The organism is Pseudomonas sp. LBUM1666 (assembly GCF_059695775.1).
Map to the genome: position 1 here is coordinate 5,264,106 of NZ_CP166789.1, position 114,933 is coordinate 5,379,038.

A 114,933-nucleotide genomic window follows, 5' to 3' on the forward strand; every position below is an offset into this window, starting at 1 on the left:
CAGCCTAGCCATCGGCCTTGGGGAAATTTTCTGAAGAGTGTTTCAGGGTTGTCCTACAAAAATAGTTAGGCATCTTGATGCGCGTCGTGTCGCCAGAAGCCGAATGGTTGTCGAAACATCGTTTCTTCCCAACATTTCCGGAAATTAAACACCGCTCGACAGCACTTGTTGAAAACGGCTCAAGGTTACTTCCTGCAAGCTACAACACCTTGCGTCGTTGCCTACGGCTACGCCAGAATCTGCCGGCTTGTGCGCCTTAGCCTTGGCCTCTATCGTTTCCCTGCCACTGCCCATCAGTGGTCGGGTTTAGTCGCCCGTCGTTGCTAAGTCGCATAGTTCCAATCAGTCAGGTATCCCATCCCTGTACTTATGGTGGCTGTGCGCAGGGCACTCTTGGGTGCGCCGATTTCTTAGCTCGTCGGTCGACTAACCTGTGCACAGCTGCCTCCCATTCGTTTAGTCGCGAACTGGTTGCAGCCTCACTCAAGAGAGAGCTAAGACATGTTCAAGGTAACTCCAAATCCGCCGGACACCGATCCGGTCTCCCCCTACGAAAGCCCCGACTCAAACAAACTCAACGAAGCCGCCGAGCGCGCCCTCGACCATCACTTCCCGCCAGCCGACCCCAAACCACCAAAACGCAACGGTCAGCTCTTCAGCGTCTGCCCGGGTATCAACCCTGAAACCCTTCTCGCCAATGCCTCGGAAGATTTGCTGTCCATCAGTGCCATTGCCGCAAGTCTCGCCGACGATGTGGACGGTTCCCGCCGCTCCGTAGCCCTGGCGCTCAGCCGCATGGCCGACGGCGTGCATTTGTTGGTGGAGCGAATGCTGGATCATCTGGATGAACCCGAGATAGCGGCGATTTTCGCCAAGCAACAAAGCCGCGTCATCTAATCCGCCACCCATAAAAAAATGGGCACCCAACCTGGTTGGCGTGCCCATTCTTTTTTCCGCTCCCCGCTACGCGGGACATAGATGCCTGTTACGGATTAACGCAGTCTTTCAACGATTTGCCCTGGCTTGAAGCCACGCTGCGGCTCCCGACATTAGGCATCCGCGCTCCAAAATACGCGGCACAACTCACCCCCACAACCCCCATCACCGCGCAGAAGATCACGCAGATCCATGGGCTCCACGGCATCAGTCCGATCAGCAACAACGGTGTGATACTCGCCCATACGGCGTAGGCAATGTTGTAGGTGAAGGAAATCCCAGAGACACGAATCCGCGCCGGGAACAGGCTGACCATCACCGACGGTACCGCGCCGACCACCCCACAACAGAGACCGGCCACCGCGTACGCCAGACCGATCCAGTTGCCACCGATGATCAGGCAGGTATAGAGCACGCCGATGCCCAAGGGCAGCAGCAGGCTATAGAGCATCACCGTGCGCCAGGCGCCAATGCGGTCGACCAGCAGCCCGGCGAGTACACAGCCGATATTCAGAAAAACAATGCCCAAGGCACTCAGGGCGAAGGTGTGGCTAGCGGTCATACCGAAGGTTTTCTGCATCATGGTCGGGGTGATCACCACGAACACCACCACCGCCGAGGTCAGTACACAGGTGAGGATCATCGCCGGCAGCATGGCCAGACGGTGTTCACGCAAGACCGTGCGCAGCGGCAGTTCGACAGCTGCATCCCGCTGGGCCTGCATGGCCATGAACACCGGGGTTTCGCTGAGCCAGCGGCGTAGCCAGACGCCGATTACACCGAACACACCGCCCAGCAGGAACGGGTAACGCCAGGCGTAATCAAGGATTTCTGCCGGGGTGAACGCCTGTGCCAGAAACGTCGCCGTGAGGGCACCGATCAGGTAGCCAAACGTCAACCCGGCCTGCAGGAAACCGAGGGCATAACCGCGATGGCCGACGGGGGCATGCTCGGCGACGAATACCCAGGCGCTCGGCACTTCGCCGCCCACCGCCGCGCCCTGGAGGATTCGCAGGATCAACAGCAGCAGCGGTGCGAAATAACCAATTTGGGCGTAGGTCGGCATGATGCCGATCAACAGGCACGGCAGCGCCATCATCAGGATGCTCAGGCTGAAGACCTTCTTGCGGCCCAACCGGTCGGCGAAATGCGCCATCAGAATCCCGCCCAACGGCCGCGCCAAGTAACCGGTCACGAAGATCCCGAAGCTTTGCAGCAATCGCAGCCACTCGGGCATTTCCGGCGGGAAGAACAGCTGGCTGAGGGTCAGGGCGAAAAATACGAAAATGATGAAATCGTAGATTTCCAGCGCGCCGCCAAGGGCCGCAAGGCCGAGGGTCTTGTAATCCGAGCGGGTGAACGGCGCCGGGCGCGAGTGGATGTTGGCAGTCATGAAAAGCACTCTGGCATAGGCAAAAAACCAAGGCGCTCATGGTCTACGCAAACGCGCCAACGGACAACCCGTTAGACCAAAGTCCTAGACGCGTAAAACGTTGTCACAAAATAGAACCGATTGTTTTACTGTTGGCACCTGTCTAGACGGGCCTTCGCGGCCCCAAAGACCACAACAAACATAAAAATTCGAGGTACACCCGTGGCCGCTGATATCGAAGATACCCGCTCCGCCCGCTTTGCCCTGCGCTGCTCAAGTTTTGCCGAACGCTGGTTCCCCGACTCCTGGGTGTTTGCCGCACTGGCGGTGATTATCGTTGCCGTGGCCACCCTGTTCATGGGCGCCAAACCCACTGACGCCGCCATGGCCTTCGGTGACGGCTTCTGGAGCCTGATCCCGTTCACCATGCAGATGGCTTTCGTAGTGATCGGCGGTTATGTGGTTGCCAGTTCGCCACCGGCAGTGAAACTGATCGACCGGCTGGCGCGGATCCCGAAAAACGGCCGCTCGGCCGTGGCCTGGGTTGCGTTGATTTCCATGGTCGCTTCGCTGCTGAACTGGGGGCTGTCGCTGGTGTTTGGCGGTTTGCTGGTGCGTGCCCTCGCCCGCCGTACCGATCTGAAAATGGACTACCGCGCTGCCGGTGCTGCCGCTTATCTGGGTCTCGGCGCGGTGTGGGCCTTGGGCCTGTCCTCGTCCGCCGCGCAATTGCAGGCCAACCCGGCCAGCCTACCGCCATCGATTCTGTCGATCACCGGGGTGATTCCTTTCACGCAAACGATCTTTCTCTGGCAATCCGGTGTGATGTTGCTGGCGCTGATCGTGATTTCGCTGATCATTGCCTACGCCACTGCACCCGGCCCGAACTCGGCCCGTGATGCCGAAGCCTGCGGCATCGATCCGAGCTTCAACCTGCCGCCGTTGCAACCGCGCACCCGCCCCGGCGAATGGCTGGAGCACAGCCCGCTGCTGACGATTTTGCTGGTGCTGCTGGCGGCCGGATGGCTGTTCCACGAGTTCTCGACCAAACCGGCTATCAGTGCGATTTCCGGGCTGAACACCTACAACTTCCTGTTCATCATGCTCGGTGCCCTGCTGCACTGGCGCCCGCGCAGCTTCCTTGACGCGGTGAGCCGTGCGGTGCCGACCACCACGGGCGTACTGATTCAGTTCCCGTTGTACGGCTCGATCGCCGCGCTGATGACCACCGTCAAAGGGACTGACGCTCAGACACTGGCTCACCACATCTCGACCTTTTTCGTACAAATCGCGTCCCACGACACCTACGCGCTGCTGATGGGCGTGTACTCGGCGATCCTCGGTTTCTTCATCCCGTCCGGCGGGGGCAAGTGGATCATCGAAGCGCCGTACGTCATGCAAGTGGCCACCGACCTGAACTACCACCTGGGCTGGGCCGTGCAGATCTACAACGCCGCCGAAGCCCTGCCGAACCTGATCAACCCGTTCTACATGCTGCCGCTGCTGGGTGTGCTCGGGCTGAAGGCGCGGGACCTGATTGGGTTTTCGTTCGTGCAACTGCTGGTGCACACGCCGCTGGTGCTGTTTCTGCTGTGGGCATTGGGGACGACGCTGACGTATACGGCGCCGGTGATGCCATAACATGCAAGTGATTGCACCTGCTGCGGGCAGGTGCAATCAGTTCACCCTGCTTGAGCAGTGAAACAAGCGCCTAGATTCATCCTACAAACAGACTCGATTGCGCCTGACATGAAACCCGGAGAGTTCTTATCTCCAACCTATAAATCGCTGAGTAAACTCCGACAGCACACAAACTTTTTAAAGCAAGACAGCACTGACCAAGGATGAACAAACACATGTCTTTAATATCGAAAACGCTGGAAGAGATGATTAACGAGATTTACCAGGACGGTAGGGTTTCAGTCGTTGAATATAAAAAGCTGCGTGATGATGCAGATCGCCGTATGGACGCTGTCGTCCGCGAGTTCGGCCAGCACAACAATCTGACCGCCCTTCAAAAAGCGATGGATGTAGTGATGCAATTAACGCAAACGTCCATCATTGATGCCAAAAAAGCCAAACTGACCGATACAGGAGAGGCCATCGTCAAGGATGCCGTATTGGCACAGGTCGAGTACTTGCGCGCCGGTACTCATCTGGCACTCAAGCTGTTGTAACGCTTCAACCTCCGTCCGGCCCATAGATAAGCCCGGGCCGGACGCCATTACCGAGAGTTCCTGGCATACACACCGCAGGCTCTACGCAAAAAAACTACACGCAAACACTATTCTGCGTAACGCCGCTGATCCAGTATGGCGCGTACCCCAATCAACGGGACCACGCTGAAAAGGATCTGAGCATGTTCAAATTCGCAGGATTCACCCTCGCGGCCCTCACCCTGAGTGCCGCCGCCCATGCCGATGTCGACCTGAAGCTGGGCAGTACCGAACGCGTCACTCGCCTGTTCGCTTACCCCAACAACTGCAACGTGATCTGCTTTCGCAACTGGACGCTGGAGCAAACGGTCGAGCATTACCTGACCCAAAGCGTGCAGCGCGATGGTTACAGCGCGGCGAAAGTGCTGGTCAAAACCGATAACGATCAGCTCTACGCCGAAATCAGCGGCGTACCCCGTGGCTATGAAAAACCGTTGGCGGCGTTACTCGATGCCGGTGATCTGGCCTATACCGGCGCCAGCAAGCTGAATGCCGATGGAAAGTGGGCTTACAGCTGGTATCTGTTTCTGCCATTGGGCATGGCCCTGGAAAACCGCAAAAGCGTTGAACTGTTGCACTTCCCACCGGATTATTCGCTGACCCAGGCCCAAGACTATCTGGAGTCCAAGACCACCGACCGTTGGGCCACGCTGCTGACCGCCAACGGTATTCCTGACGACCAGACGCCGGGCTACCAGACCATCATCGACATCGCACCGATTGCCGCGCCGTCCAACGCTGGCAAGGATCTGGAAGGCGTCTACGACTACTTCAAGGACTACCAGACCACGATGGTCAAGCAACTCAGTCAGAACGCCAGTGGTGCGGCGTTGCCGATGGTCGCCTTCGGCGCGCCAGTGCGTAACTGGATCAAGCAGCAATACGGGCCGACTGTGAACGTGCTGGGCCTGGTCAGCATCAGTCCGAGCGACGGGGTGAAAGTGCCAGTGCTGGGTTCCAACCACCCAAGCTACATTTGGTACGCCGCCGACCCGGAAAGCTATACCGGCAAAGATGCCCAGGCCAAGGCCGACGCCGCAGGCCTTAAAGTCATGGGCCAGGATTTGAGTGCCGCGTGCTGGCAGGCCGCGATGGGCCGCCAACCGGACAGTAATCCCGACATTGAACTGAGAAGTTGCACCCAAACCTGGCAAGTGGCCCAGCCAGAAAAAACCTGCGAGCTGTTCTATACCTCGATCCGCAACCTGACGCCCGAAAAAGCCGTGGCCAAGTGCGCAACGGCACCGATCAAATCTCAGCTCAAACAGCTGAAAGCCCCGGTACCCGCGACTGCGATCCCTGTCCCGGCTCTGTAAAACGATGAACGGCGGGTCTACTGTCATAACTGACAGTAGACCCGCCGTTTCATTTGCGAGAGGCTGGAGTCGTACCCATGTGTTGCAGAGCTGACAGGATCGTCAGCTGATGGAGGTCGCAGCACCCAGCCGACAAGGATCGTTATGAAAACCCACGCCCTGCACGAGACGCCTGCACAACCTCCCGATGGGATTTATCCATTTTCGGAGCTGCCCGTTCGCCTTGGATTCCCCTCCAGGGCCGATTTCGAGATTATCGACAACACCAACGGATCGGCGGCAGCCGTCGCAGTACTTCGGGACTTTCCACGCATCAGCCGAATTTGTCGGGCGTCGGGGCATCTGCTGCCTTATCGGTGTCGGCATACCCGGCAACTGGCCCGTGGCATCCATGTCTACGACCCGCGCTTCTGCGGGCTGCTGCGACACTCCTGCGACCCAAACGTATTTCTCGACATGAGCGAGCTGTGGTTGTGGGCGCTGAAGGACATCAAAAAAGGCGACCGACTGACGATGGACTACGGCCACCACCGAAGACAAACTCCTGCGTCAGTTCGCCTGCCAGTGCGGTTCGTTCGACTGCCGTGGCTGGATCACCGGCTACGATGAATCGCCGAACGCCGACGGCCAGTTGTTTCTGCATCACTGGCGCCGGCGAAGTCTATGCTGAAGGGCGTTACAACGCCTCGACCGGACGCAGACGGTATTGCGGCGGCAATTGCTCGAAACCGCTGATGGTGGCATTCAGGCTTTTCCAGCGACCGTCCTTGATGCCATAGATGCAGCCGTGAACAGACAGGCTCTGCCCGCGGTGCCAGGCGTTTTGCACAATGCTGGTGTGCCCGACATTGGCCACTTGCTGGATCACGTTGTATTCGCAGAGGCGGTCGACCCGCTCTTCTTCAGTGGGCAATTTGGCGAGTTCTTCGCGTTTTTCATAATAGAGATCGCGAATCGAGCGCAGCCAGCCGTCGATCAGGCCCAACTGACGGTCCTGCATTGAGGCGCGTACGCCGCCGCAGCCATAGTGACCGGTCACGAGGATGTGTTTGACCTTGAGCACGTCGACCGCGTACTGAATCACCGACAGACAGTTGAGGTCGGTGTGCAGCACTACGTTGGCCACGTTGCGGTGTACAAACAGATCGCCGGGCAGCATGCCGACGATCTCGTTCGCCGGCACCCGGGCGTCGGAGCAACCGATCCACAGGTATTCAGGCGTCTGTTGACGGGCCAGCTTGGAGAAGAAGTCCGGATCTTCCTGTTTGATCGCTTCGGCCCAGCGTTCGTTGTTATCAATCAGATCTTGTAATTCGTTCATGCTGTAAAGCCTCAAGAATGATGCGCTGGTTTGACAGACAACCGCCCGTCGGGGTCACGCGCTTGATGCAAGTATGGCCGGTGGAATTCTAAGGAGCCAAGTGGGTCCACCCTAGTAAGGCCCACAGTATGAGGAATTGCCATGACTGAATCACGACGTCCGTACGATGCGGTGCAACCCGAGCCCATCGATGACAACGAAGACCGCATGGGCTCGATGCATGAGCTGGATTTCGACGAGGAAGAACCCAGCGCCAAAATCGGCGACGAGCTGCCGCAAGCGGAGCGTGAACGCCTTATGCCTCGGGAACGCGTACGTGAAGCCGGCATGACCGGGGCTTCGACCGAGGACCATGAATCCACCGAGGACGACATGAGCCCGGAAAACCTGATCCGTGAAGACGGCGCACGGGATGCTCATGAGGCCGGCGAAGGCGAACAGGCCGATTGGGATTTGAGTATTGTCGATGAAGACGACATTGGTGGTGGTAATGGGCTGGATGAAGCGGAACTGGCGCAACGCGATCCGATAGACGGTAATCGTTGATCTGTGGCGAGGGAGCTTGCTCCCTCGCCACAATAGCTGTAGCTCAATCGACGAGGGTGCAGGCCATCACCACCGCATCTTCCCGCCCGCCAACCGCCGGGTAGTAATCGCGCCGGCGACCAATCTCGTTAAACCCATAACGCTCATACAACTTAAACGCACCACGGTTGCTGTCGCGCACTTCCAGAAAACACTCCCGCGCCTTGGCGTCATACGCCCGGGACATCAAATGCTCCAGCAGCGTCAAACCCAGGCCACGGCCCTGGTTCTCCGGTTTGACGGTGATGTTCAGCAGATGCGCTTCATCAAGGATGATCTGCACCACCCCGTGGCCGACCTGCTGCTGGCCTTCAAACATCAGCCATACCTGATATTTACCCAGCCCATCGAGAAAAATCCCGCGAGTCCAGGGATGGCTATAAGCCGCGTATTCGATTTTCAGTACAGCGTCCAGGTCCGCCTCGGTCATCGGGCGGAACGATACAGCGTCACTCATTCGATTCTTTCCAGCGCGCCATCAGCCGACGCATGGCTTGCCAGACATCAGCCTTACGCTGTGGCTCTTCCATTAATAATTCCAGACCCGGCAGGGCCCAGACCGAGCCCAGGCCTTCGACCTGGAGTTCACGGTTGAAGGATTCGGCGTTCCCCTCACCGGCGAAACGCACCGCCGGCAGGCCGATCAGCCACACGCAGACGCACGGTGCGTCTTCCAGCCGGGCCGAGAGAAAACCTTGCACGAAGTCGCGAGCCGCTTCCGGGCCTTGATCCATGGTGCCCCGAGACAACAGCGGCCAACGCACCGGCTCGCCGACGATCTGCGGGCTGTCCGGCAGACCGGCGGCGCGCAGCATGTCTTTGAGCAATAAGTAGGCAGGGTCGCGGGTCTGGAACGATTCGCCTGTGGGTAACTCCACCAGCAGCAGGCAACGCCCGGCCCGCAGCAATTGCAGGGCGAAACGCGGTGGCGGCACGACTGGCGCCTTGATCGCAACCGGAGCAGCCTCTTCTTCAACCTTGGCATTCGTGCGCGTGCTGGCCAGCGATGGCCGCGGCACCTCTATTTTCACCCGTTCGGCCGGTTTGACCAGCGGTTCCACGGGCGAATCAGCCACAGGCGCGGGCGCAACCGGAGCAACCGGCGCGACGACCAACGGCTCGGGCATCTCCAGCAACTCAGGGCGCGAGGGCGCAGCAAAAGGCAATTCGGTGCGCGGCAGCCAGTTGACCACCTGCATGGCGGTCAAATAAGCGCGACGACGGGACTCGATAAGCAAAGGTCGGCCACTTGTGGATAACTAAAGTGCGGTGATTCTACCGCCCTTCGCTCAAGATCGCCCACGCTTGATCGATAGAAAGCCAACTGTCCGTCCCGAGAGTGAATCGCAACGGGCGTGATGCAGTACAATCGCGACTTTTAATCGCCAACCAGCCGGCCATTCCGATGATCGAACCCAAGCGCGTCTTGCGCGCCCTCGCTGAACACTGGGCACTTCTGGAGCCACTGTGCGAGCACTTCGACCAAGGCACCTTGAGCCTCAACGAACTGCGTTCACAGTTGGCCGCCCAGCAACTGGACAGTACGCCGCAGGACATCACCAGCCTGCTGGACGTGTGGATCCGCCTCGACATTCTGGTTCCCGTGGCGAAAAGCCCGAACCGTTTCGAGCTCAACGCGCAGATCCACGACTTCCTCGCCTACCTGCGCCGTGAGCACCGTCTGGGCCTGTGCCTGGAGATCGAAGCCTATCTGCGCCATCTCGAGCGCCTGGCCGGTTATATCCAGGACGCCTTCGACATCCGCGACGGCCAAGACCTGGCGCGCCAGTTGCGCCTGCTCGACATGCGCGTACGGGACGTATTGAAGAAACTCGCCAACGACGAACAGGCACTGGTGGCCGTCGCCGAGCGGGCCAAGACCAGCGACCGGCAGATTCCCCTGCGTCAGCGTTACGCCGAAGTACTGGCGACCTGGGACGAATACGTCGAGCCGATGATTCAGCTGGTGAACGCCGACGGCGCCTTCGAACAAGGCGTGCGCAAGGTCGAAAACGTCCTGCTGAAGATGCTCACCGAGCAGCAGCGCCTCGGCCATCTGGTCGACGACGACATGCTGCTGCGCACTCACGCGCGCATCCTCGAAATGCAGACCAGCGCTCAACTGACCTTGCGTCACGCCCGCGAGCTGTTGCTGCCGCTGCGTGAAGAAGCCCGTCGGCACAACGCCGTGACCCGTGGCGCGGCGCTGGCCTTGTCGGCGATTCGTCGCAAAGGCATCGATGCGGTGCCACAAGCGGCGATGCCGATGTTCACCCGACCGCAAAGCACGTTCCTCGGCAGTGCCAGTCAGGTCGAAGCCTACGTTTACGCCCTGGCCCGTTTCGAACCGAAACCGGCACGCTTCCCCAAGGCCCACAAGACGCAGAAAGGCGAAGCGCCGCGCGCGCCACGCACGGTTCGGGAAATGCTCGAACGCTGCGAAGACGCCCTACCGATGCCGGACCTGATGACCTGGCTGCTGGAGCAGGAACCGGACGGCGCTACCGACGAATTGCTTTATTGGTTCTCGCGCCTGTCGCGGGAAAAGCGCTTCACACGCGAGCGTCTGGAACGCCGCGATTACCACACTCACGAGCACCAGGTCAGCCTGCGCTCCTTCGCCCTGCTCTCGGCCCGCGACACCGCCGCCGAGGATTCTGCGAGCACCCCACATGCATCTTGATCTAAACGAACTGTCCCAGCTGGCGCCGATCTTTCGCGAGCTGTTCAAGGGCTACCACGTCAGCCGCCGCGATCCGGAGCTGTACGCACAACTGTCGAACTTCCAGGACCAGTACCGCACGCTGTTCAAGGCATTGGGCTTTGAACTGGTCTGCGATACCCGTGGTTTCTACTACTTCGTCCCAGACCTGGCCGCCGCGGCAGTGAACAAGACTGCCCAGCGTCTGGCGCTGTTCACCTTCATCCTCGTCGAGCATCTGGCCGATCAGGGCCGCGACCCGGTCGCCGTCCTCGACGGTGGCAGCCTCGGCCGCGATGAATTGCCATCGCTGCTGGAGAAATACCGTGACCTGTTTATCCAGGCCGAAGTGCAGACCGTCGAAGAACTCGAAGAAAAAATCATGCGCCGCATGACTCAGCTCGGTTTTGCCGGTGAAGAAAACGGCATCTACCGTTTCCTGCCGCCCATGCATCGCTTCCTCGATGTCTGCCTGTCGGTCCAGCAAGACCGTGATCTGGCGGCCAGCCTGCACAGCGTGTTGCCTCTGCCGGTGCCGGTTCTGATCGACGACGACAGCGACGAAAAGTTGTTGGAAACCGATGACCCGCTGGATTTGAGTGACTTCGAAGAAGAAAGCGAAGAAGACGCCATGGCTCGCGCCATTGCCGAAGAACAGGAGACCGACGCATGAGCAAGGAACGCTACGGCATTCGCCGCTTCGCCCTTTTGAACACCGCCGGTTACAGCCTCGGCTTGTTTCCGCTGGAAGAACCGTTGTCGGTTTACGGCGCGAACAACCTCGGCAAATCCGCCTCGATCAACGCCTTGCAGTTCCCGATTCTGGCGCGCATGTCGGACATGAGTTTCGGCAAGTACAGCCTGGAACAATCCCGGCGTTTCTACTTCGCTTCGGACACCAGTTACATCCTGGTCGAAGTGTCCCTGCCCCACGGTCCTCACGTCATTGGCGTGGTCGGTCGCGGCCCGGGCGGTGGTTTCGGTCACCAGTTCTTTGCCTACGCCGGCAAACTGGATCTGGCCCATTACCAGAAAAACGACACCTGCCTGCGGCAGAAAGAATTGTTCACCAACCTTGAGCGCGAAGGCCTGAAAGCCTACGAACTCAAACCTGATGAACTGCGTCGATTGCTGGTCGGCGGTCACACCTCGATTCCGCTGGACCTGACGCTGATCCCGCTGCGCTCCACCAGCGAGCAGAGCCTGAAGACCTTCCGCGCACTGTTCATCAACCTGCTGCACATGCGCGAAATCACTGCGGCCAAGCTCAAGCAGCTGTTTCTCGATGCGTTTGAACACAGCCTGCGTTCCGGTAGCGTCGACTACATCGCCGCGTGCGAAGAAGCCTTCCGCGATGTACGACGCATGGAGCAGGACTACAACTCGCTAGTCACAGCCGGTCCATTGGTTGAAGCCCTCGCGGCAGGCGTGACCCAGCGCAACATCCTGCGCGGCAAACTACACCGGATCTCGCCGCTGCTCGATTCCTTGCTTGGCACCTGGTCTGACTACGCCAGTGCGCGCAAAGAAGAACTGACGATTCAGGCCGAGCACTACCGCAACGAACAGGACGCGCTGCAAAACGATCAACGCGGCGGCACTCAGGAGCTGATGCGTCTGGAGCGGGAAATCACCGGCATCCAGCGCTGGCTCGGCGAATTGTCGGTGCTCAAGCATCGCTTTGCGTTGGTCACTGACGTCAAAGTCCTTGAGCAGCAACTGCTCGCGGCCAAGGATGCGCACGATGAACTCGCCGGTGCGCTGGCCCAGTCCCGGCAGTTCAGCGCCGAAGACCTGGAAGAGCGTCTGCGGGATCTGGAAAAACGCCTGAAGTCGGTGAAACAGCAACTCGATCATGCCGACAACAACAGCTACGCCCGTCTGCGCGAGGAATTCTCGCAACAGGATGTCGAGCGCCTGATGCGTTTGTTCAACAGCGCGTTGTTCAGTCTGCCGTTGGGCGAGCACGGTATTACGCTGGACGAGGACGGTCAGTGGGTCAAATCCATGGAACTGATCCTCGACGGCTTCAAGGGCGAGCGCTTCGAAGTGCCGGGACTGTCCATCGACATCTCGCACATCGAGCCGCCGGCCCTGCAAGCCCTGGCTGACCGCGCGGCATTGCGCGATCAGAAAGAGCGCCTGGACAAAGAACTCAAACAACTGAAAACCCAACAAGCCGTGGCCGCCGACCGCGCCGCGAGCAAGACCCAGACCGAAGCGCTGTACCAGCAAGTGCTGGATGCGCAGAAAGCGCTGGAAGATTTCCGTCGTGCGCAAACCTTGAGCGCCGAGGAAGACGACAAGCTTGAGCAATTGGCACAGATGGAAGCCGCTCAAGAGGAATTGAAGCGCTCCAGCGACGCCTTCACCGAACGCGTCCAGCAACTGTCGGCCAAACTGCAGCTGGTTGGCCGCCAGATCGGCGACATGGAAGCCAAGCAACGCACCCTCGACGACGCCCTGCGCCGCCGTCAGTTGTTGCCGGCAGACTTGCCGTTCGGTACGCCATTCATGGACCCGATCGACGATTCCATGGACAACCTGCTGCCGCTGCTCAATGACTATCAGGACAGCTGGCAGGGTTTGCAGCGCAGCGATGGTCAGATCGAGGCGCTGTACGCTCAGGTCCGCCTCAAAGGCGTGGCCAAGTTCGACAGCGAAGACGATATGGAGCGTCGTCTGCAATTGTTGATCAACGCGTACGCACACCGCACCGACGAAGCCCTGACCCTTGGCAAGGCTCGTCGTGCGGCCGTTACCGACATCGCTCGGACCCTGCGCAACATCCGCAGCGACTACGACAGCCTTGAGCATCAACTGGCGTTGTTCAACCGCGAGATCAACAAACGTCAGGTCTCCAACCTGCAAAGCTTCCGTATTGTCCTGGCGCCGAACAAGGAAGCGCTCAAGCACATCGACCAGATCATCCACAGCGCCGGTCAGTACGAAGAAGGCGAAACCCTTTCGGTCTTCGATCTAAGCCAAAGCGCCGATCAGGACAACAAGAACGAAGAAGCCAAGGAGTATCTGGCACGGTTGGTGGCGGCTAACCACAACCAGCTAGGCCTCAAGGACCTGTTCGAGCTGGCGTTCGAGATCACCAAGGTCAACGGTCAGCCGGTGATTCACACCGACATCGACGGCGCCGCTTCCAACGGTACGACCATGACCATCAAGGCGCTGACCAACATGTACTTGTTGCTGCACTTGATGGACCGTGACCAGGCCGGTCGCGTGCGCCTGCCGTACTACCTCGACGAGGCGGCGGACATCGACGAGAAGAACCAGGCAGCGTTGCTGGAAACCAGTCTGCAACTGGGCTTCGTACCGATCCTGGCGAGTGTGAAGCCGCAGGTCTGCGCCAGTGTCGCCATCGACCTGGAAGGTGGCAGCGGGCCGAATGGGATCTACATCGACGAGGCGGACTGGAAGTACATTCGTCGTCACGATGAGGTGAAGGCTGCCGTTAATGTTGAAGCGGACGAGCCGGAGCTGGATGCAGTCTGATTTGCATTAATCAACAGCCATAAAAAAGGCCGCGATCCAATGGATCGCGGCCTTTTTCATGCCTGCTGTTTTGGGCTTACTTACCGATTGAAATCTTCGGCGCCCAGGTCAGCCATTCGTCTTCGAACTTATCGAACAGCGGGAACGTTTGCTCAGCTCGCGCCGGACTGCCCATGCGCTCGCCATCCGGCGTGGCGAAAGCGATGCCGCCCTGAATCAGCGTCTCCAGCGATTCGGTACGCATCGTCGCCCCTTTGAACAAGCCGTAATCAAAGCCAAAACCACTGGAGTTCCAGAATCGCGTGCCGCTGCGCACCAACGGAGCGTACTTCGGCTCGATCAGGATGTGCACCAACACACGGTCCGCCGTCTGGCCGAGTTCATAGCCTGTCACCTTGCCCACGGTGATTTCGCGATAAGTGACCGGCACACCTGTTTTCAGCGAACCACGGCGGGCAGCGCTCAACACCAGACTCAAACCAGCTTCTTGTTTGGCGGTTTCCGGCGGATTGGTCAGGGCCACAAAATTTTTCTGCGGGCCGAGGTTTTTCGCGGCCGGTTGCACTTCGATGTATTGGCCAGTGACCAGCGTTTCGAGGTTGGACGTCTTGATCAGACCCAGTTCAGGTTTGACGACCCAGAACTGACTCCCTACCCGAGCGATACGCTCCGGCACTTCGGTGATTCGTGCCGTCAGCAGCACTGTTTGCAGGTCATCGCTGAGGTCGACGTCTTCAATCTTGCCGACATCCAGACCTTTGAATCTCACAGGTGTACCGCTGCGTAAGCCATCGGCTCGATCAACCTTGATCGTGACCACGGTGCCTTTTTGGTTGGCCTCGTCATGGTTGGCGAACAGACGGAAACGTGGAATACGTTTCTGCAACGGCGCATTCGCTTGCGGGGTTTCGAAGGCGATACCGCCAGCCATCAGGCTTTGCAGCGACTCACTTTTGACCTGGATTCCGCCGGTCAGCCCACCCGTCAGCGTGATGCCGCTGGCATTCCAGAATCGTGTCGAGGCGTTGACCAGCCCTTCGTATTCCTTCTCGATGTGTACACCTATCACCAACTGCTTTTTGGTGCGTGAGAACTGATAGCTCTGGACCGAACCGACCTTGACCTGTTTGTAGAGAATCGGGCTGCCGACCTCCAGTGAACCGAGGTTTTCAGTGAACAGCACCAGATGCAATCCTGGCGCACGCAGGTCGAGCGGCGGCGCCTTCGGCCGTGCCACAAACTCGCGCTGCGGTGCGCCGCCTTTGTCTCCAGGACGCACGGCGATGTAGTTACCTTTGACCAACGCTTCGAGACCGGTGATACCGGCAAGCGAAATCGACGGTTTGACCACCCAGAACTGGGTGCCCTCGACCAGGTAATCTTCAGCCAGAGGATCGAGGGTCAATTCGGCGGTGGCACTGGATAGATCAGGATCGATCTTGAGCGCTTTCAGATTGCCGACCTGGATGCCTTTGTACATAACCGGTGTGCGACCAGCCTGCATTCCTTCGAAGTCGCTGAGTTTGACCTTGACCCGAATACCGGCGGCGGCCGCATCGAAATCTTCGTAGAGACGGAATGGCAGACTCGGATCGGTGGGCGGGCTGTCCTTGCGGTTCTCCGGCGTGGCGAACGCGATACCGCCGGCGACGATGCTCGCCAGAGACTCGCTACGCACTTTCACACCCGAGAGGTTGGCGTCGATGCTGATGCCGCTGGCGTTCCAGAAACGTGTGTGTTTTCGAACCAGTTTGGCGTAGGTGGGCTCGATGAAGACTTTAAGTTCAACGGTGCTTTGGTCTTCGGAGAGCAAGTAACTTTTGATCTGGCCGACCCTGATCTGCTTATAGAACACCGGGCTACCGCGATTGAGTGAACCGAGACGATCAGCCTTGATGGTCAGGTGTAGACCGGGCTGGGCGTCCGACAGCGGCGGCTCTTCGGCCAAGGCTTTGAACTTGCGAGTCGGCTCACCCTCACCCGGGCTTATCGCCACGTAATTACCCGAGACCAGCGTCTCCAGGCCAGTGATGCCGGCCAGCGTCACGCTCGGCTTGACCAGCCAGAAACGGGTGCTGGTCCGCAGGTATGGCTCCACGTCCTTGTTCATCTCGACGGTAGCGATTACGCCTTTAGAGTTGCCTTCGTCATCGAGTTTGAGGGTCTTTACCTTACCCACCGACATGCCTTTGTAGACGACTTCGGTCTTGTTGGCCTGAATGCCTTCACCACTTTCGAAACGCACCTGAATTTCGATACCGGTCTCGTTGTAGGCACGCCAGCCGAGCCAGCCGCCGATGATCAGGGCAATCAGGGGCAACACCCAAATAGCTGACCAGTTCGAGGCCGGTCGGGTTTTTGCTGTAGGCAAATCAGTCATGGTCGTCATCCGACTCCGTGTTATCCCAAATCAGTCGGGGATCGAAAGTTACTGCGGCAAGCATTGTCAGAATCACCACACTGGCAAAAGCGATGGCGCCAAGATTGGCTTCGACGCTGGCAAGCCGTCCGAAATTCACAACTGCCACCAGGATGGCGATTACAAAAATATCGAGCATTGACCAGCGGCCAATGAACTCAATAAAGCGGTACATCCAAATGCGTTGGCGAGCCGACAGTGGCTGGCGGCGCTGCACGGAAAACAGCAGCAGTGCGATGCCCACCAATTTGAACGTTGGTACCAAAATACTGGCGATAAAAACCACGGCGGCGATGGGGATCATGCCGTGTTGAACCAGTTGGATCACACCGGACATGATCGTGCTGGGATCGCCCTGTCCCAGTGAACTGACGGTCATGATCGGCAGCACGTTGGCAGGGATGTAGAGAACCGCCGCGGTAACCAGCAACGCCCAGGTACGCATCACGCTGTTCGGGCGACGGGCGTGAACCAGCGCACCGCAACGGGTGCAGACCTGCTCGTCGGTGTCGGCTTCCTGCTTGTTCAATTCATGGCATTCGGCGCAAATCAGAATGCCTGCATCAATCGCCCGCATGGGCATCCTCTCCTGATAAAGCCTGCCAGATCTGATGGGGTGACATCACAACCTCCAACCAGACCTGAACCAACAACAAACCGATAAAGCACGCCAGGCCAAGCCCGACGGTAATTGCTGCCATATCTGCCAGTTTGACGATCGCCACCAGTACGCCCATGAGGTAGACCTCGAGCATCCCCCAATCGCGTAAATGGTGATAAATGCGGTAGAGCAACAGGCCGTAACTGCGTCCGATATCAAAACGAATACTCAGCAGTACAACCAGTTGGCAAAGCAGCTTGAGCAGCGGAATCCCCATACTGCAGAGAAACACCACGACTGCTACGCCCTGCATACCGGTATCAAACAGGCCAACAACACCAGTCCAGACAGTGTCATGCGATGACTGCCCGAGTAGATGGAGCTGCATGATGGGTAAAAAGTTCGCCGGGATATACAACAACAGAGCGGCGAGAACCAACGCGAGACTGCGCTGTACGACGTTATGCCGATGGGCGTAGAGCTCGTAACCGCAGCGAGGACAGAGCGCTTTCTCGCCATGGGCGAGTTCGGGCTTGCGCATCAGCAAGTCGCACTCATGACACGCTACCAAGTCGTCCAGCGGTAATTCTGACAGCCCTGGGGCGTCAACCGGATCTGGCATAAAGGCTCTGGCTCCGAAAAAGGTGGACCTATTCTAGTGTCATGGATCGAAAATAACTGTGCAAATTTGTGCTTTAACTGAAAGCCACTTTCCTGCGGACAAAACAAAACCCCTACCTGCATACGCAGATAGGGGTTTCGGAATTTAATCTTGACGATGACCTACTCTCACATGGGGAAACCCCACACTACCATCGGCGATGCATCGTTTCACTGCTGAGTTCGGGATGGGATCAGGTGGTTCCAATGCTCTATGGTCGTCAAGAAATTCGGGTACTGAGTCGTGGCCAGCTGGCCTCGCTTCAGCAAATTGGGTATGTGATAGCTTTCGGTGTTTTGTGAGTATCTCGAACTTTCGGTTCGTTTCGTCTTCACACACCGCAATCTGGCCTCTTTCGAGTTCACAAATTGCTTGGGTGTTATATGGTCAAGCCTCACGGGCAATTAGTATTGGTTAGCTCAACGCCTCACAGCGCTTACACACCCAACCTATCAACGTCGTAGTCTTCGACGGCCCTTCAGGGGACTCAAGGTCCCAGTGAGATCTCATCTTGAGGCTAGTTTCCCGCTTAGATGCTTTCAGCGGTTATCTATTCCGAACATAGCTACCCGGCAATGCCACTGGCGTGACAACCGGAACACCAGAGGTTCGTCCACTCCGGTCCTCTCGTACTAGGAGCAGCCCCTCTCAAATCTCAAACGTCCACGGCAGATAGGGACCGAACTGTCTCACGACGTTCTAAACCCAGCTCGCGTACCACTTTAAATGGCGAACAGCCATACCCTTGGGACCGGCTTCAGCCCCAGGATGTGATGAGCCGACATCGAGGTGCCAAACACCGCCGTCGATATGAACTCTTGGGCGGTATCAGCCTGTTATCCCCGGAGTACCTTTTATCCGTTGAGCGATGGCCCTTCCATACAGAACCACCGGATCACTAAGACCTACTTTCGTACCTGCTCGACGTGTCTGTCTCGCAGTCAAGCGCGCTTTTGCCTTTATACTCTACGACCGATTTCCGACCGGTCTGAGCGCACCTTCGTACTCCTCCGTTACTCTTTAGGAGGAGACCGCCCCAGTCAAACTACCCACCATACACTGTCCTCGATCCGGATAACGGACCTGAGTTAGAACCTCAAAGTTGCCAGGGTGGTATTTCAAGGTTGGCTCCACGCGAACTGGCGTCCACGCTTCAAAGCCTCCCACCTATCCTACACAAGCAAATTCAAAGTCCAGTGCAAAGCTATAGTAAAGGTTCACGGGGTCTTTCCGTCTAGCCGCGGATACACTGCATCTTCACAGCGATTTCAATTTCACTGAGTCTCGGGTGGAGACAGCGCCGCCATCGTTACGCCATTCGTGCAGGTCGGAACTTACCCGACAAGGAATTTCGCTACCTTAGGACCGTTATAGTTACGGCCGCCGTTTACCGGGGCTTCGATCAAGAGCTTCGCGTTAGCTAACCCCATCAATTAACCTTCCGGCACCGGGCAGGCGTCACACCCTATACGTCCACTTTCGTGTTTGCAGAGTGCTGTGTTTTTAATAAACAGTCGCAGCGGCCTGGTATCTTCGACCGGCATGGGCTTACGCAGTAAATGCTTCACCCTCACCGGCGCACCTTCTCCCGAAGTTACGGTGCCATTTTGCCTAGTTCCTTCACCCGAGTTCTCTCAAGCGCCTTGGTATTCTCTACCCAACCACCTGTGTCGGTTTGGGGTACGGTTCCTGGTTACCTGAAGCTTAGAAGCTTTTCTTGGAAGCATGGCATCAACCACTTCGTCACCCAAAGGGTAACTCGTCATCAGCTCTCGGCCTTAGAATCCCGGATTTACCTAAGATTCCAGCCTACCACCTTAAACTTGGACAACCAACGCCAAGCTGGCCTAGCCTTCTCCGTCCCTCCATCGCAATAACCAGAAGTACAGGAATATTAACCTGTTTTCCATCGACTACGCTTTTCAGCCTCGCCTTAGGGACCGACTAACCCTGCGTCGATTAACGTTGCGCAGGAAACCTTGGTCTTTCGGCGTGGGTGTTTTTCACACCCATTGTCGTTACTCATGTCAGCATTCGCACTTCTGATACCTCCAGCAAGCTTCTCAACTCACCTTCACAGGCTTACAGAACGCTCCTCTACCGCATCACCTAAGTGATACCCGTAGCTTCGGTGTATGGTTTGAGCCCCGTTACATCTTCCGCGCAGGCCGACTCGACTAGTGAGCTATTACGCTTTCTTTAAAGGGTGGCTGCTTCTAAGCCAACCTCCTAGCTGTCTAAGCCTTCCCACATCGTTTCCCACTTAACCATAACTTTGGGACCTTAGCTGACGGTCTGGGTTGTTTCCCTTTTCACGACGGACGTTAGCACCCGCCGTGTGTCTCCCATGCTCGGCACTTGTAGGTATTCGGAGTTTGCATCGGTTTGGTAAGTCGGGATGACCCCCTAGCCGAAACAGTGCTCTACCCCCTACAGTGATACATGAGGCGCTACCTAAATAGCTTTCGAGGAGAACCAGCTATCTCCGAGCTTGATTAGCCTTTCACTCCGATCCACAGGTCATCCGCTAACTTTTCAACGGTAGTCGGTTCGGTCCTCCAGTTAGTGTTACCCAACCTTCAACCTGCCCATGGATAGATCGCCCGGTTTCGGGTCTATTCCCAGCGACTAGACGCCCTATTAAGACTCGCTTTCGCTACGCCTCCCCTATTCGGTTAAGCTCGCCACTGAAAATAAGTCGCTGACCCATTATACAAAAGGTACGCAGTCACCCAACAAAGTGGGCTCCCACTGCTTGTACGCATACGGTTTCAGGATCTATTTCACTCCCCTCTCCGGGGTTCTTTTCGCCTTTCCCTCACGGTACTAGTTCACTATCGGTCAGTCAGTAGTATTTAGCCTTGGAGGATGGTCCCCCCATATTCAGACAAAGTTTCTCGTGCTCCGTCCTACTCGATTTCATGACTAAGAGATTTTCGCGTACAGGGCTATCACCCACTATGGCCGCACTTTCCAGAGCGTTCCGCTAATCTCAAAGCCACTTAAGGGCTAGTCCCCGTTCGCTCGCCACTACTAAGGGAATCTCGGTTGATTTCTTTTCCTCAGGGTACTTAGATGTTTCAGTTCCCCTGGTTCGCCTCTTAAGCCTATGTATTCAGCTTAAGATAACCATCTTATGATGGCTGGGTTCCCCCATTCAGACATCTCCGGATCAAAGTCTGTTTGCCGACTCCCCGAAGCTTTTCGCAGGCTACCACGTCTTTCATCGCCTCTGACTGCCAAGGCATCCACCGTATGCGCTTCTTCACTTGACCATATAACCCCAAGCAATCTGGTTATACTGTGAAGACGACATTCGCCGAAAATTCGCAATTTAACTCACAAATTTTACCTTAGCCTGATCCGTTACCAGTGAAAGTAACGTTCAGTCTATCTTTCTATCACATACCCAAATTTTTAAAGAACGATCTAATCCAAAGACTAGAAATCAACATTCACCATCGTGCGATGGAATGCTCATTTCTAAGCTTTCAACAAACAGAAGCAGTAGTGGTGGAGCCAAACGGGATCGAACCGTTGACCTCCTGCGTGCAAGGCAGGCGCTCTCCCAGCTGAGCTATGGCCCCGTATTTCTACAGGTTCCCACACAAAATTGGTGGGTCTGGGCAGATTCGAACTGCCGACCTCACCCTTATCAGGGGTGCGCTCTAACCAACTGAGCTACAGACCCAATTTCGAGCTTTAAGGCCGACCTCACCCTGCTCTTTACCACAGAGCATGGGGTGCGCTCCAACCAACTAAGCTACAACCTGTTAGGGCTGCTTCTTATCGTCTTCTTCAATGAATCAAGCAATTCGTGTGGGAGCTTATGGAGCAGCTGATGTCGTCGATTAAGGAGGTGATCCAGCCGCAGGTTCCCCTACGGCTACCTTGTTACGACTTCACCCCAGTCATGAATCACACCGTGGTAACCGTCCTCCCGAAGGTTAGACTAGCTACTTCTGGTGCAACCCACTCCCATGGTGTGACGGGCGGTGTGTACAAGGCCCGGGAACGTATTCACCGCGACATTCTGATTCGCGATTACTAGCGATTCCGACTTCACGCAGTCGAGTTGCAGACTGCGATCCGGACTACGATCGGTTTTCTGGGATTAGCTCCACCTCGCGGCTTGGCAACCCTCTGTACCGACCATTGTAGCACGTGTGTAGCCCAGGCCGTAAGGGCCATGATGACTTGACGTCATCCCCACCTTCCTCCGGTTTGTCACCGGCAGTCTCCTTAGAGTGCCCACCATTACGTGCTGGTAACTAAGGACAAGGGTTGCGCTCGTTACGGGACTTAACCCAACATCTCACGACACGAGCTGACGACAGCCATGCAGCACCTGTCTCAATGTTCCCGAAGGCACCAATCCATCTCTGGAAAGTTCATTGGATGTCAAGGCCTGGTAAGGTTCTTCGCGTTGCTTCGAATTAAACCACATGCTCCACCGCTTGTGCGGGCCCCCGTCAATTCATTTGAGTTTTAACCTTGCGGCCGTACTCCCCAGGCGGTCAACTTAATGCGTTAGCTGCGCCACTAAGAGCTCAAGGCTCCCAACGGCTAGTTGACATCGTTTACGGCGTGGACTACCAGGGTATCTAATCCTGTTTGCTCCCCACGCTTTCGCACCTCAGTGTCAGTATCAGTCCAGGTGGTCGCCTTCGCCACTGGTGTTCCTTCCTATATCTACGCATTTCACCGCTACACAGGAAATTCCACCACCCTCTACCATACTCTAGCTTGTCAGTTTTGAATGCAGTTCCCAGGTTGAGCCCGGGGATTTCACATCCAACTTAACAAACCACCTACGCGCGCTTTACGCCCAGTAATTCCGATTAACGCTTGCACCCTCTGTATTACCGCGGCTGCTGGCACAGAGTTAGCCGGTGCTTATTCTGTCGGTAACGTCAAAACACTTACGTATTAGGTAAATGCCCTTCCTCCCAACTTAAAGTGCTTTACAATCCGAAGACCTTCTTCACACACGCGGCATGGCTGGATCAGGCTTTCGCCCATTGTCCAATATTCCCCACTGCTGCCTCCCGTAGGAGTCTGGACCGTGTCTCAGTTCCAGTGTGACTGATCATCCTCTCAGACCAGTTACGGATCGTCGCCTTGGTGAGCCATTACCTCACCAACTAGCTAATCCGACCTAGGCTCATCTGATAGCGCAAGGCCCGAAGGTCCCCTGCTTTCTCCCGTAGGACGTATGCGGTATTAGCGTCCGTTTCCGAGCGTTATCCCCCACTACCAGGCAGATTCCTAGGCATTACTCACCCGTCCGCCGCTCGCCACCAGGTACAAGTACCCGTGCTGCCGCTCGACTTGCATGTGTTAGGCCTGCCGCCAGCGTTCAATCTGAGCCATGATCAAACTCTTCAGTTCAAACATCTTTGGGTTTTTAAGAAACCCTAAACTTGGCTCAGCAATCGTTGGTTACATCTTTGATTTCTCGCGGAGTAACTTGTGATGCTGATAATCTTGTTGACTATCAGTCTGACTCCACAAGCACCCACACGAATTGCTTGATTCAGTTGTTAAAGAGCGGTTGGTTAAGATCTTTCGTCTCAACCGAGGCGCGCATTCTACAGCAGCCTCTGTTGCTGTCAAGCGGTTATTTTTCGAAGTTTTCAAAGTTTCCTTTGCAACTTCAACCACTTGCGCTTCCGATCTCTCGTTAGCGGGAGGCGAATTCTACAGCGTTACTCGCTGCTGTCAACACCTCTTTTACACCGCTTTCGACCGAGAAGATCGAATCGTCAAAAGAGCCAAACAACCTCGCTCTTTCAACTCCTTCTGGGCTTCGATGACCTGAAACAACTCGCTGTCGAAAACTGCGTAACTCATTGTTTACCAAGGAGTTTCCCGTTTCGACTGCGCCGGAAGTGGGGCGAATTATAGACTTCCAGAATCTGCCGTCAACCCTTAATTACGCTTTTCGTGCAGAAGGTGTCTTTTTGGCTATTAATCGTGGGATTCGGCGGGTTACAGGGGGTAGTCGCAACACTAATAGCAATGCACCTATAGAGGCGTAAACCGCCCACTCCTTAAGATCAGCGCGCACAATCCACAACATATGCAGCAATCCAAGCCCGAGAACCACATAGGCAAGACGATGCAGTTTCTTCCAGCTAGAACCCAAACGCCGCTGACTATAGCGATTTGAGGTCACCGCCAAGGCCAATAAACACAGAAACCCAAGCGTCCCGACAATAATGTACGGCCGTTTGCGCAACTCGACACCCAACTGCGACCAATCAAAGCCGAGGATGAACGCCGTATACCCACTCAAATGCAAAACCACATAAGCGAAGCACCACAGCCCCAGTTGCCGCCGGACAGCAACCCACCCCGCCCAACCGGTAAGCTTCTGCACAGGTGTCATGCTTAACGTAATGAGCAGCAGGACAAGCGTCCCCAGCCCCAACCGGTCAACCAGCACCTTGCCCGGATCAGGCCCCAGCACATCCTCCCAGGCCTGATACAACCAAAGCAGCGGCCAGACCGCTGCAGCTATAAAGACGCCAATTCGCCAAAACGGAAATCGCATCAGTAGTTCTTCCGCAAATCGAGCCCTGTATATAGAGAGGCGACTTCATCCGAGTAGCCATTGAACATCTGCGTGTCCCGCACATTGGGCTTGAACAGCCCGCTCGGCAAACGCCGCTCACGCGCCTGAGTCCAACGCGGATGGTCGACCGCAGGATTTACGTTCGCATAAAAACCATACTCATCCGAGGCAATGCTCTGCCAGGTGGTTTTCGGCTGCTCACTCACCAGACTGATCCGCACGATGGATTTGATGCTCTTGAAGCCGTACTTCCACGGGACCACCAAACGCAGAGGCGCGCCGTTCTGATTCGGCAACTCCCGCCCGTACATACCCACGGCAAGAATCGCCAACGGGTTCATCGCCTCATCCAGGCGCAACCCTTCCACATAAGGCCAGTCAATCAAGGCAAAACCGGAACGTTGCCCGGGCATGCTCTTGGGATCTTCCAGAGTTTCGAAGCGAATGAATTTGGCATTGGACGTCGGCTCAACTTCCTTGAGCAAGGCCGAGATGGGAAATCCGATCCATGGAATGACCATCGACCAAGCCTCTACACAGCGAAGACGGTAAATACGCTCCTCCAACTGATAAGGCTTCATGAAGTCTTCCAGTGCGTACCGTCCCGGCTTGCCCACCTCCCCGTCCACCACCACACTCCAAGGTTCGGTTTTCAGCGCGCCGGCGTTGGCGGCAGGATCACCTTTATCGGTGCCGAACTCATAGAAGTTGTTGTAATGGGTCGCGTCCTTGAATGGCGTGATCGCCTCATCCTTGACGTTGACCGCCCCCCATTTGGTAGCAGGCAGTTTTTCGGCAAACCAGGAAGGCGCCTTGCCAGGCTCGACATCCGCATAACGCGCAGCATCGGCAGCACTGACCCAACGCGGCAAGCCGCTAACAGCCAAACCGGCAACAGCGGCACCCAGTACGTTGCGGCGAGTTAGATAGAGGGATTCTGGCGTGACATCCGACTCAAGACAGTCAGACGCTCTGGGAATTTTGATCAGCATGGCAACTCCGCAGCATTGGAGAACAGATGCACCAATAGACTGCGGAGTATGAGGGAATCTAAGCGTTTTTGTGCCGACGAAGACGTAACAGATATTGAACCGGGCCAGAGGCTGCATAAGCGAGGAAAACCAGCAGCAGGATGCGCGGCGGATCACTGAACACTACGGCAAACACCAACACCACCGCGAGGATAGCCACGAAAGGTACACGCCCCTTCAAATCCAGCTCCTTGAAGCTGTTGTACTTGATGTTGCTGACCATCAGCATGCCGGCGGCAGCGACCATCAGCGCAACCAGGAAGGACATCTTCGAGCCCTGAATGCCGTAATCACTGAACGCCCAGACAATGCCTGCAACCACACCAGCAGCAGCCGGACTGGCCAGACCGATGAAGTAGCGCTTGTCCGCAGTACCAACCTGGGTATTGAAACGCGCCAGACGCAACGCTGCACCGGCTACATAAATGAAGGCAACCATCCAGCCGACCTTACCCATGTCGCCCAAGGCCCAACCGAACGCCAGCAATGCTGGCGCGACACCAAAGGCGACCATGTCGGACAGCGAGTCGTACTCGGCACCGAAGGCGCTCTGGGTATTGGTCATACGGGCAACGCGACCATCGAGGCCATCGAGCACCATCGCGACAAAAATCGCGATCGCTGCAAAAGCAAAATACTTGCTAGCACCAATCGAATCACCGGCACTCAAGGCGCTCTGAGCGCTCATCGAGTTGATGATGGAATAAAACCCTGCGAACAGATTCGCAGTGGTAAACAAATTCGGCAGAAGATAGATACCACGATGCCGGACTTTACGACCTTCAGCGTCATGCCCTTCCTCGATGTGTTCATCGATGGGCAGCAGGCTTTCGGCGTCAGAAGCCTGGTTTGGCTCTTCGGGACGTTCGCTCATGGACATTACCTTGCAACGGGGTGGAAAGTTTGGACAGGTGTCTGGGACGACGGTTCGGCCGCAAACGATGCAGCTTTATACCAGAACCGGCCACCCAAACGAAAAAACGCGGCCTAGGCCGCGTTTTTCGTACAAGTGCGCGACTTAGTTTTTAGCTTTGTCGACGATCTTGTTGGCACCGATCCACGGCATCATGGAGCGCAGTTGCTCGCCGATGATTTCGATACCGTGAGCGGCGTTGTTACGACGCTTGGCGGTCATCGAAGGATAGCCGGTAGCGCCTTCGCTGATGAACATCTTGGCGTATTCGCCGTCCTGAATACGTTTCAGGGCGTTGCGCATGGCCTGACGGGATTCGGCGTTGATCACTTCCGGACCGGTCACGTACTCGCCGTATTCAGCGTTGTTGGAGATCGAGTAGTTCATGTTGGCGATACCGCCTTCGTACATGAGGTCAACGATCAGTTTCAGTTCGTGCAGGCATTCGAAGTAGGCCATTTCCGGCGCGTAGCCAGCTTCAACCAGGGTTTCGAAACCGGCTTTAACCAGCTCAACGGTACCGCCGCACAGAACGGCTTGCTCGCCGAACAGGTCGGTTTCAGTCTCGTCCTTGAAGGTGGTTTCGATGATGCCGGTACGACCGCCACCAACGCCAGCAGCGTAGGACAATGCAACGTTTTTGGCGTTACCGGAAGCATCCTGATAGATAGCGATCAGGTCAGGAATACCGCCGCCTTTGACGAACTCGGAACGCACGGTGTGACCCGGAGCTTTCGGCGCGATCATGATCACGTCGAGGTCAGCGCGCGGAACAACCTGGTTGTAGTGGATCGCGAAGCCGTGGGAGAAGGCCAGGGTGGCGCCTTTCTTGATGTTCGGCTCGATTTCGTTCTTGTACAGAGCGGACTGGAACTCGTCCGGGGTCAGGATCATGACAAGGTCGGCAGCCGCTACAGCGGAAGCAACGTCGGTCACTTTCAGGCCGTGAGCTTCGGCTTTGGCAACAGTCGCCGAACCTTTACGCAGACCAACAGTAACGTCAACGCCGGAGTCTTTCAGGTTGCACGCCTGAGCGTGGCCCTGGGAACCGTAACCGATGATGGCAACTTTCTTGCCCTGGATGATCGACAGGTCGCAGTCTTTTTCGTAATAAACTTTCATGAAATTCCCCTATATATCCAGATATCCAGGCCGTTCAGGCCATTCGCTAATTTGGTTTAGATGCTGAGTACTTTGTCGCCGCGGGCAATACCGGTTACGCCGCTGCGGACGGTTTCCAGAATCGAGGCGGTGCCAATGGACTGAATGAAGCTGTCGAGCTTGTCGCTGGTACCGGTCAATTGAACGGTATACACGCTAGCGCTGACATCGACGATCTGCCCACGATAAATATCGGTAGTGCGTTTGATCTCGGCGCGCTGGGCGCCGGTGGCCTTGACCTTGACCAGCATCAGTTCGCGCTCGATGTGAGCACTCTCCGACAGGTCGACCAGCTTGACCACTTCGATCAACTTGTTCAGGTTCTTGGTGATCTGCTCGATGACTTCATCGTGGCCAACCGTGGTCAGCGTCAGACGCGACAGAGTCGGGTCTTCGGTAGGCGCCACGGTCAGGCTTTCGATGTTGTAGTTGCGCTGCGAGAACAGGCCGACTACACGAGACAGAGCACCCGGTTCGTTTTCCAGAAGCAAGGAAATAATGTGCCGCATGATTATGTACGCTCCGTCTTGCTCAGCCACATATCGCGCATGGAGCCGTCTTTGATCTGCATCGGGTAGACGTGCTCGCTGGTGTCGACCGAAACATCGATGATCACCAGGCGATCTTTCATGGCAAACGCTTCCTCCATCTTCGACTTCAAGTCTTTCGAGTCGGTGATGCGCACGCCGACGTGACCATAGGCCTCCGCCAACTTGACGAAATCAGGCAGCGACTCCATGTAGGAATGCGAGTGACGGCTACCATAGCTCATGTCTTGCCACTGGCGAACCATACCCAGAACACCGTTGTTCAGGATGACGATTTTCACCGGCAAGCCATATTGCAGACAGGTGGACAATTCCTGAATGTTCATCTGGATACTGCCCTCGCCCGTCACGCAGACGACGTCGTCATCCGGGAAGCTCAGCTTGATGCCCATGGCCGCCGGAAAACCGAAGCCCATGGTGCCCAGACCACCGGAGTTGATCCAGCGGTTCGGCTTGTTGAACGTGTAGTACTGCGCCGCAAACATTTGGTGCTGGCCCACGTCGGAGGCCACAAAGGCATCGCCCTTGGTCACTTCGCACAGGGTTTCGATCACGGTCTGCGGCTTGATGACGCTGCCGTCGCCCTTGTCGTAAGGGAACAGACCGCGCTCGCCGCGCCACTCATCAACCTGCTTCCACCAACTGGCCACGGACTCCTTGTTCGGGGTCTCGCCGATTTCCTTGAGGATCGCGACCATTTCGGTCAGGACGCTCTCGACCGGACCGACGATAGGCACGTCTGCCTTGATGGTCTTGGAGATAGAAGCCGGGTCGATGTCGATGTGAATGATCTTGGCATTCGGGCAGAACTTGGCCGGGCCGTTGATCACGCGGTCGTCGAAACGAGCGCCAACTGCAAGGATCACGTCGGCATGGTGCATCGCCAGGTTAGCGGTGTAGCTGCCGTGCATGCCGAGCATGCCGATGAACTGACGGTCGGTGCCAGGGTAGGCACCCAGCCCCATCAGGGTATTGGTCACTGGCAGGTTGAGCATCTTCGCCAGCTCGGTCAGCGGCGCGGAGCCGCCACCAAGAATCACACCGCCACCTGCGTACATCACAGGACGCTTGGCCGCCAGAAGCATTTCTGCTGCCTTGCGGATTTGCCCGGAGTGACCGCGAACGGCCGGGCTGTAGGAACGCAGCTTGGCTTTTTTCGGGAAGATGTATTCGAACTTCTCGGCCGGATTGGTCATGTCTTTCGGGATATCGACAACGACCGGACCAGGACGACCGGATTGCGCCAGGTAGAACGCTTTCTTCATGACTTCCGGGATTTCCGACGCGTGCTTGATCATGAAGCTGTGCTTCACGATCGGCCGGGAGATACCGATCATGTCGGTTTCCTGGAACGCATCGGTGCCCACCATGGTGCTAGGCACCTGGCCGGAAATGACCACCATCGGAATGGAGTCCATGTAGGCCGTGGCAATACCGGTAATGGCGTTGGTTGCGCCCGGGCCGGAGGTCACCAGTACCACACCGGCTTTACCGGTGGCACGGGCATAGCCGTCAGCCATATGGGTCGCAGCCTGTTCGTGACGAACCAGGATGTGGGTCACTTCCGGTTCTTTGAACAGGGCATCGTAAACATGAAGAAGAGCACCACCCGGGTACCCGTAGATATATTTGACGCCTTCGTCACGCAAAAAGCGGACGAGCATCTCACCGCCAGATAAAAGCTCCACGTTGTTCACCTCTAAAACGCCAGAATACCGCCCACATAAAAGAGGACGGGTCTTAATAGGTTTACTTCTCAGCAGAGCATGAGCGACGGTGGTCGCCGACTACGTCAGCACTGACTGAGCAAGTATTGGGATCGTCCCAAGTGTTGCGGGCCTTTCCCACCCAGCGCGAGGTAACGCGTTGCGGGTGTAACAGGTCGGCGCGGATGTGCGCCTCATGATCTGCTGAGCGGGCCTGCTTCTGGCAGTCCCTCTACAGCGGACTTTGGATTCTTCTGTTTCGTCCTCTCCAAGTCAAGTCGTCTATGTGCTTTATTGAACTAAGCACATGAGAAAGCAAGAAAAAACCGCTAAACAGCAACTGTGTTAGCTTCAATTGCGCAACCCAATACAAGGAAATGGCATGCGAACGTTTTTCCTGACCGTCAGCCTGCTGATTGGCATCAGCCCTTTGTGCATGGCCGCTCAGATCTACAAATGGGTCGATGCCCAGGGCGTTACCCACTTTGACGCCCAGCCGCCCCAAGGCCAGGAAGCCACCACCGTGGTCACGCCCTCCTCGCCTGCCAGCAACCAGCCCCCGCCGCCAAGCAGCGGGACCATTGGTGATCAACAGGCTATCGACAATAAAGTTAAAAAGCAGGTCACCGAGCAGCAAGCCCAGCTAAAGGAATTCTGCGAACAGGCGCGGACGAACCTGGCTCAACTGCAGAACAATCCGCGAATACGGGAGGATGTCGAAGGCGAGATGCGCCGCCTGACCGACCAGCAGCGGCAGGAGCGCATTAGCGAAGCACAGAAACAGATTGCGGATAACTGCCAGTAGACACTGGCAGTTCTGATTCAGCGAGAGGCGGTGATCAGTAGATCAAACTCTTTGAGCAGCACCTGCAACTGCCGATCCTTGCCCTGAACATTACGGGCGGCGAAGACCATTTCGGCCATCTCCTGAATTCCCGAAGCGTTTGGCAAGGGCAGATCCTGCTCGAGGATCGCCTTCATCCGCGGAAGGAAGATCCATTGCAGCCACTGCTCGAAATCCAGCGTATCGACCGAGAATGGTTCGACACTGGAAAGCGCTTCGGCGGAGGGCGAGACCTCGTCCCACCAACCCTGAACCCGCAGCTCGCGCTCGATCAATAGCAACTGTTCGGCAATCTTCGGAAAGCGTGCATCCATCACAGCGAAACCTTGGCCTTCTGACGGGCCAATGCTGCGCCAGCAGAATCACCCTGTTTCTCACGCACCTGAGCGATCAACCCCCACAGGCTGGCCTGAAGTGCCGGACGACCGTTGGCGAAGGTCAGGCCACGACGAGCAAACTGCTCGGCTTGTGGCGCATCGCCTTGAGCCATACGCACCTGAGCCAGACGATAAAGCACTTGCGGCTCACGCGGCGCAACACGCTGGGCGCGCTCGAGGCTGGAGGAAGCACCGTTGAGATCACCGCTCGCCTGTTGCTGCTGAGCGGTAGTCAGCAAGGCCAGAACCGGACCGTCCAATTGCTCATCGGCAGACAAGCCACCAGAGTTCGCCGAAGGAATCCCGCTCGGCGTCGACGGCATGCTGTAGCTGCCCTGATTGATCGGTGCCGACTGAACCGGCGAGGTATCGATCGGGCCTGGCGTGATCGGCGCAGTGCTGATCGGTGCCGACGTCACTGCGCCGCCACCTGGCACCATCACGACGACGCCGGTATCACCTTGTGGAATCGCCTGAGCCTGGGCTTGCGCAGGACGTTTGGTCGTCGTCTGACGGAAACCGCCATTCGCCGAAACCCGTTCACTGTTCGAAACGGCGCTACCGGAATCCACAACCGGAATCGACCCGCGTTGTACGGAGGAGCAACCGCTGAGCAAAGCCACGGCGGTAACCGCTGGAATCAACCACTTGTTCACTTGAAACCCTCTTTGCTTAATTCATCCAGCCCTTGACCCAATCCATCACCGTTTCGCCGGAAACAGGGCTTTCGCCACCGCAAGCGGCACCGGGAGGCGGTTCGCTGCCGCGAATATACGGCATCTGCACCGCACCTGGGCAGTTGGCATCAGAGCCTTGTCCGGTACGCGAATCGACCCAGGCCTGAACAATGTTGTCTGGCTGCGGCATGTCCAGCGGCAACGGATCGGCCTTGCGCATGAAACTGGTCCAGACCTGCAACGCACCGGTGGCACCGGTGAACGGAGTCTTGCCGTTGTCATCGCGACCCAGCCAGACCACTGCCAGCAAGTCCTGACTGAAACCGGCAAACCAGCTGTCCCGCGAATCGTTACTGGTGCCGGTCTTGCCGGCCAGGGTCAGGGTTTTCGGCAACACGTTGTAAACAGAACTACCGGTACCTTCACGCATGACCCGCTGCATGGCGCTCTGGACCAGGTAAATGGAGGCCGGATCGAAACGTTGTTGAATCTGGAACGGATAACGCTTGAGCGGTTCGCCTTCAGCGGTCAGTACGCTGCGGATCCCGCGCATCGGCGTATTGAAACCACCGTTGGCCAGGGTCTGGTACATGGTCGCTACTTCGATCGGGGTCAGACCGCCAGCACCCAGCAACATCGACGGGAACGCCGGAAATTCGCGACTCACACCGAGACGTGCCAGGGTCTTCAAGACATTCGGTACGCCCACCGCCAACCCGAGACGCGCGGTCGACAGGTTGTAGGAATGTGCCAGGCCCTGATACAGAAATACGGTGCCATGGGAACGGCGATCGTAGTTCTGCGGCTTCCAGACTTGACCGTCCGCGCCTTTGACCGAGAAGGAATCGTCCGACAGCCAACTGGTCAAGGTGTACTGGCTCGGCTTCTCAAGGGCTGTCAGATAAACCGCCGGTTTGATCAAAGAACCGATCGGTCGTACAGCATCCAGCGCACGGTTGAAGCCGGCAAAACCTGCCTGACGACTGCCAATCATGGCCTGGACTTCACCGGTTTCCGGGTTGGTCACGACCATGGCCGCTTCAACCTCATCGGAACCCTTGCGCCCGGAGAGTCTCTTGAAGGTGTCGTTGACCGACGCCTCGGCTTTCATCTGCAGGATCGGGTCGAAACTGGTGAAGATCCGCAGACCTTCCTCGGTCAAGTCTTCGTCGCGATAGTCTTCGCGCAGCTGACGTTTGACCAGATCGAGGAAACCAGGAAACGAGCTGTCGGCGAGCTTGCCGCGAGTCGTCACACCCAGTGGCATTTTCTTCGCGGCAGCGACTTGCTCGGCGGTGGCAACGCCCTGTTGCTCAAGTACATCGAGCACGAGATTGCGCCGCTCAAGCGCTCGTTCAGGGTTGCGACGCGGGTTGTAATAGGACGGCCCCTTGACCATGCCCACCAGCATCGCGACTTGATGCAGCTTCAGTTCAGACAACGGCTGCCCGAAGAAAAACTGGCTTGCCAAGCCGAAACCGTGCACCGCGCGCTGCCCATCCTGACCGACGAACACTTCATTGAGGTAAGCCTCAAGAATTTCTCGTTTGTCGTAATGCAGCTCCAGCAACATCGCCATCATGGCTTCGGTGAGTTTACGGGTCAGGCTGCGTTCGCTGGTCAGATAGAAATTCTTGACCAATTGTTGCGTCAGCGTACTGCCGCCCTGGGTCATCTTGCCGCCAGAGGTGTTGACATAGACGGCTCGGGCAATCGACTTGGGCGACACGCCCCAGTGGCTGTAGAAATCCCGGTCTTCCACAGCGACCAGAGTTTCCAGCAAATACGGCGGGACCTGATCAATTTTGATCAAAATGCGATCTTCGAGATTTTTCGGGTAAATCCCGCCAATCAGTAGCGGTTCCAACCGCACCACAGAGAGTTTCGAACCGTTGGTCGCCGAAAGTTCGGCCACGTAGTCGCCAGAGAAACGCACCCGTACTGGTTGCGCTTGCTCCATGCCTTCATAGAACTGGAAGCCACGGGTATTCAAGTCGACGGTATTGCCGCTGACCGCCGCCGCGCCGGGTCCATTGCTCACGCTTTCGCGTCGATAGCCCAAGGCATCGAGTTCGGTCAGAAAATCGTCCTTGCTGAGCTTTTGTCCGACGAACAGCTCCAGCGGGCGCGCGTACACCTTGGCCGGGATGGTCCAGCGTTTGCCGGAGAACTTCTCCTGGACGATCGCGTCGAGGTAAACCGCGAACCCGGCCAGCACCACAAGGCCGACCAGACTGAGTTTAAGGGCCCAGCCCAGCCAGGGGCGCAGGCCCTTGGAAGGTGGTTTTTTTGGGGTGCGGGGGGATCGAGTACGAGTCATGGCGGCGGATTATACGCACTTTATTCATACTCAACAGGAGCCCTCCGAGGTTTGCGTCAGACGGACTTGCGGCCATAATGACGGCCGTGAATTTTCTCCAGACTCTGAAGGATCGCCTGTGAGCCAGTCCCTGATCGCTGCCCTGCAAAACCCGGCCCTCTACCCGCATCCCGTAGACGGGTTCCAGGTCATCGAAACCCATATTTCCTGGGTAATCCTCACCGGCCCCTTTGCTTATAAAGTGAAGAAGCCAGTGAATTTCGGCTTCCTGGATTTCACCAACCTCGACGCTCGCAAGCATTTTTGCGGGGAAGAGCTGCGTCTTAACCAGCGCCTGACCAACGATTTGTATCTCGAAGTGTTGCCAATCACCGGCAGCGCCGACGCCCCACAACTGGGCGGCGAGGGCCCGGTCGTCGATTACGCACTGAAGATGCGTCAATTCCCACAGAGCCAGCTGCTCAGCACGCTGCAAGCCAACGGCGAATTGACCCCCTTGCACATCGACGAGATGGCCGCGCAGATCGCCCAATTCCACCTCAGCGCACCGAAAGTGCCTGCCGAACACGAAGCCGGTACGCCGGACAGCGTGATGGCACCGGTACGCCAGAACTTCGAACAGATCCGCCCGTTCCTCAGCGACAAGGCCGATCTGCTGCAACTGGATGCGCTGCAGGCCTGGGCCGAAAGCAGCTTCGAACGCCTCAAGCCACTGTTCGCCCAGCGCAAGACCGACGGCTTCATCCGTGAATGCCACGGTGACATCCACCTGGGCAACGCCACCGTGATCGACGGCAAGGTCGTGATCTTCGACTGCATCGAGTTCAACGAACCGTTCCGCTTCACCGACGTTTATGCCGACACTGGCTTCCTGGCGATGGACCTGGAAGACCGTGGCCTGAAGAGTCTGGCGCGCCGCTTCATCAGCCAATACCTGGAATTGACCGGCGATTACCAGGGCCTTGAGTTGCTGAACTTCTATAAAGCCTACCGCGCACTGGTTCGCGCCAAGGTCAGCCTGTTCAGCATGCCGGCCGAGGCCGACCCGGTGCAGCGAGCCACCACCCTGCGTCAGTACCGCAATTACGCCAACCTGGCGGAAAGCTACAGCACCATTCCTTCGCGTTTCATGGCCATCACCCACGGTGTTTCTGCCGTCGGCAAGAGCCACGTGGCCATGCGCCTGGTGGAAGCGTTGGGCGCCATTCGCCTGCGTTCCGATGTAGAGCGCAAACGTCTGTTCGGCGAGCAAACCGTGCCAAACGACCCTCAGGCCGGCATTTATAGCGCCGACGCCAGTGCCGCCACTTACACCCGGCTGCATGAAGTTGCCGCGGTGATCCTGCGTGCTGGTTTCCCGGTGGTAGTCGATGCGACGTACCTCAAACGCGACCAGCGTGACGGCGCAGCGAAAATCGCCGAAGCCACCGGCGCGCCATTCCTGATCCTCGACTGCAATGCGCCGCAAGCGGTGATCGAGAGCTGGCTGGCCCTGCGTCAGGCAGACAAAAAGGACCCATCCGACGCCAACCTGACCGTGATCGAAGCCCAGCAGGCCTCCCGTGAGGCCCTGACGCCAGCAGAGATTCTCTGCAGCAAACGCGTTCAAACCAATGAAAGCGGAACCCTCGACACAGTCGTTGCACAGATTCGCCAGCGCCTGCCGGGCCTGTAAGAAACTATTTCAGCCGTGAAGCCTTCGCCGGCTTCACGGCTGCCAAATAGTGGCACTATAATGGCGCCATAAAACCAACAGGTGATCTGCCATGAGCCAGCCGAAACTTCTCGACACCCCACTTTATGCGTTGCTGCACAAAGACGACATCACTGGCTTCAACAACGAGCGCCCAAAAGACGGACCTATCGACATGGTCGGTGGCGATTTCCGGGGTCTGGACCTGCGTGAACTGAACGCCGACGGCGTCGACTTTACCGATGCCTATTTCCGTTCCGCCGACTTGCGCGGCATCGACTTTCGCAACGCCTCCCTGGAAGGCGCGAGCCTTGCTCACGCACAGATCTCCGGCGCCTACTTCCCGCCAGAGCTGAGTGCTGACGAGATCCTGATGTCGATGAATTTCGGTACACGCCTGCGTTATCGCACCCGCTAAAAGCGACTTTTAACTGACCCGTTCGGCGCCCCCGCTTTGCGCTGAACGCTGGGCATATTTCGCCTGGAAACCTGATTCCACCGCCCTCTCTTCCTACCGCTCTCGCGGACTTTCACGCCGCTTCGGGGCTTCGCCTCTTAGAAGCTTTTGCGTCGAAACCGACCAAACAATCACGCTTTTCCTACTGATGGCTACACTCCTGAGAAGCTCGCCCACGCACCGTTCGGCCGTCGCAAGGAGGCTTGATGAATGATGAACTGCAGCACCTGAAGAATCTTGGCAAGACGTCGGCGCAGTGGCTGCATGCCGTGGGCATCCACAGCGCCTCGGACTTGCGTCGCCTGGGGGCGGTGGATGCTTATCGGGCCGTGCGTACGCGCGGGTTTCGGGCGTCCAAAGTGTTGTTGTATGCCATCGAAGGTGCCCTGATGGATGTGCACTGGAACGACATTCCCGCCGAGCGCAAGGACGCCTTGAACAAACAGCTGGAAGCTATCTCGTCACGTCACAAGAACTGAACGGACGCAGCAGCCATGTACCTACTTGGGGAACAACCGGCTTACGCCGACGCGCTGATCAACCGACTGCAACATATTCCCGTCCGGCTGCTGGAAGGTTTGATGCCCTGCGGACCGAGCCTGGAATTTTCAGCCGTCGATGATCTGGCCGTCCTGTTACCCGGCGATCAACTGTTTGTGCTGGACAATGGCCTGCTGCATGGATGCATCGACGATCGGGCATTGTTCTATCTGCACGAGGGAGATCTGATCGGCTTGCGCCAGGGCACGGAACTGCCGCGTTGCCGCTTTCGCAGCGATAGCCCCTTGGCACTGACGCCTTATCTGCGCTCCGAGGTTTTTCAGCATATCTACGCCGACCCGGAGCGTTCGGAGTTGTTTCTTCAATACATGGCCGGTCAGTCCGCCCTGCTGTCCGACGCACTCGCCCGCCTGAAACAACCCGAGTTTCGAAGCACCAATGGTTTTCAGCGCGTAGCCAGTGGCGAAGTGTTGATCCATCAGGGCGAAGACGCGGATCACGTATTCGTCATCATTGATGGCCACGCCGAAGCCTTTGTCGACGGGCATAAAGTCGGCAATGTACCCAAGGACGAGATTTTTGGCGCCATGGCGGTGTTCACTGGCGAGAAGCGTAACGCCAGCGTGATCACCAGCGAACCCAGCACTGTCATGCTGATCCCCAAGGATCAGTTTCTCAGCCTGACCCAAAGCAATCCGAAGATCGCCCACAGCCTGATCGAGAGTATGGCCCGACGCATTGATCTGCTGAACAAGCAGATCATTCAGCTGAGCTCGCTCAACCGCACAGGCTGAAACCCAATGGTTACGGGCGTTTTCCGCATACCGACAGCGCATTTCAAATAATTGAGAAATCAGCGGTTGACTTGGTAATGAGAATCGCTATGATTATCACAACTGGTCGCGAGACTGGTCGATATTTGAAAAGCCCTTGGTTCGGACTCTCAGATATCTCCTCATCAGGCTAATCACGGTTATTTGACCCGGCTCTTGCCGGGTCTTTTTTTGCCTGGAGAAAAGTCGTTAGATCACTTGCCAAATTGCTTACGCATTTGCGCGCAGTAATCCTGGGGCGGCGTGGCAGGCGTGTACCAGACGTAATCAGCCATCGCCGGTGTGACCTCGCTACCCTGCTCCGCCAGCATCAGCACCGCAGGCGCTTGAGGTTCTCCCAGATCAAGCACATGAATCGGCACGCCGACATCCTTGCGCGCATGGTAAGCACCGGCAAACAGCAGTGAAGGCGTAGGAGCAGCCAGCAAGCGCTCGGCCATCCGTCGGTCACGTTGCTGCTGGACCGCCAGCATCGCCGGCATCTGCGATTTTGGCAGCAGGCCACAGTGGGAGTCGCTGACTTGCTTCAGCAACTCATCCTTCACTGAAGCTTCGTTGGAAAGCGAACCGCTCAATGTCGGAGGATTGGCGTAAACGGCACGGACTTCAAGCGTGTCCAGATTGGCAGCCAGCAGCGGGTATTGCTGGGTCAGGGCGAAACGAACGATCGGCCCGTACAGATTCCAGTCCCAACCAGACTGCCAGGCTAATGCACCGGGTAAATCCGCTGGTGGTGTCGAGGCGTGACGAACATCATCGACGCGCAGCTGTTGATCCGGCGTGAGCATTTCCAGCAGCAGACTGCCTTGAGCTCGCCGTTCACCCAGCGACTGCAATAACCACAACTGCAGTTCATGGTGATCGCGATTGTCATGTTGCTCGCCCACGATCAGCCGTGACGGCCTCTCCAACCGTTCAACCAGTTCCTCTGCCGTGAGGACCTGACCGCTGCGCAAGTCCCGGATCTCGCCGACAACCGGCGGCGGAGTCGAAACATGCTGACAGGCACTCAGCATCAGCAAGGCCAGCATCAAAATCCCACGCATGTTTCCACCCCATAAAAAAACTCAGCGGGCGATGATCAGCGGATGCCCACGCTCCGGGTGCTGCTGCACCAGCACTTCCAGCCCGAACACGGCCTTGAGTGGCTCCGGGCGCAACACCTGCTCCGGTGTATCGAGCGCCACAGGGCGCCCGCCTTCGAGCAGTAACAGGCGATCACAATAGCGCGCTGCCAGGTTCAGATCATGCAGGATCACCAGCACCGCCGCGCCACGATTGGCGAACTCGCGTACGGCTTGCAACGTGGTGTGCTGATGAAGCGGGTCGAGCATCGACGTTGGCTCATCGAGCAACAACGTTTGCCCCGCTTCGCCCGGCCAGAGCTGCGCCAGAACCCGCGCCAGATGCACCCGCTGACGTTCGCCACCGGACAAGGCCAGATAGCTGCGACCACTCAAATGCCCGGCATCGGCAGCCTGCAACGCGGCGGCAACAATCTCGTCATCGCGGACCCGACCGCTTTGATGCGGCAAGCGGCCCATGCCGACCACTTCTTCGACACGAAAGGCGAAGTCCAGGGTGGACACCTGCGGCAATACCGCCAAACGCTGCGCTCGCGACGTCCCCGCCCAATCGCTCAACTCACGCTCGTCGAGCCAGACGCTGCCATGATGAGCCTTTAACTCGCCGCACAAGGCGCCGAGCAAGGTGCTTTTACCGGCGCCGTTAGGTCCCAGCACACCGAGGACTTCGCCCGGTTTGAGCTCAAGTGTGATGTCCGTCAGGACAATCTTTCGGCCCCTACGGATTTGCAGATTTTGCGTTCGCAACATCAGGCACGCCCTCTGAGCAATAAATACAGAAAGAACGGCGCACCGATGAAAGCCGTGACGATCCCGATCGGCAATTCGGCCGGCGCCAGGGCCAGTCGCGCCACCAGATCGGCAAACAACAAAAGGCTGGCCCCCGCCAATACTGACGCTGGCAACAGCACACGATGATCGGGGCCTGCCAGCAATCGCACCAGATGCGGCACCACCAAACCCACAAACCCGATCATCCCCGCCGCGGCCACCGCGGCACCGACACCCAACGCCGTGCAAAACACCAATTCGCGCTTGAGCCCTTCGACGTCGATGCCCAGGTGTCCAGCCTCCGACTCACCCAGCAACAACGCATTCAAGGCCTTGGCCCGGCGCGGCAGCCACAGTGCCACGCCCGCACTGATCAGCAGTAACGGCCAGAGCCGCGAATAGCTGGCGCCATTGAGGCTGCCCAGGTTCCAGAACGTCAGGGTGCGCAGCGTCGCGTCATCCGCCAGATAGGTGAACAGCCCCACGGCGGAGCCGGCCAGCGCAGTCAACGCTATACCGGCCAGCAGCATGGTCGCGACATGGGTCTGCCCGTTGCGCCGGCCCAGTCGATACACCAATGCCGTCACGCCGAGCCCGCCGAGAAACGCGCACAGCGATAACAGATACGGCCCGAAGGATTCAGGCAGACCGCCGAACAGAGAACCACCGACGATCGCAATTGCCGCGCCCAATGCCGCACCGCTGGAGACGCCGACCAGCCCCGGATCGGCCAGAGGATTACGAAACAACCCCTGCATCGCCACACCGGACAATGCCAACACCCCTCCCACGGCCAAACCCAACAAGGTTCTCGGCAAGCGAATCTGCCCGAGGATCAGCTCGGCCTGCTCAAGCCCATCGGGCGCGATCGGCACTCCCACCAGCCGCAACGCTGCACGCAAGGTATCGAACAACGGCAAGCTCACGGGCCCAAGCGCCAGCGACAGCCAGATGGCCAGCAAACACAGCAGAATCAGACCAATGAATAAAGCACGGGGTTTAACCAGGATGGTCATTGGCCAGTCGAACCGGGGTAGAAAGCGTCAGACAGTTTTTTCAACGCATCGGGTAGCCGCGGCCCCAAGCCCCCCACCAACAAGGTCGGATCAAGCTCAATGACTCGCCCGTCCTTGGCCGCGCGGGTCGAGGACAGGATCGGGTTCTCCTTGAACAAGGCCGCACGAGCCGCATCGCCGCTCAGCGCACGATCGGCAAACACCAGCACCTCAGGATCCAGACTGACCAGGGATTCGACAGAAAAGGGTTTGTAGCCGGTATGCGTGGCCAGATTGTGCCCACCGGCCTGTTGCAGCAACCAATCGGCGGCAGTGTCCTTGCCGGCGATGAGCGGTTTGCCGCCCGCATGGCCAAGCAACAACAGCACGCCCGGCGATTTTTCTTTCAACTGCGCCCGAGTGACCCGGATTTTTTGCTGATCGAGTTGCTGTTGATATGCCTGAAACAATTGTGAGGCCTTATCTTCAGCGCCGAGTAGCTTGCCCAAATGCTGCAAATTACCCTGCAACGTCGGCAGATCCGGCTGGGCCGAGAACAGTTCGACCTGCACGCCCGCACTGCGAACCTGCGAAAGTACCGGTGGCGGTCCCATTTCCTCGGTGCCGACCAATATCTGTGGGCGTAAGCTCAAGATGCCCTCCGCCGACAATTGCCGCTGATACCCGATACTCGGCAATGCCTTGAGCGAGTCCGGGTGCTGACTGGTGGTGTCGACACCCACCAGTTTCGATTCACCGCCCAGCGCGCTGATCCACTCCGACAAAGCACCACCGGCACTGACCCAACGTTGTGGCATCTCGGCCGCTGCGGCGTGGTGGCTGACGAGGAGTCCGACACAGAGCGCAGCAACGCGGGTACTCAGGCGCATAAACAGCTTCCTTTAAGGGTTTTCCCGGGCATTGAAATGACAGGCCACGTATCCTTGGCGCCTGGCATCTGAACCGAAGGGCAAGGCGGCCATTTGATAATTGTTTGCATTTGAACGTCAAGCTCGGACATATCCAGTCACGAGCCGCAGGACTTGAGGATAGACATGAAGTTTCTTTGTGCAGGCGTTGAGCTGGCCGATGCCAGCAGTCGCGGTTTCGACATCGACGGCCAGAAGCTCTTTGCCGTGCGCCGTGGCGGCCAGGTTTACGTCTACATCAATCGCTGCCCGCACCGTGGCGTGGGACTGGAATGGAAGCCCGACCAGTTTCTCGACCCCAGCAACAGCCTGATCCAGTGCGCGACCCACGGCGCACTGTTTCTGATCGAAGACGGCGAATGCGTCGCCGGCCCTTGTGCCGGGCAGTCCCTGACCACAGTCGTTTGCCGCGAAGACGAGCAAGGGATCTGGGTCAGTCTTTAGCCGTTGAGCAACACCTCAAGATGCCGATTGACCAGCATTTCTTCGTGGGTCAAGTGCACGCCATACGCCAGCACCTCGACCCCGCACGACACCGCCTCACGCAAAGCTGCGGCGTAGGCCGAATCGATTTCTTCTGCAGGACGCACGGCGTCGATGCCGGTGAGATTGACGCAATACAACTGCACAGCACGAATTCCGTCGCGGGCCAAATGCGCTAATTCGCGCAAATGCTTGGCCCCGCGCTGGGTCACTGCATCGGGAAATGCCGCTACTGATGAGCCATCGAAGCCCAGAGTGACACTTTTGACTTCTACATATGCCGGCCCGCTCGGGTAATCGAGGCGGAAATCGATGCGACTGCTCTCCTGACCGTAGGCCACTTCGCGCTTCAGTTCTGTAAAGCCGTTCAATTCGGTGATGACGCCGGCTCGCAATGCTTCTTCGATCAAGCCGTTGGCCCGCCCGGTGTTCACACAAAACAAGCGCCCCTGCGGCGTTTCGCCGATTTCCCAGGTACCCGGCAACTTGCGCTTGGGGTCGTTGGAACGGCTGAACCAGACCTGCCCGCCTTCGACCTGGCAATTGAGCATCGAGCCAGTGTTCGGGCAGTGAATGGTCAGCAACTCGCCGCTAACGGTTTCGATATCGGCGAGAAAACGCTTGTAACGACGAATCAAACGGCCTTCTTCGAGGGGAGGATGAAAACGCATCAGCCTTGCCAGCTCTTCAAGCCGCGCTCAATCCGCTCGACCGCTTCCTGTAAGCGCGGAAGACTTTGGGTGTAGGCAAACCGCACATGGTGGCCTGCCTGATAACGACCGAAGTCCAGACCAGGAGTAATCGCCACGTGTTCAGTTTCGAGGAAATGTCTGCAGAACGCGAAGGCATCGCCGCCGAACTTGCTGATATCGGCATACAAGTAGAACGCGCCTTCAGGTTCAACCGCGATACCAAAGCCCAGCTCTCGCAGGGCTGGCAGCAGGAAATCCCGACGACGGCCGAATTCGGCGCGACGTTCTTCCAGAATGCTGATCGTCGCCGGTTCAAAGCAGGCCAGAGCGGCGTGCTGAGCCATGCTAGGGGCGCTGATATAGAGGTTCTGGGCGAGTTTTTCCAGCTCACCGACCGCCGCTTCCGGCGCCACCAGCCAACCCAGGCGCCAACCGGTCATCCCGAAATATTTGGAAAAACTATTCAGCACAAAGGCACTGTCATCGACTTCCAGCACGCTGGCCGCATCAGTGCCGTAGGTCAGACCGTGATAGATCTCGTCCACCACCAGATGACCGTGGCGCTCCTTGATTGCGGCCGACAGGCCCGCCAGTTCATCGCGGGTCAGGATCGTCCCGGTCGGGTTCGCTGGCGACGCCACCAGGGCGCCGACGCTGTCGTGGTCCCAATGGCGTGCAATCAGGTCCGGCGTCAGTTGATAGCGCACGTCCGGACCGACAGGAACAAGCTGCGCCGCGCCTTCCACCAACCGCAGGAAATGCCGGTTGCAGGGATAGCCTGGGTCCGCCAGCAGCCAGTGCTTGCCCGGATCCACCAACAAGGCGCTGGCCAGCAGCAGCGCACCAGAACCGCCAGGCGTGATGAGGATTCGCTGCGGGTCAATGTTCAAACCGTAACGTTGCTGATAAAAGCCGGAAATGGCCTCACGCAACTCGGGAATGCCACGCGCGGCGGTGTAACGGGTCTTCCCCGCCGTCAATGCGGCCTGGCCGGCCTGAATGATCGGCTCGGCGGTGGTGAAGTCGGGCTCGCCGATTTCCAGGTGGATCACGTCGTGGCCAGCGGCTTGCAGTTCATTGGCCCGCGCCAGCAACGCCATGACATGGAAAGGTTCGATCGCGCGACTGCGGGCACTGTAGGGCTGAGCCATTAGCCTTCCTTCAACGGGGAAAAAAACTGATTCTACCCAAGCGCAGGAACGAGCGAGAACCTAAAGCGGTCAGACCCTAATAACTCCGAACTCAAACGACTCAAGCGAGTGTCCCAGGTTTGACTAAAATCAATAATTGATCAGGTCTCCAGCGCCGCCAGACTAGGCTTTGCAATCATTTGCAAGCACCGCGGGCCACTACCTCGACATCCGGGAGTAGCGCGGTCCGATTTGATCTGGTAAGTTCGCCCGCTTGCAGCCGCAGGGCCGGCAGGTGTCGGTGATGGAGCAATCCTGCGCAATGGATTACAAGAGTAGAGGCGGTCCATTTCATGCCCACCCAAGCAAAGCAGCAAAACCAGTCGATCAGCGGTTTCGAACCCTACAAAGAAGTAAAGGGCGAGGAATACATGGGCAAGCCCATGCGCGCTCACTTCACCAAGATCCTGAATAAGTGGAAACAGGACTTGATGCAGGAAGTCGACCGTACGGTTGATCACATGAAAGACGAAGCGGCCAACTTCCCTGACCCGGCAGACCGTGCCAGCCAGGAAGAAGAATTCAGCCTTGAATTGCGCGCCCGCGACCGTGAGCGCAAGTTGATCAAGAAGATCGACAAGACGCTGCAACTGATCGAAGACGAAGAATATGGCTGGTGCGAGTCCTGCGGCGTCGAAATTGGCGTTAAGCGACTGGAAGCCCGCCCTACCGCCGACATGTGCGTTGATTGCAAGACCCTGGCGGAAATCAAGGAAAAGCAAGTCGGCAAGTAATCTCGACTTGAACGAAAAACGGAGCGTGCGAACGCTCCGTTTTTGTTTCTGATATTTGCTGATACCTGCTGTGAATTTAAGATCGCCATCGCGAGCAAGCTCGCTCCCACACTGGATTTGTGAACGCCGCAGATCAAATGTGGGAGTGAGCTTGCTCGCGATAGCGGTATCAAGCCGTGCGCTTATCAGGCGCCTACAAAGTAATATCCAGCCATGACCGCCATCGCCTCCCCCACCTACATCGGGCGCTTCGCCCCCACGCCCAGTGGACATCTGCATTTCGGTTCGCTGGTCGCAGCGCTGGCCTCGTACCTCGACGCGCGCTCGGTGGGTGGCCGTTGGCTGATGCGCATGGAGGATCTCGATCCGCCACGGGAAGAGCCCGGTGCTCAAGCGGCCATTCTCAAGGCGCTGGAAAGCTACGGTTTCGAGTGGGATGGCGAAATGGTCCGACAGAGTGACCGGCACGATGCCTACGCCGAAGTCCTTAATCGCCTGTTCAATCACGGCCTGGCCTACGCTTGCACCTGTTCACGCAAAACACTTGCGCCCTATCACGGGATTTATCCGGGGCTGTGCCGCAACGCCGGTCATGACACTAAAGATGCTGCGATTCGCCTGCGCGTCCCCGAGCTGGAATACCACTTCATCGACCGGGTGCAAGGCGAATACCGCCAACACCTGGGCCGGGAGGTCGGCGATTTCGTGATCCGTCGCCGCGATGGGCTCTACGCCTATCAACTGGCGGTAGTGCTGGACGACGCCTGGCAAGGCATCACCGATATCGTCCGTGGCGCCGACCTGCTCGACTCCACCCCCCGCCAGCTCTACTTACAGGAACTGCTTGGCCTGCCGCAACCGCGTTATCTACACATCCCGCTGATTACCCAGCCCGATGGCAACAAACTCGGCAAGTCCTACCGCTCGCCGCCGTTGACCGAAGATCAGGCAACCCCTTTGTTGCTGCGTGCGTTGCGCGCATTGGGGCAAAACCCCGGTGCCGAACTGGCTTACGCCACCCCACGGGAAGTGTTGAACTGGGGCATTGCCCACTGGGATGCATTGTTGATCCCGCGCACACTCAACCTGCCCGAAGCACAACTACAGTGATCACACTTGCAGTGGCGCGCCCATCCGTTACCATCGCCGCACGTTTTCGGGCACGCGCATAAAAAAGAGAGGCCGGGATGTACATCTATCGCTTGGTCCTGCTCCTGGTAGTGGGGATTTATCTGTTCTCCCCGGCCATCATGGATTGGTGGATCGACGCCACTGGCGCCTGGTATCGCCCTTATCTGCTCTGGCTGATTCTGATCGTCGTGACCTTCATTCTGCAGAGCCAAAAAGATGCCGATGAGCTTTAGCCTGACCCAGATGATCCTGATCAGCGCCGCGTACCTGGCGGTGCTGTTCGGCGTAGCCTGGGTCAGCGAACGGGGCATGATCCCCCGGGCGATCATTCGCCACCCGCTGACGTACACCCTGTCGTTGGGCGTTTACGCCAGTGCGTGGGCGTTTTACGGCACGGTGGGCCTGGCCTATCAATACGGCTACGGCTTCTTGTCCAGTTACCTCGGGGTGTCCGGTGCATTCCTGCTGGCGCCGGTGCTGTTGTATCCGATTCTGAAGATCACCCGCACGTATCAGCTGTCGTCGCTGGCCGATCTGTTCGCCTTCCGCTTTCGCAGCACCTGGGCCGGCGCACTGACCACGATCTTCATGCTGATTGGTGTGCTGCCGTTGCTGGCATTGCAGATTCAGGCGGTGGCCGACTCCATCGGCATCCTCACCCGCGAGCCGGTACAACATCGCGTGGCCCTGAGCTTCTGCGCGCTGATCACACTGTTCACCATCTTCTTTGGCTCCCGCCACATCGCCACCCGCGAGAAACACGAAGGCCTGGTGTTCGCGATCGCCTTCGAGTCGGTGATCAAACTGATCGCCATCGGCGGCGTTGGTCTATATGCGCTGTACGGCGTGTTCGACGGCCCGCAACAGCTGGAACTGTGGCTACTGCAAAACCAGACCGCCCTCGCCGCTTTGCACACGCCATTGCAGGAAGGCCCATGGCGCACATTGCTGCTGGTGTTCTTCGCTTCGGCGATCGTGATGCCGCACATGTACCACATGACGTTTACCGAAAACCTCAACCCGCGCTCGTTGGTCAGTGCGAGCTGGGGCTTGCCGCTGTTCCTGCTGTTGATGAGCCTGGCGGTACCGCTGATTCTCTGGGCCGGACTCAAACTCGGCGCCACCACCAACCCGGAATACTTCACGCTCGGCATTGGTATCGCGGCCAACAGCAAGGCTTTGGCGCTATTGGCCTATATCGGCGGATTGTCGGCGGCCAGCGGTTTGATCATCGTCACCACCCTGGCCCTGTCCGGGATGGCGCTGAACCATTTGGTACTGCCGCTCTATCAGCCGCCGGCCGAAGGCAATATCTACCGCTGGCTGAAATGGACCCGCCGGGGGCTGATCGTCGCGATCATCATGGCCGGTTACGGTTTCTACCTGCTGCTGGGCGCGGAACAGGATCTGGCGAATCTGGGCATCGTCGCCTTCGTCGCCACCCTGCAGTTCCTGCCGGGCGTGCTGTCGGTACTGTACTGGCCGACCGCCAACCGCCGCGGTTTCATCGCCGGTTTGCTCGCGGGGATTCTGGTATGGCTGGTGACCATGCTGCTGCCACTGGTGGGAAATCTTCAGGGTTTCTACATTCCACTGCTGAACATGATCTACGTGCTGGACGACACCAGCTGGCACATGGCGGCGATCGCCTCGCTGGCGGCCAACGTGCTGATGTTCACCCTGATCTCGCTGTTCACCAACGCCAGCAGCGAGGAGGCCAGCGCCGCCGAAGCCTGCGCCGTGGACAACGTGCGCCGTCCGCAACGCCGCGAACTGCACGCCGCCTCACCCCAGGAATTTGCCACGCAGCTTGCAAAACCCTTGGGCGCCAAGGCTGCGCAGAAAGAAGTCGAACAGGCTCTGCGTGACCTCTATCTGCCTTTCGATGAGCGCCGGCCTTACGCCTTGCGCCGATTGCGCGACCGCATCGAAGCCAACCTTTCCGGCTTGATGGGGCCGAGTGTGGCTCAGGACATGGTCGAGACATTCCTGCCTTATAAGGCCGGTGGCGAAAACTACGTCACCGAAGACATCCACTTCATCGAAAGTCGCCTCGAGGATTACCACTCGCGCCTGACCGGGCTTGCCGCCGAACTCGATGCCCTGCGCCGCTATCACCGCCAGACCTTGCAGGAGTTGCCAATGGGCGTTTGCTCGCTGGCCAAGGATCAGGAAATCCTCATGTGGAACAAGGCCATGGAGGAGCTGACCGGAATTGCCGCACAGCGCGTGGTCGGTTCGCGGCTGAGCACCATTGCCGATCCATGGAAAGAGCTGCTGCAAGGCTTCATCAACCTGCCAGACGAGCATTTACACAAACAGCATCTGGCCCTCGACGGTCAGACCCGCTGGCTGAACCTGCACAAAGCGGCGATCGATGAACCGCTGGCCCCGGGTAATAGCGGCCTGGTTCTACTGGTGGAAGACCTGACCGAAACCCAGATGCTCGAAGACAAACTGGTGCACTCCGAGCGTCTGGCCAGCATCGGCCGACTCGCCGCCGGCGTGGCCCATGAAATCGGCAACCCGATCACCGGCATTGCCTGCCTGGCGCAGAACCTGCGCGAAGAGCGCGAAGAAGACAGCGAACTAAAGGAAATCAGCGGGCAGATCCTGGAGCAGACCAAGCGCGTGTCGCGCATCGTTCAGTCGCTGATGAGCTTCGCCCACGCCGGCAGTCATCAGCACAGCGACGAGCCCGTCTGTCTGGCGGAAGTGGCTCAGGATGCCATCGGTTTGCTGGCCCTGAACCGACGCAATTTCGAAGTGCAGTTCTACAACCTGTGCGATCCCGATCACTGGGTCGAAGGCGACCCGCAGCGGCTTGCACAAGTACTGATCAACCTGCTCTCAAACGCCCGCGACGCCTCGCCTCCCGGCAGTGCGGTGCGGGTCAAAAGCGAAGCCGGCGAACACACGGTCGACTTGATCGTGGAAGACGAAGGCAGCGGTATTCCGAAGAACATCATGGATAGATTGTTCGAACCTTTCTTCACCACCAAGGATCCTGGCGAAGGCACCGGTCTGGGCCTTGCACTGGTCTATTCCATCGTTGAAGAGCATTATGGACAAATCACCATCGACAGCCCGGCTGATGTTCAAAGCCAACGCGGCACCCGTATCCGGGTGACCTTGCCGCGTCATGTCGAAGCGACGTCCGCTGTGAACTGAGACCGTCGAGAGTATCGAATCAATGCCGCACATTTTGATCGTCGAAGACGAAACAATTATCCGCTCCGCCTTGCGCCGCCTGCTGGAACGTAACCAGTACCAGGTCAGCGAAGCCGGTTCAGTGCAGGAAGCACAAGAACGCTTCACCATTCCCACGTTCGACCTGATCGTCAGCGACCTGCGTCTGCCTGGCGCGCCGGGCACCGAGTTGATCAAACTTGGCCAGGGCACTCCGGTGCTGATCATGACCAGCTACGCGAGCCTGCGTTCGGCGGTCGACTCGATGAAGATGGGTGCGGTGGATTACATCGCCAAGCCTTTCGATCACGATGAAATGCTGCAAGCCGTCGCGCGAATCCTGCGTGACCGTCAAGCTGTGCAAGCCAGCGGTGAGCCGGTCGCCGGTAAAGCCGGTAATGGCGCCGCGAAACCGGGCGCCAGCAACAACAACGGCGAGATCGGCATCATCGGCTCCTGCCCGCCTATGCAGGATCTTTACAGCAAGATCCGCAAAGTCGCGCCAACCGACTCCAATGTCCTGATCCAGGGTGAATCCGGCACCGGTAAAGAACTGGTGGCGCGCGCCCTGCACAACCTGTCCAAACGCGCCAAGGCGCCGATGATTTCGGTGAACTGCGCAGCCATTCCAGAAAGCCTGATCGAGTCCGAACTGTTCGGCCACGAAAAAGGCGCGTTCACTGGCGCCAGCGCCGGGCGTGCCGGTCTGGTAGAAGCGGCCGACGGCGGCACCTTGTTCCTCGACGAAATCGGCGAACTGCCACTGGAAGCCCAGGCCCGCCTGCTGCGCGTGCTGCAGGAAGGTGAAATTCGTCGTGTGGGTTCGGTGCAGTCACAGAAAGTCGATGTGCGCCTGATCGCCGCGACTCACAGGGACCTCAAGAGCCTGGCGAAGATCGGCCAGTTCCGTGAAGACTTGTATTACCGCCTTCACGTGATCGCCCTGAAACTGCCGGCCCTGCGCGAACGCGGCGCGGACGTCAACGAAATTGCCACCGCGTTCCTGGCGCGGCAGAGCGCGCGGGTCAACCGCACCGATCTGAAGTTCGCCCCGGATGCCGAGCAGGCGATTCGTCATTACTCCTGGCCGGGTAACGTTCGAGAGCTGGAAAACGCAGTAGAACGTGCGGTCATCCTGTGCGAGAGCCCGGAGATTTCCGCCGAACTGCTGGGTATCGACATCGAACTGAGCGATCTGGACGATGACGATTTCATTGGCCTGCCCCCACAACAGGGCAGCGCCGCCGGTAACAATAGCCATGAGCCGACCGAAGACCTGTCACTGGAAGACTACTTCCAGCACTTCGTTCTCGAGCATCAGGACCACATGACCGAAACCGAGTTGGCGCGCAAACTCGGTGTCAGTCGCAAATGCCTGTGGGAACGCCGTCAGCGCCTGGGCATTCCGCGGCGCAAGACCGGAGTGGCCAGCGAGAGCTGAACCGTGCCTGTCTGATGCGCGGGTAACACGTGACCTTGTGAAAAAACTGTTACCTCAGCTTTTTCACGTAACAGAAGCCGGGGCTTACGGTAACGAAGCCCCGGTTTTTTTTGGCCTCTGAAAACCGCACCAGCCGGCAAAACCCCTTGTTTTGCTGGGCCTCGCAAAAGTTGGCACGCACCCTGCTATATGTTTGGTACAAGAACAATAACAAGCATTGCACAAGACAATAAAAATAAGACGTATCGACTCACGCACAATAAAAACAAGACGGCGAGAGGCGCAGCTAACTGATTCTTTTGGAGAGGCGTTGTATTTGGGGCTTGCCCCACGACCAGGCCGAGAACAACAAAAACTGTCACAAGACAGAGCCTGAACTGGTTGGATCGCAAGATCACTGCAACACAGCGACCAAAGCAATCCGTTTGCTCTTGGCTCCCGATTGGGAGGGTCATGAAGGAAAAACTTCATGGCGAGGGCACTTAACAAAAACAAAAAGCCCGAATCAAAAATAAAAATAGAGCATGCAACTACTTTCTTGGGGAGCTTCGGCTCCCCTTGTAGTTTCTGGCGTTTAGACACGCCAATCGCCCCCCCTTCAAGCGCTTGCGCAGCTTCCTACACCATCCCCCGACTAAATGCTAGAATCCCCGCCCATCATGCGGTCATTCTTCGTTTTGGCCGAACATTCCTTCAAACAGTGCATCCCATGCTGAAGAAGCTGTTCCAGTCATTCCGTTCTCCCAAGCGTCATACGCAACACATTCGCAGTACGCCTGAAGTGCTCAACAGCGGTCAACATTCGCTGCAAAAGGCCCAATTCAGTCGCTACGCGGTGAACATCGTCGAACGCCTGCAGAACGCCGGTTACCAGGCATACCTGGTCGGCGGCTGCGTGCGTGACATGCTACTCGGCATCACGCCGAAAGATTTCGACGTCGCCACCAGTGCCACGCCTGAACAGGTGCGAGCCGAATTCCGCAACGCGCGGATCATCGGTCGTCGCTTCAAGCTGGTGCACATCCACTTTGGCCGCGAAATCATTGAAGTCGCGACTTTCCGCGCCAATCACCCGCAAAACGATGAAGAGGAAGACAGCAACCAGTCCTCGCGCAACGAGAGCGGGCGCATCCTGCGCGATAACGTCTATGGCACGCTGGAAGAAGACGCACAACGCCGCGACTTCACCATCAACGCCTTGTATTACGATCCGGTCAGCGAGCGCATCCTCGATTACGCCAACGGCGTACACGATATCCGCAATCACCTGATCCGCCTGATCGGCGACCCGAAGCAGCGCTACCAGGAAGATCCGGTACGGATGCTGCGAGCCGTGCGCTTCGCCGCCAAGTTGAATTTCGGCATCGAAAAACACAGCGCAGCGCCAATCCGTGAACTGGCGCCGATGCTGCGCGAGATCCCATCGGCCCGCCTGTTCGAAGAAGTGCTCAAGCTGTTCCTCTCCGGCCATGCCGCGGACACCTTCGAGATGCTGGTCGACCTGCAACTGTTCGATCCGCTGTTCCCGGCCAGTGCCGAGGCCCTGGAATACAACCCGACCTATACCCACACGCTGATCAGCGAAGCGTTGATCAACACCGATCTGCGGATCAAACAGAACAAACCGGTGACTCCGGCGTTCCTGTTCGCCGCCCTGCTTTGGCCTGCCCTGCCGGCTCGTGTATTGCGCCTGCAAGAGCGTGGGATGCCGCCAATTCCAGCCATGCAGGAAGCGGCTCACGAGTTGATTGCCGAACAGTGCCAGCGCATCGCGATTCCGAAACGCTTTACCATGCCGATCCGCGAGATCTGGGACATGCAAGAGCGTCTGCCACGCCGCAGCGGCAAGCGCGCCGACCTGTTGCTGGACAACCCACGGTTCCGCGCCGGTTACGACTTCCTGCTGCTGCGCGAAAGCGCTGGCGAGCAGACTGATGGCCTGGGCGAATGGTGGACGGATTATCAGGACGCCAACGACAGCGAACGTCGCGACATGATCCGCGACCTCAGCGGCAAGGATGACGGAACCGGCGCTCCACGCAAGCGTCGCCGCAGCGGTGGTGCCAAGCGCAAACGCACCGCCGGCGCACCGAGCGCCACGGGCGAGTAACCCATGGAACGCATCTACATCGGCATGGGCAGCAATCTGGCTGACCCCGCCGAACAATTGCGCAGCGCCGTCGAGGCGCTGGCGCAGTTGCCGCAGACCGAACTGATCGGGGTTTCCGGGTTTTATCAGAGCGACTCGCTGCTGCCCGGCCAACCACGTTACACCAACGCGGTTGCCGCCCTCGACAGCACGCTCCCGCCGCTGGAGCTGCTTGATGCGCTGCAAGCCATCGAGAACGGACAGGGCCGTGAGCGCCTTGAACGTTGGGGGCCGCGTACGCTGGATCTCGACATCGTACTGTTCGGTAATCGGCTGATCGATGAACCTCGCCTCAAGGTGCCTCACTACCATATGCAGGAACGAGCTTTCGTTCTCTATCCACTGGCCGAACTGGCGCCTGCGGATTTACGTCTGGCTGATGGCCGCGCGCTTAGCGAATTGCTCACTGCCTGCCCGTTCGTCGGCCTCGAACGACTCCCCCAAAATTGACAAAAATCCCCTGTGGGAGCGAGCCTGCTCGCGATTGCGGTGTGTCATTCAGCATTGATGCCGACTGATCCACCGCAATCGCGAGCAGGCTCGCTCCCACAGGTTTTTTTGTATCGGACACAAGATTGCAGTTGCTGAATCGCATCAGTTACCCCGGTAACACCCCACGCGTAACAATGCGGTAACACACGCAATTGACTTCCCGAGTTCTCCTCACGACTATAGGCGTCCCGCTGCCGCCAACACGGCGTTGAAGGGCGCAATCCAGGCCTTAAAAGCACGACAACAGACCGTGCGCCTGTATTTAACGAAGAATCACGCGCGTTACTCGCAGTAGTTTCCACAGCGCCTGAATGAGGAACTTTTCATGCCAGCCATCACCCTGACCACTCTGCAAGGTCTCAAGCAAAAAGGTGAAAAGATCACCATGCTGACCTGCTATGACGCGACCTTCGCCCACGCCTGCAATGAGGCTGGCATCGAAGTGCTGCTGGTGGGCGACTCCCTTGGCATGGTTTTGCAAGGTCACGACAGCACCCTGCCGGTCACCACCGCTGAAATGGCTTACCACGTGGCGTCCGTCAAACGCGGTAACACCGATGCGTTGATCCTCGCCGACCTGCCCTTCATGGCCTACGCCACCACCGAACAAGCCATGACCAACAGTGCCCTGTTGATGCAGGCGGGTGCGCACATGGTCAAGGTTGAAGGTGCGCTGTGGCTGGCGGACTCGATCCGTCTGCTGGCCGAGCGCGGTATCCCGGTGTGCGCGCACATGGGGCTGACACCGCAATCGGTGAATATCCTCGGCGGTTACAAAGTCCAGGGCCGTAGCGAGAACCAGGCACGCCAGATGCGCGCCGATGCGATCGCTCTGGAACAGGCTGGTGCAGCCATGCTGTTGCTCGAATGCGTACCGAGTGAACTGGCCCAGGAAATCACCCAGGCGGTGGGTATTCCGGTGATCGGCATTGGCGCCGGCAGTGGCACCGACGGCCAGGTACTGGTTCTGTACGACATGCTCGGCCTGTCGATCACTGGCCGTGTGCCGAAGTTCGTGAAGAACTTCATGACCGGGCAACAAAATATTCAAGCGGCGCTTGGTGCGTACGTCACTGAAGTCAAAGCGGCGACTTTCCCTGGTATCGAACACGGATTCTCTGCATGAACACCGTAAAAACCGTACGCGAATTGCGGGCCGCCGTGGCCCGTGCCCGCAGTGAAGGCAAGCGCATCGGCTTCGTGCCGACCATGGGCAACCTGCACAGCGGTCATGTGGCACTGGTGACCAAAGCCACCCAACGGGTGGATTTCGTGGTCGCGAGCATTTTCGTCAACCCGCTGCAGTTCGGCGCCGGCGAAGACCTCGACAAGTACCCACGCACCCTCGCAGCCGATCAGGAGAAACTGCTCCAGGCCGGTTGCCACTTGCTGTTCGCGCCAACCGTTGAAGAAATGTATCCCGACGGCATGGTCGGCCAGACCCGCGTCAGCGTTCCGCAACTCTCCGAAGGCCTCTGCGGCGCCAGCCGTCCCGGGCATTTCGAGGGTGTGGCGACGGTGGTCACCAAGCTGTTCAACATGGTCCAGCCGGATCTGGCGATCTTCGGCCAGAAAGACTTCCAGCAACTGGCGGTGATCCGCGCCCTGGTGCATGACCTGAACATGCCGATCCAGATCATCGGCGAACCGACGGTACGTGCAGCCGATGGCCTGGCGCTGTCGTCGCGAAATGGTTTCCTCAGCGAAGAACAGCGGGCCGTTGCGCCGGTTGTGTATCGCGGTTTGAGCCAGATTGCCGACACGATCAAACAGGGCGAACGGGATTTCCCGGCATTGATCGCTGCGCAGATCAAGCAGCTTGAAGCGGCGGGTTTGCGTCCTGATTACCTGGAGATTCGTCATGCCCAGACCTTGCGTCCGGCAACCCCGGAAGATCGGGATCTGGTGATTCTGGTGGCGGCGTTCCTGGGCACTACGCGGTTGATCGATAACCTGCATCTGAACCTCGACGCTACTGCCTAAAAGCACCGTAATTCCCCTGTGGGAGCGAGCTTGCTCGCGATGGCGGACTGTCAGCCAACACATATGTTGAATGTCCCTCCCTCATCGCGAGCAAGCTTGCTCCCACAGGGGTTCAGCGGTGACTCCACACGCCGTATTGCTGGCCCTCAAGCCTTTGGGCACAATGCCCGCCGTTCGATTTCGACCTGGGAAAACACTCATGCACGCCATCATGCTCAAGGCCAAGCTGCATCGCGCCGAAGTCACCCACGCTGTACTCGATTACGAAGGTTCTTGCGCCATCGACGGCGAATGGCTGGACCTGTCCGGCATCCGTGAGTACGAACAGATCCAGATCTACAACGTCGACAATGGTGAACGCTTCACCACCTACGCGATTCGTGGCGAAGAAGGCTCGCGCATGATCTCGGTCAACGGTGCAGCCGCACACAAGGCCAAGGTGGGTGACCGCGTGATCATCTGCGCATACGCCCACTACAGCGAAGCCGAGCTGCTCAACTTCAAGCCACGCATGCTCTACATGGCGCCGGGTAATGAATTGAGCCACACCAGCAATGCCATTCCGGTTCAGGTCGCCTGATCCGGTCTTATCCCCTCCCCCTTCCGTTTGTCGGACCGTTCCCTGCTCGATGTATAAAAAAGTACCGGGAACGGGTCAGACAAAGTCAAGACAGATCGCAGCGCGAGGTTTACTGTATTCGCCCTGTGTCATGAAATCGTGTCGACGCAGTTAACCGGACGCCCACCCACAGCGCTCCGGTATTTTTAGTGTTCAAAAGGCCGTTCAAGTAAAAAGGAAACCCGCAGCGATGGCGTATTACCGCACCCCTCAAGACGTTACCGCTCTGCCCGCCTGGCAAGCGTTGAATGATCACCGCCAAGCCATGCAAGATTTCAGCATGCGCGAAGCCTTTAATGCCGATCCGCAGCGCTTTACCCAATTCACCCTCAGCAGCTGCGGCCTGTTTCTCGATTACTCGAAAAACCTGATCAACGCCCAGACCCGCGATCTGCTGGTGGACCTGGCCAACGAAGTCGACCTCCAGGGCGCGATCAAAGCGCTGTTCGAAGGCGAAATCGTCAACTCCTCCGAAGGCCGCCCCGCCCTGCACACCGCGCTACGCCGTCCGGTCGGCGACAAGCTGAAGGTCAACGGCGTCAACGTGATGCCGGAAGTGCACAAGGTCCTGAACCAGATCACCGACCTCGTGGGCCGTATCCACGACGGTTTGTGGCGCGGCTACTCCGAGAAGCCGATCACTGACGTGGTGAACATCGGCATCGGTGGCTCGTTCCTCGGCCCGGAGCTGGTTTCCGAAGCGCTGCTGTCCTACGCCCAGAAGGGTGTGCGCTGCCATTACCTGGCGAACATCGACGGCAGTGAGTTCCACGAACTGACCATGAAACTGCGTGCCGAAACCACGCTGTTCATCGTTTCGTCGAAATCCTTCAACACCCTCGAAACCCTGAAGAATGCCCAGGCCGCACGTGCCTGGTACCTGGCTCAGGGTGGTTCGGAAGCCGAGCTGTACCGTCACTTCATCGCCGTCTCCAGCAACAATGCAGCGGCGGTGGCATTCGGGATCCGCGAAGAAAACATCTTCCCGATGTGGGACTGGGTGGGCGGCCGTTACTCGCTGTGGTCGGCCATCGGTTTGCCAATCGCGCTGGCCATCGGCATGTCGAACTTCAAGGAACTGCTGTCCGGTGCCTACACCATGGACCAGCATTTCCAGAGCGCGCCCTTCGACCAGAACATGCCGGTGTTGCTGGCGTTGCTCGGCGTCTGGTACGGCAACTTCTGGGGTGCACAGAGCCACGCGATCCTGCCGTACGACCACTACCTGCGCAACATCACCAAGCACTTGCAACAGCTGGACATGGAATCCAACGGCAAGAGCGTGCGCCAGGACGGCACTCCAGTGTCCACCGACACGGGCCCGGTGATCTGGGGCGGCGTCGGCTGCAACGGTCAGCACGCTTACCACCAGTTGCTGCACCAGGGCACACAACTGATCCCGGCCGACTTCATCGTGCCGATCGTCAGCTTCAACCCGGTGTCTGACCACCACCAGTGGCTGTACGCCAACTGCCTGTCGCAAAGCCAGGCGCTGATGCTGGGCAAGACCCTTGCCGAGGCCGAAGCCGAGTTACGCGACAAGGGCATGAGCGAAGAAGACGTGCACAAAATCGCACCGCAAAAGGTGATCCCGGGCAACCGTCCGAGCAACACCTTGGTGGTTGAGCGCATCAGCCCGCGTCGTCTCGGCGCATTGGTGGCGATGTACGAACACAAAGTCTTCGTGCAAAGCGTGATCTGGGGCATCAACGCCTTCGACCAGTGGGGCGTGGAGCTGGGCAAAGAGCTGGGCAAAGGCGTCTACAACCGCCTGGTCGGCAGCGAAGAAACCCCGGCTGACGATGCTTCGACCCAAGGCCTGATCAACTACTTCCGCGGTCGTCACCGCGGGTGATCTGACGCCATCCTGCTACCCCTGTGGGAGCGAGCTTGCTCGCGATAGCGGACTGACAGTCAACATCTCTGTTGAATGTTATGCCGCCATCGCGAGCAAGCTCGCTCCCACATTGGTTTTGTCCTCTGGCTTGAACCCTTTCGCTACTCGGCGCATCTTTATTACTTGTCGCAAAAACAAGAATAAGGAACCGTCATGTTCGATATCAGCACGTTCCCCCAAGCCGATGCCGTCCGCCGGGCTGCAAATCTGAGTCAAGACGACTATAAGCGCCTCTATCGCCAATCCATCGAACACCCCAGTGAATTCTGGGCCGAACAGGCCACACGCTTTCTCGACTGGAGTACGCCGTGGGATACCGTCCAGCGCTATAACCTGAAAACCGGTGAGGCGAGTTGGTTCGCCGGCGGAAAGTTAAATGTCAGTTACAACTGCATTGACCGCCACCTGGAAAAGCGCGGTGATCAAATCGCGATCATTTGGGAAGGCGACGACCCTGCCGAATCCGCGCAGATCACCTACAAAAAACTTCATCACAACGTCTGTCGCCTGGCCAACGTGCTCAAAAGCCGTGGTGTGAAGAAAGGCGACCGCGTGTGCATCTACATGCCGATGATCCCCGAAGCCGCCTACGCCATGCTCGCCTGCACGCGCATTGGTGCGGTGCATTCGGTGGTATTCGGTGGTTTCTCTCCGGACTCTGTGCGGGACCGGATTCTCGATGCCGACTGCCGCACCGTGATCACCGCCGATGAAGGCGTGCGCGGTGGCAAATTCGTGCCGCTCAAGCAGAAGGTCGACAAGGCGCTGCAAAGTTGCCCGAACGTTAGCACCGTCATCGTGGTCGAGCGCACTCAGGGTGAAGTGGACTGGGTCGAGGGCCGGGACATCTGGTATCACCAGGCGCTGCGTGACGTCAGCGACGATTGCCCGCCTGAGCCGATGGGCGCCGAAGACCCGCTGTTTATCCTCTACACCTCTGGCAGCACCGGCAAACCCAAAGGCGTGCTGCACACCACCGGCGGCTATCTGCTGCAAGCGGCGATGACCTTCAAGTACGTGCTCGACTACCGCGACGACGAAGTCTTCTGGTGCACCGCCGATGTCGGCTGGGTCACCGGTCACAGCTACATCGTCTACGGTCCGCTGGCCAACGGCGCGACCACGCTGATCTTCGAAGGCGTGCCGAGCTATCCGAGCAGCTCGCGCTTCTGGCAGGTGATCGACAAGCACCATGTGAACATTTTCTATACCGCCCCGACCGCCCTGCGCTCCCTGATGCGTGAAGGCCCCGAACCGTTGAAGGAAACTTCCCGCGCGAGCCTCAGATTACTCGGCAGTGTCGGTGAGCCCATCAACCCGGAAGCGTGGGAGTGGTACTTCAATGCTGTCGGCGAACAACGTTGTCCGATCGTCGATACCTGGTGGCAGACCGAAACCGGCGGCATCATGCTCAGCCCGTTGGTCAGCGCTCAAAGGATCAAACCCGGTTGCGCCACGCAACCGATGTTCGGCGTGCAACCGGTGTTGCTCGATGAAGTGGGTAAGGAAATCAAAGGCGCCGGCAGCGGCGTGCTAGCGATCAAATCCAGCTGGCCGGCGCAGATCCGCAGCGTCTACGGCGACCCGCAACGAATGGTCGACACCTACTTCAAGCCCTACCCCGGTTACTACTTCACCGGCGACGGTGCCCGGCGCGATGAGGATGGTGATTACTGGATCACCGGGCGCATCGACGACGTGATCAACGTCTCCGGACACCGCATCGGCACCGCGGAAGTGGAAAGCGCGCTCGTGCTGCACGACAGCATCGCCGAAGCAGCGGTGGTCGGTTACCCCCACGACATCAAGGGTCAGGGCATCTACGCCTTCGTCACCCCCATGAACGGCACCGAGCCCAATGACGAACTGAAAAAAGCACTGCTCGCTCACGTCAGCGAGGAAATCGGCAGCTTCGCCAAACCGGACCTGATCCAGTGGGCGCCGGCCTTGCCGAAAACCCGTTCGGGCAAGATCATGCGGCGCATTCTGCGCAAGATCGCCTGCAACGAACTGGACAGCCTGGGCGATACGTCGACACTGGCTGACCCGAGCGTGGTCCAGGAGTTGGTCGATAAACGCCTGAATCAGTAAGCTCATGCTTTAAACTTCCCGGCGCGGCCCATCACGGCCGCGCCTTTTTTTCGCCACTGAGCCTCCATGGAATTCATTCGAACCCGCATCGAAACCCAGATCATGAGCCTGACCGGTCTGTCTCTGGGCAAGCTCGACCTGGAAAACCCCAAGGGTGATCCCGGCCTGTTCGGCCCCGATTCGGTGAGCTGGCAAGTGCATGGCGACTTCAGCAGCATGCTGATCGGCGGCATCAGCGCCCTGATGCTGCAAGCTTTGCATCCACTGGCCCTGGCCGGGGTCTGGGACCATTCGAATTTCCGCGAAGACATGCTCGGTCGACTGCGCCGCACCGGGCAGTTCATTTCCGGCACCACCTTCGGTTCGCGAAAGGACGCCGACTGGCTGATCGAGAAAGTGCGCACCATCCACCTGCAAGTGACCGGCACGGCACCGGATGGCCGGCCCTACGCCGCCAGCGATCCTGACCTACTGACCTGGGTGCACGTGGCCGAGGTCAGCAACTTCCTCGCGGCCCATTTGCGTTACCGCAATCCGAACCTGTCCCTGGCTGATCAGGACCGTTACTACGCGGAAATCGCGTTGGTTGCCGAACGGCTCGGCGCCCGTGGCGTGCCGCGTTCGCGGCAGGAAATTGCTGATTACCTTGAGCGCATTCGTCCACAGCTGCTGTGCGATGAGCGCAGTCGAGAGGTATTACGACTGTTGTTGAACGCCCCGTCCCCCAGCCGTTTGGCCAAGCCTTTCGGCAGTTTGATGATGCAGGCCGGGATTGACCTGCTGCCGGACTGGGCCAGTGACATGCTTGGCGTCAGCCAGAGCCCGCTGCAACGCAAGCTGATCCGCGCCAGCGTCAATCGCAGCGTGCCAATGCTGCGCTGGGCGGTGCGTAACGGCTCGGTGCACCGGGCCAAACGACGGATGGGGTTGCTGAGCTAACGATAACCTTGTGGCGAGGGGGCTTGCCCCCGTTCCAGTGCGCAGCACTGGCCAGATTTCGGCAGCACTCTAGATTTTGGGGCCGCTTCGCAGCCCAACGGGGGCAAGCCCCCTCGCCACAGAGCACCTCGGCCCCCTGCCAAGCTGTTAAACTCCCGCGCCAAATTCCCTCCTGCAAGGCGCCCAGCATGTCTTCCTTGAATCAGGCGCTGCGCGCCGCCCTCGATCGTCGTCAGGACCTGCTGGCCGAGCTGCATCAGCAAGGCACCGATTGCTATCGCCTGTTCCACGGCAGCCAGGAAGGCGCCGGCGGCCTGACGATCGACCGCTACGGCCCGCAATTGCTGGTGCAAAGCTTTCACCAGTCGCTGGAACGAGATGCGCTGCTGCAACTGCACGACACCATCAATCAGCACCTGGGCCTCGAAACGCTGCTGGTCTACAACGATCGCTCCCGTGGCAACTCGCGCATCGACCGTGAAGACACCGTCTACCGCGCCGACGAGGCCGCCCTGCAAGACTTGGTCGGTCACGAATGGGGCTTGAATTACCGGGTTCGCGGCCGCCACGCCGGCCAGGATCCGCTGCTGTTCCTCGACCTGCGCAACACGCGCGGCTGGGTCAAGCAGCACAGCAAAAACAAAAGTGTGCTGAACCTGTTCGCCTACACCTGTGGCGTCGGCCTGAGTGCTGCGGCCGGTGGCGCAAGCGAAGTCTGCAACCTCGACTTTGCTGAGGGCAACCTGGCCGTCGGCCGTGAGAATGGCCTGCTCAATCCGCAGTTGCCAACCATGGACTTCGTCCAGTCCGACTATTTCCCGGCCATCCGCCAATTGGCCGGCCTGCCGATCAGCCAGCGCCGTGGGCAAAAACTGCCGAGCTATCAGCGTCTGGAACAGCGTCAGTACGACCTGGTGCTGCTGGATCCGCCCGCCTGGGCCAAGAGCGCTTTTGGCACCGTTGACCTGCTGCGCGACTATCAGAGCCTGCTGAAGCCGGCACTGCTGACCACCGCCGACAATGGCGTGCTGATCTGCTGCAACAACCTGGCAAAAGTCAGCATGGACGACTGGCGCGAGCAAGTTTTGCGTTGTGCAGAGAAAGCCGGCCGGCCGGTGCGCGAGTGGACAGTGATGAAACCGGGCGGCGATTTTCCGTCAATGGATGAGCAGCCGCCGCTGAAAACGCTGATTCTGCAGCTCTGAGATTCATCCAAATAATCAGATAAATCCTATAAAGCATGATCACTTCGGAACCGGAATCGCGTGCCATACTCCAACGCACTCCGATTCAGACAGATGAAGCCGCACATGCCCAAAGGATTGATTCGCGCTATTGGCGCTCTGTTGACCGCTCTAGCCCTCTACAGCCTGCTGGGGTTTCTGATTTTGCCGGGTATCGCGTTACGGGTGGCCAATCAACAATTGGCCAGTTACGCGACGACGCCCGCGACGATCCAGCGTATCGAACTCAACCCGTTCAGCCTTGAAGTGACCCTGTGGGGCCTGATCATCGGCGAGCCGGGCAAGGAGCAGGTCGGCTTCGAGCGCCTGTACGCCAACCTGCAGATCGACAGCCTCTGGACCAAGGCGCTGCACCTGTCCGATATCGAAATCGACAAACCCAAGACCGAAATCCTCTTCGGCAAGGACGGTAAGCTCAATCTGCTTGGCCTGTTCAAAATCCCCGCCAGTGAACCGACCCCGGCCGACCCGAACGCCAAGCCGTTCCCGTTGCGCATCGAGCGGATCAAACTCGCCAGTGGTTTTGTGCACTTCCAGGATGCGCGGCCCAGCGAGCCCATTGAATTCCTCTACGACAAACTCGATTTCGAGTTGAAGAACCTCAGCACCCTGCCAGAAGACAGTGCCGATATGACCTTGGTGGCCGTTGGCCCGGGAGGTGGGAAGCTTGACTGGACCGGAAATTTCAGCCTGATCCCGATCGCCTCCGAAGGTAAGCTGAAAATCACCGATGGCAAGATGAAATCCTTTTGGCCCTATGTGCGTGATTCGGTGCCACTGGTGCTCGAAGACGGCGTAATGAGCCTCAGCACCGACTACAAACTTAACCTGTCCAAGGAAACCGAACTGCTGTTGAGCAACGTCGCCGTCAGCATCGCTCCGTTCGCGATCAAAGCACCAGACGGTCGACCGCTGGCGAAACTCGAGCGTCTGGACATCAGCGAAACCACCGTCGACCTGGCCAAGCAGCAAGTGGTCGTCGGCAAGATCCGCAGCCAGAAGCTGGAAACCTGGGCCGCCCTCGAAGCCGACGGACAACTCGATTGGCAGAAATTGTTCGCCAGCCAACCGTCCAAACCGGCTGCCAAAGCCAACGCCGAACCGGCCAGCACCCCGGCAGCCGCCGATTCACCGAAACCCGACCCGGCGCCACCGAGCAAGCCATGGCAGGTGCTGCTCAAAGACGTGCAACTGCGCGATTACCAGGTGCATCTGGCTGACCGCAAGGCGCAACCCGCCGTGGCGTTGGATGTCGGCCCGCTGAACCTGGACCTGCAGAATTTCGACAGCCTCAATGGCTCGCCTTTTAACCTCAAGCTCGATACGGGCGTGGGCAAGCAAGGCAAGATCACGGCAGACGGTGTCGTCAATCTCGCCCCGGTCAGCGCCAAGTTAAAAGTACAGACCAAGGACATCGACCTGCGTGTTGCCCAGTCCTACATCAACCCGTTCATTCGCCTGGAACTGCGCAGCGGCATGCTCGGCAGCGATCTGGCGGTCGATCTGAAAAGCACCGAGCCGCTGGCGTTCAACGTCACAGGCAAAGCTCAAGTCGATCAACTGCATACCCTCGACACCCTCAAAACCCGCGACTTCCTCAAGTGGCAGCAGTTGGTGCTCGAAGGCCTGAACTATCAGCACGGCGACAGCCTGTCGATCGACAAGGTCAACCTGTTTCAGCCTTATGCGCGCTTCATGATCAACGATGACCGCACCACCAACATCGACGACCTGCTGATTCCACAACCGCCCGACTCAGGCGCCAAAACGGCTGCAGCCAAACCTGCCAGCAAGGAAAAACCGCTGGGCATCCACATTGGCGGCATTGCCATCAATGACGGCTCGGCCAACTTCGCCGACTTCAGCCTGACCCCAAATTTCGCCACGGCCGTTCAACAGCTCAATGGGCAAATTGGCACCATCGACAGCCGTCAGGCGAAACCGGCCAGCGTCGATATCAAAGGCAAAGTCGACCGCTATGCACCGGTCACCATCAAGGGCTCGGTCAACCCGTTCGACCCGATGGCCAGCCTCGACATCGCCACCAGTTTCAAACGTGTTGAACTGACCACGCTCACACCCTACTCCGGCAAGTTCGCCGGTTACCGCATCCGCAAGGGCCGGCTCAATCTCGACCTGCATTACCTGATCACCAAGGGCCAGCTCAAGGCCGAAAACAAAGTGGTGGTCGAGCAGCTGCAACTGGGTGAGAAAGTCGACAGCCCGGACGCCGTGAGCCTGCCGCTGAAACTGGCCATTGCGCTGCTCAAGGACGTCGACGGCAAAATTTCCATTGAACTGCCGGTGACCGGCGACCTGAACAATCCGCAGTTCAGCATCATGCCGATTGTCTGGCAGACCCTGCGCAACCTGATCGTGAAGGCCGCCGCCGCGCCGTTCAAAATGATTGGCGGGCTGGTCAGTGGCGGTGGTTCGGAAGATTTGGGCACTGTGTCGTTTGCGCCGGGTTCAAGCGACCTGAGCAAGGAGGCCGAGGGTTCGTTGGTCAAACTGTCCCAGGCCCTCAAGGAACGTCCGGCCCTGCGCCTGGAAATCGAAGGCACGGCGGCCGCCAGCAGCGATGGCCCGCTGATCGCCGAGCAACGTCTGGAGCGGGAATACCAGTACAACTACTACAAAATGCTCCAGCGTCGCGGGGACAAGGTGCCGGCCAAGGCTTCATTGCTGGAAGTACCGGATAACGAGAAAGGTCCGCTGCTGGAAGGGATCTACCGCACGCGCCTGAAAACGCAGCCGCCCGCCGAATGGAAGGATCTGGGCAAGGAAGAACGCACGGTAAAAATGCGCGAAGGCGTGATCAAGTTCTGGAGTTCCAGCGACGTGCTGTTGCGTGAGTTGGGTCAGGAACGTGCCAGCAGCATCAAGGACTATCTGGTCGACAAGGGTCAGTTGGCCGATGACCGCGTGTACTTCATCGACGCTAGCCTCGGTGAAGCGGAAAGTGACGGTCGAGTGGTTACGCCGCTGCATCTGGACGCCGAGTGATGGGCGCGAAATGGCTGATGAGCCTGGCTCTGGCGGTGGCCGCCAGTCAGGCCTCGGCAGCCGATACCCTGCGCTGCGGCAGTCAATTGGTCAGTGTCGGGGACAGGTCCAGCGAAGTGCTGCAGAAATGTGGTGAACCGGTCAGCCGCGATCTGTTGGGCTACAAGCGCAGCGCCAACCGACGGGAAGAGTTTCAAGTCGAGGAATGGACCTACGGGCCCAACGGCGGGATGTATCAGTACCTGCGTTTTGAAGGTAATCGTTTGAAGCAGATCACCAGCAAGCGCGGCAATTAAGTACACAACAAACCAATGTGGGAGCGAGCTTGCTCCGGGCGGCGTTCCGACGATAGCGGTGTAACAGTCAACTTAGATGTTGAATGTTATGGCCTCATCGTCGGAACGCCGCCCGGAGCAAGCTCGCTCCCACATTTGGTTTTACGTCGCTCACAAATAGAACAGGCCCCGACACGAATGCCGGGGCCTGTAATGGCCACATCCTTATGGCCTTTCGCATGAACTCTCCAGAAGCGGCTGACGTATTGCTCGGCCCGCCCGCCGCGCCTTCTCCCAGTCCAGGCGAGAAGTCTTGCCTTACTCGGCTTTCAGGCCGTCAGCGGAGACCGCCTGGACGCCTTTGATTTTCTTGGCGATCGCCACGGCGGTGGCTTTCTGAGCGTCAGTCACCGCAACGGTGGATGACAGGGACACTACGCCTTTGTTGGTTTCGACTTTGATGTCGGTACCAGGAATGCCTTTTTCAGTCACCAGGTCTGCTTTGACTTTGGTAGTGATCCAGGTATCGGAAGTAGCTTCTTTAGCTTCGGTCACTTCACCCGCGGCCAGAACCATGGGTGCCTGGGTAGCCTGGGTTTGGGCAAATGCAGCGTTGGCCATGGTCAGGGTCAGGGTCAGCGCGGTAGCAGTTGCGGCAGCGATAGCGAACTTCTTCATACGAGTAACTCCTGTTTTTCATAAAGTCTGCTGCGTGTCTTGTCAGCAGGGTTACTGGAGATATTGCGAACGTTGTGCCAAGTTTGAGACAGCCAACAAATACATATAAATCAATAACTTAAAAAAACACCTGATTTTCGGAATCATGCAAAATGCATGACTTCGAAATTATCGACATGCAAGTTGCGGGTTTTACCGCAGGCCTAAGGCCATGAATTGTTGGGATTTTTTCGCTTGCGTGATAACGATCAAATGCAGAACAAAAAATACCCCGCCAAGAGGCGGGGTAAATGATTCAGCAAAAGATCAGTCAGACGCCCGGGCACCCGTTAGGCGAGAACTCTTTCGGCGCGGAGGAGGCGCAAGTCCAGCCCGCCGTCGCGCTGCGGGTCAGCGTGATGGTCTGGTTCAGCACTGGTGCAGGCGCATTGAGCAGCTTGCAAGTAATCGTCCCAGTTCCTTCAGCCACTTTACCCGTTACTGCCAGGGTGCAGTTCTGAGTCGTGGCCACTTTGTCATTGACGTTATCGATGGTGGGATCAGCGGACCCGGCGTTGATCACATCCTCATAGGGAATTTTAAGCGCGGACGCCTCGGCAATACCGGCCGTCACTTTGGCCCGGGCCTGATACTTGGAGTACTGCGGCAACGCAAACGTCGCCAGAATCCCGATGATCGCCACCACGATCAGCAGCTCGATCAGGGTAAAACCTTTTTGAGTATTCATAGACAAGCTCCATGCATGAGTCGAAATCTCATGATCTGAACTAGCCGCAGCACAGCTCATGCCAAGCGCCGCCCCCCCTACTGGCGGGACGCGAGGCGAGTCCAGCGCCCTTTCCCACCCCCAGAATCCGCACTATCTGACACTTTTTGTCACCTGAGTGCCCCTGGTTAGGTTCCTCCGCTTGACTAGGCTATAAGTCATGAACTGTCTGCGTCCGGTATCCCAATGAATGACATCGCCCTTAGCGGTCTGGCCAAGCAATTGGTCCTGGCCGAGCTGCTCACTGACAAAAGCGCGCAACAGGCGTATCAGCAAGCCCAACGCAACAAAATCTCCCTGGTCAGTTATCTGGTGCAGAACAAACTGGTGAAGAGCCGGCAGATCGCCGAGATTGCCTCGGAACATTTCGGCATGACGCTGCTTGATCTCAGTTGCCTGGACAAGGAAACACAACCCAAAGGGCTGGTCAGCGAGAAACTGGTCCGTCAGCACCACGCCCTGCCCCTCTGGCGGCGCGGCAACAAGTTGTTCGTGGGCGTTTCCGATCCGACCAATCATCAAGCCATCAATGACATCCAGTTCAGCACCGGGCTGAATACCGAAGCCATCCTGGTGGAGGAAGACAAGCTCAGCGACGCCATCGAAAAATTCTTCGATACCCAAGGTACCGGCCTGGAAGACATGGCCGACGTTGACCTCGATGGCGTGGACATCGAGTCGATCGATGACAACAAGCAGGACGCCATCGCCGGCCAGGATGTTGATGACGCGCCCGTGGTGCGCTTCGTTCACAAGATGTTGCTGGACGCGATCAAAAGCGGCTCTTCCGACCTGCATTTCGAGCCCTATGAAAAAACCTACCGTGTGCGGATGCGTACCGACGGTATTTTGCGTGAAGTCGCCAAACCACCGATTCAACTGGCCAATCGCATCGCCGCGCGGCTGAAAGTCATGGCCAGCCTCGACATCTCCGAACGGCGCCGGCCCCAGGACGGGCGGATCAAGATGCGCCTGTCCAAGAGCAAATCCATCGACTTTCGGGTCAATACCCTGCCGACCCTATGGGGCGAGAAAGTGGTGATCCGGATCCTCGACCCGTCCAGCGCTCAAATGGGCATCGACGCCCTCGGCTATGAGCCCGACCAGAAAGAACTGTACATGGCCGCCCTCAAGCAGCCACAGGGGATGATTCTGGTGACCGGGCCCACCGGCTCGGGCAAGACTGTGTCGCTCTACACCGGGCTGAACATTCTCAACACCGTGGACATCAACATCTCCACCGCCGAAGACCCGGTGGAGATCAACATGGAAGGCATCAACCAGGTCAACGTCAATCCCAAGCAGGGAATGGACTTCGCCCAAGCGCTGCGCTCGTTTCTGCGTCAGGACCCGGACGTGATCATGGTCGGCGAGATCCGCGACCTCGAAACCGCCGAAATCGCCATTAAAGCCGCCCAGACCGGTCACCTGGTGCTGTCGACCCTGCACACCAACAGCGCCGCCGAAACCCTGACACGCCTGCACAACATGGGCATTCCGGGTTTCAACATTGCCACCTCGATCAGCCTGATCATTGCCCAGCGCCTGGCACGCAAGTTGTGCAGCCATTGCAAGAAACCCATCGAGATTCCCCGGGAGGCGCTGCTCAGGGAAGGCTTCCCCGAGGAACGCATCGGCTCATTCACGATCTATGAACCGGTCGGTTGCGATCAGTGCAACGGCGGTTACAAAGGCCGAGTCGGGATTTATGAAGTGGTGAAGAACACACAGGACCTGCAACGGCTGATCATGGCCGAAGGCAATTCACTGGAAATCGACAGTCAGATGCGTAAAGACGGCTTCAACGACTTGCGGACGTCGGGCTTGCTCAAGGCCATGCAAGGCATCACCAGCCTTGAAGAAATCAACCGGGTCACCAAGGACTGAATATGGCGGTCAAAGCAGCAAAAATCAGCGTCTACGCCTGGGAAGGCACAGACCGCAAAGGCACCAAAATGACGGGCGAGTTGAGCGGTCAGAATCCGGCGTTGATCAAGGCCCAATTGCGCAAGCAGGGCATCAACCCAGGCAAGGTGCGCAAGAAGTCCACCTCGATTTTCAACCTGGGCAAGCGCATCAAGGCCCAGGACATCGCTCTGTTCACTCGGCAGATGGCGACCATGATGAAGGCCGGCGTACCGCTGTTGCAGTCTTTCGACATCATCGGTGAAGGCTTCGATAACCCGGCCATGCGCACACTGGTAGACGAGGTGAAACAGGAAGTCGCAGCGGGTAACAGCTTCGCCGCTTCCCTGCGCAAAAAGCCTCAGTATTTCGATGAGCTCTACTGCAACCTGGTGGATGCCGGCGAGCAGGCCGGTGCCCTCGATACCCTGCTGGAGAGAGTGGCGACCTATAAGGAAAAGAGCGAAAGCCTCAAGGCCAAGATCAAGAAAGCCATGACCTACCCGCTGGCGGTGGTGTTCGTCGCGATCATTGTGACCGGGATTCTGCTGGTCAAAGTGGTGCCGCAGTTCGAATCGGTATTCAAAGGGTTTGGCGCCGAATTGCCAGCCTTCACTGTGATGGTCATCGGCCTGTCGGAATTCATGCAGGACTGGTGGTGGGCGATGCTCGGCGTGCTGATCGCGGCCATCTTCGGCGTGCGCCACGCCTTTAAAACGTCGCAAGCCTTTCGGGACCGAATGGACACCTGGCTGCTGAAGCTGCCGTTGATTGGCACGCTGATGTACAAGTCCGCCGTAGCCCGTTACGCCCGCACGCTGTCGACTACCTTTGCGGCGGGTGTGCCACTGGTGGAAGCCCTGGATTCGGTGGCCGGAGCCACCGGCAACATCGTGTTCAAGCGTGCGGTGCTGCGCATCAAGCAGGATGTATCCACTGGCATGCAACTGAACTTCTCCATGCGTGCCTCCGGTATCTTTCCGAATATGGCGATCCAGATGACCGCGATTGGCGAAGAGTCCGGTGCGCTGGACGATATGCTCGACAAGGTCGCGAGCTTCTATGAGGACGAAGTGGACAACATGGTCGATAACCTCACCAGCCTGATGGAGCCGTTCATCATGGTGGTGCTGGGTGTTATCGTCGGTGGCCTGGTGGTTGCGATGTACCTGCCCATCTTCCAACTCGGCACAGCGATCTGACATGCCCTTGAACGACATTCTGACCCTCCACCCGTTGGCCTTCGTAATCGCAGCCATGTTGGTCGGCCTGCTGATTGGCAGCTTTCTCAACGTGGTGGTCTGGCGCCTGCCAAAAATGCTTGACCGCGAATGGCGTGAGGAGGCTCGTGAAGTGTTGGGCTTGTCAGGTGAAACACCACTGCCGACCTTCAACCTGATGCTGCCCCATTCCCAGTGCCCACATTGCGGCCATCGAATCCGTGCCTGGGAAAACATTCCGGTGCTCAGTTATCTGCTCTTACGGGGTCGATGCTCGAACTGCACGGCAGCCATCAGCAAACGCTACCCGCTGACCGAACTGGCCTGCGGTCTGCTCTCGGCGTTCATCGCCTGGCATTTCGGTTTCGGCTGGCAGGCCTGCATGGCGCTGCTCCTGAGCTGGGGGTTGCTGACGATGAGCCTGATCGACGCCGAGCACCAACTGCTGCCGGATGTGCTGGTGCTGCCGCTGGTATGGCTGGGGCTGATCGTCAACAGCTTCGGACTTTTCGTGTCCTTGCATGAAGCGTTGTGGGGCGCGGTGGCCGGCTATATGGCGCTGTGGTCAGTGTTCTGGCTGTTCAAGCTGATCACCGGCAAGGACGGCATGGGCCACGGTGATTTCAAGTTGTTAGCGATGTTCGGCGCCTGGGGTGGCTGGCAGATCCTGCCACTGACCATCCTGTTATCGTCGATGGTGGGCGCCGTTGTCGGCGTGATTTTGCTGCGTTTGCGCAACGCGAAAACCTCCACGCCGATCCCCTTCGGACCCTTTCTGGCAATTGCCGGCTGGATTGCCTTGCTCTGGGGTGGTCAAATAACCGACTTCTATTGGCAGTTTGTCGGTTTGAAATGAATACCCCTGTGGAAAAACCCTGGATTCTCGGCTTGACCGGCGGCATCGGCAGCGGCAAAAGCGCGGCTGCCCAGCACTTCATTGATCTGGGCGTGCACGTAGTGGATGCTGATCATGCGGCGCGTTGGGTGGTAGAACCGGGGCGCCCGGCGCTGGCCAAAATCGCCGAACACTTCGGCCCCGGCGTATTGCAAGCCGACGGGCAGCTGGATCGCGCGGCGTTGCGCAAACTGATCTTCGAAGTGCCAGAGGAACGCCGCTGGCTCGAAGCGCTACTGCATCCGCTGATCGCCAAGGAAATCGCCGACCATCTGGCCAAGGCACAATCGCCCTACGCGATTCTGGTTTCGCCGCTGCTGATCGAGTCCGGGCAGTACGCCATGACCCAACGGGTTCTGGTGATCGATGCCCCGGAACAACTACAGATCGAGCGCACCCTGCAGCGTGACCAGACCAGCGAGCAACAGGTCCAGGCGATCCTCAAGGCCCAGTCCAGCCGACAGGACCGCGTGAGCCACGCCGACGATGTGGTGGTCAACGACCGCGACCTCGCCTGGCTGCACAGCGAGGTCGAACGCCTGCATCACTTTTACCTTACTTTGCGTGGAGGCCAGTCATGAGCCAAACCCCAACCGTCGATTGCCCAACCTGCGGCGCCCCTGTTGAATGGAGCCCGGAAAACAAATTCCGGCCATTCTGTTCCGATCGTTGCAAGTTGATTGACCTGGGCGCCTGGGCGTCGGAAGAACACAAGATTCCGGTCAGTCCGGATGCCGAAGACGACCTGTTCAGCGAAGACTTCGAGCCGCGTCACTGATCTTCAAGGCCGCATAAAACCGTAGTTCTGGCTGTCATCGAGGTTTTCCGCAAGAAAACGCAACTCATCGGCCAGGTCTTCGGCGCTGCGCACTGCCTTGCTCTGTTGCACCACTGCACTGAGCAAGGCACGCAGGCTCAACCCCGGATCAAACCCCACTTCCTGCGCCCCATCCAGACTTTGACGCAACTCCTGCCTTGCCCATTCGTAGACACTCATTTCGATGCTCCTGAAGGTTTTCCAGAGCATGGATTCGTGAGCGGTTTTTGCCTTTGATGTGGATCAAGATTTGGGATCGTCGTCTTTCCAGGGTGCCGAAAGGTAGCGCGTGCGATTGAACGTCTCCAGCCATTCCGGACTGAACACCACCAGCGCGCTGACAATCATTCCGTTGATAAAGGCTTCCGGGAAAATCAGCAGCCACAGATAACCAGCGAAATCTTCCAGCCAATACGGCATCTCGAAACGTTCGTTGAACCACAACAGCCATAGCGCCAGCAGTAGACACAGCAACGCCGACAGCGCCGCGGCGAAGAAACCGGAAACGAAGATATACACAAAGGGATTACGCGGCTGCTTTCGCTCCACCAGGATCGCGCAGCATTCGGTGACCAACACCGGCAGCAAAATCAGCAGCGCACCGTTGACCCCCATCGCTGCCAGATCCTGCCGCCCGAGCAGCACCAGGCCGAATTGCGCCACCAGCGCGCCGACGATCGCCAGTGGCCAATCCAGCAGTAAGGTCACGGCCGTCATACCGATGAAGTGATAAGACACGCCGGTATCGAAATCCCGTCGCACCAGCCAGAGCATGAACAGCGCGAACACCGTGCCGAACAACAGATGCTGGCGGCGACTGTCGCTGAACAGTTCGACCCACGGTGCTCGCGCAACGGCCCAGATCAGCACCGGCACATAAATCAACCACCCCGCCGTGAGGGTTTCAGGTGACAGTAACTCGGCACCGATCATGGCTGGCCACACTCCTTTGTCTTGCCGAAAGAGAACAGGTCCTCAGTCTACACCGCCCCTCGAGCGCTCAGGCCCAATGCCGTGGATCGTTCATTACCGTCTCGTGTTCAGCGAATAGCTTGGGTAATTCGTCCTTGAGAAAGTCCACCCAGGTCCTGACCTTGGCATCGAGAAAACGCCGCGACGGGTACAACGCATACACGTTGCGCTCACGAGGGCGCCAGGCCGGCAGCAAGCGCAACAAGGTGCCATCGCTCAAGGGGCGCGTCGCGGTATAGAACGGAATCAGGCTGATCCCCATGCCGGATTCCGACGCCTTGACCATCGACTCGGCGACGTTGCATTGAAAGGTCCTGGCCGGGCTGACGGCATGCTCGCCCTCTTCGTCCCGGAACACCCATTCATCGCTGTACAACGGGTCGAGCATGCGCAGGCACCGATGATCGTTCAGCTCCATCGGTGTGTGCGGCACGCCATGCCGTTGCAGGTATTGCGGGGAGGCGCAGGGCACGCTGTAAATCTGTCCGATGGAGTGGGCGACCAATTGCGAATCGGCCAGTTCATGGGCAATCGAAATCACCACATCGTGCCCTTCCTCCAGCGGATCGGGGTTGCGCTGCGACAGCGTCAGCTCGAACACCACATCGGGGTAAAGCTCACTGTAACGAGCGATCAATGGCGTGATCAGCACACCCAGGCCATTCATGCTGTGGACCCGCAACCGTCCACTCGGCGTGAGATGGGCGCCGCGGGCCTCTGCCGTTGCCACCTCCATTTCTTCAAGTATTTGCCGACTGCGCACCAAAAAGCGTTCACCGGCCTCGGTCAGGCTCAATCGCCGCGTGGTGCGTTGCAGCAAGCGTGCTTGCACATGCTGCTCCAGATCGGCCACCAGCCGCGACACTTGCGCGGTCGACAGGTCCAGCGCATCGGCGGCGGCGGTAAAACTTGCGCAGTCCACCACGCGGACGAACACCCGCAAGTTATTGAGCAGATCCATAAGCCCTCCACGGGCGGTGACTGTTACGTTTCATGTAAGGCTGCATCAGGCGCTGGCCCCTTTATCGGTCGCAGGCAAAGACTAGAATTCAGGTATCGGAATCAACACGGAGCACGGAAAGATGAAAACCCTGATCAGCCTGTTTCTGACCGTAGTCGCCACCTCGGCCATGGCCGCCGGCAACGAACCCGCCGCTACCTCGTACAACCCGGCACAGCCGCTGGACATCGCCGAAGTGGTTTCAGTGACCGACACCGCAACCGCCTGCGACGTTGTGCCTGCAACCATGGTTTACATCGATCATCAGGGCCAGACTCATCGCGTGACGTATCAGGTGATGGGTAACTGCCTGAGCAGCCTGTGATCTACGCCTCATAGCAGCGTCCATGTGTAACTGAGGATCAGGCGGTTTTCGTCGATATCACTGCGGTAGTTGGAGCGAGCCATCGCATTGCGCACACGGATCCCGAGGCCTTTGAGATTGCCGCTCTGCAGTACATAGCCGATGTCCAGATCGCGTTCGCGGTCCTTGCCTTCAAACCCCTTGCCGGTATCGACATTGTTGCCGGTGATGTATCGCACGGTGCTGGTCAGCCCCGGCACGCCGAGGGCCGCAAAATCGTAGTCGTAACGCGCCTGCCAGGAGCGCTCGTCGGTGTAGGCGAACTCGTAGGTCGGCACCTCGTTACCCAGTGGGCTGATGTTGGCAAACACTCGCGGGAAGGCGCTGTCGCCGAACATGCCCTGATAGCCGACATAGAATGTGTGGCCGCCACGCTTGGCTGACAGCAAGGAGAAGAACGCCTGGTTGTCGATGTTACCCAGCAGCTTTTTGCCGTCTTCGCGCGAATCGTAATAACCAAGGTTCGCGCCCAGGATCCAGTTACCTAGTGGCTCGCTGTGCTTGAGGCCGAGAAAACGCTGGTTGTAGATATCTTCCAGTTGCCCGAACCAGGCGCTGACCGAGCTGCGTTTATCGTTGAAAGCGTAATCGGCGCCGGCAAAGTTGAAGCCATCACTGCTGACCTGACGCTGCGGCACATGACCGAGCATGGCTTGCATCTTTTCGTCGCCGGCCTCGTTGCGCAGGCTGGTCGAACTCAAGTGGCCGCCCTGCACAGTCAGGCCATTGACCTCGTTTGAACTGATGCTCGCACCCTGATAGCTGGGCGGCAGCAAACGGATATCGCTGAAGGCCAGCACCGGCAGGTTAGGTTGCAACTCACCCACCTTCAGTTCGGTTTTGGAGAAACGCACCTTCAACGCGCCTTCCAGTCGGCTGTAATCATTTGCCGCGCGCCCGTCATCCTGCACCGGCAGCAAACCGGTATTGACCCGGTCCGGGCTGCTGTCGAGTTTGAGGCCGAGCAGGCCAATGACATCCACACCAAAACCGACGGGGCCCTGGGTATAGCCGGATTTGACGTTGAGAATGAAGCCCTGCGCCCACTCTTCGGCCTTCGATTGTTGGTTGGCCCCGACGATGTCGGAAAAGTCCCGGCTGAAATAGTAATTGCGTGCTTGCAAGGTGGCTGTGGTGTCTTCGATGAACCCGCCCTCGGCCGCCATCGCACCGGCGGAGAAACTCGAGACGACAGCCATGGACAACACTGAACCGGTTGTTGGAAGAATCTGCTTCATCGTTTTTTCTCTTATTTTTATTGATCGACAGGTTGAAGTGCTTCAGCCGCCGCGGATTCGCGGCGGGGAACGGGACGACGGGCGTTTAACAACAAGTGCGTGACCATGCCGAAAATCAGCCCCCAAAAGGCGGCGGACAAACCCAACAACGACATGCCCGACGCGGTGGTCAGAAAAGTCACCAACGCGGCTTCGCGATCACTCGGCACGGCCATTGCGCCGGCCAACGCCCCGGCAATCGCAGCGAACAGCGCCAGCCCGGCCAAGGCTGCGATCAGTTCTTTGGGGAACGCGGAAAACAGTGAAACCAGGGTGGCGCCGAAGATCCCCAGCACCAGGTAACACAGCCCGCCCACAACCCCGGCCACATAACGTTTGCCGGGATCTTCATGAGCCTCGCGCCCGGTACAAATCGCCGCGGTGATGGCTGCCAGATTCAGCCCATGGCAACCAAACGGTGCCAACAGCGCCGTGCCCACCGCACTGCTGGCGATGATCGGGCCGGCCGGTGTTGCGTAACCGCTGGCCCGCAGCACCGCCATGCCGGGAACGAACTGGCCGGTCAGCGCCACCATCACCAGCGGCAAGGCGATATTCAGGGTCGCGCTCAGGCTGAACGCGGGCGTGATCCACACCGGCGTGGCCAACCCGATCACCAACGCCTCGCTGTGCAAATCACCGGCGACAAAAGCCATCGAGCAGCCCACCAGCAGCACCATCAACACCGCGTACCGCGGCATCAGCCGTTTGCAGATCAGGTACGTGACGAACATCGCCAGCACCAGCAACGGCTTGCCCTGCAACGAGACGAATAACCCGGTGCCGAAGCTAAACAGAATCCCCGCCAGCATCGCCGCCGCAATGGCCGCGGGCAGTTTGCTGATGATCCGGTCAAACGCCCCCGACACGCCGACCAGAAAGATAATCAGGCTGCTGACCAGATACGCGCCTACCGCTTCCGGCATGGAGATCCCCGGCAACAGCGCCACCAGCAACGCCGAACCCGGCGCCGACCACGCGATGATCACCGGGACGCGGTAACGCAGGCTCAGACCGATGCCGAGCACGGCGCTGCCGATGGAAATCGCCCAGACCCAGGAAGACAGCACCTCCCGCGAGAGGTGCGCGGTCTCGGCGGCCTGGAAGATGATCACCAACGGGCCTGCGTAGGAAATCACCGTGGCGATAAATCCGGCGACTGCCGCAGACAGGGAAAAGTCCCGGACTAACGCTCTCATGAAACGTCGCCAACAGCCCCGTCGGGCGAACCGTGGCGCAGGCCCGACAGCGCTTGTTTAGCACTGCGTCGACTGCTAATGGCGAACACGGTCATGGCAATCGCGGCCACCGCACCGGGCAAGGCAAAGGCCATGAAGTTCAGTTGCAGCGGCAGGCTGATCCCGAGTAATGCACCGCCCAGCAGCGGTCCGACGATGGCACCGTTGCGCCCGATGCCCGACGCCCAGCCCAAACCGGTGGAGCGAATGGTCATGGAGTAGAACTGCGCGGCGCAGGCGTACAACAGAATCTGCGAGCCAATGGTGGTGGCACCGGCAATGGCGATCAGCAGGTACAACAGCGGCATCGGGCTGTTGAATCCCAGTAAGGTGATCGACACCGCAGCCACGGCGAAGAACACCGCCAACACCCGAGGCAGGTTGAGCTTGTCTCCCAGTACACCGCCACCGACCGCGCCGAAAATGGCGCCGAAGTTGAGCACCAGCAGGAACGACAGACTCGAACCCAGGCTGTAACCGGCGTTGGCCATCAGTTTCGGCAGCCACGAACTCAAGGCGTAGACCATCAGCAAGCAGCAGAAAAACGCCAGCCACAGCATCAGCGTGCGCAGCGCACGACCCTCGCGAAACAGTTGCAGCACCGGCGTGCCGGTACCCTTCACTTCGCTCATGTGCAACTGATCGCTGGTTTGCGCGACGTACGCCGGGTCAATCCGCTGCAGGATGTTGCGTGCCTCTTCATTGCGCCCCTGGCGCAGCATGAAACCCACCGACTCGGGCAGGAAGTACATGATCAACGGCAACAACAGCAACGGCAGCACCGCCACGTAAAACACCGACTGCCAGCCAAAACTCGGGATCAGCACGATACCGAGCCCCGCCGAGAGCATGCCGCCTACCGAATAGCCGCTGAACATGATCGCCACCAGCGTGCTGCGGATTTTCTTCGGCGCGTACTCGTTCATCAGTGCCACGACGTTGGGCATCACCCCGCCAATGCCAAGCCCGGCAATGAACCGGCAGAGGCCAAACTCGGTGGGGTTACGGGCAAGACCATTGAGCACGGTAAAACCGCTAAACAGCATCACGCAGATCGTGATGGCTTTTTTGCGGCCGATCTTGTCCGACAGCGGGCCGAAAAACAACGCGCCGAACATCATGCCGAACAGTGCATAACTGCCCAGTGCGCCCGCTTGCAGGGGACTGAGCCCCCACTCTTTCATCAGCATCGGCAGCACCACGCCGTAGATCACCAAATCGTAACCGTCGAAAATGATGATCAGGGCGCACCAGAACAGCACCATCCAGTGGAAGCGGTTGAATCGTGCGTTGTCGATAACCTCATGTACGTTGATCTTGCGCATGGCATCTATCTCTTGTTGTTGTTTTTAGAGCGTCGGTAAAGCGGCTTACGTCCGTACAGCCGAGGGTAGAGAGGCCGGGCACGAGGAAATATCCGCTTTGCGCAGATCACTATCCGTTTTGTGCAATGCCCTGAACCGGGCGTGGTATGAGGAGTGTTGCGGGGATGGCGGGCCGCAAATCCGGCAGATCGGAACCTCTCCGATGAACTGCCTTCATTGCGATCGCATTTGAACGCCAAGCGCGGGGCTATGGATGACTCAGATGTCAGGGTCTGCGGTCACAGGAGCTTTGTTCCAATCAGGGCAGGGTCTTCTCCAGCGCCTCCCGCAATTGCGCAGCCGTGGCGTATTCGTACTGAGCCACCAATTGACCGTCCTTGAGCTGCAGCCACAGCACTTTATCCACAGGCCCGGGATAGCGCGGCGCCACGCGACCATCACGGTCAAGCATCACTCGATAGGCATAATCGCGCATGGCCGGTACTGCGAACATTTTCGCGATCAGTCGAGGCATGCGCTGGATGTCCGCGACAAATACCGCGTGCCGAGCCTCCAGGTAGCCCTTGGGCTGGTCCTGCAGAGCGGCGGCGACCAGTTTGGCGGCGTCCATGCTCCGCGCCACCAGCAGCGTCTGAGTCTGATTATCAAGCGTGAAGGCCTGATCGAACTGATCAAGCAAGGTCCACGGCGCCAGCCGCTCCCCCACCTCCAGCGCCTGAGCCCAAAGAGGCAGAAGACTGAGCAACAACACGGGCCAGTATTTCACGGCATTCCCTTCGTTGAGGCGCTTGTGCGCAATGAACACCAGTCTACACCGCCCGCTTCGCATACCCAGTCGCCGTGACCTGGAGCGCGCTACCGATTCACAGGTCCTGAGAGCGTGTAACGTCGAGCCTCTCTTAAAAGATCGCTGCACATGACATTACCTTGAGCTTCTCCCTTGGGGCCGATAGACAGCGTGGTCAGCTCAAGGCTGGTTTCTTGCCGGGATTGAACGAGCTTGTTTCCGGTGGCATCTATGATCTGACTTTCTCCACGAAAGTGAGCGTCTATTAGCAGCCCCGATTCGACGCCTGTTCTATTGCAGGAAACGAGCGGCAGGCCGTTCTCCATCGCGCGGACTCGCATGATATCGCCGGTCCATGGGCCGCCATAGTTGACCGGGCAGCAATAGAGTTTCGCGCCGTCCAGAGCGAGCAATCGAGCGGCCTCAGGAAGCCATAGATCAAAACAGATCAGAACCCCAAAGCGAATCTTGCCATCATCAAAGCACTGCCAGCGGTCACCTTCCTCGAAGAGTTTCTTCTCCAGGTCTGTGATATGGCACTTGCGTTGTTTACCCAGCCACTTGCCTCGACTCACCACAATGGCAGTGTTGTAAAGATTGTCACCATCGCGTTCGACCATGCCGGCAACTAATGTCGCCTGCTTCTGCGCTGACAAGTCTTGCAAAAAACCGGCAAACGCTCCCGTTTGAGCACACTCGGCAAAAGGCAAAAGCTCTTCTTTTGAATCGAAGAGATAACCCGTCGTACACATTTCAGGCAGCACGAGTAGATCAAAATCAGCATCCTTGAGACCGTCAGCAATTGTTTGGCAATTGAACTCAGGCCTTTTGAATGCCACAGGAAACTGAAAGTATCCCGTGATGATTTGGGTCACTCCTGTTGTTTTCATAAAACCTCCAGAACTGTCATCCCGGAGAAGATACAGAAAAGGCCAAACCGGACACTGGCGGGGAAACATCAGGCAACAATGATCAAAGAAACGCCGCAAGCGCCCGGACGCCGATGAAGCCCGCTGGACCATAACGGCCTCGTGTCGATGCAAAGCTTTCAGCTTGTCGCATTTGAACGCTAAGCTTGGGCCTATGGATGACTCAGATTATTTACGCCTGCTGACCATCGCGGCCGAGCAAGCCAACGCGTTCCTGTCCAATGCCCGCAAATGGGAGCGTGAGCGTTGGGTCTGTCAGCGCCTGCTGCAAGGCCTGAACATTCCCTATCGCGCCGACGAATTCGCCCCGGCCGGGGAGCCGCCGGACGTGCTGTTTCGTGACGCCAGTTTCGAAGTGTTTTTCGTGCTCGATGAAGGCCGACGCCTCAATGACGAATGGCGAGATGAGCTGCAACGCCGGCGCAGCGCGTTTTCTCTGAGTTCGCTGGTGCGCCGCGAGGCCAAGCCCCGGCGCATCCCGGCCAATGAGTTTCTGCTGAGACTGGCGCCGACCTTGCGCAAAAAAGCGCACAACTACAAAGAACGCGGCATGGACCTGGGCGAACTGGACATCATCGCCTTCGCCAGCCTCAAGCGCGAAGTGCTGGACCTCAACAGCCATTTCCCGCCGCCGACCGAATACCTGCGCCAAGGCTGGCGCTCGTTGTCGCTGGTCGGTCCAACCTTCGCCCGGGTGCTGTTTGCACACCCGGATGCCCCGGATTTCCTGCGCAGTAACCTCGGCCGCAGCATCGTCTTCGACGTCGGGATCAGCCTGTGAGTCCATTGCAGGAACTGATTGCTGAAGTTCCGCAAATCGGCCGCGTACGCTGGATCGGCGTGCGCCCGGCACCTCATGCTCCGATGATTGAACTGGAGGCCGTGGAAGCGCGGTTTGAGGCCGGTTTGACAGGCGATCGAGCCCGTCCCGGCGTACGCAATGCGCGGCAGGTGACGCTGATTCAGTGGGAGCATCTGGCAGTGATCAGCTCGCTCATGGGCCGCCCGGACGACAAACCGGTCTTACCGAATGATTTGCGGCGCAACCTCGTTATCAGCGGTATCAACCTGTTCAGCCTCAAGGGCCGTCGCTTCCGGATCGGCCAGGCGATTTTCGAAACCACCGGCTGGTGCCAGCCTTGCGCACGCCTGCAAAACAACCTTGGCCCCGGGACGTTTCAGGCGGTTCGCGGACATGGCGGAATCACAGCCCGAGTGTTACAAAGTGGGATCATTCGCCTGGACGATACGCTGAATGTCGAGCCTGTTCCGGACAGCGGCTATGCTCCGTTCAACGTTCGTTAAATCAGCCTGTAGCTTCTACACATTCAGCAACGTCTACCTGACGAGGCCTTTATGACCAGCCGCCTGAACCCCGACGACCAAAAGCATGTCGAAGAGTACCTGCAACTGTCCCAGCACCAAGTCGAGCGCCGGCCTTTCCGGCCGTGGATGCTCCTGGTGGTGGTGTTGGCAGTGACCATTGGTTTAGGCCTGTTGAGCCGACTGATCAGTTACCTGACGCTATGAGCTGCATCGCGCTCGCTCGGGTAATTGCACCGATTTCTTTTAGCCTTGCGAGATATCCCCATGACTCATCGTATTGTCATCGTTGGCGGCGGCGCCGGCGGTCTGGAGTTGGCTACCCGTCTGGGTAAGACTCTGGGCAAGCGCGGCACGGCCAGTGTGATGCTGGTCGACGCGAACCTGACCCACATCTGGAAACCGTTGTTGCACGAAGTGGCGGCAGGTTCCCTGAACTCTTCCGAAGACGAACTCAACTATGTTGCCCAGGCCAAATGGAACCACTTCGAGTTCCAGCTGGGGCGCATGAGCGGGCTCGATCGCGCACAGAAAAAAATCCAGCTGGCTGCCACCTACGACGAAGCCGGCATTGAACTGGTCCCGGCGCGCGAAGTGGGTTACGACTCGCTGGTGATCGCGGTCGGCAGCACCACCAACGATTTCGGTACTCAGGGCGCGGCGCAACACTGCCTGTTCCTCGACACCCGCAAACAGGCCGAGCGCTTCCACCAGCAATTGCTCAACCACTACCTGCGTGCCCATGCCGGGCAGACCGACAAGGTCGAGCAGATCAGCGTGGCCATCGTCGGCGCCGGTGCCACCGGGGTCGAATTGGCTGCCGAACTGCACAACGCCGCCCATGAACTGGCGGCTTACGGCCTGGACCGGATCAAACCGGAGAACATGCACATCACCTTGATCGAAGCCGGGCCACGGGTGTTGCCAGCCCTGCCGGAACGTATCGGCGGGCCTGTGCATAAAACCCTGGAGAAACTCGGGGTCAACGTCATGACCAATGCCGCCGTCAGTGAGGTGACGGCCGACAGCCTGATTACCGCCGATGGCAAAGTCATCAACGCCAGCCTGAAAGTCTGGGCGGCCGGGATTCGTGCGCCGGGTTTTCTCAAGGACATCGATGGTCTGGAGACTAACCGGATCAATCAGCTGCAAGTGCTGCCGACCCTGCAAACCACCCGCGACGAGAACATCTTCGCCTTCGGTGACTGCGCAGCCTGCCCGCAGCCGGGCACCGACCGCAATGTTCCGCCACGCGCCCAGGCTGCGCATCAGCAGGCTTCGTTGCTGGCCAAATCGCTGAAACTGCGGATCGAAGGCAAACCTCTGCCTGCGTACAAATACACCGACTACGGCTCGCTGATCTCGCTGTCGCGTTTTTCGGCTGTGGGTAACTTGATGGGCAACCTCACCGGCAGCGTGATGTTGGAAGGCTGGCTGGCGCGGATGTTTTACGTGTCGCTGTATCGCATGCACCAGATGGCGCTGTATGGCGCGTTTCGTACGGCGATGTTGATGTTGGGCAGCAAGATCGGGCGCGGGACTGAGCCAAGACTGAAGCTGCACTAATACACCTCCACTGTGGGAGCGAGCCTGCTCGCGATAGCGGTCTGACATTCAGCACATCTGTTGAATGTGAGTCCCTCATCGCGAGCAGGCTCGCTCCCACATTTGATCTCCATGATCTGGAGGTCTGTGTCTCACTGTATCTCTCCCTCGATCCAGCCCCTTCGCTTACAAACTCCCCCCTTGCGCGACACAGTAGCGATACACCGTGCCCATTAAATGGCCACATCCGAACAAGGCAGCCCGCCTGCTTCGGTGATCGCCGCACTTACGTGGCAACCCTTTATCGAGCGGTTGTGTCGTGCAACCCAGGAGATTTGAAATGTCCCGTACCACCAAAAACACTATCGGTCTGCTCGGCGCTGTTTTGGCCGGTGGAATGATGTTGTCCGGCGCTGTTTTCGCCTCGCAACCTTTGACTCAGGGCTATCTGCTGGCCTCGGCCGAACAGGTCGTGAAAACCCCTGAAGGCAAATGTGGCGAAGGTAAGTGTGGTGATGAATCGATGGCCAAGACAGACACCGATGGTGACGGCAAGGTATCCCGCGCGGAATTCCTGAAAGTGGCGCCGAAGTCCAATTTCGACAAAATCGACACCAACCATGACGGCTTCATCGACGAGCAAGAGGCGTTTGATAACGTAAAAGCCAACTACGAAGCTAACGGCAAGAAAATGCCAAAAGGCTTGTTCGAACACTTGAAAGACCAAGACGGCGCCTAAGCCTCTGAGAATCAAGCCGCGCTTTCCATCGGGATGCGCGGCTTTTTTTCGTCTGCCAGATTGAAAAGAAGTGTGTTTTGGGCAAACAAAAAAAAATCCCCGTATCTTTCGATACGAGGATTTTTAATATGGTCGGGGTAAGGGGATTCGAACTCCTGACATCCTGCTCCCAAAGCAGGCGCGCTACCGGACTGCGCTATACCCCGGTAATAAAAAGGCGACCTTTAAAAAGTCGCCTTCTTCGATCAGTGCTTTTGGCCTCTGATCTTAAGATCTGATCCCAGCGTGAACTGGTTTCAAAAATGGTGGGTCGTGTGGGATTCGAACCTACGACCAATTGGTTAAAAGCCAACTGCTCTACCAACTGAGCTAACGACCCAAAAATGGTCGGGGTAAGGGGATTCGAACTCCTGACATCCTGCTCCCAAAGCAGGCGCGCTACCGGACTGCGCTATACCCCGGCTTGAAATTGGCTCCGTGACCAGGACTCGAACCTGGGACCCAATGATTAACAGTCATTTGCTCTACCGACTGAGCTATCACGGAACTACATATTTCAATTTACAACTGTGAAGCTTGCTTCACCTCTTCGACCCGTTCGCATCGCTGCGTTCGTGTGTCTGAGGCGCGCTATTCTACAATCTTAAGCACCTCTGTCAACCCCCTAAATTGCTTTCAAGTTAATGATTTGCAACTTATTTCAGATTCCTGCTTGGGGAGCTGGAACCCTTCAGGGCGACTTACTGCGGGGCGCACTTTACAAGCCTTTTCCTTTCAGTTCAACAGCCTGGCGAAAAAAAGGCCTCGCAATGCGAGGCCTCGTAGGTTTTGCTGCCGCCGTGAATCAGACGAATACGATTTCGTCGTTCTCCACGACACCCTTGGCGGTATCGCCCGGCATGAAACGACCGGACAGAATCAACTGCGCCAGCGGGTTCTCGATCCAGCGCTGGATCGCTCGTTTGAGCGGCCGTGCGCCGTAAACCGGGTCGTAACCCACCGCGATCAGCTTATCCATGGCCTCAGGGCTGAGATCAAGCTTCAGCTCGCGCTCGGTCAGGCGACTGCGCAGGCGACCCAACTGGATCTCGGTAATGCCCGCGATCTGATCCCGAGCCAACGGTTCGAAGATCACCACTTCATCGACCCGGTTGATGAACTCCGGCCGGAAGTGTGTGGAAATCGCATCCATCACTGCCGCACGCTGAGCCTCACGATCACCGACCAATTCCTGGATCTGCACCGAACCGAGGTTGGAGGTCATGACAATCACGGTATTTTTGAAATCCACCGTGCGGCCGTGACTGTCGGTCAGTCGGCCATCTTCCAGCACTTGCAGCAAGATGTTGAAGACGTCCGGGTGGGCCTTCTCGACCTCGTCCAGGAGGATCACCGAATATGGCTTGCGACGCACCGCCTCGGTCAGGTAACCGCCCTCTTCATAGCCAACGTAGCCTGGTGGCGCACCGATCAGACGCGCCACGGAATGTTTCTCCATGAACTCGGACATGTCGATCCGCACCATCGCCTCTTCCGTATCAAAGAGGAACTCGGCCAACGCCTTGCACAGCTCGGTTTTACCAACACCGGTCGGGCCGAGGAACATGAATGAACCGCTCGGGCGATTCGGATCGGACAAACCGGCACGGGAACGCCGCACGGCGTTGGAAACGGCAATCACCGCTTCGTCCTGGCCGATCACACGTTGGTGCAACAGGCTTTCCATCTTCATCAGCTTGTCGCGCTCGCCTTCGAGCATTTTCGACACCGGAATGCCCGTCCACTTGGACACGACCTCGGCGATTTCTTCTTCGGTCACCTTGCTACGCAGCAACTGGTTTTCAGTTTTGCCGTGCTGGTCGACCATTTGCAGGCTGCGCTCCAGATCCGGGATGATCCCGTACTGCAACTCGGCCATGCGGTTCAAGTCGCCTTTGCGGCGGGCAGCTTCCAGTTCCTGACGGGACTGTTCGATTTTCTGCTGGATCTGCGCAGAACCTTGAACTTCGGCTTTTTCCGCGTTCCAGATTTCCTCCAGGTCCGAGTACTCACGTTCGAGGCGGACGATTTCTTCCTGGAGTTTTTCCAGACGTTTTATCGCGGCTTCGTCGCTTTCTTTCTTCAGCGCCTGGGATTCCACCTTCAGCTGAATCAGACGACGCTCCAGACGATCGAGTACTTCCGGCTTGGAGTCGATCTCCATGCGGATGCGGCTAGCCGCTTCGTCGATCAGGTCGATGGCCTTGTCCGGCAGCTGACGGTCAGTGATATAGCGATGACTGAGCTTGGCCGCAGCGATGATTGCGCCGTCAGTGATCGCCACCTTGTGGTGAACCTCGTAGCGCTCTTTCAGGCCACGCAGAATCGCGATGGTGTCTTCTTCGCTCGGCTCGTCCACCAGCACTTTCTGGAAGCGCCGTTCGAGGGCCGCATCCTTCTCTATATATTGGCGGTACTCGTTGAGCGTGGTCGCGCCGACGCAGTGCAGTTCACCACGGGCCAACGCAGGCTTGAGCATATTGCCCGCGTCCATAGAACCTTCGCCTTTACCGGCGCCGACCATGGTGTGCAGTTCGTCGATGAACAGAATGATCTGCCCTTCCTGCTTCGACAGTTCGTTGAGCAGGGATTTGAGGCGCTCTTCGAACTCGCCACGGTACTTGGCACCGGCAATCAGCGACCCCATGTCCAGGGACAGCAGGCGCTTGCCTTTCAGCCCATCCGGCACTTCGCCATTGATGATGCGCTGGGCCAGGCCTTCGGCGATGGCGGTTTTACCCACGCCAGGCTCGCCGATCAGCACCGGGTTGTTCTTGGTACGGCGTTGCAGGACCTGAATGGTCCGCCGAATTTCGTCGTCACGGCCGATCACCGGATCGAGCTTGCCTTCTTCGGCACGCTTGGTCAGGTCGACAGTGTATTTATCCAGCGCCTGACGCGACTCTTCGTGGTTGGCGTCATTGACGGCCTCACCACCGCGCAGGTTGTTGATCGCGTTTTCCAGGGCTTTCTTGCTGACGCCCTGACCGAGCAACAATTTGCCGAGTTTGCTGTTCTCGTCCATGGCGGCGAGCAACACCAGCTCGCTGGAGATGAACTGGTCGCCCTTCTGCTGGGCCAGGCGATCGGCCTGGTTGAGCAGGCGCGCCAGATCCTGCGACATGTTCACGTCGCCGGTCGGGTTCTGGATTTTTGGTAGTTGGTCGAGCTCTTTGGTCAGCTCTTTACGCAGGCTGTTGACGTCGAATCCAACCTGCATCAACAGGGGCTTGATCGAACCACCCTGCTGCTCAAGCATGGCTTGCATCAAGTGCGCCGGTTCAATGCCCGGATGATCGAGGCCGACTGCCAGGGATTGGGCGTCGGACAAGGCTAACTGCAACTTGCTGGTTAAACGGTCTATACGCATGGGTCACCTTCCTTTTGAGCAGGCCGGACCTATAAAACATCCTGAATGAAGAAACCTGCCAGATACCTCACTAGATGTGGTCGATTCTGGGAGTTTCAAGCGTCGTACAGTTGATGTAGATCAGAGAAGTCTAGCGTTTGTGCCCTGTCTCACGAGTACGTTCCTCTTTTGACGAGTGACTGTTGTCGTCAGGCAAGGCGTCGCGACGAGTCATAGCCCGCTATGGCGAGGAGCGACAACGCAGCATGACGGCAACAGACACCGTCAAAAAGGAACAGTACTCGTGAGACAGGGCACTAAAGCCAAATGAGGGAGGCAAACCGACCGGTGCGTGGGCTGCGACGGTAAGAAAAGAAGCGAGGATCGGTCACGGTGCAGAAACCGCCACCATAAACAGCGGTGACACCGCGAGCGGCCAGGCGCAAACGCGCCAGCTCATAGATGTCAGCCATGAATTTGCCAGCATTTTGACTCGGCACAAAGGCTTTGGCGGCTTCGGGCAATTGCTCGACGAAGGTTTCGCGCACTTCCGGGCCGATTTCAAAGGCTTGCGGGCCAATGGCCGGGCCAAGCCAGACCAGCACTTCTGCTGGTGGCACAGCCAGCGTGTCTAGAGTCGCTTCCAGCACACCCGCCGCTAACCCGCGCCAACCGGCATGGGCCGCCGCGACGCGAGTGCCTGCACGGTCGCAAAACAATGCCGGCAGGCAATCCGCGGTCATCGCCGTGCAGGCAATACCGGGCGTTTCCGTCCAGCTGGCATCGGCAGTGGCCGTAAGGCTTGGGTCTGCGTGGGCCACGGCAATGCCGTGAACCTGCTTTAACCAGGCCGGCTGAATAGAGAAATGATCGGTGAGGCGGCGGCGGTTTTCGGCAACAGCTTCGGGGCTGTCATCGACGTGATCGCCGAGGTTGAGGCTGTCGAACGGCGCCAGACTGACGCCGCCCGCACGGGTGGTAACGCAGGCTTTCACCCCGGCAGGCGCAGGCCAGTCGGGAATTAGCCAGTCACTCATCCGATGAACGCCTCGCGGTCTTGCTTGAGCAGCGTCAGCAACCAGACGAAATCGTCCGGCAGTGGCGATTCCCAGCTCATGCGTTTACCGGTGGTCGGGTGATCCAGCTCCAGGAACCGCGCATGCAGCGCCTGACGCGGGAACGCCTTCAACGATTCGATCATGGTCACACTGGCTGCCGGCGGAATGCGGAAACGACCGCCGTAGGCAGGATCTCCGACCAACGGGAAGTTGATGTGAGCCATATGCACACGAATCTGGTGCGTACGACCGGTTTCCAGCTTCACCCGCACGTGAGTGTGGGAGCGGAAACGCTCGAGCACGCGGTAATGGCTGACGGCTTGCTTGCCACCTTCCATCACGGCCATGCGCTGGCGTTGCTGACCATGACGACCAATCGGCGCGTTGATCTTGCCGCCGGCAGTCACAACACCGATCACGATGCACTCGTAGATCCGGCTTACGCTGCGGCTCTGCAATTGCGTGACAAGCTGTGTCTGCGCCTGAATGGTCTTGGCCACCACCATCAGACCGGTGGTGTCCTTGTCCAGGCGATGCACGATACCGGCGCGGGGCACATTGATGATGTCCGGCACGTGGTGCAGCAAGGCGTTGAGCAAGGTGCCATCAGCGTGACCGGCGGCAGGATGCACCACCAGACCCGCGGGTTTGTTGATCACCAGGATGTCGTCGTCTTCATAGACGATGTCCAGCTCGATGTCTTGAGCGATCCATTCGCCCTGAGCTTCCTGCTCGGCAGTGAGTTCAAGAATGGCACCACCATGAACGATGTCTCGCGGGCGGATAACCGCCCCATCCACAGTCAGGCGGCCGTCTTTGATCCAGGCGGAAAGGCGCGAGCGCGAGTGCTCAGCGAATAATTGTGCGGCGACTTGATCGAGGCGTTGGCCGCCCAATTCGGACGGCACCTCTGCGCGAAGTTCAATTTTATCGGACATGCTCAGACTAGGCGTCGGCACAGCCTTTGGTTTCGGCTGCGCGCTTGTGGTTAAATACGGCGTCTTTTGCCCCGAGGCTATTCAACGGGGCGCTCATCATAACAGGACGGCCCCGCCCAAGACAGCGGCCGTCATAGGGACGCAAGCCGCCATGCAAGTGAAACACCTGCTGCTGATCGCCATCCTCGCATTGACCGCTGCTTGCTCATCGAAGGAAGTCGTAGACGAAAACCTTAGCGAAGTCGAGCTGTACCAGCAGGCTCAGACTGACCTGGACAACAATAGCTACACCGCCGCCACAGCCAAGCTGAAGGCGCTGGAGTCGCGTTACCCGTTCGGTCGCTACGCCGATCAGGCTCAACTCGAGCTCATCTACGCCAACTACAAGAACACCGAGCCTGAAGCTGCGAAGTCCGCCGCCGAGCGCTTCATTCGCCTGCACCCGCAGCACCCGAACGTGGATTACGCGTATTACCTCAAGGGTCTGACTTCTTTCGACCAGGACGTCGGCCTGTTGTCGCGCTTCCTGCCGTTGGACATGACCAAGCGTGACCCGGGTGCCGCTCGCGACTCCTACAACGAGTTCGCCCAGCTGACCAGCCGCTTCCCCAACAGCCGCTACTCGCCGGACGCCAAGCAGCGCATGATCTACCTGCGCAACCTGCTGGCGGCCTACGAGATTCACGTTGCCGACTACTACCTGACCCGTCAGGCCTATGTCGCCGCCGCGAACCGTGGTCGCTACGTGGTGGAAAACTTCCAGGAAACCCCTGCGGTCGGTGACGGCCTGGCGGTGATGACAGAGGCTTACCAGCGTCTGCACCTGGACGACCTGGCTGCCACCAGCCTCGAAACCCTGAAGCTCAACTACCCGAACCATCCAAGCCTGGTCGACGGTCAGTTCAAGCCTTCGGTGGCCGAAGCCGACAACCGTTCGTGGTTGAGCAAGGCGACCCTGGGCCTGATCGAATCCCGTCCACCGCTGCCGCCGGGCGAAACCCGCGCCAACCAGGACGTGCAGAAGCAGTTCCAGGACGCCAAGGACGCCATTCCAAGCGATCTCAAGCCGAAAGATGAAAATGGCGACGTGATCGAGGAAGAGGAACACGAGTCCGAAGCCAATAACAGCGACCGCTCGTGGTTCAGCTACATGACCTTCGGCGTGTTTGACTGACCCGTCGGGTTGTACAAAAAGGAGCCTTTCGAGGCTCCTTTTTTATGGGCTCGATTATTACGCTGTGCGCTGGTCATGTCCTTGGCTAAACTGGCTCATCACTCGTCAAATAGCAGCTCATCATGCTTCGTTTACTGTTCTGGATCGCCCTGATTGCCGCTGCGGTATGGTTCTGGCGCAAGTTCAAGGGCCAGGCTTCTGTGCCCAAGTCCTCTGCCGAGCTGGAAGCGGCCCCCATGGTCCGCTGCGCCCATTGCGGCGTACACCTGCCACGCGACCGCGCGCTGAACCTTCAACAACAGTGGTATTGCAGCCAGGCTCATCTTGAGCAAGGCCCGGGTTCCAGTGATCGCTGAGACCTCCAGTCCCGGCAGCAAACAGGCCCAGCGACTGCTGCGCCTCTATCACCTCTACCGTTTGAGCATCGGCATCACCCTGGTGCTGTTGATCGCCAGCAACATGGACAACCAGCTGCTGACGTTCAGCAATGACGACCTGCTGCGCAGTGGCAGCTGGTTTTACCTGGTGCTGAACATCCTGCTGGTGGTATTCCTCGGGAATACCCGGCGCCCGGCGCAACTGTTCAGCCTGGCGCTGACCGACGTCCTGCTGCTGTGCGGTCTGTTCTACGCCGCCGGCGGTGTGGCCAGCGCCATCGGCAACCTGCTGATCGTATCGGTAGCCATCAGCAACACCTTGTTGCGAGGCCGCATCGGCCTGCTGATTGCCGCCGTTGGCGCGCTCGGCATCGTTGGACTGAGCTTCCTCCTGAGTTTCAGCCATCCCGCCACCCCGAACGATTACCTGCAAGTCGGCACGCTCGGCGCTTTGTGTTTTGCAGCGGCATTGCTGGTGCAAGGGCTGATCCGACGCCTGGAAGTCAGCGAAACCCTCGCCGAACAACGGGCCAGCGAAGTCGTCGGCCTCGAAGCCCTCAACGCCCTGATCCTGCAACGCATGCGAACCGGCATCCTGGTACTCGACGACAAACGGCGGGTTCAATTGGCCAACCACAGCGCGTTGAACCTGTTAGGCAGGGAAAATCTCGCAGGCCAGTTGATCGACGACTACTCACCCAGCCTGGTCGAACGCCTGCAACTGTGGCACAACAATCCGACGCTGCGCCCCCAGAGCCTGAAGGTCGCCAGCAGTGGCCTGGAGCTGCAACCGAGCTTCATTGCCCTGGACCAAAGCCCACACCACCAGACCCTGGTCTTTCTCGAAGACCTCGCGCAAATCGCTCAACAAGCCCAGCAATTGAAGCTCGCCGCCCTCGGTCGCCTGACCGCCGGTATCGCCCATGAAATCCGCAATCCACTGGGCGCCGTTAGTCATGCCGCGCAGCTATTGCAAGAATCAGAGGAACTGAACAGCGCGGATCGACGTCTGACACAGATTATTCAAGACCACTCTCAGCGAATGAATCGGGTAATCGAAAACGTCCTGCAACTGTCCCGCCGCCAGCAAACCGTCGCGCAACGGCTTGATCTGAAGCCGTGGCTGGAACAGTTCGTCAACGAAACCCGCGAGGGGGCGACCGAGCGTCAGCAAATTCACCTGCGCATCGGCTCAGGGGACTTCAAAACCCTGATGGACCCAGACCAACTGACCCAGATTCTCGACAATCTGTTGCGCAACGCCTGGCGCCATAGCGCCTTGAATCACGACCCGCCGCAGGCCTGGCTCGAGTTGTTTGTCGACCCGGACAGTCAGCTGCCGATCCTCGAGGTCCTGGACAATGGCCCCGGCGTGGCACCGGAGCACCAAGTGCACTTATTCGAACCGTTCTTCACCACCAGCACCCAAGGCACCGGCCTGGGGCTTTATCTGTCCCGTGAGCTGTGCGAAAGCAACCAGGCCCGCCTAGACTTCAAACCACGCCAAGGCGGCGGCTGCTTTCGCATCACCTTTGCTCACGGACGGAAACAAAGTTGAACATAAGCCCACGGCAAAAAGTCCTGATCGTCGACGACGAACCGGATATCCGCGAACTCCTGGAAATCACCCTGGGACGGATGAAACTCGACACCTTCAGTGCCCGCAACCTCGGCGAAGCCCAGGCCCTGCTGTCGCGCGAGACGTTCGACCTGTGCCTGACCGATATGCGCCTGCCGGACGGCACCGGCCTTGAGCTGGTGCAACACATCCAGCAACGCCACCCCCAAGTACCGGTGGCAATGATCACCGCTTATGGCAGCCTGGAAACCGCGATCAACGCCCTCAAGGCCGGCGCCTTCGACTTCCTGACCAAACCGGTGGACCTCACTCGCCTGCGGGAACTGGTCAGCAGCGCGCTGCGTTTACCTGCGCCGGGCGGCACCGGTATCGCCATCGATCGCCGGCTGCTGGGTGATTCACCGCCCATGCGCGCCCTGCGCAAACACATCGACAAACTGGCCCGCAGCCAGGCGCCGGTGTACATCAGCGGCGAATCCGGCAGCGGCAAGGAATTGGTCGCGCGACTGATCCATGAGCAAGGACCGCGCGCCAGCCAACCCTTTATCCCGGTCAATTGCGGGGCGATTCCGTCGGAATTGATGGAGAGCGAATTTTTCGGGCATCGCAAAGGCAGCTTCAGCGGTGCCATCGAAGACAAGCCCGGACTGTTCCAGGCTGCCCATGGCGGCACCCTGTTCCTCGACGAAGTGGCTGATTTGCCGCTGGCGATGCAGGTCAAACTGCTACGGGCAATACAGGAAAAAGCCGTTCGCGGTGTCGGCGAGCAACAGGAAACCGTGGTCGATGTGCGTATCCTTTGCGCCACCCACAAAGACCTCGACGCCGAAGTCGCCGCCGAACGCTTTCGCCAGGACTTGTACTACCGGTTGAACGTGATCGAACTACGGGTGCCGCCCTTGCGCGAACGCCGTGACGACATCGAATCCCTCGCCTGCCATGTGCTCAAACGCCTGGCCATCAGCACTGGCCAACCCGCCGCAAAACTCCACCCCCAAGCCCTCGAAGCGCTGAAAAGCTATCGCTTCCCCGGCAATGTGCGGGAACTGGAGAATGTGCTCGAACGGGCTCATACGTTGTGCGAAAACAAGCAGATCGAAACCAGCGACCTGCGACTGGCCGAAGGCAACTGCAACCCGGAAAGCGGTGTGCCGGACCTGACGCAGATCGACAACCTGGAAGACTACCTGGAAAACGTCGAACGCAACCTTATCCTCCAGGCCCTGGAAGAAACCCGCTGGAACCGCACGGCGGCGGCTCAGCGGTTGAATCTTTCATTCAGGTCGATGCGCTACAGGCTCAAGAAACTGGGACTCGATTGAGTCTCAGATCCGTCCAGCCGGCGCATACGGCGCCGGATCAATGATCGGCTCACGCCCCAGCATCACATCCGCAAACAACTGACACGACGCTGGCGCCAGCACCAAGCCATTACGGTAATGCCCGCAATTAAGCCAAAGCCCTTCGAACCCTGGCACCCGACCGATGTAGGGAATACCTTCCGGCGAGCCCGGTCGCAACCCGGCCCAGTGCCCCACGACCTCGGCATCCGCCAGTGCAGGAATCAACTCCACCGCCGACGCCTTCAGGCTCTCCAGGGCAGATTCGGTCGGCGTCTTGTCGAAGCCTTGATGCTCCAGCGTACTGCCGATCAGAATGTGCCCGTCGCGCCGAGGAATCGCATAACGCCCCTTGGCCAGAACCATGCTCGGCAGGAAATCCGCTGCGCATTTGTAGAGAATCATCTGCCCTTTCACCGGCTCGACCGGCAGCTCCAGGCCCAGGCTTTTGAGTAAATCACCGCTCCAGGCACCCGCGGTCAGCACCACCTGATCGCCATGAATCGCTCCCGCCGAGGTCTGCACCCCGACCACCGTCGCGCCTTCACGGATAAACCCGCTGACTTCACACTGCTCATGAATCGTCACGTTCGGCAGCGCCAGCAACGCAGCCTTGAGGGATTTCACCAGCCGAGGATTACGTACATTGGCCACATCGGCCATGTAGATCGCTCGGGAAAAACCGCTCCCCAACACAGGCACCGCGTCGTGAGCCGCCGAGATATCCACAGCCCGCAACGGACGGTTTTCCCGCTCGGCCCAGGCCAGAGCCTCGGCCTCATCATCCAGATCCAGCCAGTACAACCCGGTGGTATGCACCTCGGGATCGACACCGGTGGCTGCAAACAGCCGCTCGCCCAGCTGTGGATAAAAATCCTGGGACCAATGCGCCAACGCGGTGACCGCCGGGCTGTAGCGCCACGGGTAGAGCGGCGAAACGATGCCACCACCCGCCCAGGACGACTCCTGACCGACGTTCGAGCGATCCAGCAGCACAACACTTTGCACTTCGGACGCGAGATTGAACGCCGTCAGCAGGCCAATAACCCCGCCGCCGACAATCACCACTTGCTGTTGCCTGGTCATGTTCTGATCCAACCGTTAAATAGACAGAGGGCGCAAAAGGCGCCCGAAAAAGGAACTCAGCGCCCCCAGCAATCCTTGGTCGTGGCCGTCGCATTGACCATGCTTCTGACGCCAGTGTTGGTGATGGTGAAATCACCGCACTTGTCAGCTGCCATGGCCTTGCCGGGCTTGCGCACCGCCGTCAGCAGGAACGTCTGATCGGTCAGTGTCTGGGTAATGGTGTAAAAGTCATTGCCTGGGCTCAGGCCGGCAACGCCGGTGTAGACATTGCTCTTCGAATAGAAACGCTCGAGGAGCTGCGCCTGCTCGGAGAGCAGCCCGGCCACTTCCGTTCGACGGCCCTTTTTTACGTATTCGGTGAGGCTCGGGTAGCCAATGGTGATGACGATCCCGATGATCGCAATCACGATCATGATTTCGATCAGGGTAAAACCTCGGTTGGATCTGCGCATGCCTCAACTCTCACTTACTGTATTTGTCGCCACATGATGCGACGGTTGACACCACCGCCGGGCTTTTCCACCAGGGAGCTGATGCCACCGCTGGAGTCGTTCACAATCTTTCGGGACGCATTGTTGACGATCGCGTTCAGCGTCGGAATACCACCGGTGAAAATCACCCCGCTGGAAATCGAATCCTTGATGTCGACCAGCCCGTCGCCATTGCTGTCGAGCACCGCGTAATTGAGCATCTTACCGCTGAATGCATCCAGCTCGACCAGTTTGCCGGTACCGAAACTGGCGCAAGGGTCGGTGGTGTCCACGCTGGCCGTGGTGAACACAATCCGGCCGGCCACCAGACTGGCCTGATTGATCACCCGCTCACCGGTTAGCACGTTGTTGTACACCAGTGGCAGGTACCAGCCTTTTTTCGCCGGATAGGTCACGTCGTTCTGGCTGGTGGTGATGAGTTGCCCACTGCTACCCGAGAACACGCCGGTTACCGCCTGCGCCTGCAAGCTGGAAGCGGTGATTTGCCCCGCGCCACCCTCCGCATCCCATACCGCGTAGAACGCCTGTAGATCCTTGTTGGTCTTGTCGGCGGCCTCATTGAATTTGCCGGTGCCGAAAAACACTTCCTTGCCGCCCAATGCGTGATCGGCGAGCAATGGTTGCACGGTGATCGGCTGGGTCGCACCGCCCGCCGTGGTGAATAACGGCTTGCCGGAAAACGCTACCCCCCAGGTGTCGGTGGTGGCGCCACTCAAATTGAACTTCCACAACCGCCCTTTCAGGTCGCCACCATAGGCAGCCTGCACCACATTCTGCGAGTTGACCCGAAGTTTTACAGACGACAGGCCGTTGGTAGTCTCCGCGGCGTCCACCACGATTTTCTTGATCAGCGAGCCGTCGCGGATATCCACCACATACAGCGCTGCCACCCCGGAATTGCTGCCATAACCGTTGGAGATAAACGCGGCCCAGCGACCATCAGCCAAGCGTGCCACGTCGGGGCGCGCATAGGCATAACCCAGATCATTGAAAACGTTCGCTGTATTTGCTGTGGCCGGTGCGCTGATTTCCCACAACGCGTTAGTCACGTTACCGGCCGAGGCGTCGAACAACTGCAGCGCATAGAAGGTTTTGCCGCCCGCCCCTGTTCCACCAATCGCCAGGGTTTTCCAGGCGCTGTTGAGTTGGGCATCGAACACGCCGACTTGGCCATCCACCAGAAACTTGTGGCTTACCCCATTGATGTAAGTGGGGTCAGCGATGGAGCGCAATGATGGAAGCACACTGGAGGGCATATAGCCGTAGCGTCTGACACCGTTGGTCGAGTTGATGACGTTTACAAAACCGTCGTTGGCGTTCACCACCAGGCTGGAGTTCATGTTGGCGGCCTTGGTGGTGAGGTAGGTGCTGTAGGTGGTGTCACCCACAAGATCGGACGCGGTTTTGTCCTTGGGCGCAGCCAACACGAGAGGCGAATTGATGATATCGCCGAGCAATACACTGCGCGCTTTCAACCCGGTTTTGTTGGTGCCCTTGCTCCACTCCACCAGATCACTACCGGTGATGCCGGTGGGCAGCCCCTGGCCGAGGGAGGTCTGCTGGACCGGGGAGAAGTTACTGTAAGCCAGGGTGACAGCGGCGTTGGTCAGGGTGTTCCAGGATTGATAGGTCGGCGCGCTAGCACCGGGCACGATGGTGGTATCGGTCGTCCACAGCACCGCGGCCGTGTTCACCGCGCCCGTAGATGTGAAGCCAAAAGACTTGATGGTGCCGCGCCAGTCCTTGGGGTCGTAGCTGGTCTGGAAATAACTTGAACTGCTGGACAGCGTCGTGCCGCTGGCCACACCACTGCCACCTGAGCCCGCCTTGGAGGTGATGTCGCTCAGGGCCGAAGACAGTGCGCTGTTGAGCCCCACGCCATCGGTCGCCTGGTAATACTTGCCCTGCCCGTAGGTCGCGGCATCCGCCAGCATTTGGTTTGCCGCGGTGAAACCCACGGTGTAGGTATTCATGTTCTGTCTGGGAAAATCCAGGGCATCCCAGCTTTTACCCGCGACATCAACGCCCGAGGAGCGCATGTCGATGTCGAAGGCGAACTTGGCGATATCATCCAGGTAGAGGGTGTCGCCCTCATCGTCGCCGAAGAGGTTGGCGCCATCGTTACTTCTGATCCCGTCCCAGTTCGGTAACCGGCTGCCACCCAGCGGATCGTCGGTCGGAAAAGTTCGGTCGTAGGTAGGTAGACCATCGGTAATCACCACCCCATAGTTTTTCTGGCAACGATACTGGATCGGACTGGTGTAGGTGGCAGGCTTCGAGTTGTTGTACGGCGCGATGCCACGAAAATAGCGGGTGATCTCGTAATAGGCTTCAGCCAGCGGCGTATTAGCCTCCGCGCTCAGTTCGTCGATTCCGGCGATCAATGCGTTGTAGTTGGCATTGGCCTGAGCCTGCGTCACGGTGCCGCTGACGGCCGACAAATCACTGACCGAACGGGCGATGTAACCACCGTCATTCCTATGGTTGCCGACAGCCAGGTTGAACGTCGCCAGGCCAATGCGCAACGAGCGGTTGCCGGCCACCAACGCCTTGGAAACGTTGCGCGCTACATTCATCCTGTAATCATTGGGGATCGAGCCATCGGTGAAGTCCCGGTCGGAATGGTTGGCCAGGCTTATCAGATAGGACAAGTATTTCGCCGTATAACGAGTGTCCTCCCCCCCCACCGGATCGGGAAGCTTCAGGCAAAGTGAATCCAGACCGAGAAAGCTGCTGCTATAAAAACCGTACCATCCTTTCGAACATGTTCCCCGAGTCAAACTCGACAAGGAAATATTGCTATCGGTCATGTCAAGTTCCCGCCCTTTCAAGCACGAACCATTCGAGAGACAAATAGTCACCAGAGTGCGTGGGACCGTCGGGTCGAAGCCAGTCGCCCAGATAATGTTGTTCATACTCCCCGAGTCATCGAGTAACAGCATCACATTGGGTGCCACGGCGGCGGCGCTCAGCAGCGGCGAATCCGAGGGAGTGAAGGCGTAAGTCGGCGCTGTCAGATAAAAGCTCAACGCCGCGCCGCAGAGCAACTGCAACAACCAACGGCGCCAGCCTGTGCGGGTCTCAGTACTTCGCATAGATACTCTCCACCACACTGCGTGAATTGCCCGCGATGCCGATTGCGGTCACCCGGTACAGCGTTGTCGAGGTGTTGCTTGGCACATTCACGGCGGTCAGGGTGGTGCCGATGTTCTGCACCCCGTAAAAACCGCTGCCGGAGGCGATCCAGGTCACCCCCGAGGTGGAATTGAAGCCGGCGCCGGTGATTGTCGACGACTCGGCCGGTGGCGCGCATTGGGTGGTGCCGCTGCAGACCGGCAACGAATAGGTCTCCAGTTGCACCGCGCTTTCACCCACGCGCAACGCCGACTCCGCGCCCTGGAACGACTGATTGCGCAAAGTCACGCTGCCAGCCATTTTTTCCTGCAGGGTGGCGTTTTGCATCGATGAAAGACCGATCAATGTCAGCAATAGAAGAAACACCAGGCTAACCAGCAGCGCCATGCCACGCTGGGCGTGAGGGGTCACGGGAGAAATACTCATCGGCCCTCCCCTCATGGCAAGCGGTTGCGCAGCGCGGCAACCACGTTGAAGGTTTGATTGCGTACCCGGTTGTTCGGGTCGGTGAGGGTCAACGTCAGGCGAACACTACGAATGCGCGCCGAATCAGAGGGGTTGCTGCTGTAACTGGAGGCGGCCACATCAGTAGCGGAACTGGCGAGGCCGAAGCTCACGTTGAAGGCACTGACGTTGTTCACCAGCACCGCCTGAGTCGGCGTGCCGGTGCCGACACCCATCAGCAGTTGATTGTTGCTGAAGCTGTAGATCAAGCGCCGGATCGGAAACGCCAGCTCGCCCGACGTCGGAACTCGGGCGCCCGTGTAGGCCGTTGCGTTGTTCCGACAATCGGAAACCACCGTCCAGGTCGGTACCCCGCCACTGCCGCCGACATCCGCAGTCACCAGAGTCAGTTTGAGGTTGGCGTTGTCCCAACTGATCGGCGTTGTATGGCTGGCATTGAAGTCACCTGCCGAGCTTGAATCGGTGACTGCCCCCAGACATCCGAACATGCCGACCATGCGAATTTCCTGAATCATCTTGCTCAGCACGAAACGCGCATCTTCCTGCATGGCGGCAGCGGCGTTCTGGCTGACATAGGTGTTCTTGGCCGCGATGAAAATCTGCGCCACGCCCAGGACCACGACCAGGCTCAATGCCAGGGCGATCAGTAATTCGATCAGGCCGAAACCTCTGTTGGTCTGGTTCATGGCGTCGACACCGGATCGACGGTGGCGCGACTGGTCAGGACGAAACTGCGCCGCGAATTGGCGATATTCGCAGCCCGCGAGTCATCCCAGGTGATGGTAATGGTGTACACCCGCTGATTGAGCAAAACGCTTCCGGTGGCAGTGGCGCCGCCGAAATTGACAATGTTGGTGGTGAAGTCGTAGAGATCCTGATCCCGGGCGACGCTCAGGTTGCCTGAGGTCGGAGGCGTGACGGTGTAGTCGGCACCGGAGTTGGCGCGAATGCGGTCCATCATGTCGTAGGCGATAAAACTCGCCTGGCTGGTCATCCGCGCGCTGTCAGTGTACTTCAGCGCATTGAGCTGAATCGCCGCCGCCCCCAACAGCCCCACGCTCAGAATCAACAACGCAACCAAGACTTCGATCAGCGTCATGCCCTCCTGTGCACGCTTGCTCCATCCCCTCATCCGCAGCTTCCACCCAATAGAATTCGTCCGTTCAAACACACATTCAGCGTTCTGTTTTGCGCCCCCCGTACGTAGCTGATCACCACCGCCGTGGACGGTGCCGACAACCCGCCAAGGTTGTTGAAATCGATGGCGGTCACTCCTGAGGTTAGCGTCAGAGTCGCCCCGCTGCTCATCGCTGGAACAACCCGCAATACTTTGGCCAATTCGCCAGTCCCGTCATAGACCGAAAGATCCCCGGTCCAGATACTGCCGCCCGCCGTCGGACGAACCCGGGTGGTGACACCTCGATTGATCGCCTCAAGTCGGGCGAAATTCAGACCACGTTGCAGATCGCCGATTTCGGTGTCGGCCTTGGTGATTTGCACCGAACGGGTAAAAGCCGGTACGGCCAGAGTGATCAGGACCAGAAACACCGCGAGCGCAATCAGCAACTCGATCAGCGTGAAACCTTTTGTACGATGATCCATCGGTGCCCTCCGTTGCCGTCGGCTATACCTGCTTCTACACGCTAGAGCATTCGACCGGCAGATGTACGGTTGTTTTGCCATTACTCGCGCAGGGATCGCGCGGGCCGCAGCACTCCAGGGAGGGAGATGACATGCATCAGCGAGGTTTCAGCCTGATCGAACTGCTCATGGGACTGACAATTGTCGGGATTGTTCTGCTGTTGGTCAGTCCGGCATTTGCCGCACTGACTGAATCGAACCATCGCGAGCAGGTGGCAGAGTCGCTTATCAGCGGTATACGCAACGCCAGAACCGTTGCCATCACACGCAACCAGAGCGTCGTGATTCACGCCATCAACGGCGACTGGAGTCAGGGCTGGCGGATCATTCTGGATATCAGTGGTAAAGGGGCGGAGGACAACAGCAATCCGCTGCTGGTTGAGCGCGCGAGTGGCACTCGGGTGCCGATTGTCGGCAATTGGCCGGTCAGGCGATACATACGTTTCAACAGTATTGGCGAGCCACAGATGCCCGGACGGGCCTTTCAAGCGGGGACACTGCACATTTGCGCAGCCCACGAACCGGTCACTCAGCTCCAGGTGGTGCTGGCCGCGACCGGCCGCGTCAGCCTGCGCAGCCATAAGGCTGAGCAGGCGCTGTGTCCTGGGGGTAAAAGCGTTAAAGCAGGGAGCGGACGCGCAACTCTTTAGGCATGGAGAAGGTAATGTTCTCCTCGCGACCGGCCAGTTCATCGGCGCCGGTAGCGCCCCAGGCGTGCAACTGCTGGATCACGCCACGCACCAGGACTTCCGGTGCGGAGGCGCCAGCGGTGATGCCGATTCGTTCGACACCTTCGAACCAGCTCTTTTGCAGGTCTTCGGCGCCGTCGATCAGGTAGGCCGGGGTGGCCATGCGCTCGGCCAGTTCACGCAGGCGATTGGAGTTTGAGCTGTTCGGGCTGCCGACCACCAGTACCACGTCGCACTCGTCGGCCAGTTGCTTGACCGCATCCTGACGATTTTGTGTGGCGTAGCAGATGTCGTCCTTGCGCGGGCCACCGATCGCCGGGAAGCGCGTACGCAGGGCGTCGATGACGCGGCTGGTATCGTCCATGGACAGGGTGGTCTGGGTCACGAACGCCAGTTTTTCAGGGTTGTTGACCTGCAAGGCGGCGACGTCTTTCTCGTCTTCGACCAGGTAGATCGCGCCACCATTGCTGCCATCGTACTGGCCCATGGTGCCTTCGACTTCCGGATGACCGGCGTGGCCGATGAGAATGCATTCACGGCCGTCGCGGCTGTAGCGTGCAACTTCGATGTGTACCTTGGTCACCAGCGGGCAAGTGGCGTCGAACACCTTCAGGCCACGGCCGGCGGCTTCGGTGCGCACGGCCTGGGAAACACCGTGGGCACTGAAGATCACGATGACGTCGTCCGGCACCTGATCCAGTTCTTCGACGAAGATCGCCCCGCGAGCACGCAGGTCTTCGACGACGAATTTGTTGTGGACCACTTCGTGGCGCACGTAGATCGGCGGCCCGAAGACTTCCAGGGCGCGGTTGACGATTTCGATCGCCCGGTCCACACCGGCGCAGAAGCCACGGGGATTGGCGAGTTTGATTTGCATGCTGTGCCTCGTGTCTTGCGCGCAAGAAATAGCGAAAACAGTGAAAACCACTGTGGGAGCGAGCTTGCTCGCGATGGCGGAGTGTCAGTCAACATCAATGTTGAATGTCAGGTACTCATCGCGAGCAAGCTCGCTCCCACATTTGATCCCATACAGCCAGTTACAGCGATTTGACTTCGATGATCTCGACGTCAAAGGTCAATGTCTTGCCGGCCAGCGGGTGGTTGAAGTCGATGGTCACTTGCTCGTCATCGAATTCCTTCACCACGCCCGGTAGCTCAGTATTGGCCGCATCGTTGAAGATCACCAGCAAGCCAGGCGACAGTTCCATGTCCTTGAACTGCGAGCGCGGAATGATCTGCACGTTCTGCGGATTGGGTTGGCCAAAAGCGTTTTCCGGCTGAATCGTCAGCGTACGCTTGTCGCCAGCCTTGAAGCCGAACAGCGCAGCTTCGAACCCTGGCAACAGGTTGCCGTCACCGACCTTGAAGGTCGCCGGGGCTTTGTCGAAGGTGCTGTCGACGGTGTCGCCGTTCTCCAGGCGCAGTGCAAAGTGCAAGGTGACTTCCGTGTTCTGGCGGATGCGTTGCTCAGCCAATACTTGTTCAGTCATGAACGGCTTCTCCGGTCTTCTTACTTTTGAACATGTCCAGCGCAAGCATTACGGCACCGACAGTGATTGCACTGTCGGCAAAGTTGAACGCCGGGAAATACCAGCGGTTCTGCCAATGCACCAGAATGAAGTCGATCACATGGCCCAGGGCAATGCGGTCATACAGATTGCCCAGCGCGCCACCCAGCACCAGCGCTAATGCGACGGCCAGCCAGGTTTCGTTGCGCCCCAGACGCTTGAGCCACACCACCAGCACCGCACTGACCACCACCGCGATCAGGGCAAACAGCCAGCGCTGCCAGCCGGAGCTGTCGGCCAGGAAGCTGAACGCCGCGCCCGTGTTGTAGGCCAGTGTCCAGCTGAACAAATCGGGGATCACCACGATTTGCTGGTACATCTCGAGCTTGCCTTCGAAGTAGAACTTGCTGGCCTGGTCGATAACCAGAACCAGCAAACTCAACCAGAGCCAGCTCAGCCGTCCGAAACGGCCAGCCGCATTAGGCATAGTGACGAACCTCGCCAGCGCCGCTGATGTTGTCGACGCAACGACCGCAGATTTCCGGATGCTCCGGGTTCACGCCGACGTCTTCACGGCAGTGCCAGCAACGGGCGCACTTGGCGAAGGCCGACTTGACGATTTTCAGCTTCAGGCCGCTGACTTCGGTGACTACCGCGTCCGCCGGTGCCTGAACAAAAGGCGCCACGCTGGCGGTCGAGGTGATCAGCACGAAGCGCAGTTCGTTGCTCAGCTTGGCCAGGTCGGCACTCAGCGCCTCTTCGGCGAACAGCGTCACTTCGGCTTGCAGGTTGCCACCGACGGCCTTGGCCGCGCGCTGGATTTCCATTTCCTTGTTGACCGCGACCTTCACCGCCATGATCCGCTCCCAGTAGGCACGGCCCAGTTCGACGTTGTCCGGCAGTTCGGTCAGGCCTTCGTACCAGGTGTTGAGCATCACCGACTCGTTGCGCTCGCCCGGCAGGTATTCCCACAGCTCGTCGGCGGTGAATGCCAGGATCGGAGCGATCCAGCGCACCAGCGCTTCGGAGATGTGGTACAGCGCGGTTTGCGCCGAACGGCGGGCCTTGCTGTTGGCGCCAGTGGTGTACTGACGGTCCTTGATGATGTCGAGGTAGAAACCGCCCAACTCCTGCACGCAGAAGTTGTGGATCTTGGAGTAGACGTTCCAGAAGCGGTATTCGCCGTAATGCTCTTGCAGCTCGCGTTGCAGCAGCAAGGTGCGATCCACGGCCCAACGGTCCAGCGCCAGCATTTCTTCGGCCGGCAGGATGTCGGTAGCCGGGTTGAAACCGGTCAGGTTGGAGAGCAGGAAGCGCGCGGTGTTACGGATCCGCCGGTAGGCGTCCGCACTGCGCTGCAGGATCTGCTCGGAAACCGCCATTTCACCCGAGTAATCGGTGGAAGCAACCCACAGACGCATGATGTCGGCGCCCAGGGTGTCGTTGACTTTTTGCGGCGCGATCACGTTGCCCAAGGATTTGGACATCTTGCGGCCGGACTCATCGACGGTGAAGCCGTGAGTCAGCAGTTCGCGGTATGGCGCGTGGTTGTCGATGGCGCAACCGGTCAGCAACGACGAGTGGAACCAGCCACGGTGTTGATCCGAGCCTTCCAGGTACAAGTCGGCACGCGGGCCGGTCTCGTGACCCATCGGGTGCGAACCGCGCAGGACGTGCCAGTGCGTGGTGCCCGAATCGAACCAGACATCGAGGGTGTCGCTGATCTTGTCGTACTGCGGCGCTTCGTCACCGAGCAACTCGGCAGCGTCCATCTTGAACCAGGCTTCGATGCCTTCGACTTCGACGCGCTTGGCGACTTCTTCCATCAATTCAGCGGTACGTGGGTGCAGCTCGCCGCTTTCCTTGTTCAGGAAGAACGGGATCGGCACGCCCCAGTTACGCTGACGGGAGATGCACCAGTCCGGACGGTTGGCGATCATCGAGTGCAGGCGCGCCTGGCCCCAGGTCGGAACGAACTTGGTCTCTTCGATGGCTTTGATCGCCCGCTTGCGCAGGGTGTCGCCGGTCACAGGTTCTTTGTCCATGCCGATGAACCACTGCGCGGTGGCGCGGTAGATCAGCGGAGTCTTGTGACGCCAGCAGTGCATGTAGCTGTGTTCGATGATGCTGGTGTGCAGCAGCGCACCCACTTCGGTCAACTTGTCGACGATGGCCGGGTTGGCCTTCCAGATGAACTGGCCGCCGAAGAACTCCAGCGACGGTACGTAAACGCCGTTGCTTTGTACCGGATTGATGATGTCGTCGTTGACCATGCCGTACTTCTTGCAGGTCACGAAGTCGTCTACGCCGTAGGCTGGCGAGGAGTGAACCACGCCCGTGCCAGCGCCCAGTTCAACGTACTCGGCCAGGTAAACCGGCGACAGACGATCGTAGAACGGGTGACGGAAGTTGATCAGGTCCAGCTCTTTACCGGTGGTGGTCGCAATGACCGCGCCTTCCAGGCTGTAACGGGCCAGGCACGACTCGACCAGCTCTTCAGCCAGCACCAGCAGTTTGTCGCCGACGTCGACCAGGGCGTAGTTGAATTCCGGGTGAACGTTCAACGCCTGGTTGGCTGGGATGGTCCACGGGGTGGTGGTCCAGATCACGATCGAAGCGGGTTTGCCCAGCGACGGCAGACCGAAAGCGGCAGCCAGCTTGGCTTCGTCGGCAATCGGGAAGGCTACGTCGATGGTCGAGGATTTTTTGTTCTCGTACTCGACTTCTGCTTCAGCCAGGGCCGAACCGCAGTCGAAGCACCAGTTCACAGGCTTCAGGCCCTTGAACACGAAACCGCCCTTGACGATTTCAGCCAGGGCGCGGATTTCACCGGCCTCGTTTTTGAAGTCCATGGTCTTGTACGGGTTGGCGAAATCGCCCAACACGCCCAGACGGATGAATTCGGACTTCTGGCCTTCGATCTGCTCGGTGGCGTAGGCACGGCACAGTTCGCGGGTTTTGTCCGCGCCCAGGTTTTTACCGTGGGTCACTTCGACTTTGTGCTCGATCGGCAGACCGTGGCAGTCCCAGCCCGGAACATAAGGCGCATCGAAACCCGACAGGGTTTTCGAGCGGATGATCATGTCCTTGAGAATCTTGTTCAGCGCATGACCGATGTGAATCGTGCCGTTGGCGTACGGAGGACCGTCGTGAAGTACGAACTTCGGACGATCCTTGCCAATCTCGCGCAACTTACCGTACAGGCCAATGCTGTCCCAGCGCTGCAGAATCTGCGGTTCGCGCTGAGGCAGGCCGGCCTTCATTGGGAAGGCGGTGTCCGGAAGGTTTAGCGTGGCTTTATAGTCGGTCATTTAAGGCTCTTCATTAGCGATTGGCGCTAGGTGCGACAGGGCACGGGCGGCGGCAACATCCGCATTGATCGCCGTCTTAAGCGCCTCCAGAGAGGCGAAACGCTGCTCTTCACGCAGCTTGTGGTGGAAAACCACCGTCAAACGCCGGTCATACAGATCGCCGGCAAAATCTAAAAGATGCACTTCGAGGTGGGCTTTGCCATCACCTTGAACGGTTGGCCGCACGCCAATGTTGGCGACGCCTGGCCAGGTCTTGCCGTCGATGTCGACGTTGACCAGGTAAACCCCGGTCAGCGGCACGCGACGACGCTTGAGTTGTATGTTGGCCGTGGGCGTACCCAACTGGCGCGCCAGCTTCTGGCCGTGCAGAACCCGCCCGGCAATCCGGAACGGACGACCGAGCAGTCGCTCGGCCAGTGCAAAATCGGCAGCAGCCAATGCATTGCGGACTTGCGTGCTGCTGACTCGAATACCGTCCAGCTCCACAGTTTGCGCCGCTTCCACGGTAAAACCCTGAAGGACGCCAGCCTGCTGCAGGAAATCGAAATCCCCTACCCGGTCACAGCCGAAACGGAAGTCGTCACCGACCTCCAGGTGCTGGACACCGAGGCCGTCCACCAGAATGGTGTCGACGAATTCGGCGGCGCTGAGCTTGCTCAGGCGATGGTTGAAGGCCAGGCACAGGACCCGGTCGACACCTTCCTCGGCCAGCAGCTGCAGCTTGTCCCGCAGCCGGGCCAGACGGGCCGGCGCCGTATCAGGGGCGAAGAACTCTCGCGGCTGCGGCTCAAAAATCACCACGCAGCTGGGCACGCCCAACTCGAGCGCACGCTCACGGAGCCTCGCCAGGATAGCCTGGTGGCCACGGTGAACACCGTCAAAGTTGCCAATAGTGGCGACACAGCCCCGATGCTGGGGGCGCAGGTTGTGGAGGCCTCGAACCAGCTGCATAACGCGCTTCTTGCTCATAAAGTGGTCGATTATAACCACACCCGGCGGCCGACGACAGGCAACACCGTAACCCAAAGTGATCGAGCCGACAAAACCGTCGATTCGCCCGTGTTTATCAAAGCAAAGACCTCAGCCCAAGGTCTTGCGATTGAAGTCGCGCAAACGGAAGCCCATCAACAGCAACATGCCGAAATAAGCGACCACACCGGCAACGACCAATGCGCCCAGACGCAGGAACCGCTCCAGCATATGCCCCTGATCCCAGGCTGGCATGAAATGCATTCCGACCAGTAACACAGCAGACATCACCAACACTGCAATCACTAGCTTGAAGCCGAACTTCGCCCAACCTGGTTGCGGCTCATACATCTGCTGCTTGCGCAGTTGATAGAACAGCAGACCGGCGTTAATGCACGCGCCGATGCTGATAGCCAGCGCCAGACCGGCGTGGGCCAACGGGCCGATCAACACCAGGTTGAACAATTGGGTAACGATCAGGGTGAAAATCGCGATTTTTACCGGCGTACGGATGTTTTGTTGCGCATAAAAGCCAGGCGCCAGCACTTTAATCACGATTATCCCGAGCAAACCGACCGAATAAGCGATCAGCGCCCGTTGGGTCATGGAGGCGTCAAACGCGCTGAACTGGCCGTACTGGAATAAAGAAACCGTCAGCGGCTCGGCGAGAATCCCCAGCGCCAGGGAGCACGGCAACACCAGCATGAAGCACAGGCGCAGCCCCCAATCGAGGATTCGCGAGTATTCCTGGCGATCCTTGCTGGCGTAGGTCTTGGCCAGGGTCGGCAGGAGAATCGTGCCCAGCGCCACGCCCAGCACACCGGACGGTAATTCCATCAAACGGTCGGCGTAGTACATCCATGACACGGAACCGGCGACCAGGAACGAGGCGAAAATGGTATTGATGATCAGCGAAATCTGGCTCACGGACACACCGAGAATCGCCGGCAGCATTTGCTTCATGACCCGCCAGACGCCGCTGTCACGCAGGTTCAGTCGTGGCAACACCAGCAGGCCGATCTTTTTCAGGTGCGGCAGCTGATAGAGCAATTGCGCCAGACCACCCACCAGTACTGCCCAGCCCAGCGCCATGACCGGCGGATCGAAGTACGGCGTCAGGAACACCGAAAAGATGATCATGCTGACGTTGAGCAGGGTCGGCACGAAGGCCGGCACCGAGAAGCGGTTATAGGTGTTGAGGATCGCCCCGGCCAATGAAGACAGGGAGATCAGCAATATATAAGGAAAGGTCACGCGCAACAGACTAGCCGTCAGCTCGAATTTTTCCGGCGTATCGGTGAAACCCGGCGCGGTCGCCCAGATGACCCACGGCGCAGCGATCATGCCCAAAGCGGTGACCAACGCCAGCACCAGGGTCAGCAGGCCCGAGACGTAGGCAATGAAGGTTCGCGTCGCCTCCTCGCCCTTCTGGTTTTTATATTCAGCAAGAATCGGCACGAATGCCTGGGAAAAAGCCCCCTCGGCGAAGATCCGCCGCAGCAGATTGGGCAATTTGAAGGCGATAAAGAAGGCGTCGGTCGCCATCCCCGCACCAAATGTACGCGCGATAAGGGTGTCACGAACGAACCCCAGAATCCGGGAAAGCATCGTGATAGAGCTGACGGCGGCCAACGATTTGAGCAGATTCATTGAAAGAGTTTGTGCCTGTCGATAAACAGCAGGCGAACAAAGCGCCTACTTATGCGATACTCCGCGCCGCAGCAGCACAGAGCCAAAGCTCGCGAGTTTACAGGTCAAGCGCCGGAAATAAATATCCCGCCTCTTTATACCTACCACTTAGCGGAACGTCTCAACCGCCCTTGACAAGACATCAACTCATCGGCATGATTCGCGGCCTATTTTGTTTGCTATTTCCTAAAAAGTCTTTCGAGGAGCTCGACGGTGGCCAACACACCTTCCGCCAAAAAACGTGCAAAACAGGCTGAGAAGCGTCGCAGCCACAACGCCAGCCTGCGTTCCATGGTTCGTACCTACATCAAGAATGTAGTTAAAGCCATCGACGCAAAAGACGCTGAAAAAGCTCAAGCTGCTTACGTTCTGGCCGTGCCAGTTATCGACCGTATGGCCGATAAAGGCATCATCCACAAGAACAAGGCTGCTCGTCATAAGAGCCGCCTGAACGGTCACGTCAAGGCTCTGAACCTTGCTGTTGCCGCATAAGCGATAAGCTTGTTAAAAAACCGACCCCAGGGTCGGTTTTTTATTGCCTGCGATTTAATGAATCAGCACAAAAAAATGTGGGAGCGAGCTTGCTCGCGATAGCGGACTTTCAGCCAACAGAGATGTTGAATGTTAGTCAGCCATCGCGAGCAAGCTCGCTCCCACATGTGGAACTTCGCTAGATTATTGGGCGTTCGCCCACGGCAGGATCGGGATGGCTGTCACCGCATTCTGCGGGCTGCCTTCGATCACACGATCGCTATAGACCAGATACACCAGCGTATTGCGCTTCTTGTCGAGGAATCGCACTACCTGCATGGTCTTGAACACCAGCGACGTGCGCTCCTTGAACACCTCGTCACCATCCTTCAACTCGCCTTTGAAGCTGATCGGCCCGACCTGACGACAAGCGATAGACGCTTCCGCGCGATCTTCAGCCAATCCCAAACCACCCTTCACGCCACCCGTCTTGGCTCGCGACAGGTAGCACGTCACACCCTCAACCTTTGGATCATCAAACGCCTCGACGACGATGCGATCGTTCGGGCCGACAAACTTGAACACCGTCGACACCTGACCAATCTCCTCGGCCGAGACCAGCAGCGGCATCGCCAACAGCAGACCCAACAATCCTTTTGCCACGCGCATTCAGGTATTCCTTCAGACCAGGATCAGGTTATCGCGATGAACCAGCTCCGGCTCCGCCATGTAACCCAACAGACCGACAATCGCCTCAGACGACTGACCGATGATTTTTTGTGCTTCAAGCGCGCTGTAGTTGGCCAGGCCTCGGGCGATTTCACGACCGTCCGGCGCCACGCAAACCACCATCTCACCACGACGGAAGCTGCCTTGGACCAGCTTGACACCCACAGGCAGCAAGCTTTTGTTGCCTTTTGACAGCGCCGTCACCGCACCAGCATCCAGCACGAGCGTGCCGCGGGTTTGCAGGTGCCCGGCCAGCCATTGCTTGCGCGCCGCCAACAGGCCGCGTTCAGGTGACAGCAAAGTGCCGATACGCTCGCCAGCCTTGAGACGATCCAGCACGCGCTCAATACGCCCGCCAACGATGATGGTATGCGCACCGGAACGAGCCGCCAGCCGCGCAGCACGCAATTTGGTCTGCATGCCGCCGCGACCCAATGCACCACCCGTACCGCCCGCCACCGCATCCAGCGCCGGATCATCAGCGCGCGCTTCGTAAATCAGATTGGCGCTGGGGTTGTTGCGCGGATCGGCGTCGAACATGCCATCGCGATCGGTAAGGATCACCAGCAAGTCAGCCTCAACCAGGTTGGCTACCAGCGCCGCCAGGGTGTCGTTGTCGCCGAAACGTATTTCATCAGTGACCACGGTGTCGTTTTCGTTGATCACCGGAATAACTTTCAGCTCGACCAGCGCGCGCAAGGTGCTGCGGGCATTCAGGTAGCGCTTGCGGTCGGACAAGTCGTCATGGGTCAGGAGAATCTGCGCGGTATGCCGGCCATGCTCGGCAAAGCTCGACTCCCAGGCCTGCACCAGCCCCATCTGACCGATGGCGGCAGCGGCCTGCAACTCGTGCATCGCACTGGGTCGTACGGTCCAGCCCAAGCGGCTCATGCCGGCCGCCACCGCCCCGGAGGACACCAGCACCAACTCGACGCCAGCCTCATGCAAAGCCACCATCTGCTCGACCCAAACACCCATTGCCGCGCGATCCAGGCCCTTGCCGTCCGCCGTCAGCAAAGCGCTGCCGATCTTCACGACCCAACGCTGCGCACCTGTCACCTTGCTCCGCATCATCTTCAACCTTAGCTTGAGGACAGCGCGACCCAGCGCTGCCCGTAACGTTATTCGTGACTACCGATTTCCAGATACTAAAACGCCGCTCGATTGAGCGGCGCTTAAGTTTACTGCAACGAATCAGTCACGCACGTAAATGATTTCCGGACCGTCTTCGTCATCCACATCTTCTTCGTCCCAATCATCGTCGCCGATGTCATGGACCGACTTCACGCCGCTACGGCGCAGGGCACGCTGGTCATCCAGGGCCTGCAACTGAGCACGGGCTTCGTCTTCGATGCGCTGATCGAGATCGGCCAGCTCTTCTTTGTAGGCCGGGTCGTTCGCCAGGCGATCGGCACGATCTTCCATGTAACGCATGATGTCGTGGCACAGACGCTCGGTACCGAGCTTGGAGATGGCCGAGATCACATAGACCGGACCCGTCCATTCCAGGCGATCAACGATCTCCTTGACGCGAGCATCGTGCTCTTCTTCGAGGATCTGGTCGCACTTGTTCAGCACCAACCAACGATCACGCTCGGCCAGGGACGGGCTGAACTTGGTCAGCTCGCTGACGATCACTTCCGCAGCATCCGGGGCGCTGGCGTCATCGAGCGGCGCCATGTCCACGAGGTGCAGCAGCAGACGCGTACGCGACAAGTGCTTGAGGAAGCGAATCCCCAGGCCTGCGCCATCGGAAGCACCTTCGATCAGACCCGGAATATCCGCAACCACGAAGCTTTTCCAGCGATCGACACTGACCACACCCAGGTTCGGCACCAGCGTGGTGAACGGGTAGTCGGCAACTTTCGGCTTGGCGGCCGACACCGAGCGAATGAAGGTACTTTTGCCAGCGTTCGGCAAGCCCAGCAGACCGACGTCAGCCAACACCTTCATTTCCAGCTTCAGATCACGCGCCTCACCCGGCTTGCCCGGAGTGGTCTGACGCGGAGCACGGTTGGTACTGGATTTGAAACGGGTGTTACCCAGACCGTGCCAGCCGCCGTGAGCAACCAACAGACGCTGACCGGCTTTGGTCAGGTCGCCGATCACTTCCTGAGTGGCGGAGTCGATGACGGTAGTACCGACCGGAACACGCAGGACCAGCTCTTCACCTTTCTTGCCGGTGCAGTCAGTGCTGCCGCCGTTGGAACCACGCTCGGCATCAAAGTGCCGGGTGTAACGGTAGTCCACCAGGGTATTGAGGTTTTCGTCGGCGATCATGTAGACCGAGCCACCATCACCACCATCACCGCCGTTCGGACCACCGTTTTCAATGAATTTCTCGCGACGGAAGCTCATGCAACCGTTGCCGCCGTCGCCGGCCTTTACTCGAATCGATACTTCATCAACAAACTTCATAACAAAACGCCTCTCGTCATACGGACGAGCCGAAAAAACCAAGACATAAGACTCTTGCAAAAATGAGCGCAGCGACCTCAATCAACGACCGCAAATCCAGCGCTGGAGCCCATCACAAACAGCTTTGCAAGAGACTCACCCCACAAACGAAAAAGCCCCGTCGCGAGACAGGGCTTTTCCAGCAACTACGTAATTATGCCGCGACGACTGCAGTCTTCGGGACAATGCTCACGTAACGGCGGTTGAAAGCGCCTTTTACTTCAAACTTGATCACGCCGTCGATTTTAGCGAACAGAGTGTGATCTTTACCCATGCCAACACCGTAACCGGCGTGGAATTGGGTGCCGCGCTGACGCACGATGATGTTGCCCGGAATGATAACCTGGCCGCCATACATCTTCACGCCAAGGCGTTTGGCTTCTGAGTCGCGACCGTTACGGGTACTACCACCAGCTTTTTTGTGTGCCATGAGTCAATTCTCCTAGTGAGGAATTAGGCTGAAATTAAGCCTGAATACCGGTGATTTTGATCTCGGTGTACCACTGGCGGTGGCCCATACGCTTCATGTGGTGCTTACGACGACGGAACTTGATGATGCGGACTTTATCGTGACGACCTTGGGAGATCACTTCAGCCACAACGGTAGCGCCAGCAACAACTGGAGCGCCGATGTTCACGTCATCGCCATTGGCGACCAACAGAACGCGATCAAAAGTAACGGATTCGCCGGTAGCGATTTCCAGTTTTTCGATCTTCAGGTATTCACCCGGGGCGACCTTGTATTGCTTGCCACCAGTAACAATTACTGCGTACGACATGGTATTTCTCCGATAATCCTGCTCACCCAGCTCTTTATAAGAAGAGGTATTGGCTGGCATGGCTGCATTGGGCTGGAAGGCCTGTTTGCAATTGCGTAAGGCAGGTGCTGCCCAGGAAGTTCAGGGTGCGCGATTGTACGCAAGCTGCCGGAGCGATGCAAGAGGCCGTCCATCGTACCTTGACACCCGCCGACGTGGGTCCTAGCATGCCGCGCAACCCTTCTGGAGCAACTGTCGCTGATGCAACCCCAAGCTTTCTACCGCGCGGTGGCGGACGATTTTAGCGCCGTCGACGGCATCATCAAGAAGCAGCTGACTTCCCGAGTGCCGCTGGTATCGAAAATCGGCGATTACATTACCTCGGCTGGCGGTAAACGCCTGCGCCCTCTATTGGTTTTGCTGTGTGGCAAGGCTCTGGGTCGCGAAGGCGATGACCTGCGCCTGCTGGCCGCGACCATCGAGTTCCTGCACACCGCGACCCTGCTGCATGACGACGTGGTCGACATGTCCGGCATGCGCCGTGGCCGCTCGACCGCCAACGCCATGTGGGGCAACGCCCCTAGCGTGCTGGTAGGCGACTTCCTGTATTCGCGGTCCTTCGAAATGATGGTCGAACTGGGCTCCATGCCGGTGATGAAAATCCTTTCGCAAGCCACGCGCATCATCGCCGAAGGCGAAGTGTTGCAGCTGTCCAAGGTTCGTGACGCCAGCACCACCGAAGAAACCTACATGGAAGTCATCCGCGGCAAGACCGCGATGCTCTTTGAGGCCTCGACACACAGTGCTGCAGCGCTCTGCGAAGCTACATCGGAACAGTCAGAAGCCCTGCGTACATTCGGCGATCATCTGGGCGTGGCGTTCCAATTGGTCGACGACCTGCTGGACTACAAAGGCGACGCCGAAACCCTGGGCAAGAACGTCGGTGATGATCTGGCTGAAGGCAAGCCGACCCTGCCGCTGATCTACACCATGCGCGAAGGCACGCCGGAGCAGGCTGCACTGGTGCGCAAGGCAATCCAGAAAGGCGGTATCGAAGACCTGGAAAGCATCCGCGAAGCTGTGGAAGCCTCAGGTTCACTGGATTACACCGCGCAACTGGCCCGTGACTACGTGGCCCGCGCGATCAAATGCCTCGACGCGCTGCCTGCCAGCGAATACCGCGATGCTCTGGTCGAGTTGAGCGAGTTTGCGGTCGCCCGTACACACTGACAGACCACAACCTGTGGGAGCCCTTTCCCACAGGTTTGCTACCCCCGCCCTCTTCTGCCTAAAACCCTATACAATGTGCGCTTTTTAGCGATCCTGAATCCAAGGAGCTTTAGTGAGCACGTTGCCACCCTGCCCAAAATGCAATTCCGAATACACCTACGAAGACGGCGCCCAGCTGATCTGCCCTGAGTGCGCCCACGAGTGGTCCGCCAGCGGCGAAGCCGAAGCAGTGTCCGATGACACCGTGAAAAAGGATTCGGTCGGCAACGTCCTGCAGGACGGCGACACCATCACCGTGATCAAGGACCTCAAGGTCAAAGGCACGTCGCTGGTGGTCAAGGTCGGCACCAAGGTCAAGAACATCCGCCTGTGCGAAGGTGATCACGACATCGACTGCAAGATCGACGGCATCGGCCCGATGAAGCTCAAATCCGAGTTCGTCAGAAAAGTCTGAGCCTGCTGTATTCCATCCCGCGTCCTGCGTGGGATGGTGCTTCACCCTCCTCCCGCGTCACCCAACAATCCCTCGAAATAGCCAAACGCCAGCCGTTTTGACCTTACGCAACCTTTACCCTTAAAAAAACACAAACCGCCAATAGGTCCTTGCTATTTGATGAATAAGAATTATTCTCATTGAAACCCATCAATGGAGATGAGACCCATGACTTATTTGATCGACGCCTGGCTGGACCGCCCACACCCTTACCTTAGGATTCTGCATCGGGAAACCGGGGAAGTCTGTGCGGTGCTTGAAGAAGAAGCCTTGAACGAGCTGCAGGATCAGGGTGATCTGGACGTCAACGGCTTGAGTTCCAGCGAGCCGGTGGTGCTCAAGGAACTGGTGCGCAATCTGTTTCTATTCTGCTATGCCCGGGCATTGCGCCCGACAAGCGAACTGCACCACAAGCTTGAAATATGAAGATCGTCGCAAAAAACTGTGGGAGCGAGCTTGCTCCGGGCGGCGTTCCGACGATGGCTGACTATCATTCAACATCTCTGTCGACTGTTATGCCGCTATCGCGAGCAAGCTCGCTCCCACATTAGCCCAACGTTACATCAGGCTTGGGATTACAGAACGTCGAGCAGTTCGACGTCGAATACCAGTACGCTGTGCGGCGGAATGCTGCCAACGCCTTGAGCGCCGTAAGCCAGTTCGCTCGGTACGTACAGACGCCATTTGCTGCCTGCGTTCATCAGTTGCAGGGCTTCGGTCCAGCCAGCGATCACGCCGCCAACCGGGAATTCTGCAGGCTGACCACGATCGTAGGAGCTGTCGAACACAGTGCCGTCGATCAGGGTGCCGTGGTAGTGAGTGCGCACTTGATCTTCACGGGTTGGCTTGGCGCCTTCACCCTGAGTCAGCACTTCGAATTGCAGGCCGGAAGCCAGGGTGGTGATGCCATCACGCTTGGCGTTTTCAGCCAGGAATGCCAGGCCTTCGCCAGCAGCGGCTTCAGCTTTGGCAGCTGCTTCAGCTTGCATGATTTCGCGAATGACCTTGAAGCTCGCGGACATTTCTTCCTGACCCACACGGCTTTCCTTACCGGCGAAAGCGTCGGTCAGACCTGCCAGGATCGCGTCCAGGCTAACGCCCGGTGGCGGGTTGTCGCGCAGTTGGTCGCCCAGCTGACGGCCAATACCGTAGCTGACGCGGGTTTCGTCGGTGGACAGATTTACTTCGGACATGACACTGCTCCGCTGTGCGGACGGCCCTGGAACTAGCCGTGCGTACACAGCGCGTCCCGGAGCGCCCGGAACCAAAAGGGCCAGCAGACTAGCACAGATGCCATTGTGTTGATGAGAGCCGTCAGTGCTGCCACGCGATTGGTACCTTCAGGCTCCCCTCGGAACTGGCACCGAGTCCACACATCTCGTCATGAACCGAAACGTGTACAAGGTTGAATGGCAAGCTGGGAAAGGCATGAAGCACTTCACGCGCATGCTCGACCGAACGCAGGTGAAACATCTGGCCGTGGGCATCACTCAATGGATACGCCGCGCCATGCATCCGCGCTTCCAACAGGTAGATCCCGCCTTCCATCGAGATCAGGTTGAGCTC

General features: G+C 58.4%; 105 protein-coding genes, 6 tRNA genes, 3 rRNA genes and 1 pseudogene (1 of these 115 cut by a window edge). 51 read left to right on the top strand and 64 right to left on the bottom strand.

Annotated elements, in window-relative coordinates:
* Nucleotides 1-501 precede the first annotated feature (501 nt).
* Nucleotides 502-897: a DUF6124 family protein gene (locus tag ACA056_RS24250; protein ID WP_497268327.1), complete on the top strand. Its 396-nt coding sequence runs from the start codon at nt 502-504 to the stop codon at nt 895-897.
* Between the two features lie 88 nt (nt 898-985).
* Here ACA056_RS24250 and ACA056_RS24255 read toward each other — a convergent pair whose 3' ends face one another.
* A complete protein-coding gene (locus ACA056_RS24255; RefSeq protein WP_497268329.1) occupies nt 986-2,329 on the bottom strand; it encodes an MFS transporter in 1,344 nt (447 codons plus the stop codon).
* 201 nt (nt 2,330-2,530) lie between these two features.
* Here ACA056_RS24255 and ACA056_RS24260 point away from each other — a divergent pair, with 201 nt between their 5' ends.
* The 4 genes and pseudogenes from ACA056_RS24260 to ACA056_RS24275 all read left to right on the top strand — a co-directional run bounded on the left by ACA056_RS24260 (nt 2,531) and on the right by ACA056_RS24275 (nt 6,510).
* Nucleotides 2,531-3,949 carry a short-chain fatty acid transporter gene (locus ACA056_RS24260; protein ID WP_134423164.1) on the top strand — a complete coding sequence of 473 codons (1,419 nt, stop codon included), beginning with the start codon at nt 2,531-2,533 and terminating at the stop codon, nt 3,947-3,949.
* Nucleotides 3,950-4,164: 215 nt separating this feature from the next.
* A complete protein-coding gene (locus ACA056_RS24265; protein WP_074880302.1) occupies nt 4,165-4,485 on the top strand; it encodes a hypothetical protein in 321 nt (106 codons plus the stop codon).
* A 182-nt stretch (nt 4,486-4,667) separates the two neighbouring features.
* On the top strand, nt 4,668-5,840 hold the full coding sequence (locus ACA056_RS24270) for a hypothetical protein (RefSeq protein WP_497268332.1): 1,173 nt from the start codon (nt 4,668-4,670) through the stop codon (nt 5,838-5,840).
* Nucleotides 5,841-5,984: 144 nt separating this feature from the next.
* Nucleotides 5,985-6,510: pseudogene (locus ACA056_RS24275) on the top strand (SET domain-containing protein-lysine N-methyltransferase).
* Between the two features lie 6 nt (nt 6,511-6,516).
* On the opposite strand, the gene can reads toward ACA056_RS24275, so the two are convergent.
* Complete coding sequence (gene can, locus ACA056_RS24280) at nt 6,517-7,161, bottom strand: carbonate dehydratase (RefSeq protein ID WP_415771408.1); 645 nt, start codon at nt 7,159-7,161, stop codon at nt 6,517-6,519.
* Nucleotides 7,162-7,302: 141 nt separating this feature from the next.
* Between can and ACA056_RS24285 the strand changes: the two genes are divergently transcribed.
* Nucleotides 7,303-7,707, top strand: coding sequence for a serine kinase/phosphatase (locus ACA056_RS24285; RefSeq protein WP_497268334.1), 405 nt, complete (start codon nt 7,303-7,305; stop codon nt 7,705-7,707).
* 43 nt (nt 7,708-7,750) lie between these two features.
* Here ACA056_RS24285 and rimI read toward each other — a convergent pair whose 3' ends face one another.
* Together rimI and ACA056_RS24295 are read right to left on the bottom strand one after the other, a co-directional pair.
* Complete coding sequence (gene rimI, locus ACA056_RS24290) at nt 7,751-8,203, bottom strand: ribosomal protein S18-alanine N-acetyltransferase (RefSeq protein WP_497268336.1); 453 nt, start codon at nt 8,201-8,203, stop codon at nt 7,751-7,753.
* A complete protein-coding gene (locus tag ACA056_RS24295) occupies nt 8,196-8,945 on the bottom strand; it encodes an energy transducer TonB (RefSeq protein WP_497273593.1) in 750 nt (249 codons plus the stop codon). The genes rimI and ACA056_RS24295 overlap by 8 nt, the downstream gene beginning before the upstream one ends.
* A 206-nt stretch (nt 8,946-9,151) precedes the next feature.
* Here ACA056_RS24295 and mksB point away from each other — a divergent pair, with 206 nt between their 5' ends.
* Genes mksB through mksF form a run of 3 tightly spaced genes read left to right on the top strand, consistent with a single transcriptional unit; the run spans nt 9,152 to nt 13,957 of the window.
* The gene (gene mksB / locus ACA056_RS24300; RefSeq protein ID WP_497268338.1) at nt 9,152-10,429 is read left to right on the top strand and encodes an Mks condensin complex protein MksB; all 1,278 of its coding nucleotides are present in this window, start codon (nt 9,152-9,154) and stop codon (nt 10,427-10,429) included.
* On the top strand, nt 10,419-11,120 hold the full coding sequence (gene mksE / locus ACA056_RS24305; protein ID WP_027925914.1) for an Mks condensin complex protein MksE: 702 nt from the start codon (nt 10,419-10,421) through the stop codon (nt 11,118-11,120). Before mksB ends, mksE begins: the two co-directional genes overlap by 11 nt.
* Entirely contained in the window at nt 11,117-13,957 is a 2,841-nt protein-coding gene (gene mksF, locus ACA056_RS24310; RefSeq protein ID WP_497268340.1) for an Mks condensin complex protein MksF, read from the top strand. Before mksE ends, mksF begins: the two co-directional genes overlap by 4 nt.
* Nucleotides 13,958-14,033: 76 nt before the next feature.
* Here mksF and ACA056_RS24315 read toward each other — a convergent pair whose 3' ends face one another.
* From ACA056_RS24315 to ACA056_RS24380, 14 genes are all read right to left on the bottom strand, one after another.
* On the bottom strand, nt 14,034-16,337 hold the full coding sequence (locus ACA056_RS24315) for a PqiB family protein (RefSeq protein WP_497268342.1): 2,304 nt from the start codon (nt 16,335-16,337) through the stop codon (nt 14,034-14,036).
* Entirely contained in the window at nt 16,330-16,953 is a 624-nt protein-coding gene (locus ACA056_RS24320; RefSeq protein ID WP_008145542.1) for a paraquat-inducible protein A, read from the bottom strand. The genes ACA056_RS24315 and ACA056_RS24320 overlap by 8 nt, the downstream gene beginning before the upstream one ends.
* On the bottom strand, nt 16,940-17,599 hold the full coding sequence (locus ACA056_RS24325) for a paraquat-inducible protein A (RefSeq protein ID WP_033061202.1): 660 nt from the start codon (nt 17,597-17,599) through the stop codon (nt 16,940-16,942). The genes ACA056_RS24320 and ACA056_RS24325 overlap by 14 nt, the downstream gene beginning before the upstream one ends.
* Before the next feature lie 148 nt (nt 17,600-17,747).
* Nucleotides 17,748-17,863, bottom strand: a 5S ribosomal RNA gene (gene rrf, locus ACA056_RS24330).
* Nucleotides 17,864-18,021: 158 nt separating this feature from the next.
* Nucleotides 18,022-20,913, bottom strand: a 23S ribosomal RNA gene (locus ACA056_RS24335).
* A 236-nt stretch (nt 20,914-21,149) separates the two neighbouring features.
* A tRNA-Ala gene (locus ACA056_RS24340) sits at nt 21,150-21,225 on the bottom strand.
* A 27-nt stretch (nt 21,226-21,252) separates the two neighbouring features.
* Nucleotides 21,253-21,329, bottom strand: a tRNA-Ile gene (locus tag ACA056_RS24345).
* 161 nt (nt 21,330-21,490) lie between these two features.
* A 16S ribosomal RNA gene (locus tag ACA056_RS24350) occupies nt 21,491-23,029 on the bottom strand.
* The 16S, 23S and 5S rRNA genes sit together here with 2 tRNA genes alongside, the layout of an rRNA operon.
* Nucleotides 23,030-23,573: 544 nt before the next feature.
* Complete coding sequence (gene msrQ / locus ACA056_RS24355) at nt 23,574-24,194, bottom strand: protein-methionine-sulfoxide reductase heme-binding subunit MsrQ (RefSeq protein WP_140681143.1); 621 nt, start codon at nt 24,192-24,194, stop codon at nt 23,574-23,576.
* Nucleotides 24,194-25,207 (bottom strand): protein-methionine-sulfoxide reductase catalytic subunit MsrP, encoded by a 1,014-nt coding sequence (msrP, locus tag ACA056_RS24360; RefSeq protein WP_497268345.1) that lies wholly within the window; start codon nt 25,205-25,207, stop codon nt 24,194-24,196. Before msrP ends, msrQ begins: the two co-directional genes overlap by 1 nt.
* A 58-nt stretch (nt 25,208-25,265) precedes the next feature.
* Entirely contained in the window at nt 25,266-26,120 is an 855-nt protein-coding gene (gene pssA / locus ACA056_RS24365) for a CDP-diacylglycerol--serine O-phosphatidyltransferase (RefSeq protein WP_008156794.1), read from the bottom strand.
* A 144-nt stretch (nt 26,121-26,264) separates the two neighbouring features.
* On the bottom strand, nt 26,265-27,281 hold the full coding sequence (ilvC, locus tag ACA056_RS24370) for a ketol-acid reductoisomerase (RefSeq protein WP_007948647.1): 1,017 nt from the start codon (nt 27,279-27,281) through the stop codon (nt 26,265-26,267).
* Nucleotides 27,282-27,337: 56 nt separating this feature from the next.
* Nucleotides 27,338-27,829, bottom strand: coding sequence for an acetolactate synthase small subunit (ilvN, locus tag ACA056_RS24375; protein WP_003176102.1), 492 nt, complete (start codon nt 27,827-27,829; stop codon nt 27,338-27,340).
* 2 nt (nt 27,830-27,831) lie between these two features.
* A complete protein-coding gene (locus tag ACA056_RS24380; RefSeq protein ID WP_497268348.1) occupies nt 27,832-29,556 on the bottom strand; it encodes an acetolactate synthase 3 large subunit in 1,725 nt (574 codons plus the stop codon).
* A gap of 400 nt (nt 29,557-29,956) precedes the next feature.
* Here ACA056_RS24380 and ACA056_RS24385 point away from each other — a divergent pair, with 400 nt between their 5' ends.
* Nucleotides 29,957-30,379: a DUF4124 domain-containing protein gene (locus ACA056_RS24385; protein ID WP_497268350.1), complete on the top strand. Its 423-nt coding sequence runs from the start codon at nt 29,957-29,959 to the stop codon at nt 30,377-30,379.
* Nucleotides 30,380-30,396: 17 nt separating this feature from the next.
* Here the strand turns inward: ACA056_RS24385 and ACA056_RS24390 are convergent, their stop codons facing one another.
* Genes ACA056_RS24390 through mrcB form a run of 3 tightly spaced genes read right to left on the bottom strand, consistent with a single transcriptional unit; the run spans nt 30,397 to nt 33,792 of the window.
* A complete protein-coding gene (locus ACA056_RS24390; protein ID WP_309675136.1) occupies nt 30,397-30,732 on the bottom strand; it encodes a YqcC family protein in 336 nt (111 codons plus the stop codon).
* Nucleotides 30,732-31,451: a tetratricopeptide repeat protein gene (locus ACA056_RS24395; protein WP_497268352.1), complete on the bottom strand. Its 720-nt coding sequence runs from the start codon at nt 31,449-31,451 to the stop codon at nt 30,732-30,734. The genes ACA056_RS24390 and ACA056_RS24395 overlap by 1 nt, the downstream gene beginning before the upstream one ends.
* 16 nt (nt 31,452-31,467) lie before the next feature.
* Nucleotides 31,468-33,792, bottom strand: coding sequence for a penicillin-binding protein 1B (gene mrcB, locus ACA056_RS24400; RefSeq protein WP_497268354.1), 2,325 nt, complete (start codon nt 33,790-33,792; stop codon nt 31,468-31,470).
* 118 nt (nt 33,793-33,910) lie between these two features.
* Between mrcB and ACA056_RS24405 the strand changes: the two genes are divergently transcribed.
* The 4 genes from ACA056_RS24405 (at nt 33,911) to ACA056_RS24420 (ending at nt 37,237) form a co-directional block, all read left to right on the top strand.
* Nucleotides 33,911-35,467, top strand: coding sequence for a bifunctional aminoglycoside phosphotransferase/ATP-binding protein (locus tag ACA056_RS24405; protein ID WP_497268356.1), 1,557 nt, complete (start codon nt 33,911-33,913; stop codon nt 35,465-35,467).
* Nucleotides 35,468-35,558: 91 nt separating this feature from the next.
* Nucleotides 35,559-35,903 (top strand): pentapeptide repeat-containing protein, encoded by a 345-nt coding sequence (locus tag ACA056_RS24410; RefSeq protein ID WP_008015079.1) that lies wholly within the window; start codon nt 35,559-35,561, stop codon nt 35,901-35,903.
* A 245-nt stretch (nt 35,904-36,148) separates the two neighbouring features.
* Nucleotides 36,149-36,421: a TfoX/Sxy family protein gene (locus ACA056_RS24415; protein WP_003228231.1), complete on the top strand. Its 273-nt coding sequence runs from the start codon at nt 36,149-36,151 to the stop codon at nt 36,419-36,421.
* 15 nt (nt 36,422-36,436) lie between these two features.
* A complete protein-coding gene (locus tag ACA056_RS24420; RefSeq protein ID WP_497268359.1) occupies nt 36,437-37,237 on the top strand; it encodes a Crp/Fnr family transcriptional regulator in 801 nt (266 codons plus the stop codon).
* A gap of 233 nt (nt 37,238-37,470) precedes the next feature.
* Here the strand turns inward: ACA056_RS24420 and ACA056_RS24425 are convergent, their stop codons facing one another.
* From ACA056_RS24425 to ACA056_RS24440, 4 genes are read right to left on the bottom strand one after another with little or no spacing between them, the layout of a single operon-like run.
* On the bottom strand, nt 37,471-38,322 hold the full coding sequence (locus ACA056_RS24425; protein WP_497268361.1) for a ChaN family lipoprotein: 852 nt from the start codon (nt 38,320-38,322) through the stop codon (nt 37,471-37,473).
* A gap of 21 nt (nt 38,323-38,343) precedes the next feature.
* Entirely contained in the window at nt 38,344-39,111 is a 768-nt protein-coding gene (locus ACA056_RS24430; protein WP_497268363.1) for a heme ABC transporter ATP-binding protein, read from the bottom strand.
* Nucleotides 39,111-40,094 carry a FecCD family ABC transporter permease gene (locus ACA056_RS24435; protein ID WP_497273594.1) on the bottom strand — a complete coding sequence of 328 codons (984 nt, stop codon included), beginning with the start codon at nt 40,092-40,094 and terminating at the stop codon, nt 39,111-39,113. Before ACA056_RS24435 ends, ACA056_RS24430 begins: the two co-directional genes overlap by 1 nt.
* Nucleotides 40,095-40,144: 50 nt before the next feature.
* Complete coding sequence (locus tag ACA056_RS24440; RefSeq protein ID WP_497268365.1) at nt 40,145-41,017, bottom strand: heme/hemin ABC transporter substrate-binding protein; 873 nt, start codon at nt 41,015-41,017, stop codon at nt 40,145-40,147.
* Nucleotides 41,018-41,182: 165 nt separating this feature from the next.
* Here ACA056_RS24440 and ACA056_RS24445 point away from each other — a divergent pair, with 165 nt between their 5' ends.
* Nucleotides 41,183-41,500: a Rieske (2Fe-2S) protein gene (locus tag ACA056_RS24445; RefSeq protein ID WP_461962523.1), complete on the top strand. Its 318-nt coding sequence runs from the start codon at nt 41,183-41,185 to the stop codon at nt 41,498-41,500.
* On the opposite strand, the gene sfsA is transcribed toward ACA056_RS24445, so the two are convergent.
* Both sfsA and ACA056_RS24455 read right to left on the bottom strand, forming a co-directional pair.
* Nucleotides 41,497-42,210, bottom strand: coding sequence for a DNA/RNA nuclease SfsA (gene sfsA / locus ACA056_RS24450; protein ID WP_497268367.1), 714 nt, complete (start codon nt 42,208-42,210; stop codon nt 41,497-41,499). The two genes, ACA056_RS24445 and sfsA, sit on opposite strands and share 4 nt — an antisense overlap.
* Nucleotides 42,210-43,382, bottom strand: coding sequence for a pyridoxal phosphate-dependent aminotransferase (locus ACA056_RS24455; protein ID WP_497268369.1), 1,173 nt, complete (start codon nt 43,380-43,382; stop codon nt 42,210-42,212). The genes sfsA and ACA056_RS24455 overlap by 1 nt, the downstream gene beginning before the upstream one ends.
* A 332-nt stretch (nt 43,383-43,714) precedes the next feature.
* Here ACA056_RS24455 and dksA point away from each other — a divergent pair, with 332 nt between their 5' ends.
* From dksA to ACA056_RS24535, 16 genes are all read left to right on the top strand, one after another.
* Nucleotides 43,715-44,155, top strand: coding sequence for an RNA polymerase-binding protein DksA (gene dksA, locus ACA056_RS24460; protein ID WP_007902025.1), 441 nt, complete (start codon nt 43,715-43,717; stop codon nt 44,153-44,155).
* A gap of 213 nt (nt 44,156-44,368) precedes the next feature.
* The gene (gene gluQRS, locus ACA056_RS24465) at nt 44,369-45,265 is read left to right on the top strand and encodes a tRNA glutamyl-Q(34) synthetase GluQRS (protein ID WP_497268371.1); all 897 of its coding nucleotides are present in this window, start codon (nt 44,369-44,371) and stop codon (nt 45,263-45,265) included.
* 77 nt (nt 45,266-45,342) lie between these two features.
* Entirely contained in the window at nt 45,343-45,519 is a 177-nt protein-coding gene (locus tag ACA056_RS24470) for a hypothetical protein (protein WP_003176118.1), read from the top strand.
* On the top strand, nt 45,503-48,457 hold the full coding sequence (locus tag ACA056_RS24475; RefSeq protein WP_176471621.1) for a sensor histidine kinase: 2,955 nt from the start codon (nt 45,503-45,505) through the stop codon (nt 48,455-48,457). Before ACA056_RS24470 ends, ACA056_RS24475 begins: the two co-directional genes overlap by 17 nt.
* A 22-nt stretch (nt 48,458-48,479) precedes the next feature.
* Nucleotides 48,480-49,916: a sigma-54-dependent transcriptional regulator gene (locus ACA056_RS24480; RefSeq protein ID WP_415771446.1), complete on the top strand. Its 1,437-nt coding sequence runs from the start codon at nt 48,480-48,482 to the stop codon at nt 49,914-49,916.
* 709 nt (nt 49,917-50,625) lie between these two features.
* Nucleotides 50,626-52,026, top strand: coding sequence for a polynucleotide adenylyltransferase PcnB (locus tag ACA056_RS24485; RefSeq protein WP_008153304.1), 1,401 nt, complete (start codon nt 50,626-50,628; stop codon nt 52,024-52,026).
* Between the two features lie 3 nt (nt 52,027-52,029).
* Complete coding sequence (gene folK, locus ACA056_RS24490; protein ID WP_497268374.1) at nt 52,030-52,515, top strand: 2-amino-4-hydroxy-6-hydroxymethyldihydropteridine diphosphokinase; 486 nt, start codon at nt 52,030-52,032, stop codon at nt 52,513-52,515.
* 367 nt (nt 52,516-52,882) lie between these two features.
* Nucleotides 52,883-53,683: a 3-methyl-2-oxobutanoate hydroxymethyltransferase gene (panB, locus tag ACA056_RS24495; protein WP_497268376.1), complete on the top strand. Its 801-nt coding sequence runs from the start codon at nt 52,883-52,885 to the stop codon at nt 53,681-53,683.
* Nucleotides 53,680-54,540: a pantoate--beta-alanine ligase gene (gene panC / locus ACA056_RS24500; RefSeq protein ID WP_497268378.1), complete on the top strand. Its 861-nt coding sequence runs from the start codon at nt 53,680-53,682 to the stop codon at nt 54,538-54,540. The genes panB and panC overlap by 4 nt, the downstream gene beginning before the upstream one ends.
* 199 nt (nt 54,541-54,739) lie before the next feature.
* A complete protein-coding gene (gene panD / locus ACA056_RS24505; protein ID WP_003228271.1) occupies nt 54,740-55,120 on the top strand; it encodes an aspartate 1-decarboxylase in 381 nt (126 codons plus the stop codon).
* A 229-nt stretch (nt 55,121-55,349) separates the two neighbouring features.
* Complete coding sequence (gene pgi / locus ACA056_RS24510; RefSeq protein WP_497268381.1) at nt 55,350-57,014, top strand: glucose-6-phosphate isomerase; 1,665 nt, start codon at nt 55,350-55,352, stop codon at nt 57,012-57,014.
* A 195-nt stretch (nt 57,015-57,209) separates the two neighbouring features.
* Complete coding sequence (gene acs, locus ACA056_RS24515) at nt 57,210-59,147, top strand: acetate--CoA ligase (RefSeq protein WP_497268383.1); 1,938 nt, start codon at nt 57,210-57,212, stop codon at nt 59,145-59,147.
* 66 nt (nt 59,148-59,213) lie between these two features.
* Nucleotides 59,214-60,086 (top strand): oxygenase MpaB family protein, encoded by an 873-nt coding sequence (locus tag ACA056_RS24520; protein ID WP_497268385.1) that lies wholly within the window; start codon nt 59,214-59,216, stop codon nt 60,084-60,086.
* Between the two features lie 188 nt (nt 60,087-60,274).
* Nucleotides 60,275-61,291 carry a class I SAM-dependent rRNA methyltransferase gene (locus ACA056_RS24525; RefSeq protein WP_497268387.1) on the top strand — a complete coding sequence of 339 codons (1,017 nt, stop codon included), beginning with the start codon at nt 60,275-60,277 and terminating at the stop codon, nt 61,289-61,291.
* A gap of 93 nt (nt 61,292-61,384) precedes the next feature.
* A complete protein-coding gene (locus tag ACA056_RS24530) occupies nt 61,385-64,336 on the top strand; it encodes a DUF748 domain-containing protein (RefSeq protein WP_497268389.1) in 2,952 nt (983 codons plus the stop codon).
* Nucleotides 64,336-64,632 (top strand): DUF2845 domain-containing protein, encoded by a 297-nt coding sequence (locus ACA056_RS24535; RefSeq protein ID WP_497268391.1) that lies wholly within the window; start codon nt 64,336-64,338, stop codon nt 64,630-64,632. The genes ACA056_RS24530 and ACA056_RS24535 overlap by 1 nt, the downstream gene beginning before the upstream one ends.
* 297 nt (nt 64,633-64,929) lie before the next feature.
* Here the strand turns inward: ACA056_RS24535 and ACA056_RS24540 are convergent, their stop codons facing one another.
* Nucleotides 64,930-65,289 (bottom strand): BON domain-containing protein, encoded by a 360-nt coding sequence (locus ACA056_RS24540; protein WP_497268393.1) that lies wholly within the window; start codon nt 65,287-65,289, stop codon nt 64,930-64,932.
* Between the two features lie 310 nt (nt 65,290-65,599).
* Nucleotides 65,600-66,016 (bottom strand): pilin, encoded by a 417-nt coding sequence (locus ACA056_RS24545; RefSeq protein ID WP_497268395.1) that lies wholly within the window; start codon nt 66,014-66,016, stop codon nt 65,600-65,602.
* A gap of 225 nt (nt 66,017-66,241) precedes the next feature.
* Between ACA056_RS24545 and pilB the strand changes: the two genes are divergently transcribed.
* The 5 genes from pilB to yacG are packed head-to-tail and all read left to right on the top strand — an operon-like array spanning nt 66,242 to nt 70,853.
* Nucleotides 66,242-67,942 (top strand): type IV-A pilus assembly ATPase PilB, encoded by a 1,701-nt coding sequence (gene pilB / locus ACA056_RS24550; protein WP_497268397.1) that lies wholly within the window; start codon nt 66,242-66,244, stop codon nt 67,940-67,942.
* A gap of 2 nt (nt 67,943-67,944) precedes the next feature.
* A complete protein-coding gene (locus ACA056_RS24555; RefSeq protein ID WP_497268399.1) occupies nt 67,945-69,162 on the top strand; it encodes a type II secretion system F family protein in 1,218 nt (405 codons plus the stop codon).
* Nucleotide 69,163: 1 nt separating this feature from the next.
* Nucleotides 69,164-70,036 (top strand): prepilin peptidase, encoded by an 873-nt coding sequence (locus ACA056_RS24560; RefSeq protein ID WP_497268401.1) that lies wholly within the window; start codon nt 69,164-69,166, stop codon nt 70,034-70,036.
* The gene (gene coaE, locus ACA056_RS24565; protein WP_282480270.1) at nt 70,033-70,656 is read left to right on the top strand and encodes a dephospho-CoA kinase; all 624 of its coding nucleotides are present in this window, start codon (nt 70,033-70,035) and stop codon (nt 70,654-70,656) included. Before ACA056_RS24560 ends, coaE begins: the two co-directional genes overlap by 4 nt.
* A complete protein-coding gene (gene yacG / locus ACA056_RS24570) occupies nt 70,653-70,853 on the top strand; it encodes a DNA gyrase inhibitor YacG (RefSeq protein ID WP_140681081.1) in 201 nt (66 codons plus the stop codon). Before coaE ends, yacG begins: the two co-directional genes overlap by 4 nt.
* Nucleotides 70,854-70,856: 3 nt before the next feature.
* On the opposite strand, the gene ACA056_RS24575 is transcribed toward yacG, so the two are convergent.
* The 3 genes from ACA056_RS24575 to ACA056_RS24585 all read right to left on the bottom strand — a co-directional run bounded on the left by ACA056_RS24575 (nt 70,857) and on the right by ACA056_RS24585 (nt 72,825).
* Nucleotides 70,857-71,072 (bottom strand): hypothetical protein, encoded by a 216-nt coding sequence (locus ACA056_RS24575; RefSeq protein WP_497268404.1) that lies wholly within the window; start codon nt 71,070-71,072, stop codon nt 70,857-70,859.
* Between the two features lie 63 nt (nt 71,073-71,135).
* A complete protein-coding gene (locus tag ACA056_RS24580) occupies nt 71,136-71,825 on the bottom strand; it encodes an energy-coupling factor ABC transporter permease (protein WP_497268406.1) in 690 nt (229 codons plus the stop codon).
* A 67-nt stretch (nt 71,826-71,892) separates the two neighbouring features.
* Complete coding sequence (locus ACA056_RS24585) at nt 71,893-72,825, bottom strand: LysR family transcriptional regulator (protein ID WP_497268408.1); 933 nt, start codon at nt 72,823-72,825, stop codon at nt 71,893-71,895.
* Nucleotides 72,826-72,946: 121 nt separating this feature from the next.
* Here ACA056_RS24585 and ACA056_RS24590 point away from each other — a divergent pair, with 121 nt between their 5' ends.
* A complete protein-coding gene (locus ACA056_RS24590) occupies nt 72,947-73,189 on the top strand; it encodes a DUF2790 domain-containing protein (protein WP_497268410.1) in 243 nt (80 codons plus the stop codon).
* 8 nt (nt 73,190-73,197) lie between these two features.
* Here ACA056_RS24590 and ACA056_RS24595 read toward each other — a convergent pair whose 3' ends face one another.
* The 5 genes from ACA056_RS24595 to ACA056_RS24615 all read right to left on the bottom strand — a co-directional run bounded on the left by ACA056_RS24595 (nt 73,198) and on the right by ACA056_RS24615 (nt 78,745).
* Complete coding sequence (locus ACA056_RS24595) at nt 73,198-74,466, bottom strand: OprD family porin (protein WP_497268412.1); 1,269 nt, start codon at nt 74,464-74,466, stop codon at nt 73,198-73,200.
* A gap of 17 nt (nt 74,467-74,483) precedes the next feature.
* Complete coding sequence (locus ACA056_RS24600; protein ID WP_497268414.1) at nt 74,484-75,704, bottom strand: benzoate/H(+) symporter BenE family transporter; 1,221 nt, start codon at nt 75,702-75,704, stop codon at nt 74,484-74,486.
* The gene (locus tag ACA056_RS24605) at nt 75,701-77,068 is read right to left on the bottom strand and encodes an aromatic acid/H+ symport family MFS transporter (protein WP_497268416.1); all 1,368 of its coding nucleotides are present in this window, start codon (nt 77,066-77,068) and stop codon (nt 75,701-75,703) included. The genes ACA056_RS24600 and ACA056_RS24605 overlap by 4 nt, the downstream gene beginning before the upstream one ends.
* 298 nt (nt 77,069-77,366) lie before the next feature.
* The gene (locus ACA056_RS24610) at nt 77,367-77,834 is read right to left on the bottom strand and encodes an FAD/FMN-containing dehydrogenase (RefSeq protein ID WP_497273595.1); all 468 of its coding nucleotides are present in this window, start codon (nt 77,832-77,834) and stop codon (nt 77,367-77,369) included.
* Between the two features lie 89 nt (nt 77,835-77,923).
* Nucleotides 77,924-78,745 carry a nitrilase-related carbon-nitrogen hydrolase gene (locus ACA056_RS24615; RefSeq protein WP_497268418.1) on the bottom strand — a complete coding sequence of 274 codons (822 nt, stop codon included), beginning with the start codon at nt 78,743-78,745 and terminating at the stop codon, nt 77,924-77,926.
* A 193-nt stretch (nt 78,746-78,938) separates the two neighbouring features.
* On the opposite strand from ACA056_RS24615, the gene ACA056_RS24620 reads away from it, so the two are divergent.
* The 5 genes from ACA056_RS24620 to ACA056_RS24640 all read left to right on the top strand — a co-directional run bounded on the left by ACA056_RS24620 (nt 78,939) and on the right by ACA056_RS24640 (nt 82,391).
* Nucleotides 78,939-79,565: a DUF1780 domain-containing protein gene (locus tag ACA056_RS24620; protein WP_008154887.1), complete on the top strand. Its 627-nt coding sequence runs from the start codon at nt 78,939-78,941 to the stop codon at nt 79,563-79,565.
* Complete coding sequence (locus ACA056_RS24625; RefSeq protein WP_497268421.1) at nt 79,562-80,089, top strand: MOSC domain-containing protein; 528 nt, start codon at nt 79,562-79,564, stop codon at nt 80,087-80,089. The genes ACA056_RS24620 and ACA056_RS24625 overlap by 4 nt, the downstream gene beginning before the upstream one ends.
* Nucleotides 80,090-80,140: 51 nt before the next feature.
* Entirely contained in the window at nt 80,141-80,314 is a 174-nt protein-coding gene (locus ACA056_RS24630) for a DUF3094 domain-containing protein (protein ID WP_008154890.1), read from the top strand.
* A gap of 60 nt (nt 80,315-80,374) precedes the next feature.
* Nucleotides 80,375-81,673 (top strand): NAD(P)/FAD-dependent oxidoreductase, encoded by a 1,299-nt coding sequence (locus ACA056_RS24635; RefSeq protein WP_347805664.1) that lies wholly within the window; start codon nt 80,375-80,377, stop codon nt 81,671-81,673.
* A 319-nt stretch (nt 81,674-81,992) separates the two neighbouring features.
* A complete protein-coding gene (locus ACA056_RS24640) occupies nt 81,993-82,391 on the top strand; it encodes an HvfA family oxazolone/thioamide-modified RiPP metallophore (RefSeq protein WP_497268424.1) in 399 nt (132 codons plus the stop codon).
* Between the two features lie 129 nt (nt 82,392-82,520).
* On the opposite strand, the gene ACA056_RS24645 is transcribed toward ACA056_RS24640, so the two are convergent.
* The 7 genes from ACA056_RS24645 to rluD all read right to left on the bottom strand — a co-directional run bounded on the left by ACA056_RS24645 (nt 82,521) and on the right by rluD (nt 87,775).
* A tRNA-Pro gene (locus ACA056_RS24645) sits at nt 82,521-82,597 on the bottom strand.
* A 97-nt stretch (nt 82,598-82,694) separates the two neighbouring features.
* A tRNA-Lys gene (locus ACA056_RS24650) sits at nt 82,695-82,770 on the bottom strand.
* A 5-nt stretch (nt 82,771-82,775) separates the two neighbouring features.
* Nucleotides 82,776-82,852: transfer RNA gene (locus ACA056_RS24655), tRNA-Pro, on the bottom strand.
* 9 nt (nt 82,853-82,861) lie between these two features.
* Nucleotides 82,862-82,937: transfer RNA gene (locus ACA056_RS24660), tRNA-Asn, on the bottom strand.
* Between the two features lie 298 nt (nt 82,938-83,235).
* Nucleotides 83,236-85,800, bottom strand: a complete 2,565-nt coding sequence (gene clpB / locus ACA056_RS24665; protein ID WP_095130594.1) for an ATP-dependent chaperone ClpB — start codon at nt 85,798-85,800, stop codon at nt 83,236-83,238.
* A gap of 296 nt (nt 85,801-86,096) precedes the next feature.
* Nucleotides 86,097-86,816 carry a peptidoglycan editing factor PgeF gene (pgeF, locus tag ACA056_RS24670; protein ID WP_497268426.1) on the bottom strand — a complete coding sequence of 240 codons (720 nt, stop codon included), beginning with the start codon at nt 86,814-86,816 and terminating at the stop codon, nt 86,097-86,099.
* Nucleotides 86,813-87,775 (bottom strand): 23S rRNA pseudouridine(1911/1915/1917) synthase RluD, encoded by a 963-nt coding sequence (gene rluD / locus ACA056_RS24675; RefSeq protein WP_046048807.1) that lies wholly within the window; start codon nt 87,773-87,775, stop codon nt 86,813-86,815. Before rluD ends, pgeF begins: the two co-directional genes overlap by 4 nt.
* Nucleotides 87,776-87,926: 151 nt before the next feature.
* Here rluD and ACA056_RS24680 point away from each other — a divergent pair, with 151 nt between their 5' ends.
* The 4 genes from ACA056_RS24680 (at nt 87,927) to ACA056_RS24695 (ending at nt 92,227) form a co-directional block, all read left to right on the top strand.
* Nucleotides 87,927-88,949, top strand: coding sequence for an outer membrane protein assembly factor BamD (locus tag ACA056_RS24680; protein WP_497268428.1), 1,023 nt, complete (start codon nt 87,927-87,929; stop codon nt 88,947-88,949).
* 122 nt (nt 88,950-89,071) lie between these two features.
* A complete protein-coding gene (locus tag ACA056_RS24685; RefSeq protein ID WP_046048805.1) occupies nt 89,072-89,305 on the top strand; it encodes a PP0621 family protein in 234 nt (77 codons plus the stop codon).
* Nucleotides 89,295-90,884 (top strand): sensor histidine kinase, encoded by a 1,590-nt coding sequence (locus ACA056_RS24690; protein ID WP_497268430.1) that lies wholly within the window; start codon nt 89,295-89,297, stop codon nt 90,882-90,884. Before ACA056_RS24685 ends, ACA056_RS24690 begins: the two co-directional genes overlap by 11 nt.
* The gene (locus tag ACA056_RS24695; protein WP_497268432.1) at nt 90,881-92,227 is read left to right on the top strand and encodes a sigma-54-dependent transcriptional regulator; all 1,347 of its coding nucleotides are present in this window, start codon (nt 90,881-90,883) and stop codon (nt 92,225-92,227) included. Before ACA056_RS24690 ends, ACA056_RS24695 begins: the two co-directional genes overlap by 4 nt.
* Before the next feature lie 3 nt (nt 92,228-92,230).
* On the opposite strand, the gene thiO is transcribed toward ACA056_RS24695, so the two are convergent.
* The 7 genes from thiO to ACA056_RS24730 are packed head-to-tail and all read right to left on the bottom strand — an operon-like array spanning nt 92,231 to nt 99,024.
* Nucleotides 92,231-93,331 (bottom strand): glycine oxidase ThiO, encoded by a 1,101-nt coding sequence (thiO, locus tag ACA056_RS24700; RefSeq protein ID WP_497268434.1) that lies wholly within the window; start codon nt 93,329-93,331, stop codon nt 92,231-92,233.
* A 56-nt stretch (nt 93,332-93,387) separates the two neighbouring features.
* Nucleotides 93,388-93,783 carry a type IV pilin protein gene (locus tag ACA056_RS24705; protein WP_497268436.1) on the bottom strand — a complete coding sequence of 132 codons (396 nt, stop codon included), beginning with the start codon at nt 93,781-93,783 and terminating at the stop codon, nt 93,388-93,390.
* Nucleotides 93,784-93,797: 14 nt separating this feature from the next.
* Nucleotides 93,798-96,917 (bottom strand): pilus assembly protein, encoded by a 3,120-nt coding sequence (locus ACA056_RS24710; RefSeq protein WP_497268438.1) that lies wholly within the window; start codon nt 96,915-96,917, stop codon nt 93,798-93,800.
* Entirely contained in the window at nt 96,904-97,383 is a 480-nt protein-coding gene (locus ACA056_RS24715; RefSeq protein ID WP_497268440.1) for a pilus assembly PilX family protein, read from the bottom strand. Before ACA056_RS24715 ends, ACA056_RS24710 begins: the two co-directional genes overlap by 14 nt.
* Before the next feature lie 11 nt (nt 97,384-97,394).
* The gene (locus tag ACA056_RS24720; protein ID WP_497268442.1) at nt 97,395-98,108 is read right to left on the bottom strand and encodes a PilW family protein; all 714 of its coding nucleotides are present in this window, start codon (nt 98,106-98,108) and stop codon (nt 97,395-97,397) included.
* Nucleotides 98,105-98,554, bottom strand: coding sequence for a type IV pilus modification protein PilV (pilV, locus tag ACA056_RS24725; RefSeq protein ID WP_497268444.1), 450 nt, complete (start codon nt 98,552-98,554; stop codon nt 98,105-98,107). Before pilV ends, ACA056_RS24720 begins: the two co-directional genes overlap by 4 nt.
* Entirely contained in the window at nt 98,551-99,024 is a 474-nt protein-coding gene (locus ACA056_RS24730; RefSeq protein WP_497268446.1) for a GspH/FimT family pseudopilin, read from the bottom strand. The genes pilV and ACA056_RS24730 overlap by 4 nt, the downstream gene beginning before the upstream one ends.
* 131 nt (nt 99,025-99,155) lie before the next feature.
* Here ACA056_RS24730 and ACA056_RS24735 point away from each other — a divergent pair, with 131 nt between their 5' ends.
* Nucleotides 99,156-99,713: a GspH/FimT family pseudopilin gene (locus ACA056_RS24735; protein WP_497268448.1), complete on the top strand. Its 558-nt coding sequence runs from the start codon at nt 99,156-99,158 to the stop codon at nt 99,711-99,713.
* Here ACA056_RS24735 and ispH read toward each other — a convergent pair.
* From ispH to murJ, 6 genes are all read right to left on the bottom strand, one after another.
* Nucleotides 99,682-100,629, bottom strand: a complete 948-nt coding sequence (ispH, locus tag ACA056_RS24740) for a 4-hydroxy-3-methylbut-2-enyl diphosphate reductase (protein WP_462033358.1) — start codon at nt 100,627-100,629, stop codon at nt 99,682-99,684. The two genes, ACA056_RS24735 and ispH, sit on opposite strands and share 32 nt — an antisense overlap.
* 160 nt (nt 100,630-100,789) lie before the next feature.
* The gene (fkpB, locus tag ACA056_RS24745) at nt 100,790-101,227 is read right to left on the bottom strand and encodes an FKBP-type peptidyl-prolyl cis-trans isomerase (RefSeq protein ID WP_497273596.1); all 438 of its coding nucleotides are present in this window, start codon (nt 101,225-101,227) and stop codon (nt 100,790-100,792) included.
* Between the two features lie 7 nt (nt 101,228-101,234).
* The gene (lspA, locus tag ACA056_RS24750) at nt 101,235-101,747 is read right to left on the bottom strand and encodes a signal peptidase II (RefSeq protein WP_033054294.1); all 513 of its coding nucleotides are present in this window, start codon (nt 101,745-101,747) and stop codon (nt 101,235-101,237) included.
* A complete protein-coding gene (gene ileS, locus ACA056_RS24755; RefSeq protein ID WP_497268451.1) occupies nt 101,740-104,571 on the bottom strand; it encodes an isoleucine--tRNA ligase in 2,832 nt (943 codons plus the stop codon). Before ileS ends, lspA begins: the two co-directional genes overlap by 8 nt.
* Nucleotides 104,572-105,522, bottom strand: a complete 951-nt coding sequence (gene ribF, locus ACA056_RS24760) for a bifunctional riboflavin kinase/FAD synthetase (protein WP_415759073.1) — start codon at nt 105,520-105,522, stop codon at nt 104,572-104,574.
* Nucleotides 105,523-105,651: 129 nt separating this feature from the next.
* Entirely contained in the window at nt 105,652-107,190 is a 1,539-nt protein-coding gene (murJ, locus tag ACA056_RS24765; protein WP_497268453.1) for a murein biosynthesis integral membrane protein MurJ, read from the bottom strand.
* A 252-nt stretch (nt 107,191-107,442) separates the two neighbouring features.
* On the opposite strand from murJ, the gene rpsT reads away from it, so the two are divergent.
* Nucleotides 107,443-107,721 carry a 30S ribosomal protein S20 gene (gene rpsT / locus ACA056_RS24770; protein ID WP_008154937.1) on the top strand — a complete coding sequence of 93 codons (279 nt, stop codon included), beginning with the start codon at nt 107,443-107,445 and terminating at the stop codon, nt 107,719-107,721.
* A 183-nt stretch (nt 107,722-107,904) separates the two neighbouring features.
* Here rpsT and ACA056_RS24775 read toward each other — a convergent pair whose 3' ends face one another.
* The 5 genes from ACA056_RS24775 to rplU all read right to left on the bottom strand — a co-directional run bounded on the left by ACA056_RS24775 (nt 107,905) and on the right by rplU (nt 111,665).
* Complete coding sequence (locus ACA056_RS24775) at nt 107,905-108,369, bottom strand: CreA family protein (protein ID WP_497268455.1); 465 nt, start codon at nt 108,367-108,369, stop codon at nt 107,905-107,907.
* A 12-nt stretch (nt 108,370-108,381) separates the two neighbouring features.
* Nucleotides 108,382-109,500: a glutamate 5-kinase gene (proB, locus tag ACA056_RS24780; protein ID WP_497273597.1), complete on the bottom strand. Its 1,119-nt coding sequence runs from the start codon at nt 109,498-109,500 to the stop codon at nt 108,382-108,384.
* Between the two features lie 123 nt (nt 109,501-109,623).
* Nucleotides 109,624-110,847 carry an Obg family GTPase CgtA gene (cgtA, locus tag ACA056_RS24785; RefSeq protein ID WP_201116282.1) on the bottom strand — a complete coding sequence of 408 codons (1,224 nt, stop codon included), beginning with the start codon at nt 110,845-110,847 and terminating at the stop codon, nt 109,624-109,626.
* Nucleotides 110,848-111,040: 193 nt separating this feature from the next.
* On the bottom strand, nt 111,041-111,316 hold the full coding sequence (rpmA, locus tag ACA056_RS24790) for a 50S ribosomal protein L27 (protein ID WP_046048788.1): 276 nt from the start codon (nt 111,314-111,316) through the stop codon (nt 111,041-111,043).
* Between the two features lie 34 nt (nt 111,317-111,350).
* Nucleotides 111,351-111,665, bottom strand: coding sequence for a 50S ribosomal protein L21 (gene rplU / locus ACA056_RS24795; RefSeq protein ID WP_003176051.1), 315 nt, complete (start codon nt 111,663-111,665; stop codon nt 111,351-111,353).
* A 240-nt stretch (nt 111,666-111,905) separates the two neighbouring features.
* On the opposite strand from rplU, the gene ACA056_RS24800 reads away from it, so the two are divergent.
* The 3 genes from ACA056_RS24800 (at nt 111,906) to ACA056_RS24810 (ending at nt 113,793) form a co-directional block, all read left to right on the top strand.
* Nucleotides 111,906-112,874: a polyprenyl synthetase family protein gene (locus ACA056_RS24800; RefSeq protein WP_033054288.1), complete on the top strand. Its 969-nt coding sequence runs from the start codon at nt 111,906-111,908 to the stop codon at nt 112,872-112,874.
* A gap of 112 nt (nt 112,875-112,986) precedes the next feature.
* The gene (locus ACA056_RS24805; RefSeq protein WP_462002780.1) at nt 112,987-113,328 is read left to right on the top strand and encodes a zinc ribbon domain-containing protein YjdM; all 342 of its coding nucleotides are present in this window, start codon (nt 112,987-112,989) and stop codon (nt 113,326-113,328) included.
* Nucleotides 113,329-113,535: 207 nt separating this feature from the next.
* Complete coding sequence (locus ACA056_RS24810; protein ID WP_129441078.1) at nt 113,536-113,793, top strand: PA4570 family protein; 258 nt, start codon at nt 113,536-113,538, stop codon at nt 113,791-113,793.
* Nucleotides 113,794-113,942: 149 nt separating this feature from the next.
* On the opposite strand, the gene bamJ is transcribed toward ACA056_RS24810, so the two are convergent.
* On the bottom strand, nt 113,943-114,560 hold the full coding sequence (gene bamJ / locus ACA056_RS24815; protein ID WP_046048787.1) for a BamJ family beta-barrel-assembly machinery protein: 618 nt from the start codon (nt 114,558-114,560) through the stop codon (nt 113,943-113,945).
* A gap of 121 nt (nt 114,561-114,681) precedes the next feature.
* On the bottom strand, nt 114,682-114,933 hold the 3' portion of the coding sequence (locus ACA056_RS24820) for a DUF6482 family protein (RefSeq protein ID WP_033054285.1). The gene runs 48 nt beyond the window's last position; 252 of the gene's 300 nt are visible here — the last part of the coding sequence; its start codon lies beyond the right edge, outside the window — the gene reads right to left on this strand; its stop codon occupies nt 114,682-114,684.

Excerpts from the sequence above, each read along its gene's own strand:
- ACA056_RS24250 (WP_497268327.1), top strand. The coding sequence starts at position 502 with ATGTTCAAGGTAACTCCAAATCCGCCGGACACCGATCCGGTCTCCCCC.
- ACA056_RS24255 (WP_497268329.1), bottom strand. The coding sequence starts at position 2,329 with ATGACTGCCAACATCCACTCGCGCCCGGCGCCGTTCACCCGCTCGGAT.
- ACA056_RS24265 (WP_074880302.1), top strand. The coding sequence starts at position 4,165 with ATGTCTTTAATATCGAAAACGCTGGAAGAGATGATTAACGAGATTTAC.
- ACA056_RS24270 (WP_497268332.1), top strand. The coding sequence starts at position 4,668 with ATGTTCAAATTCGCAGGATTCACCCTCGCGGCCCTCACCCTGAGTGCC.
- can (WP_415771408.1), bottom strand. The coding sequence starts at position 7,161 with ATGAACGAATTACAAGATCTGATTGATAACAACGAACGCTGGGCCGAA.
- ACA056_RS24285 (WP_497268334.1), top strand. The coding sequence starts at position 7,303 with ATGACTGAATCACGACGTCCGTACGATGCGGTGCAACCCGAGCCCATC.
- rimI (WP_497268336.1), bottom strand. The coding sequence starts at position 8,203 with ATGAGTGACGCTGTATCGTTCCGCCCGATGACCGAGGCGGACCTGGAC.
- ACA056_RS24295 (WP_497273593.1), bottom strand. The coding sequence starts at position 8,945 with ATGCAGGTGGTCAACTGGCTGCCGCGCACCGAATTGCCTTTTGCTGCG.
- mksB (WP_497268338.1), top strand. The coding sequence starts at position 9,152 with ATGATCGAACCCAAGCGCGTCTTGCGCGCCCTCGCTGAACACTGGGCA.
- mksE (WP_027925914.1), top strand. The coding sequence starts at position 10,419 with ATGCATCTTGATCTAAACGAACTGTCCCAGCTGGCGCCGATCTTTCGC.
- mksF (WP_497268340.1), top strand. The coding sequence starts at position 11,117 with ATGAGCAAGGAACGCTACGGCATTCGCCGCTTCGCCCTTTTGAACACC.
- ACA056_RS24315 (WP_497268342.1), bottom strand. The coding sequence starts at position 16,337 with ATGACTGATTTGCCTACAGCAAAAACCCGACCGGCCTCGAACTGGTCA.
- ACA056_RS24320 (WP_008145542.1), bottom strand. The coding sequence starts at position 16,953 with ATGCGGGCGATTGATGCAGGCATTCTGATTTGCGCCGAATGCCATGAA.
- ACA056_RS24325 (WP_033061202.1), bottom strand. The coding sequence starts at position 17,599 with ATGCCAGATCCGGTTGACGCCCCAGGGCTGTCAGAATTACCGCTGGAC.
- msrQ (WP_140681143.1), bottom strand. The coding sequence starts at position 24,194 with ATGCGATTTCCGTTTTGGCGAATTGGCGTCTTTATAGCTGCAGCGGTC.
- msrP (WP_497268345.1), bottom strand. The coding sequence starts at position 25,207 with ATGCTGATCAAAATTCCCAGAGCGTCTGACTGTCTTGAGTCGGATGTC.
- pssA (WP_008156794.1), bottom strand. The coding sequence starts at position 26,120 with ATGAGCGAACGTCCCGAAGAGCCAAACCAGGCTTCTGACGCCGAAAGC.
- ilvC (WP_007948647.1), bottom strand. The coding sequence starts at position 27,281 with ATGAAAGTTTATTACGAAAAAGACTGCGACCTGTCGATCATCCAGGGC.
- ilvN (WP_003176102.1), bottom strand. The coding sequence starts at position 27,829 with ATGCGGCACATTATTTCCTTGCTTCTGGAAAACGAACCGGGTGCTCTG.
- ACA056_RS24385 (WP_497268350.1), top strand. The coding sequence starts at position 29,957 with ATGCGAACGTTTTTCCTGACCGTCAGCCTGCTGATTGGCATCAGCCCT.
- ACA056_RS24390 (WP_309675136.1), bottom strand. The coding sequence starts at position 30,732 with ATGGATGCACGCTTTCCGAAGATTGCCGAACAGTTGCTATTGATCGAG.
- mrcB (WP_497268354.1), bottom strand. The coding sequence starts at position 33,792 with ATGACTCGTACTCGATCCCCCCGCACCCCAAAAAAACCACCTTCCAAG.
- ACA056_RS24410 (WP_008015079.1), top strand. The coding sequence starts at position 35,559 with ATGAGCCAGCCGAAACTTCTCGACACCCCACTTTATGCGTTGCTGCAC.
- ACA056_RS24415 (WP_003228231.1), top strand. The coding sequence starts at position 36,149 with ATGAATGATGAACTGCAGCACCTGAAGAATCTTGGCAAGACGTCGGCG.
- ACA056_RS24420 (WP_497268359.1), top strand. The coding sequence starts at position 36,437 with ATGTACCTACTTGGGGAACAACCGGCTTACGCCGACGCGCTGATCAAC.
- ACA056_RS24425 (WP_497268361.1), bottom strand. The coding sequence starts at position 38,322 with ATGCGTGGGATTTTGATGCTGGCCTTGCTGATGCTGAGTGCCTGTCAG.
- ACA056_RS24430 (WP_497268363.1), bottom strand. The coding sequence starts at position 39,111 with ATGTTGCGAACGCAAAATCTGCAAATCCGTAGGGGCCGAAAGATTGTC.
- ACA056_RS24440 (WP_497268365.1), bottom strand. The coding sequence starts at position 41,017 with ATGCGCCTGAGTACCCGCGTTGCTGCGCTCTGTGTCGGACTCCTCGTC.
- ACA056_RS24445 (WP_461962523.1), top strand. The coding sequence starts at position 41,183 with ATGAAGTTTCTTTGTGCAGGCGTTGAGCTGGCCGATGCCAGCAGTCGC.
- sfsA (WP_497268367.1), bottom strand. The coding sequence starts at position 42,210 with ATGCGTTTTCATCCTCCCCTCGAAGAAGGCCGTTTGATTCGTCGTTAC.
- ACA056_RS24455 (WP_497268369.1), bottom strand. The coding sequence starts at position 43,382 with ATGGCTCAGCCCTACAGTGCCCGCAGTCGCGCGATCGAACCTTTCCAT.
- dksA (WP_007902025.1), top strand. The coding sequence starts at position 43,715 with ATGCCCACCCAAGCAAAGCAGCAAAACCAGTCGATCAGCGGTTTCGAA.
- gluQRS (WP_497268371.1), top strand. The coding sequence starts at position 44,369 with ATGACCGCCATCGCCTCCCCCACCTACATCGGGCGCTTCGCCCCCACG.
- ACA056_RS24470 (WP_003176118.1), top strand. The coding sequence starts at position 45,343 with ATGTACATCTATCGCTTGGTCCTGCTCCTGGTAGTGGGGATTTATCTG.
- ACA056_RS24475 (WP_176471621.1), top strand. The coding sequence starts at position 45,503 with ATGCCGATGAGCTTTAGCCTGACCCAGATGATCCTGATCAGCGCCGCG.
- ACA056_RS24480 (WP_415771446.1), top strand. The coding sequence starts at position 48,480 with ATGCCGCACATTTTGATCGTCGAAGACGAAACAATTATCCGCTCCGCC.
- ACA056_RS24485 (WP_008153304.1), top strand. The coding sequence starts at position 50,626 with ATGCTGAAGAAGCTGTTCCAGTCATTCCGTTCTCCCAAGCGTCATACG.
- folK (WP_497268374.1), top strand. The coding sequence starts at position 52,030 with ATGGAACGCATCTACATCGGCATGGGCAGCAATCTGGCTGACCCCGCC.
- panB (WP_497268376.1), top strand. The coding sequence starts at position 52,883 with ATGCCAGCCATCACCCTGACCACTCTGCAAGGTCTCAAGCAAAAAGGT.
- panC (WP_497268378.1), top strand. The coding sequence starts at position 53,680 with ATGAACACCGTAAAAACCGTACGCGAATTGCGGGCCGCCGTGGCCCGT.
- panD (WP_003228271.1), top strand. The coding sequence starts at position 54,740 with ATGCACGCCATCATGCTCAAGGCCAAGCTGCATCGCGCCGAAGTCACC.
- pgi (WP_497268381.1), top strand. The coding sequence starts at position 55,350 with ATGGCGTATTACCGCACCCCTCAAGACGTTACCGCTCTGCCCGCCTGG.
- acs (WP_497268383.1), top strand. The coding sequence starts at position 57,210 with ATGTTCGATATCAGCACGTTCCCCCAAGCCGATGCCGTCCGCCGGGCT.
- ACA056_RS24520 (WP_497268385.1), top strand. The coding sequence starts at position 59,214 with ATGGAATTCATTCGAACCCGCATCGAAACCCAGATCATGAGCCTGACC.
- ACA056_RS24525 (WP_497268387.1), top strand. The coding sequence starts at position 60,275 with ATGTCTTCCTTGAATCAGGCGCTGCGCGCCGCCCTCGATCGTCGTCAG.
- ACA056_RS24530 (WP_497268389.1), top strand. The coding sequence starts at position 61,385 with ATGAAGCCGCACATGCCCAAAGGATTGATTCGCGCTATTGGCGCTCTG.
- ACA056_RS24535 (WP_497268391.1), top strand. The coding sequence starts at position 64,336 with ATGGGCGCGAAATGGCTGATGAGCCTGGCTCTGGCGGTGGCCGCCAGT.
- ACA056_RS24540 (WP_497268393.1), bottom strand. The coding sequence starts at position 65,289 with ATGAAGAAGTTCGCTATCGCTGCCGCAACTGCTACCGCGCTGACCCTG.
- ACA056_RS24545 (WP_497268395.1), bottom strand. The coding sequence starts at position 66,016 with ATGAATACTCAAAAAGGTTTTACCCTGATCGAGCTGCTGATCGTGGTG.
- pilB (WP_497268397.1), top strand. The coding sequence starts at position 66,242 with ATGAATGACATCGCCCTTAGCGGTCTGGCCAAGCAATTGGTCCTGGCC.
- ACA056_RS24555 (WP_497268399.1), top strand. The coding sequence starts at position 67,945 with ATGGCGGTCAAAGCAGCAAAAATCAGCGTCTACGCCTGGGAAGGCACA.
- ACA056_RS24560 (WP_497268401.1), top strand. The coding sequence starts at position 69,164 with ATGCCCTTGAACGACATTCTGACCCTCCACCCGTTGGCCTTCGTAATC.
- coaE (WP_282480270.1), top strand. The coding sequence starts at position 70,033 with ATGAATACCCCTGTGGAAAAACCCTGGATTCTCGGCTTGACCGGCGGC.
- yacG (WP_140681081.1), top strand. The coding sequence starts at position 70,653 with ATGAGCCAAACCCCAACCGTCGATTGCCCAACCTGCGGCGCCCCTGTT.
- ACA056_RS24575 (WP_497268404.1), bottom strand. The coding sequence starts at position 71,072 with ATGAGTGTCTACGAATGGGCAAGGCAGGAGTTGCGTCAAAGTCTGGAT.
- ACA056_RS24580 (WP_497268406.1), bottom strand. The coding sequence starts at position 71,825 with ATGATCGGTGCCGAGTTACTGTCACCTGAAACCCTCACGGCGGGGTGG.
- ACA056_RS24585 (WP_497268408.1), bottom strand. The coding sequence starts at position 72,825 with ATGGATCTGCTCAATAACTTGCGGGTGTTCGTCCGCGTGGTGGACTGC.
- ACA056_RS24590 (WP_497268410.1), top strand. The coding sequence starts at position 72,947 with ATGAAAACCCTGATCAGCCTGTTTCTGACCGTAGTCGCCACCTCGGCC.
- ACA056_RS24595 (WP_497268412.1), bottom strand. The coding sequence starts at position 74,466 with ATGAAGCAGATTCTTCCAACAACCGGTTCAGTGTTGTCCATGGCTGTC.
- ACA056_RS24600 (WP_497268414.1), bottom strand. The coding sequence starts at position 75,704 with ATGAGAGCGTTAGTCCGGGACTTTTCCCTGTCTGCGGCAGTCGCCGGA.
- ACA056_RS24605 (WP_497268416.1), bottom strand. The coding sequence starts at position 77,068 with ATGCGCAAGATCAACGTACATGAGGTTATCGACAACGCACGATTCAAC.
- ACA056_RS24615 (WP_497268418.1), bottom strand. The coding sequence starts at position 78,745 with ATGAAAACAACAGGAGTGACCCAAATCATCACGGGATACTTTCAGTTT.
- ACA056_RS24620 (WP_008154887.1), top strand. The coding sequence starts at position 78,939 with ATGGATGACTCAGATTATTTACGCCTGCTGACCATCGCGGCCGAGCAA.
- ACA056_RS24630 (WP_008154890.1), top strand. The coding sequence starts at position 80,141 with ATGACCAGCCGCCTGAACCCCGACGACCAAAAGCATGTCGAAGAGTAC.
- ACA056_RS24635 (WP_347805664.1), top strand. The coding sequence starts at position 80,375 with ATGACTCATCGTATTGTCATCGTTGGCGGCGGCGCCGGCGGTCTGGAG.
- ACA056_RS24640 (WP_497268424.1), top strand. The coding sequence starts at position 81,993 with ATGTCCCGTACCACCAAAAACACTATCGGTCTGCTCGGCGCTGTTTTG.
- clpB (WP_095130594.1), bottom strand. The coding sequence starts at position 85,800 with ATGCGTATAGACCGTTTAACCAGCAAGTTGCAGTTAGCCTTGTCCGAC.
- pgeF (WP_497268426.1), bottom strand. The coding sequence starts at position 86,816 with ATGAGTGACTGGCTAATTCCCGACTGGCCTGCGCCTGCCGGGGTGAAA.
- rluD (WP_046048807.1), bottom strand. The coding sequence starts at position 87,775 with ATGTCCGATAAAATTGAACTTCGCGCAGAGGTGCCGTCCGAATTGGGC.
- ACA056_RS24680 (WP_497268428.1), top strand. The coding sequence starts at position 87,927 with ATGCAAGTGAAACACCTGCTGCTGATCGCCATCCTCGCATTGACCGCT.
- ACA056_RS24685 (WP_046048805.1), top strand. The coding sequence starts at position 89,072 with ATGCTTCGTTTACTGTTCTGGATCGCCCTGATTGCCGCTGCGGTATGG.
- thiO (WP_497268434.1), bottom strand. The coding sequence starts at position 93,331 with ATGACCAGGCAACAGCAAGTGGTGATTGTCGGCGGCGGGGTTATTGGC.
- ACA056_RS24705 (WP_497268436.1), bottom strand. The coding sequence starts at position 93,783 with ATGCGCAGATCCAACCGAGGTTTTACCCTGATCGAAATCATGATCGTG.
- ACA056_RS24710 (WP_497268438.1), bottom strand. The coding sequence starts at position 96,917 with ATGCGAAGTACTGAGACCCGCACAGGCTGGCGCCGTTGGTTGTTGCAG.
- ACA056_RS24715 (WP_497268440.1), bottom strand. The coding sequence starts at position 97,383 with ATGAGTATTTCTCCCGTGACCCCTCACGCCCAGCGTGGCATGGCGCTG.
- ACA056_RS24720 (WP_497268442.1), bottom strand. The coding sequence starts at position 98,108 with ATGAACCAGACCAACAGAGGTTTCGGCCTGATCGAATTACTGATCGCC.
- pilV (WP_497268444.1), bottom strand. The coding sequence starts at position 98,554 with ATGAGGGGATGGAGCAAGCGTGCACAGGAGGGCATGACGCTGATCGAA.
- ACA056_RS24730 (WP_497268446.1), bottom strand. The coding sequence starts at position 99,024 with ATGGATCATCGTACAAAAGGTTTCACGCTGATCGAGTTGCTGATTGCG.
- ACA056_RS24735 (WP_497268448.1), top strand. The coding sequence starts at position 99,156 with ATGCATCAGCGAGGTTTCAGCCTGATCGAACTGCTCATGGGACTGACA.
- ispH (WP_462033358.1), bottom strand. The coding sequence starts at position 100,629 with ATGCAAATCAAACTCGCCAATCCCCGTGGCTTCTGCGCCGGTGTGGAC.
- lspA (WP_033054294.1), bottom strand. The coding sequence starts at position 101,747 with ATGCCTAATGCGGCTGGCCGTTTCGGACGGCTGAGCTGGCTCTGGTTG.
- ileS (WP_497268451.1), bottom strand. The coding sequence starts at position 104,571 with ATGACCGACTATAAAGCCACGCTAAACCTTCCGGACACCGCCTTCCCA.
- ribF (WP_415759073.1), bottom strand. The coding sequence starts at position 105,522 with ATGCAGCTGGTTCGAGGCCTCCACAACCTGCGCCCCCAGCATCGGGGC.
- murJ (WP_497268453.1), bottom strand. The coding sequence starts at position 107,190 with ATGAATCTGCTCAAATCGTTGGCCGCCGTCAGCTCTATCACGATGCTT.
- ACA056_RS24775 (WP_497268455.1), bottom strand. The coding sequence starts at position 108,369 with ATGCGCGTGGCAAAAGGATTGTTGGGTCTGCTGTTGGCGATGCCGCTG.
- proB (WP_497273597.1), bottom strand. The coding sequence starts at position 109,500 with ATGCGGAGCAAGGTGACAGGTGCGCAGCGTTGGGTCGTGAAGATCGGC.
- cgtA (WP_201116282.1), bottom strand. The coding sequence starts at position 110,847 with ATGAAGTTTGTTGATGAAGTATCGATTCGAGTAAAGGCCGGCGACGGC.
- rpmA (WP_046048788.1), bottom strand. The coding sequence starts at position 111,316 with ATGGCACACAAAAAAGCTGGTGGTAGTACCCGTAACGGTCGCGACTCA.
- rplU (WP_003176051.1), bottom strand. The coding sequence starts at position 111,665 with ATGTCGTACGCAGTAATTGTTACTGGTGGCAAGCAATACAAGGTCGCC.
- ACA056_RS24800 (WP_033054288.1), top strand. The coding sequence starts at position 111,906 with ATGCAACCCCAAGCTTTCTACCGCGCGGTGGCGGACGATTTTAGCGCC.
- ACA056_RS24810 (WP_129441078.1), top strand. The coding sequence starts at position 113,536 with ATGACTTATTTGATCGACGCCTGGCTGGACCGCCCACACCCTTACCTT.
- bamJ (WP_046048787.1), bottom strand. The coding sequence starts at position 114,560 with ATGTCCGAAGTAAATCTGTCCACCGACGAAACCCGCGTCAGCTACGGT.